Source organism: Nocardioides ungokensis, from assembly GCF_013466985.1.
In the GTDB taxonomy this organism is placed as follows: Bacteria; Actinomycetota; Actinomycetes; order Propionibacteriales; family Nocardioidaceae; genus Nocardioides; species Nocardioides ungokensis.
In genome coordinates this window covers 2,274,859-2,384,982 of record NZ_CP059164.1, presented here as the reverse complement: position 1 = coordinate 2,384,982, position 110,124 = coordinate 2,274,859, and the positions used below count along the sequence as shown (strand labels likewise).

Below are 110,124 nucleotides of genomic sequence, written 5' to 3'. Positions count from 1 at the left end.
ACCGTCACCAGCAGGTCGAAGGGCACCTCGCGCTCGTCGTACGACACGAGGACCTTCCGCTCGGGGTCGACGTGCTCGACGAGGAAGTCGGTCTCCAGGAGGATCTTGCGCTCCTCGAGCATCCCACCGAGGTGAGCCGCGGCCACCGGCCGCGTGAAGGCGCCGTCCAGCGGGGTGACGTAGACGATCTCCACCCGGTCGCGCAGGCCGCGTCCGCGCAGCCACGAGTCGGCCAGGAAGGTGAACTCCAGCGGGGCGACCGGGCACTTGATCGGCATCTCGGTCACGTGCACCACGAGGCGGCCGTGGTCGAAGGCCTGCAGCGCCTCCGCGAGTGCCTCGGCTCCCTCGAGGGTGTAGAAGTCGAAGATGCTGCGCCGCCACTCGCTGCCGTCCATCCCGGGCGTCTGGTCCGGCCGGGGCGAGGTGCCGGTGGCGATGACGAGCTGGTCGTAGCCCAGCCGGCGGCCGTCACCCAGCACGACCTCGTCGGCGTCGGGCACCACCCGGGCGATCTCGCCGAGCACCAGATCGATGCCGTCGGCGAGGAAGTGGTGGCGGCTGCGCACCACGTCGTCGCGGTCGTACGTGCCGAAGGGGACGAAGAGGTAGCCCGGCTGGTAGTGGTGGGCGTCGTCGCGGTCGACGACGGTGATCTGCCACTCGTGCCGGTCCAGCCGTCGACGAAGCCGGTTCGCGGCCATGGTCCCCGCCGTGCCGGCCCCCAGCACCAGGAGCTTCTTCATGAGCCCTCCCTCCCGAGAGAAGTCCACCGTGGTGCGGCCGGGCATGCAGCGGCCATAGGTCCCCGGTGCGGGGCCACAGGACCCGTCCGCGGTGACCCCCCCGAGGACGCCCGGCTAGCCTGACCGCGTGCCCACGCCCCAGCCGCCCTTCCGCGTCGGATTCGTGACCGGGGCGACCCCCGACAAGTGGGCGGGCACGTGGCGTCGTCGTCACGCCGGCGAGCTCCTCGAGCTGGTGCCGGTGGAGCAGGAGAGCCAGGAGGCGGCGCTGCGCGACGGGAGCCTCGACATGTGCCTCGTGCGGCTCCCGATCGACCGGGACGGCCTCCACTGCATCCCGCTGTACGACGAGGTCCCGGTGGCCGTGGTGGCCAAGGACCACGTGGCGACCGTCGTGGAGGAGGTCACCCTCGAGGACCTCGACGACGAGCAGCTGGTGCTCCCCCACGAGTCGGGCTGGCGGCCGTCGGCCGAGCAGCTCGACTGGCCACCCATGTCGGTGCAGGACGCCGTCGAGGTCGTCGCCGGCGGGACCGGGGTGGTCATCGTGCCGATGTCGGTGGCCCGGCTCCACCACCGCAAGGACACGACGTACCGACCGGTGACCGACCTGCCGCCGACGAAGGTCGGCCTGGCCTGGCTCGTCGACAACGACGATCCCAGGGTCCAGGCCTTCATCGGCATCGTCCGCGGGCGGAGCGAGCGCAGCTCCCGCAGCTGACGTCGTGCCTAGGGTCGCGGGAGCTGCCGGTCACCTGAGGTGGTCGCGGGGCGGCTGCGGACGCTGGTGGCCGAGCTCTCCGCCGATCCGACCCCCGTAGGGCCGACCGTGGTCTGCGTACTCCTCCCGGTAGTAGGCGAGCTGCCACGGCCCGACCTCGACGCGGGCGCCGGTCCGGAGGACCTGGCGACGCACCGGTGCGCCGTTGACCCTGACCCCGGGGCTGCGCGCGACGATGACGAGCTCGTCGGCCTCGTCGTGGTGGACCTCCGCCTGCACCTCCGGCAGCTGCGGCAGGCACACGTCGCAGCCCTGATCGCTGCCGATGGTGGTGACCGTGTCGGCGAGCCAGTACACCGATTGTCGTTGCCCGGCCCAGACGTCCTGCCCGGCGACCAGCACCAGGCGTGGACCGCCACCCCGGGCCGGGTCGTGGGTGGTCGTGACCCGACGCCGGGGCCGGCGCTGGAACGTCGGGGCCGGGGGCCACAACGTCGTCGGTGGCGTGAGCGAGTCGTCCGGCAGGACCGGTGCGGTGTCCCGAGTGCGCGACCGGGCCGAGGTCCACGCGCCACGCAGGCTGCCCAGGCGGATGAACCGCGATCCGGTGACCCGGCGTTGCCACCACGGGGCGCGCACGGCTCCGAACGTGACCAGGTGCCGGTCGTCCTGGACGACCCGCACCGCCATGCCCCGACCGGCGAGGCCGGCCGCGAGCGTCCGGATCGCCGGCGCGTCGCGGTCACCGGCGAAGGCGCCGGGATCGTCGACCTCGAGCACGAAGCGGTTGCCCGCGCCGCGCAGGGTCCCGTGCACGGTCCGGCCGCCGGGCACCTCCACGGCGAACGAGAGGTCGGCGACGACGTGCAGATCGCCGGGCACGACGTCAGCCCCGGTCCGACGCGTTGTCGTCGGTGGTGACCTGGAGGGTCCCGTTGAGCTTCCAGACGGCGCGTGGGGCGTTGGAACCGGTGTCGCGTGGCACCTCCACGCTCATGTCCACGAAGCGGTAGTTGATCGCCGCCTCGCGTACGGTCAGGAAGGACCACATCGACCGGCCGAGATCGGTCCAGTCGACGACTTCTCCGCTCGTGCCGTCGAGCGGCTCGCTGCTGACGCGGCCGGTGGACGTGCCGTTCCCGCGACCCGCGGTGGGTGTCTCGTTGATGGCCATCGCCATCGCCTCCAAAGTTGAACATGTACTTCAACAGTTTGTTGAAGTATCGTTTCCAACATGACCACGCCACCGGCGTCCACGCAAGAGTCGGACGCGAATTCGGTCCTCACGATCGGCGAGCTGTCCCGGCGCACCGGGGTGAGCCCTGCGACCCTGCGCATGTGGGAGACCCGCCACGGGTTCCCCACGCCGATCCGGCTCGACAGCGGGCACCGTCGATACGACGAGGGGCACGTCGCAGCGGTCGACCACGTGACGCGACGCCGCGACGCCGGCGTCCGGCTCGACGTCGCCATCGCCGAGGCCATGGCCGCGGCCGAGCCGGGCACCCCCTCGGTCTTCGCCGAGCTGCGGCGTCGTCACCCCCATCTGGTCGCTCAACGGCTGCGCAAGTCCACGCTCCTGGCCCTCTCGTGGGCGATCGAGGACGAGTTCTGCGCCCGGGCGCAACGGGCGCACCTCTTCGGCGGCTTCCAGCGCGAGCGGTACCTCGGGTCGGCGCAGGAGCGCTGGGCCGAGCTCGCCCGGGTCGCCCGCTCGACGCTGGTCTTCGCCGAGGCGGCGACGGGGAGCCGGAAGGAGGCTGGCCGCCTGACGCGGGTGGACCTCCGCGGCGACGACCCCATGCGGCGCGAGTGGTTCGTGGTGTGCGACTCCCACGACCTGCCGGTGGTGCTCACCGCGTGGGAGCTGCCCGGCCAGGGCGAGGTCCGCGACCGCGACCGGATCTTCGAGTCGGTGTGGACGGTCGAGGCCGGACCGGTCCGCGACGCCGCTCGGGTCTGCGCCCGGGTCGCGCAGGAGCACGGGGTGGCCGAGGCCGCCCCGCTGCTCTACGAGCTCGCCGACGAGCCCTCCCCCGGTCTGGTCGACCAGGCCTCGGTCACGATGCTCTTCAACCGGGTCATCGCCTACGTCGACCGGTTCGGCTCCTGACCGCGCCGCTGCGAGGCGGTTGGTGACGAGTCACGTGCCGGAGATCACGCTGTTCCCGGAAACCGTGCACTGACCAGCGGTTTCACCGGATTGCGGGGCGGGGAAGTGTCTTTCTCAGATTGCGCTCAGGCTTCTGCCTTGGCACGGTCGAACGTCCCCCGCACCTGATCGAGCGAAGGAGGCGGCGTCTCCACCGGCGCCGACACACGTGACGACACAGCAGGACCCCACCACGCATCCACCCCGTCCCCGGACCGGCGACGGCGACGCACGAGCGTCGGCCGGCGAGACCGAGCTCCACCCCGCCCTGGACGTGCCGGTCGAGGAAGCCGGGCACACCCGTGCGGGCCTCGACAAGGTCGTCTTCGGCGTCTCCGCGGTGATCGCGGTCGCCTTCCTCGTCTGGGGGTTCGTCAGCACCTCGTCGCTGGCCAAGGTCTCCGGCGACTCACTGAGCTGGACGATGGCGAACACCGGCTGGCTCTTCGTGCTCACCTCGAGCGGCTTCGTCGTGTTCGTGCTCTGGCTGGCCCTGAGCCGCTACGGCAACATCACCCTGGGACGTGACGACGAGGAGCCGGAGTTCAAGACCGTCTCCTGGGTCGCCATGATGTTCAGCGCCGGCATGGGCATCGGCCTGATGTTCTACGGCGTGAGCGAGCCGATCACCCACTTCGCCACGCCCCCTCCGGGCACCGGCGCCGCCGGCAACCCCGAGGCCACGCAGAACGCCATGGCCACCACGCTCTTCCACTGGACCCTCCACCCGTGGGCCATCTACGCCGTCGTCGGCCTCGCGATCGCCTACGGCGTCTACCGCAAGGGCCGCCTGCAGCTGATCTCCGCGGCGTTCGAGCCGCTGCTGGGCAAGCACGCCAACGGCCCCGCCGGCAAGGTCATCGACATGCTCGCGATCTTCGCGACGCTCTTCGGGTCCGCCGCGTCCCTGGGCCTCGGCGCCCTGCAGATCCGCTCCGGCCTGCACATCGTCAGCGGCTGGAGCGCCACCGGCAACAGCATCCTGGTCATCATCATCGCGGTGCTGACGGTCGCGTTCGTGCTGTCCGCCGTCTCGGGTGTCGCCAAGGGCATCCAGTGGCTCTCGAACATCAACATGGTGCTGGCCATCGCCCTGGCGCTGTTCGTGTTCCTCGTCGGCCCGACCGTGTTCATCCTGAACCTCGTCCCGACCTCGCTCGGCTCCTACATCCAGGACCTCGCGATGATGTCGGCCCGGACCGGTGCCGAGGGCGGCTCGACCAACGAGTGGCTGCAGAGCTGGACCATCTTCTACTGGGCCTGGTGGCTCTCATGGACGCCGTTCGTCGGCATGTTCATCGCACGGATCTCCCGCGGCCGCACCATCCGCCAGTTCGTCAGCGGCGTGCTGCTGGTGCCGAGCCTGGTCAGCCTCGTGTGGTTCTGCATCTTCGGCGGTGCGGCCATCAAGCTCCAGCAGACCGGCACCGACATCGCGGGCGCCGGCGGCGTGGAGACGCAGCTGTTCAGCACCCTCGAGGCCTACCCGTGGGCCACGGTCACCAGCATCGTGGTGATGGCCCTGGTGGCGATCTTCTTCGTCTCGGGCGCCGACGCCGCCTCGATCGTGATGGGTACGCTCTCCGAGCGCGGCACCATCGAGCCGAGCAAGCCGACGGTCATCTTCTGGGGCGTTGCAACTGGTGCCGTGGCCGCGGTGATGCTGCTGGTCGGCGGCTCGGACGCGCTCACGGGCCTGCAGACGATCACGATCGTGGCGGCGCTGCCGTTCGTCGTGGTCATGATCGGCCTGTCGGTCGCCCTCGTGAAGGACCTGCGCAACGACCCGCTCATGGTCCGTCAGAAGTACGCCGCGGAGGCCGTCGAGGCAGCCGTCGTGGCCGGTGTCACCGAGCACGGGGACGACTTCGTCCTCTCGGTCGAGCGCGACCCGGCTGTCGACTGAGTCCCGTCTGCCCCGAGCACGACCCGGAGGCCGCTCGTCACCAGCTGGTGGCGAGCGGCCTTCCCTCGTGGAACCCCGCCGCGGACTGCACGCCGACCACGGCCCGGTCGTGGAACTCCGCGAGCGTGGTCGCCCCGGCGTAGGTGCACGAGGACCTGACACCGGAGCAGATCTGGTCGATGAGGTCCTCCACGCCGGGTCGGGCCGGGTCGAGGTACATGCGTGAGGAGGAGATGCCCTCCTCGTAGAGCCCCTTGCGGGCCCGGTCGAACGCCGACTCGGTGGCGGTCCGGCTCGCGACCGCCCGGGCCGAGGCCATGCCGAAGGAGACCTTGTAGGCCCGGCCCTGCGAGTCGTGCAGCAGGTCACCGGGTGACTCGTGGGTCCCGGCGAACCACGACCCGATCATCACCGAGGAGGCGCCCGCGGCCAGCGCCAGCGCCACGTCCCGCGGGTGCCGCACTCCCCCGTCGGCCCACACGTGCCGGCCGAGGGCGCGGGCAGCGGCCGAGCACTCCAGCACCGCCGAGAACTGCGGGCGCCCCACGCCGGTCATCATCCGCGTCGTGCACATGGCCCCCGGCCCCACGCCGACCTTGACGATGTCGGCGCCGGCCTCGATCAGCGCCCGGGTGCCCTCGGCCGAGACCACGTTGCCGGCCACGATGGGCACCTCGGGCGCGAGGGCGCGGACCGCAGCGAGGGCCTCGAGCATCCGGTCCTGGTGCCCGTGCGCGGTGTCCACCACGAGGCAGTCGACGCCTGCCGCCAGCAGGTCTGCCGCCTTGCGGGCCACGTCCCCGTTGACGCCGACGGCCGCGGCGATGCGCAGCCCGCCGTCGCGGTCCGTCGCGGGTTCGTAGACGGTCGCGCGAAGGGCACCGGTGGGGGTGAGCACGCCCAGCAGCAGCCCGTCGCCGTCCACGGCGACGGCGACCGGGGCCTTGGCGGCGTGCAGCGCGTCGAAGGCGGCCCGCGGATCGGTGTCGACGGTGATGGTCACCAGGTGCGGGTTCATCACGTCCTGGGCCTGGGCGAACCGGTCCACGTCCGTGCAGTCCGCCTCCGAGACGACGCCCACCGGACGGCCCTCGCGCACGACGACCGCAGCGCGGTGCGCCCGCTTCGGGATCAGCGACAGCGCCTCGGCGACGGTCTGGTGCGGCGTCAGCTCGATCGGGGTGTCGAAGACGCGGTGACGCGACTTCACGAAGCGGACCACCTCGGCGACGACCGGGATCGGGATGTCCTGCGGGATCACCGTCAGCCCACCGCGCCGGGCCACGGTCTCGGCCATCCGCTTGCCGGCGACGGCGGTCATGTTCGCGACGACGAGCGGGAGGGTCGCGCCGGTGCCGTCTGAGGTGGCCAGGTCGACGTCGTACCTGCTGCCGACGGCGGAGTGGCGGGGCACCATGAAGACGTCGTCGTAGGTCAGGTCGTTCTGCGGGCTGGCGTCGTTGAGGAACTGCACGTCGGAGGAATCTACGCGAGTCCGCTCAGAGGCTCCGACCGAACATCTCCGCCGTGGCCCGCGCGGTCGGCGAGCCTGCATCGGGGTCCGCCCCGTGCGTGAGGAGAACCCGGACCACCTCGTCCTCCCCCTTGAACACCGCACCGGCCAACGGCGACTGGCCCCGGTCGTTGAGGCGGTTCACGTCCGCGCCCTGCCGAGCCAGCCCGTCCACCACGTCCGCGTGCCCGTGGTAGGCCGCGAGCATCAGCAGCGTGTTCCCCGCCGGGTCGGTCAGGTCGACCGGGACCCCCGCCTCGACGTACGCGAGCAGGCGCTGGACATGGCCCATCCGCGCGAGGTCGTGGAGCTGGTGGGCGAGCTCGACGTGCTCCTCTGAGATGCCCTGGCCCTCGGTCATGCTCCAGAGCCTAGGGTGACGGCCATGTCCTTCGTGGAGCCCGGTTCCCCCGCCGATCTCGCGCGCGAGGTGCGCAACCACTTCGAGTCGGCCTTCGGGTCCTCGGCGACCGTCGTCGGCCGTGCCCCCGGACGGGTCAACCTCATCGGCGAGCACACCGACTACAACGCCGGCCTCTGCCTGCCGCTCGCGCTCCCGCACGCGACGTACGCGCGGTCGCCCCGCGCGACGACCGCCGGGTGCGGATCACCAGCCTCCAGGCGCCGGAGCCGTGGGAGGGCACCGTCGACCGGCTCGGGCCCGGAGAGGTGTCCGGCTGGGCGGCGTACGCCGCGGGCGTGCTGTGGGCGCTCCGCGAGGCCGGGCACGACGTCCCGGGCGTCGACGTCTTCGTCCACGGGACCGTCCCGCTCGGGGCGGGCCTGTCCAGCTCGGCCGCGCTCGAGTGCTCGGTCGCCGTCGCCCTCGTCGACCTGCTCGGCCCGGACGCGACCGCGGCGGACCGGCACGGGCTGGTCGCCGCCTGCATGCGTGCCGAGACCGAGGTCGCAGGCGCACCCACCGGCGGCATGGACCAGACGGTGGCGCTGATGGCCGAGGCCGGTGCGGCGCTGCTCATCGACTTCGAGGACCACACCACGCGGCAGGTGCCATTGGCCCTCGAAGTCGCGGGCCTGGCGCTGCTGGTCACCGACACCCGCGTCTCCCATGCGCTGGTCGACGGCGGCTACGCCGCCCGCCGCAAGGACTGCGAGGACGCCGCCACGGGGCTCGGGGTGCCCTCGCTGCGGCACGCCTCCCTGGCCGCGGTGGAGGGTCTCGACGACGAGCGGATCCGCCGCCGGGCCCGCCACGTGGTGAGCGAGATCGAGCGGGTGCGTGCGACCACCGCGGCGATCGACGCCGGCGACTGGCGGGAGGTGGGCCGTCAGTTCCTGGACTCCCACGTCTCGATGCGCGACGACTTCGAGATCTCCTGCCCCGAGCTGGACACGGTCGTGCAGACCGCGGTCGAGGCGGGTGCCGTCGGCGCCCGGATGACGGGTGGCGGCTTCGGCGGCTCCGCGGTCTCCCTGGTGCCCGAGGAACGGGTCGAGGCCGTCGTGCGTGCGGTCGACACCGCGTTCGTGGCCGCCGGCTTCCGCGCGCCCCAGCACCTGCTGGTCGAACCGTCGGCCGGCGCGGGCATCGTGCAGCAGTGAGCCCGATCACGGGAGCGGAACGTCCGGCTCAGGTGGAGGAGACGCCGATCTTCCCCTGGCGGAACGCGTGCACGAAGTGGGCGTGGTCCTCGCGCACCTGCTCGGCGTAGGTCATCCCGAAGTCGGTCACCCAGGTCGTGAACTCGCGGCGCCGCCCCTCGACGCTCTTCGCGATGGCCTCCTCGACCTGGAAGTCCACGAGGTCCTGGGAGCTGTCCTCGTCCGAGGCGCAGTGGATCTTGGCCGTCGCCCGGCCCAGCAGGTCGACGACCGCCGCGATGTCGTCCGGCTCGGTGATGTCCGACCAGTCCAGGTCCACCTCGTAGGGCGACACCTCGGAGACGACGTACCCGACGCCGTCGATCGTGGTGTAGCCCAGCAGCGGGTCGGTGTGGACCTGCAGTGCCCGCTGGCTCACGACCGTGCGGTGTCCCTCGTGCTCGAAGTAGTCGTCGACCTCGCTGGTGTCGACGAACCGGCTCACAGCCGGGATGTTGGCCTGCTTCATCGAGAGCAGCACGTCGTTGTCCAGCGCCTGGCTGTAGCCCTCGACCAGCAGGTTGTACGCCGGGAGACCGGCGCTGCCGATCCCGAACCCGGACTTTCCCGCGACGTCCCGCAGCTCGTAGAAAAGCTCGCGGTCGAACCGCTTGTCCTCGGGGATCGTGTCGAGGTAGCCCTCGAACGCGCGGACCACCTGGGCCCGCTCCTTCTTCCCCAGCCGGCGCACCGAGGAGTCCTCGCGCAGCACCCGGGCGCCGTCGCTGAGGACGGTCGCGTCGTCGAGCAGCTCGGCCCGCCGCTGCATGCGAGCCGTCACGAGGGCCTCGTGGATGGGGCCGTGGGTGTTGTCGAGGTGCAGCGCGAAGTCGTCGTCGTCCTCGCTCTTGCGGTAGGCGTCGACCTGCGAGAGGTAGGAGCGGAGGTACTTGCCGATCAGCGAGCGGACGTCGTCCTCGGGCAGTGCCTTCTGCCAGCCCACGAGGGCGAGCGAGGCGGCGAACCGCTGCAGGTCCCAGGTGAAGCGGCCGAGGTAGGCCTCGTCGAAGTCGTTGATGTCGAAGACCAGCCTGCCGTCGGAGTTGAGGTAGGTGCCGAAGTTCTCGACGTGGAGGTCTCCGTGGATCCAGATGCGGCCGCTGCGGTCGTCGGCGTACGGGTCCTCGTCCTGGGTGACGTCGGCGTAGAACAGGCAGGCGCTCCCCCGGTAGAACGCGTGCGGGTCGGCCGCCATCTTGCGGTACTTGCCGCGGAAGGCGACCGGGTCGGCCTTCATCAGCGGCGCGAACGCGTCGTCGAGGACGGAGACGATCAGGTCGGGGCGTGAAGTGTCGGACACGCTTGTCACTATGCCCGCACCCCGGTCGGCCGAACCGTGGTCGAGCGCAGCCCGTGCGCCCGCAGCTGGAGCTCCGCGAGGCGGGCGATGACCTCCCGGTCGTCGGTGCGCAGGGCTCCCACCGGGTCGTCGGTGACGCGCGCGAGCACGTGCATCGGCTGGTGGGTGACGGCCCGGAGCGCGAACAGGTCGAGGTCGGCCTCGCTGTCGATGAACCGCTGCCCCGCCGTGGCCTCCCGGACGTAGCGGATCCGGCCGGGCAGGTAGCGCGTGCCCACCACGAGGATCGGGATGGCCGCGATCGAGAGACCCAACCAGAAGGCGAGCCGCTCGGCGGCCCGGACCTCCGCCCGGCCCGCCTCCGCGAGCTGCTGGGAGGCCGAGGAGGCCTGGTCGAAGGGTGACGACACGCTGTCCCCCACCACCGGTACGCCGCTCAGGGCGTCGCCCGCGTCGGTCAGCGATCCCGCCAGGCTGGTGGCCGAGTCCGCAGTCTGCTGGCCGGGTCCGGCCAGCTCGAGGGTCTGGTCGTGCACCGCGTGCCCGATCCAGATCCACGCGACGAGCCAGCAGACGAACAGGACGTCTCCGATCAGCTGCCCGGCGAAGCGGGCGTGCGTGTCGGCGTACAGCTTGGGGGCGGGCATCCGGTCCTCCTGGGCGCGACGTGCTGGGTATGCCTACTCAGGTACCCGCTCTGGAGGTCGAGTAGGCACGCGGATACCGGCGCCCTACCCGCGGCGCGAGGCTTGCGGCCATGAGCACTCCGAACCAGTCCAAGAACACCAGCGCCTTCTTCCTGCAGGCCGGCGTCTCCTTCGGCATCGCCCTGCTGACCATGATCGTGGCGGTCCTCTACCTGCCCGTCGATCCCTGGATCCGCGCCTTCCTCGGCCTCGGCACCATGTTCCTGACCACCTCGTCGTTCACGCTCGCCAAGTGCGTCCGCGACGCCCAGGAGAACCAGTACGTCGTCTCCCGGCTCGACCAGGCCCGCGTGGACAAGCTCCTCGCGGAGCACGACCCCTTCCGGGCGATCTCCTGACCCTCATCGCGTCCCTCACCCCGACCGTCCACCAGGGCGGGTGCGCCGATCCGGTGCACCCGCCCTTCACCTGCGCCTCCGCCCGCGTGCTTGACTCGTGAGGAGCCGACGACGCACGGACCGTCGGACGTCGATCAACGAAGGGATGCGCCAACGTGCCGCACAAGTTCTCACTCGGCAGGATCAAGGAAACCGCTCTGGGGACCATCAAGGACCCCGCCGGAGTCGCCGGGAAGGCGGTGGACCAGGCCAAGGGGACCGTCGCGCGCGGCAAGCTCGTCGCCGACCACGTGACGAAGTCGGCGTCCGGGGTCGTCATCTCCCGCCTGCCGGGCCGCAAGGCCACGCCGAAGGCGCCCGAAGCTCCGGCGAGTGCGCCGACCCCGCCGGCGCAGCGCACGTCCGCGGCCCCCGAGGTCCCCGCGAACAAGGCCCCCGAGAAGAAGGCGCCCGCCAAGAAGGCGCCCGCCAAGAAGGCGCCCGCCAAGAAGGCGCCGGCCGCGAACAAGACCACCACGACCACCAGCATCGACGCAGCCGCGGACCCCGCCGCCGTGGACGTGACCCCGGCCGACGTCGCCGGGTCGGTGGCCAGGAAGTCTCCTGCCAGGAAGTCCCCTGCCACGAAGGCGGCCAAGAAGGCGCCGCCGTCGGCCCCCGGGGCCAAGCTGCCTCCCACCAAGGCCCCCGCGAAGAAGGCGCCGGCCAAGAAGGCTCCCTCCGCCAAGGCGGCCACGAGCGCGCCGGCGAAGAAGGCCGCCACCACCAGGCCCACCACTTCCGAGCCCACGGCCACGGACATCGGCCGCGGCTGACCGACCCCTCGCACCGCGACGCAGCGCCGGGCAGAATCCGCTCATGCGGATCCCTGACCCGGCGCTGGTCGTGCTGGTCGGCCCCTCGGGCGCCGGCAAGTCGACCTGGGCGGCGGCGCGGTACCGGCGCGAGGAGGTCGTGTCCTCCGACGCGCTGCGCGGCGTCGTCGGCAGCGGTCCACACGACCTGGACGCCACGGAAGAGGCGTTCACGCTCCTGGAGCGGATCGTGGACGCGCGGCTGGCCCGCGGTCTCACCACGGTGGTGGACACCCTCGGCCTCGACGCGGAGCGCCGCTCGCGCTGGCTGCTCGCGGCGCGCGGAGCCGGCCTCCCCGCCGTCCTGGTTCTCATGGACACCCCGGACGCGGAGTGCCGTCGGCGCAACTCGTCGCGTGACCGACCGGTGCCGGCGTCGGCCCTGGCCGGCCAGCTGCGACGCCATCGTGAGCTGGTCCGGGCGGCGGAGGCCGAAGGCTGGGACCTCGTGCACCGGGTGGAGCCCGACACGGGTCGTGTGGCGGACAGTGCGGCAGAGCGCACCGTGCACCGCACGACTCCGGAGCGGAGGACCTCGCAGGGGCTGCGCGTGGTCCTCCAGGTGTCCCGGTTCCCGTGGGGCGAGGACCCGGCCGGCTGGATGGCCGCGATCGCCCGGGCTGCCGACGAGGCGGGGTTCGCCGGCCTCGCACTGATGGACCACCTCATCCAGATCCCCCAGGTCGACCGGGCGTGGGAGCCGATCCCGGAGCCGTGGGTCACCCTGGGGCTGGTCGCCGGGCTCGGGACCGGGCTGAGCCTGGGCACCCTCGTCACGCCGGTGACGTTCCGGCCCGCCGGCATCACCGCCAAGGCTGCGGCCACCCTGGACGCGCTCACCGGAGGTCGTGCGTTCGTCGGTGTCGGGGCCGGCTGGTGGGCCCGGGAGCACGCGGCGTACGGCCTCGATCTCCCACCCGCCCGCGAACGGCTGGACGCCCTGGCGGCCGCGATCGAGACGATGCGCGCCCTGTGGGCGCCGGGCACCAAGGCGTACGACGGGCAGCGCGTCAGCCTGCCCGAGACGACGTGCTACCCCGACCGGCCGGACGCATCCCGGTGATCGTCGGCGGGAGCGGCGAACGGCGGACCCTGCGGATCGCGGCCGAGCTCGCCGACGGCTGCAACGTGCCCTCGGACCTCGAGACGCTGGACCGCAAGGTCGATGTGCTCCGTGCGCACTGCCGGGCGGTGGGGCGTGACCCTGCCGAGGTCGCGGTCACGGTGCTCGACCTCCCGGTCGTCGGCCGGGACCGTGACGACACCTGGGCGCGCGTCGAGCGGCAGCGGGGCCGCTCCCCCGCAGCCGCCTTCGCACGGCGAACGAACGCCGGCACCCCGGCCGACCAGCGCGACCGCTACGGGGTGCTGGCCGACCGGGGTGTCGACACGGTGTTCGTGGCGCTGCGGGACCTGGCCGGCCCGGAGGACGTCGCGGCCCTGGCGCCCCTGCTGGCCTGAGGCGCTACTTGAGAGCGGTGCTCGACAGGCCCAGCACGCGGCGGGCCACGATCAGCTGCTGGATCTGCTGGGTGCCCTCGAAGATGTCGAGGATCTTGGAGTCCCTCGCCCACTTCTCCAGCAGCTCGGTCTCGCTGTAGCCGACGGAGCCGGCCAGCTCGACGCAGCTGAGGGTGATGTCGGAGCCCACGCGGCCGGCCTTCGCCTTGGCCATCGAGGCCTCCAGCGAGTTGGGCTTGCGGTTGTCGGCCATCCACGCCGCCTGCAGCATCAGCAGGTGCGCGGCCTCCCAGTCGGCCTCCATCTGGAGGAACTTGGCGGCAGCGGCGGACTGGGTGACGGCCGGGCGGTCGTAGTCGACGACGACGCCGGCCTGCTCCAGCAGCTCGCGGGTCAGGTCGAGGGCGGCCTTGGCGCAGCCGACGGCCATCGCGGCCACCAGGGGCCGGGTGTTGTCGAAGGTCGCCATCGCGCGCCGCGAAGCCCTGCTTGACGTCGACCTCCGGGGAGCCGAGGAGGTTCTCCTTCGGCACCCGGCAGTCCTCGAAGATGATCGTGGCGGTGTCGGAGGCCTTGATGCCGAGCTTGTGCTCGAGCCGGTCCACCCGCATCCCGGGCGTCCCCTTCGGCACCACGAACGACTTGATCGCGGCGCGGCCCAGCGACCGGTCGAGGGTTGCCCACACGACGACGGCATCGCAGCGGTCTCCGGAGGTGACGTAGATCTTCTCGCCGTTGAGGACGTACTCGTCGCCGTCGAGGGTCGCCGTGGTCTTGATGTTGGCGGAGTCCGAGCCGGTGCCCGGCTCGGTGATCGCCATCCCGGCCCACACGCCCTCGAACCGCTTCAGCTGCTCGTCGTCGGCGACGCTGGCGATGGCGGAGTTGCCGAGGCCCTGGCGGGGCATCGAGAGCAGCAGGCCGACGTCGCCCCAGCACATCTCCTGGATCGACATGACGGAGGCGAGGTTCGCGCCGTTCTTCACGCCGGTGTCCTGGTCGCTCTCGTCGCGACGTACGCCGGCGGCACCCGCCCCCTCGCCGGCGCCGGACTCCGAGAGCCCGTCGATCATCGCCGCGAGCATGTCGAGCTCCTTGGGGTACTCGTGCTCGGCACGGTCGTACTTGCGGGAGATCGGCCGCAGCATGTTCATGGCGACCTGGTGGGCCTGTCCCGCCAGCGGCCGGAACTTCTTCGGGTCGTCGAGATTGATGGCCATCAGACAAGCACCGCACCTTCCATGATTCCGACGGCCCGGAGGTCGCGGTACCACCGCTCCACCGGGTGCTCCTTGACGAACCCGTGGCCACCGAGCAGCTGGACGCCGTCGAGGCCGATCTGCATGCCCTTGTCGGCGCACAGCTTCCGGGCCAGTGCGACCTCGCGGGCGAAGTCCTTGCCCGCGGCGGCCCGGGCGGCCGCCTTGTAGGTCAGCAGCCGCATCGACTGCAGCTCGATGGCGATGTTGGCGACCATGAAGGCCACGGACTGGCGGTGCGCGATCGGCTCGCCGAACGCCTCACGCTCCTTCACGTACGGCGTCACGTAGTCCAGCACCGCCTGGCCGGCGCCGACGGCCAGCGCGCACCAGGCCAGGCGCGAGAGCCGCACGCACTCGGCGTACGTCGTGCCGTCGGTCGTGCCGAGGACGGCACTGTCGGGGACCTCCACGTCGGTGAGCGTGAGCCTGGTCAGGGCTGCGGCCCGGACGCCCATCGCCGGGTCACCCTCGACCTCGAGGCCGTCGGTGCCGCCCTCGACGAGGAACAGCACCGGCTTCCCGTCGAGCTCGGCGCCCACGACGAAGAGCTCTGCCTCGGCGCCGCGCACGACGAGCGACTTCACGCCGTTGAGGACGTAGCCGTCGCCGCTGCGCGTCGCGGTGGTCGACGGGTCGAGCACGTCGAAGAGCACCGTGGGCTCGTTGAGGGCGAGGGCGGCCGCGGGAACCTCGTCCCCGGTGAAGGCCGGCAGGTAGGTCTGCTGCTGCTCGTCGGTGCCCCAGAGCGCGAGGGCGGTCGCGACCGAACCCGGAGCCAGCGCCGCAACGGCCAGGCCCAGGTCCCCCTTCGCCAGCGCCTCGGCGACGAGGGTGCCGGCCATGGCCGAGCGCTCCTCGGAGATGCCGCCGAGCGCCTCCGGGACGCCGAGGATGGGCAGCCCGATCTCGAGGCTCGCCTTGAGCAGCGCATCGGGTGCCTCGCAGGACTCGTCGGCCTCGGTCGCGGCGGGGCGGACGACCTCGTCGGCGAACTCGGTGACCACGTCGACGAGCATCTGCTCGTCCTCGGTGGGGGTGAGGTCGAAGACCCCCTTCGGCGCCGCGGCCGGGACCCTTACGCCGGGCTTGCCCTTCTTCCCCGCCTTCGTGAAGCCGCGGCTGGCGGTCGTCATGGTCTTGAAGCCACTGCGGGTCACCGTGAACACGGCCTGCTCGGCCTGCTTGCGCAGCCCCAGCCGGTCGATGAGGTCGCTCTGCGCGACCCGGCTCAGCGCCGCCACCGCGAACCCGATCGGATCGCGCGACTCCTGGGAGGACAGCCCGTGCTTGCCGCCGGGCCTGAGGCCCGTGCTCTTGAAGCTCTTCGTCAGGGACATGCGGCAAATGTAACTCGGAGTTACACGCGCGGCTACAGGTCGGGTGGTGTCCCGGGTCACACGTGTCGCTTCGCTAGGCTCCCGCCCATGCCTGACGCCCCCGAACATGCGCCGTACGGTCCCCTCCCCGACGGCGGCACCGTCCGTCCGATGACCCGGTGGGGCACGCCCGTCATGCACCGTGCCCAGCAGCCGGTGACGGCGTACGACGACGACCTGCGGGCACTCGTGGCCGACATGGTCGCGACGATGTACGCCGCGGACGGCGTCGGCCTGGCGGCCTGCCAGATCGGGGTCGACCTGGCGGTGTTCGTCTTCGACTGCCCCGACGAGTCGGGCGAGCGGACCGTGGGCGTCGTGTGCAACCCGGTCCTCACGCTGCCGGAGGGACGCGACCGGCGCCTCGACGACGGCGACGAGGGCTGCCTGTCCTTCCCCGGGGCCTTCGTCGAGTGTGCTCGCCCCGACGTCGCCACGGTGCGCGGCACCGGCCTCACCGGCGAGCCGGTGGAGTTCTCCGGCGACGGTCTCCTGGCCCGCTGCCTGCAGCACGAGACCGACCACACCCTCGGCACGGTCTTCGGTGACCGGCTCTCGACCAAGCAGCGCAAGAAGCTGCAGAAACAGCACGACAAGGCCGTCGAAGAGTTCCCGGAGGGCTGGCCGGCCTGAGAACGTGTCGGCATGAAGAAGGTCGTGCTGTTCATGTCGGTCTCAGTCGACGGGTTCATCGCGGGTCCGGACGGGGACCTCGGCTGGCACCGCGTGGACGAGGAGGTGCACGAGCACTTCAACGAGGTCCTGTCGGGATGAGCGGTTTCCTCGACGGGCGGGTGACATGGGAACTGATGGCCGACTTCTGGCCGACCGCCGACGCCGATCCGGACGCCCCGGCCCCGATCGCCGACTTCGCGCGGATCTGGCGGGAGATGCCCAAGGTCGTCTACTCGCGCACGCTGTCCTCGGCCGGCTGGAACACCGCGATCCGGCGCGAGGTCTCGGCCCCGGAGATCCGCTCGATGTGCGCCGATCCGGGTGGTGACCTGGCGCTGGGCGGCGCCGACCTCGCATCGACGTTCCTCGCGCAGGACCTGGTGGACGAGCTGCGGCTCTACGTGCACCCGACGCTGGTCGGCCACGGGAAGCGGCTCTTCACCTCCGACCTCGTGCGCGACCTCGCGCTCGTCGAGAGCCGCGTCTTCGGGAACGGCGTCGTGCTGCTGAGGTACTCGCGGTCCGAGCCCCGGAACCAGACCCGGAACCAGACCCGGAACTAGACCCGGTCGCGCAGGGCCCGGGCCAGCTGGTCGACCGACGGGGCCCCGTCCGGGCCGGTGGTGGTCCGGTAGAGCCGGCACGCCAGCGCGACCGACGCCCCGGGCTCCGCGAACGGGTCCGCCCCGTCGATGTGGACGCTGGGTGAGCCGAGGAAGCCCCACGCCTCCGCCTCGTCCTGGCCGGACACCAGCACGTGCTCGATCTCGAGCTCTCCGATGCCGACGGCCTCCATGGCCGCTCGGAGCCGAGCGTCGGCCACGGCCCGGTGCGGGCACCCGTCGACGTACAGCAGCTCGATCCTCATCGCATCATCATCCCCGCCCGCGGGTACGGGGCAAGCGAGGGAGGTACCGACGATGAGACTGCTACGAGGTCTGCTCGGAGGGTTGCTCTGGATCCTGGCCGCGGTCGTGGGCCTGGTGGCGGTGATCCTGTGCGTGACCGTGATCCTGCTGCCCCTGGGCCTGCCGCTGCTCGGACAGGCGCGGCGGATGTTCACGACGAGCGTGCGGCTGATGCTGCCGCCGGCGCTGGCGCACCCGGTGAAGACGGCGGACAAGAACGCGCGCAAGAAGGGCCGGAAGGCGAAGGATGTGGTGCCCGACGCTGTCGGGAAGGCGACGAAAAGAAGTCGCAACCCGTTCCGGCGCCGGAGCACAATCCTGGGGTGACGACACCGCCGGGGACCACGAGACCTTCCGTCCGCATCGTCCAGCTGGACGGGGCCACCCTGGCGGCACTGGCTGACGGCGATCTCGCGCGCGCCCGCGACACCTCGCCCGTGGAGCTCACCGAGTGGCTGGCGAGCCCCGAGTGCGTCAGCACCTGGCGCCGACGGGCCCTCCAGGTGGTCGAGACCCCGGAGGACGCGGCGTGGGTCACCGGGGTCGTCTGGGACGACGACGAGCAGCGAGCGGTCGGACGGGCAGGCTTCCACGCGGCGCCGGACCCCGACGGGATGGTGGAGGTCGGGTACGGCATCGACCCTGTCTGCCGGCGTCGGGGCTACGCCCGCGCCGCGCTGGAGGCCATGCTGTCGCGCGCCCGGGCTGACCCGGCCGTCCGCACGCTGCGCGCCACGGTCTCCCCGGCAACGCTGCGTCGCTGGCGCTCATCGCCCAGTACCCCTTCGTGGAGAACGGCGAGCAGTGGGACGACGAGGACGGGCTGGAGATCATCTACGAGCTGACGGTCTGAAGCACTGACTGCCGTCGTGCACGGTCGCGTGGCGCTCGGTCGGGACCTGGCCGGGCTGTTCCGAGCGACAGCGCGGTCGCGCATTCAACGGCGGGCGGTGACGTAGCACGCGACGGCGGTGGCCGCGGCGACGTTGAGGGAGTCGATGCCCTCCCGCATCGGGATGATCGCGCGGCGGTCCGCGGACTGTTCCCAGCGGGCCGAGAGGCCGTGCCCCTCCGAGCCCAGGACCAGCGCGACCTTGTCGACGCCCGCCACCGCGGACTCGATGGGCGTGGCGTCGTCGGCGAGGGTGAGCGCCACGGTGGTGAAGCCGTACGAAGACAGCGTGGGCAGCGCGTCGTACCAGTCGGGCAGCCTGGTCCAGGGTGTCGAGAAGACCGCGCCCATGCCCACCTTGATGGAGCGGCGGTAGAGCGGGTCCGCGCACCGCGGCGCCAGCAGCACCGCGTCGAAGCCCAGGGCGGCACCGGACCTGAAGATGGCCCCCACGTTGGTGTGGTCGACGATGTCCTCGAGCACCAGCACCGACCGGGCGCCCTCCAGGACCGAGGCGACGGACGGGAGTGGGAGTCGTTCCAGCGAGGCCAGGGCCCCACGGTGGACGTGGAAGCCGGTGACCTCCTCGGCCAGGGCCTCGGACATCACGAAGCAGGGCGCGTCGGTGGTGCCGAGCACGTCGGCGAGCCCGTCGAGCCACCTCGGCGCCATCAGGAACGACCGGGGTGAGAAGCCGCCCTCGACGGCACGGCGTACGACCTTCTCCCCCTCGGCGAGGAACAGGCCGTGCGTCGTCTCCAGCGCCTTGCGCAGCTGGACGTCTCGCAGGTCGCGGTAGTCGGCGAGGCGCGGGTCGGCGGGGTCGGTGATCTCGAGCAGGGTGGCCATCAGTCGGGTCTCGACACGTTCGCTTCGCTCACTGCTCGACCACCGAAAGCCTGCGGGTGGGCCACCGCCACCACTCCCCCCACCACGATGATCGCGGGCGCCTTCACCCGCTCGGTCTCGATGTCACGCCCCAGTGACGCGAGCGTGGAGAGTACCGTGCGCTCCCCCGGCATGGTCCCGTCGCAGACCACCGCGACCGGGGTCGAGAGCGGGCGGCCGCCGTCGACGAGCGCCGCGGCGATGGCGCCCGCGTTGTGCACGGCCATCATCAGGACGACGGTGCCCGACATCCCGGCGACGGCACCCCAGTTCACGAGCGACTCCGGGTGCCCGGGCGGCAGGTGGCCGGAGATCACGGTGAACTCGTGCGCCACCCCCCGGTGGGTGACCGGGATCCCGGCGACGGCGGGTACGGCGACCGGACTGGTCAGCCCCGGGATCACGGTCACCGGGACGCCGGCCTCGCGGCAGGCGAGGACCTCCTCGTAGCCGCGGCCGAACACGAAGTTGTCGCCGCCCTTGAACCGCACCACCAGCTTGCCCTCGAGCGCCCGCTCGACGATGACCCGGTTGATCTCCTCCTGCTGGGCCGAGCGGCCGCGCGGCAGCTTCGCCACGTCGATCAGCTCCACGTCGCTGGGCAGCTCGCTGAGCAGCTCGCGCGGCGCCAACCGGTCCGCGACGACGACGTCGGCCTCCATCAGCGCCTTGCGTCCCGCGACCGACATCAGGTCCGGGTCGCCCGGGCCACCGCCGACCAGCACGACCCCGGCCCGGCGGTCACGCTGGTGCCGGGCCACGATCGTGCCCTCACGCAGCCCCTCGAGGATCTCGTCGCGGACGGCCGCGGAGCGTCGGGGCTCGCGGTTGCCCAGCACCGCCACGGTCACGCCGGCGTGCCGGCCCACGGCCGGGGTCCACGCGGTGGCCCGGGTGGCGTCGTCGGCGCGGACGCAGAAGATGCGGCGCTCCTCCGCGGCGACGGTGACGCGCTCGTTGGCCTCGGTGTCGTCGGTCGCAGCGATGGCGTACCACGCGCCGTCGAGGTCCGGCTCCTCGAAGCCGCGCTCCACCCAGGTCACCTCGCCGGAGCCGACCAGCCCCTCGAGCGCCGGGGTGACCTCGGGCGAGACCACGGTGACGACGGCCCCGACGGCCAGCAGCGCCGGCACCCGACGCTGGGCGACGTGCCCGCCACCGACGACCACCACAGGTCGCCCGGCGAGCCGGAGGCCGGAGGGGTACGGCGGGAAGTCGTCCACCGCACCATCATCGCTGGGGTCCGTGCCCGGAGCCGGGCGCCGGTTCACCCACCGGACTAGGTTGGGCGCGACCCGTCATCTCAGCTAGACGAGAAGGAGACCCATGAGCCTCGACCGTCCGGTGCACCCCAACCCCTACGACCTGCTGCCGCAGGTCCCGTCCTTCACCGTGACCAGTGCCGACGTCGCCGACGGGCAGCCGCTCAAGGACGACCAGGTCGCCGCTGCCGGCAACACCTCGCCGCAGCTGTCCTGGACCGACGTGCCCGAGGGCACGAAGAGCTTCACGGTGACCTGCTTCGACCCCGACGCGCCCACGCCCAGTGGCTTCTGGCACTGGGTGCTGGTGGACCTGCCGGCCGACTGCACCTCGCTCGAAGCGGGCGCCGGCGCCGAGGGCGCCGCCCTTCCGGGCAAGGCGTTCATGTGCCGCAACGACGGCGGCTCGAAGGGCTTCCTGGGGGCGGCCCCGCCGTCCGGGGACCAGGTGCACCGCTACTTCTTCGTCGTGCACGCCGTGAAGGAGGAGACGCTCGGGGTCGACTCCGACGCCTCCCCAGCCGTGGTGTCCTTCAACCTGGCCTTCAAGACCGCCGGACGGGCGATCGTGCAGGGGACCTACCAGCACTGAGGCCGGCGAGAGCCGGGCCGCGACGCGGCGGGTCAGCCCCGGCTGGCCCGCCGCAGCAGCTCCTCGAACGGCGTCGGGTCGGCGAGCTCGTCCTCGACGGACCGCCGGGCGGTGGACGCCGCGTCGGGCGCGGTGACCTTGCCGGCGAGGGTGGCGAGCTCCCCGGCCGCGCGCCGGACACGGGTGTCGAGGTCGGTGCCGGCGAAGTCGTCGGTGGCCGCGAAGACGCCGGTCGGCACCACGACCGCGCGGAAGTGGGAGAAGAGCGGCCGCAACGCGTGGTCGAGCACGAGCGAGTGCCGGGCGGTGCCGGCGGTCGCGGCGACGAGGACCGGCTTGCCGTCGAGCAGACCGTGCTCGAGCACGTCGAAGAACGTCTTGAAGAGCCCCGAGTAGGACGCGGCGAAGACCGGCGTCACCGCGATCAGCCCGTCCGCACGACGTACGGCGTCGAGGGCCGCCGAGAGCGCAGGCCCCGGGAACCCGGTGAGCAGGTGGTCGGTCAGCTCGTGGGCCAGGACACGCAGCTCGACGTGCGTGACCTCCACCTCCTCCAGCGCGTCCTGGGTCGCGGCGGCGAGCCGGTCGGCGAGCAGCCGGGTGGAGGACGGGTTCGAGAGGCCCGCCGAGACGACCACGACGGTGGTCATGCGCGCGCCCCGGCGGACTGTCGGGCCGCGACCAGGGAGCCGTGCGTCGGCGCATCCGGGACGTGTGCCGGGCGGCCCTCGGCGAAGCCCGCCCGCAGGTCCGGCAGGATCTCGCCGAGCAGGTCGAGCTGCTCGAGCACCGTCTTCAGGGGCAGGCCCGCGTGGTCGACGAGGAACAGCTGGCGCTGGTAGTCGCCCACGTAGTCACGGAAGGACAGGGTGCGCTCGAGCACCTGCTGCGGCGAGCCGACGGTCAGCGGCGTCTGCGCGGTGAAGTCCTCCAGCGAGGGGCCGTGGCCGTAGACGGGGGCGTTGTCGAAGTACGGGCGGAACTCGTTCCAGGCGTCCTGGCTGTTCCGGCGCATGAAGAACTGACCGCCCAGGCCGACGATCGCGGTGTCCGCGGGTCCGTGCCCGTAGTGCTCGAACCGCTGCCGGTAGAGCCCCACCATCTGCTGGGTGTGCGACGCGGGCCAGAAGATGTGGTTGTGGAAGAACCCGTCGCCGTAGTACGCCGCCTGCTCGGCGATCTCGGGGCTGCGGATCGAGCCGTGCCACACGAACGGCGCGACGCCGTCGAGCGGGCGCGGCGTCGAGGTGAAGCCCTGGAGCGGCGTGCGGAAGCGGCCCTCCCAGCTCACGACGTCCTCGCGCCACAGGCGGTGCAGCAGCGCGTAGTTCTCGACGGCGAGGTTGATGCCCTGCCGGATGTCCTTGCCGAACCAGGGGTAGACCGGGCCGGTGTTGCCGCGGCCCATCATCAGGTCGACCCGACCGTCGGTGAGGTGCTGGAGCTTGGCGTAGTTCTCCGCGATGAGCACCGGGTCGGTCGTGGTGATCAACGTCGTCGCGGTCGACAGGATGATCCGCTCGGTCTGCGCACCGATGTAGGCGAGCGTCGTGGTCGGGGCCGACGCGATGAACGGCGGGTTGTGGTGCTCCCCCGTCGCGAAGACGTCGAGACCCACCTCCTCGGCCTTCCGCGCGATCGCGACCGTGCTCTTGATGCGCTCGTGCTCGGTCGGCGTCCGACCCGTGGTGGGGTCGGTGGTGACGTCCCCGACGGTGAAGATGCCGAGCTGCATGGAGGCTCCTGAGGGCTTGGTAGTTGAATCCGCAACTGATCCTCCCAACCGAGCTGCGGAGCCGAGTATTCCCGGGCCCGAGGGGTCACCGAGGCGTCGCCGTGACCACCACGTTGCTCAGGTAGGCCTCACCGTTCCAGTCCTCGCACGTGACCAGCACCAGCCGCCCGGGCACGCGCTGGCTGAACAGCCGCTGCGCGTGGTCGGCCACGGAGCCCTTGCTGTAGACGTGAACCCGGCGTACGACGTACCCGAGCCGGCCGTGGTCGGTGCGCACCGACACGCGGTCGCCGCGATGAAGGGTCTCGAGGTCGTCCAGGGCGCCACCGCCGGTGTGCACGGTGTGCCCGGTAACCAGCGCACTCCCCCGGGCGGCCCCGGGTCGGGCGCCGCCCGCCCACCACCCCAGCTCCTGCGGGTCGCTGGGGGGCACCAGGGTCCCGTCCGTGGTCCGGATCGGGAGCACCGGTGCGTCGACGTGGAGGGCCGGGATGATGATCCGCCGTGGCGAGCCGGCCACCCGTCCTGCCTGCTCGGGCTCGGCGGGCGGTGCGGAGGTACGGGCTGAGGGACCGAGGTCGACCGCGCCCGCGGCCGGGGACTGCGCCCCGACCGCGGAGACCCCGGGGCCGGGGGCCTGGAGGAACCAGGCCACCAGGCCACCGGCGACGAGCACGGCCGCGGTCGCAGCCAGCCACCAGGTGCGGCTGCTGCGACCGGCCGCCTCAGCTGTCGGAGCCGGCACGGCGGCGCTGGGCCAGCGTGGCGAGCGCGATCATCAGGCCCGCGCCCACCAGCCCGAGCGGCCACGGCGAACGGGCGACGTCGGCCAGGGTGGACCGTCCGGCCTCACCGGCCTCGACAGCGGTCGGGACCGAGCCGCCGGACCCTGCGCGGTCGGCAGACCCACCGTTGCCGTTGGCAGCGAGCTGGGCGCCGAGCACATCCGTGCCGGTGCCGGGCGCCGACGCGGTCCCGGAGCCGGACTCGGTGTGGGTGCCCGTTGCGGAGCCGGAGCCGCCCCCGGTACCGGTGCCGGTGCCGGATCCGGACCCGCCCCCGGTGCCCGTCCCGGTGCCGGTGCCGGTGCCGGTGCCGGGCGAGGAGGCGCAGGGCTGCACCCAGAAGACCTTCGTCTTGGTGTCGTTGCCCTGCGAGCGCGGAGTCGCGACCGTCAGCTTCACGTGGTAGCCCTGCTGCGCCTGGGGCGCGCCGTCGAAGGACAGCGTGTAGACCTGGCGGCCGTCGAGCCCGGAGGAGGTGCCGGCGCCGCTGGCCGGGTCGCCGCCCACGAACACGCTGCCCGGACCGTGGACGGTCAGCCCGACGTCCTTCGTCGGGGCCCACATGGCGAACGAGACGTTCGAGACGATGTCGGCGCCCTGGTCGTAGCCGTACCACTCCACCTGGAAGCTGCAGCCGACGTGCGGGGTGTTGTTGGGGATGGAGTCCATCGCGCCCAGGGGTGCGATCTTCACCGTGCCGTTGTTGCCGGCCGGGTCGCCGGCGCCGCCGCCGTGGCTGCTTCCGTGCGTGCCGTGGGCCCCGTGGCTCGCGTGGCTGCCGGCGCCCTGCGGCTTGCCGTGGTCGTGGGTCGGCTGCTGGGTCGTGGCGTGGTGTCCGCCCTGGCCCTGCGTGTGGCCGTCGGCCCCGGCGTCGGAATGGCCGTTGGCACGGCCCTTCGCCTGACCGTTCGAGTGGGCCTTCGCGTGGCTGTGGCCGTGCTTGGCGGACTGGCCGCCCGGGTCTGCGGTGGCCGGCGCGGCTGCGCTCCAGGTGGCGACCACCAGCGCGGCGGTGAGGGCGGCGGAACGACGGGCGTTCAGTGAGTGACGCATGACATGGATCTCCCCGGTTATCGGCCGGGAGGTTCACCCCCGGCACTGACTGTGACTGTGGCTGTGCTGGCACGGCCCCGAGAAAGCGCGTTGGCCGGGATCTGCCCGGCCGTCTTACGTGTGCCGCCCTCAACGACGTGCGGCTGTCACAGGACACGGTCGTGTGACCCGGGACACGCAATTGCCCGATCTCGGTCTAGACCTGACCGGCGCCGGCGCATGAACACGCGGGCCGTGGGCATGGCAGCATGTCGCGCCCCCACCCCGTCCACCCCGGAGGTCCGCCATGCTGCACGTCGCGGTCGCGAGGCGTGCCTTCCGGCGGTACTCCACGTACCGGGCGGCGACCCTGGCCGGGATCTTCACCAACTCCGCCTTCGGGGTCATCTACTCCTACGCCTACCTCGCGCTGTGGGAGGAGCGGCCGGGGCCGGGGGGTACGACGCCACCGATGCGGTCACCTACGTCTGGATCGGGCAGGCCCTGCTGATGACGGTGGCCCTGTGGGGCGGCGGCACCACCGACGAGCTCGCCGACCGGATCCGGTCCGGTGACGTCGCGATCGACCTCTACCGGCCGGTGAGCCTGCTCGGCTGGTACCTCGCCGGCGACCTCGGCCGCGCGGCCTACCACCTGCTCACGCGCGGGCTGGCGCCCACTGTCCTCGGCTGGCTGCTGTTCGACATCCGCCTGCCCGGGTCGCCGCTGGCCGTGCTCGCCGTCCTCGGGAGCATCGTGCTCGCGGTGGTGGTGAGCTTCGCGGTGCGGTTCCTCTTCGCCGCGTCCGCCTTCTGGCTGCTCGACGCCCAGGGTGCCCGGATGCTCAGCGGCGTGCTCGCGCTGTTCTGGAGCGGGATGGTGCTCCCGCTGGTGATCTTCCCGGGAGCGCTCCGCGACCTCGCCCTCGCGCTGCCGTGGGCGTCGTACCTGCAGACTCCCGCCGACATCTGGCTCGGGCACCGCGTCGGGTGGTCGCTGGTCGGCGGGCTCGGGCTCCAGGCGTTCTGGGCGCTCGCGCTCCTCGGCTGCTGCCAGCTGGTCGTGTCGGCGGCCACCCGGAAGGTGGTGGTGCAGGGTGGTTGAGCAGCTCGGCCCCGCCCTCGCCGACTACCGCGCCATCGCGTCCATGTGGGTGCGCGCCTCGCTGGCGTACCCGCTGTCGTTCTGGATCATGACGATCGGCGGCGGGCTGATCACCGCCCTCGACTTCGTCGGCCTGTGGTTGATGTTCCACACCATCGACGCCCTGGGCGGGTTCTCGCTCACCGAGATCGGGTTGCTCTACGGCGCCACCGGCCTGGGCATCGGAGTGGCGGACCTGCTGATCGGCAGTGTCGAGCGGATCGGGGCGCACGTGCGGATGGGCAGCCTGGACACCATGATGGTCCGCCCGGTCCCGCTGCTCGTCCAGGTCTGCGCCGACCAGTTCCAGCTCCGGCGGGTGTCCCGGATCGTCCAGGCGCTCGTCGTGTTCGCGTGGGCCTGCTGGTTCGTGGACTGGACGCCGGCCCGGGTGCTCGTGGCCGGCGAGATGGTGGTCGCGGGCTCGGTGATCTTCTTCTGCCTCTTCGTGGCCTTCTCGTGCGTGCAGTTCTGGACCAGCGACGCCAGCGAGTTCGCGAACGCGTTCACCTACGGCGGCAACACCGTCACGCAGTACCCGCTCACCGTCTTCCCGCGTGAGCTGGTCAAGGGGTTGACCTTCGTGCTGCCGCTGGCCTTCGTCAACTGGTACCCCTGCCTCTACCTGCTCGGCCGGCCCGACCCCTTCGGCCTGCCCTCGTGGCTCCAGCTCGCCTCGCCGGTGCCGGCTGTGGTCCTCGGGCTGCTGACCGCCCTCGTCTGGCGCGCCGGCGTGCGCCACTACGCCTCGACCGGGAGCTGACATGCCGCTCATCGACGTCCAGGACCTCGAGCGCACCTTCGAGGTCCGTCGCAGGACCGGCCGACTCGCCCGGCAGCGCAGCCAGGTGGTCGCGGTGCGCGACCTCAGCTTCGCGGTGGAGGCCGGGGAGATGATCGGCTACATCGGCCCCAACGGCGCCGGCAAGTCGACCACGATCAAGATGCTGACCGGCATCCTCGTGCCCACCGGTGGCCGTCTCCGGGTCGCCGGGCTGGAGCCCAGCCGGCGTCGTACCGAGCTGGCCCGACGGATCGGCGTCGTCTTCGGCCAGCGCACCACCCTGTGGTGGGACCTGCCGCTGCGCGACTCCTTCGAGCTGCTCCAGAAGATCTACCGGATCCGCCGGAGCGCTTCCGGCGCAACCTGGAGGAGTACGTCGAGCTGCTCTCGCTCGGCGACCTGCTGGACACCCCGGTCCGCCAGCTCAGCCTCGGCCAGCGGATGCGTGGTGACATCGCGGCCGCCCTGCTGCACGATCCCGAGATCCTCTACCTCGACGAGCCGACCATCGGGCTCGACGTCGTCAGCAAGGGGCGCCTCCGGGAGTTCCTGCGCAGCCTGAACGCCACCCGCGGCACCACCCTGCTGCTGACCACCCACGACCTCCAGGACATCGAGGCGCTCTGCCGGCGCGTGATCGTCATCGACCGCGGGACCGCGGTCTTCGACGGAGACCTGGCCGACCTGCACAAGCAGGGCGGCTCGACCCGGACGCTGGTCGTCGACCTCGCCGACGAGGCGCCGCCCATCCGGGTCCCGGGGGCGATCACCCGACGCGTCGAGGGCCCTCGCCAGTGGCTCTCCTTCCCCACCGACGCCAGCGCTGCCCCCGTGGTGGCGGCCGTCGCGGCGGCGTACGACGTGGCGGACCTGTCGATCCACGAGCCGGACATCGAGGACGTGATCCGGGACCTGTACTCCAGGTAGACCCCGGCCTTTCCCCTCGCCGCCCGGCGTTTTCTTGACTGGCTCCAGAGAAGTCGGCAAGGTCGAGCACCCCGCGGGGCATGTGTGCCGCCTGCCGGGGCACGAGCATCTTGAGCACCATCCATCCCATCGCAAGGAGAGACGATGCCTGACCTGCCGCAGCCGACCGACGGAACCTCGATCGCCACCGCCCCGTCGCAGGAGGCGCAGCTGGGATCGACGACCGACAACGGGGCTCCCGCCCCGAGCGACCGCAACACCCTCACGCTCGGCCCGGACGGGCCGATCCTGCTCCACGACGTGCACTTCCTGAACCAGATGGCGCACTTCAACCGCGAGCGCATCCCGGAGCGCAATGTGCACGCCAAGGGATCGGGTGCGTTCGGTGAGTTCGAGACCACCGAGGACGTGTCGGCCTACACCAGGGCCGCGCTGTTCCAGCCCGGCGTGAAGACCGAGATGCTGGCGCGGTTCTCCACCGTGGCCGGCGAGCAGGGCTCCCCCGACACCTGGCGCGACCCGCGCGGGTTCGCGCTGAAGTTCTACACGACCGAGGGCAACTACGACCTGGTCGGCAACAACACCCCGGTGTTCTTCATCCGCGACACGATGAAGTTCCCGCACTTCATCCGCAGCCAGAAGCGTCGTGGCGGCTCGGGCCTGCGCGACAACAACATGCAGTGGGACTTCTGGAGCCTCAACCCGGAGTCGGCCCACCAGGTGACCTACCTGATGGGTGACCGCGGCATCCCGAAGACCTTCCGGCACATGAACGGCTACGGCTCGCACACCTACCTGTGGATCAACGAGGCCGGCGAGAAGCACTGGGTCAAGTACCACTTCCACAGCGACCAGGGCGTGGAGGGCCTCACCGACGCCGACGCCACGCGGATCGCCGGCGAGGACGCCGACTTCCACCGTCGCGACCTCTACAACGCCATCGCCCGGCAGGAGTTCCCCAGCTGGACGCTGTCGATCCAGGCGATGCCCTACGAGGACGCCAAGACCTACCGGATCAACCCGTTCGACCTGACGAAGGTCTGGCCGCACAGCGACTACCCGCTGATCAAGGTCGGCACGATGACGCTGAACCGCAACCCGGAGAACTTCTTCGCCCAGATCGAGCAGGCGGCGTTCGAACCGAGCGCGGTGGTGCCGGGCATCGGGTTCTCCCCCGACAAGATGCTGCTCGGGCGGGCCTTCGCCTACTCCGACACGCACCGCTACCGGATCGGCCCGAACTACCTGCAGCTGCCGGTGAACCGGCCCAAGGTGGAGATCAACACCTACACCCAGGACGGGCCGATGGCCTTCGAGCACCGCTCGGACGACCCGGTCTACGCGCCCAACTCGTTCGGGCGCGGCTACGCCGACGAGGTCGGCGAGGTCGCGGACGGCTGGGAGGCCGACGGCGCCATGGTCCGGCAGGCCTACACGCTGCGCGCTGACGATGACGACTTCTCTCAGGCCGGCACGCTGGTGCGCGAGGTCTGGGGTGACGAGCAGCGCGAGCAGTTCGTCCAGACCGTCGCCGGCCACCTTCTCGGCGGGGTCGAGGGTGACGTCCTCGAGCGCGCGTTCCAGTACTGGCACCGGGTCGACGCCGAGTGCGGCAAGCGGATCGAGGAGCTGGTCCGGGAGAAGAACGAGGGCGACGCTCCCGGCGGCCAACCGGAGGCGGCGAAGGCCGACGCCGGCGACCCGGTCGTGGAGTCCGACACCCACGCGGGCTGAGCCCCGCCTGACCACGCACGGTGAAGGGCTCGGGCAGGCTGCCCGGGCCCTTCGTGCCCTCCGGGAAGGACTCGAGGGCGACCACCTGCCGTGGGCTCGATGGGGTGAGACCGCGCCTACGGCACGAGCTCGGCGAGCACGTCGAGGTCGGTGTACTCGGGCGCCGCGTCGAGGACTCCGGCCAGGCTGTCGCGCAGCGCCTGGACGCCCTCCTGCCGCCGAGGATCCACCTCGCGGGCGCGCGCCTTCTCCTCGCTCTCGAAGACGACCAGCACGAACAGGTGCAAGGGATCCTTCTGGTCCTGCATGACGATCGTCCGGAGCAGCCCCGAGTCCGGCTGCTCGAAGGTCCGCAGGTGTTCCATGGCCCTGCCCACGACCTCGGCGCCTCCGTCCGTGACGCGGACGCTGCTCAGCTGTGCCCACATGTCCCGCTCCCTCTCGGCTCGCGCCCCCATCCCAGTGTGCCCGCGCGCACACCCCGGCTGCTGGGTTCCGTTCGCCGGCCGTTCGGCCAACCGAGCCAGTCAGGTCATCCGCGGCCCCTAGCTTCCTCGTTCGGAAAGGTTGTCGAGGGCGACGGCTTCACCGCCGGACGGAGGACCCATGCAATCGACCGCTGCGATTCGGGCGCGCGGTGTCAGCAAGACGTTCGGCGACGTCGTCGCTCTCGACGGCGTCGACCTCGACGTACCGGCCGGGCAGATCCACGGTCTCGTCGGGCCCAACGGCGCCGGCAAGACCACGCTGCTGGGCCTCCTGCTCGGGCTGGCCGTGGCCGACGGCGGCACGCTGGAGATCCTCGGGATGCCCGTGGGTCGTGTGCTCGGCGTTCCGGGGAGTGTCGCGGGATTCGTCGAGGGCCCCGGTCTCTACCCCACCCTCACGGCGCGCCAGAACCTCGCGGCTCTCGCCTCCCTCCGGGGCACGACGAGCGGGCGTGCCGCCCACGTCGACGAGCTGCTCGACCGAGTCGGGCTCCGCGAGGTGGCCGGGGAGCCCGTGCGCGGCTTCTCCCTGGGGATGCGGCAGCGTCTCGGACTGGCCGCCGCCCTGCTCTGGGAGCCGCGGCTGCTGGTGCTGGACGAGCCGGCCAACGGCCTCGACCCCGCGGGCAAGCGGCAGGTGCACCGGGTCCTGACCGACCTGGCCGAGGCGGGCGCCACGGTGATCCTCTCGAGCCACCGGATGGACGACCTGGCCGCGCTGTGCGACGAGGTCACCCTGCTCGCCACCGGCCGGGTCGTCTTCTCGGGACCCGTGCGCAAGCTGGCCGCCGAGAGCGGCGACCTCGACCACCGGCTGGTCACCTCCGACCCGGAGGGCGCCCGCGAGGTGGCCGACGGCACGCCGTCGCTGAGCCGGGTGGCCGGTGGCGGGTCGCTGTCCCGGGCCGACGACGACGCGCTCGTCGTGCGCGGGCCCCAAACGGCCCTCGACGAGCTGGTGGTCCGACTCGTCGCCGCCGGGATCGCGATCCGTGAGCTCGGGCCGGTCGTGCCCCTGCTCGAGTCGGCCTTCCTCGCCCTGACCGGCGCCGACGACGGCGTCACCCCGGACGGGGAGTCCGCTCGATGACCGCGATCCAGCTCGAGGTGCCGCCCCCGGTGCGCCCGGTGGCCCTGCGCCGCAGCTACCGCTTCGAGCTGGTCAAGCTGGCCTCGCAGTGGCGCCTCCGGCTGGTGCTCCTGGCCTGCCTGGTCGCGCCCGCTGTGTACACCGCGGTGATCAGCCGGCAGTCCTCGCTCCCTGCCGATGCCCTCTACGGCCGCTGGATGAACCAGTCCGGTTGGGCGGGATCCCTGGTGGTCCTCGTGTTCGTGGGCACGATCGTGCTCCCCCTGCTCACCTGCCTCGTGGCCGGCGACGTCTTCGCCGTCGAGGACCGGACCGGCACCTGGCGCCAGCTGCTCGTCGCCGTGCGTTCGCCGCGCAGGATCTTCCTGTCGAAGGCGCTCGCCGCGCTCACCGTGACCCTCGCGCTGCTCGCAGCCCTCGCCGTGTCGTCGACAGCCGGCGGGCTCGTCTCGATCGGCAGCCACCCGCTGCCCGGCCTCGACGGGCACGTCATGGGCACCGGTGAGCTCACCGTGAAGGTCCTGCTGGCGTGGGCGAGCGTCGTCCCACCCACGCTGGCGTTCTCCGCGATCGGGCTCCTCGGATCGGTCGCGCTGGGGCGGTCCCCGCTGGGGCTGCTCATGCCGGTCGTGCTCGCGCTCCTGCTCGAAGGGGTGCAGCTGATGCCGGTGCCGGTCGCGCTCCGGGTCGTCCTGCCGGTGCACGCGTTCACCACCTACCGCGGTCTCCTCACGACGCCGGGTCAGCTCGGACCGCTGTGGATCGGACTCGCCGTGAGCCTGGCCTGGACCGCACTCGCGACCCTCCTGGCCTACCGCCTCTTCGTGCGACGCGACTTCACCAACCTCGCCCACGACGGCTCGGGCCACCGCTTCGTCGTCGCCGGCCTGGCACCCCTGGTCGGCCTGGTCGCGGTGACCACGGTCGGCGTGGGTGTGGGCACGGGCGCCACCGGCACCGGCATCGAGCGACCCGAGCTCGAGGCGGCCCTGGCGACCTCCTTCGCCCACCTCTACGTGCTGCAGACCGACGAGCTCCACCGCCCTGCGGTCACCGAGGAGCAGCTGCACACCAGGGCCCGGTGCGACAAGGGCGGGGACCTGGTGGATGACACGGGTCCGGGTGCCGACTGGCGCTGCGTCGTCACCTGGACCCTGCCCGGCGCGACCGCGACGGGCACCGCGATCTACCAGCTCGAGGTGGCCGCGGACGGACGGTACGTCGCCGACGGCGACGGGCCGAAGGAGGTCAACGGGTTCTTCCGGATCAACACCCCCACGGGCGACGCCCCGAACCCGCTGTGGCAGTTCGACGGAGTCGTCGACCTGCTCGACAACGAAACGAAAGGTTCCTGATGAATGTGACCCGCAACCGCGTGGTGAGTCCGGCTCGTCGCCGCCTCGCCCGCACCCCGATCGGCGTCCTCGCCGCAGGGCTGGCCCTGGTCGTCACCGGTGGTGTCGCCTACGGCACGACGGTCGGCTTCGGCTCTCACCAGGTCGGCGACGAGTACTCCGACGGCCTGCAGATCTCGTCCGACCAGGTCCTCAAGCCGCTCGGTGAGCGGCTGACGACGCCGTACGGCAAGTTCATGGGCTCCACCGTCAGCCCCGACGGCCGCTTCCTGGCCGCGACCTCGAACGACCGGTCGGTCTCGCTGCAGATCTTCGACCTGTCCACCTACAAGCTGATCTGGCGGGGTGGCACCGCCTCCGGCGTCGACGCGCGGCTGTCCGACAACACCGTCGGCCAGGAGGGCCCGGTCTACAGCCCCGACGGCAAGTTCCTGTGGATGCCCAACGCGACCGGCCTCACCCGGTTCCCCGTCAACGCCGACGGCACCCTGGGGTCCGGAACCAGGGTCTCGATCCCCACGGTCGACGGCCGGCAGGCGCTGACCGCCGGCCTTGCCTACTCGCCCGACGGATCGACGCTGTACGCCGCCGTCAACGGCCAGAACAGCGTCGTCGCGATCGACCCGACCGCCGGCACCGTCACGCACACCTGGGACGTCGGCATTGCCCCCCGCCAGCTGAAGTTCGTCGGGACGAAGCTCTACGTCAGCGACGAGGGTGGCCGGCGAGCCGTCCCGGGTGAGCCCACCCAGGACTCCTACGGCACCGACGTTCCCGCCGACCCGGTCCGCGGCACCTCGACCACCGGTGTCCTCAGCACCATCGACACCTCGACACCCTCCGCACCCGTGGGCCAGATCAAGGTGGGTCTGCACCCGACGGCCATGTACGCCGGGGACGACGTCCTCTACGTGGCCAACACCAACGACGACACCGTCTCGGTGGTCGACACCGCCACCGACCAGGTCGTCCAGACGATCGCGACCCAGCCGTGGCAGGGCTCGAAGGTCGGCTACGAGCCCGACGCCGTCACGGTCCACGACGGCCGCCTCCTCGTCAGCCTCGGTCGCGCCAACGCGATCGCGGTGTACAAGCTCGGCGAGAACGCCCTGGACCCGGTCAGCTACGTCGGCCTCGTCCCGACCGACTACTACCCCGAGGACGTCTTCCCCGTCGGCGACCGGCTCGTCGTGGCCAACCGGCGCGGCATCGATGCCCGGGGCCCCCTCGTGACCTCGAACCAGGGCTACGGCACCACGCCGGCGACGGGTCACGGCACGCACGGCACCACGGCCTCGCTGACCCGCTTCAGCCTCCCGAGCGACAGCCAGATCAGGAGAACCCTGACCCCGACGGTCTTCGCCCAGAACGGCTGGGGCGACGCGGACACCGACGTCAAGCACGCCACCGGAAGCCGGGCGAAGGCGGTGCCGGTCCCGAAGCGGATCGGCGACCCCTCGACCATCAAGCACGTCTTCATGATCGTGAAGGAGAACCGGACCTACGACCAGGTCCTCGGCGACATGCCCGAGGGCAACGGCGACCCGTCGCTGGCCCAGTTCGGCCAGCAGGTCACCCCCAACGGGCACGCACTGGCCCGCCAGTTCGGGCTCTACGACAACACCTACGACGTGGGCACCAACTCGGCCGAGGGCCACAACTGGCTCATGCAGGGCGACAACCCGGAGTACACCGAGTCGAGCGCCGGTGAGTACGCGCGCTCCTATGACACCGAGGAGGACGTGCTCGGCCACCAGCGCTCGGGCTTCCTCTGGTCGGCGGTCGAGCAGGCCGGCAGGAGCGCCCGGAACTACGGCGAGTTCGAGTACACCGAGGGCAAGCCGTCCGGCACATGGCAGCAGTACTACTGCGCCGTCAAGAGCGTCGAGGACGGCGGCGACCCCGCCCAGCTGACCTCACCGGAGCTCAAGGGCAACTACGGCTCGGTGATCCCGTCGCTCAACGAGATCAGCAACCCGCTCTCGCCGCCGTTCGACCTCTCGATCCCGGACCTGTACCGGTACGAGATCTGGAAGCAGGAGTTCGCGAAGGACGGCCCCGCCGACTTCAACATGCTCTGGCTCTCCGACGACCACACCGGTGGTCCGGTGTCCGCGCGTGCGGAGGTCGCCGGCAGCGACCTCGCGGTCGGCAAGGTCGTCCAGACGATCTCGCACAGCCCCTACTGGAAGAGCTCCGCGATCTTCGTGGTCGAGGACGACAGCCAGAACGGCGTCGACCACGTCGACGGCCACCGGGCCCCGATCCAGGTCATCAGCCCCTGGGCCGCGCACGGCAAGACCGTCTCGACCTACTACTCGCAGATCTCGATGGTGCGCACGATCGAGCAGATTCTCGGTGCGGAGCCGCTCAACCAGAAGGTCGCCGCGGCCACGCCGATGTTCGACGCGTTCCGGTCCACGCCGGACGACACGCCGTACACCGCGAAGGCCAACCGCATCCCGCTGACGGAGAACATCGCCACCCCGCCCTCCTGTGGTGCCGACACCCCGGCCAACGGCGGCCCGGCGGCCAAGGCGGCACCCGTGCCGGCCAGGTACGTGTCCTACGCGGCGGCGTGGCAGAAGTGGGCGAAGAAGCAGCACCTGACCGGCGGTCACGCACAGCCGGACTTCGCCAACCCGGAGCAGATGAACCGCTACACGTGGTACGACGCCCACCACTGGGACCTTCCGTACCCCGGCGACCAGAAGATCTACCTCCCGGGTGAGGTGCCGGGTGCGGCGCTGCCGGGCTCGGACGCCGAGTGACCCGTCCCTGACGCGCTGAGCACCGACGGGCTCAGTGGCGCGCGCAGGGAGCAGCGCACCGCGAACCGGTCACCGCCGACGTCGACCTGGAAGCCCCCGGCCTCCAGCCAGTCGGAGGTGACCGGTTCGTCGCGTCGGAGGAGGGCCAGACCCACGCCGGCCCCGACGGTCTCACCCCACGCGGCACTCGTGACCTGCCCGACGGGGTGGCCCCGGTGCAGCACCAGCTCACCGCCCCACAGCATCGGGTCCGGGTCGGCGACGACGAACGACACCAGGCGCCGGCGTCCGCCGGGTCCGCGCAGCCGGGCGCGGTGGGCCAGCAGTGCCTCACGGCCGAGGAAGTCCTTGGCGCCACCGAGGGCCGTGGCGAACACCAGCCCGGCCTCGGCCGGTGTCACGTCGGGGGTGAGCTCGCGACCGAACGCGCGGTAGCCCTTCTCCAGCCGCAGGGACTCGATCGTGTAGTAGCCGGCGTTGGCCGCTCCTCCGGCGCGCAGGAGGTCGTGGACACCGGTCGCCAGCTCGACCGGCACCAGCAGCTCCCAGCCCAGCTCGCCGACGTAGGTCATCCTCGTGGCGCGCACCGTCGCGGGCCCGAGCCCGATCACCCGCGACGTCGCGAACGGGAAGGCTTCGTCGCCCAGGTCGGCGTCGGTCAGGGGCGCGAGCAGCTCCCGGGACCGCGGGCCCATCACCCCCAGCACGGCGTACGCCGTCGTCACGTCGTGGACCGTGGCCGCACACCCGTCCGGCCGGTGTCGCTCGAGCCAGTCGAGGTCGCGCACGGTGCTCGCCGAGCTGGAGACGAGCAGGAACTCCTCCGGGCCGGTCCGTGTGACGGTGAGGTCGGCCTCGTAGGTGCCCCGGCGGTTGAGCAGCGGCGTGTAGACCACCTCCCCGACCGGGACGTCGACGTCGTTCGCGCAGACCCACTGGAGCCAGCCGAGCGCACCGGGACCGGCCACGGAGAACTTGGAGAACGACGTCTGGTCGAACGTCGCCACGTCCGTGCGGGTGGCGCGCTGCTCGGCCGCCGACCAGGGCAGCCAGTCGGGCTTGCCCCACGTGTAGTCGAGCCGTGCCTGTGCGGGCGAGGGCGCGAAGACGTTGGGCCGCTCCCAGCCCATCCGGGACCCGAAGACTGCGCCGGCCGCGGCAAGCCGGTCGTGCAGCGGCGAGCAGCGGAACGGCCGCGCCGTCTCCAGCTCCCGGTTGGGCCAGGGCACCGCGTAGTGGAGCCCGAGGACCTCCGCGACCCGGGAGCGCAGCCAGCGGATGTTGGCGTTGAAGGGCGCGAAGCGTCGCACGTCCATGCCCACCAGGTCGGACGTCGGCTCCCCCGCCACGATCCACTCCGCGAGGGCCCGGCCGGCCCCGCCCGCCGAGGCGATCCCGACCGAGTTGAAGCCGGCGCACAAGAAGAAGCCGCGCAGCCCCGGAGCCTCTCCCAGCAGGAACTGGTTGTCGGGGGTGAAGGACTCCGGACCGTTGTAGAACTTGCGCACTCCTGTCTCGGCCAGCACCGGGACCCGGCGCACGGCCTCGTCCATCAGCACCGAGAAGTGCTCCCAGTCCTCCTCGAGGAGCTGGAACTCGAACGGGTACGGGATCGTGTCCGGTGACCGCCACGGCTTCGCCTCGGGCTCGAAGCCTCCGACCACCAGTCCCCCGACCTCCTCCTTGAAGTAGGTCCAGCCGTCTGGGTCGCGCATGATCGGCAGGTCCGGACGGACGCCCTCGATCGGCTCGGTCACCACGTAGAAGTGCTCGGCCGAGTGCAGCGGGACAGTCACCCCACCTGGTCCCCGAGCGCCTTGGCCCACTGGCCGGCGCAGTTCACCACCACGTCGGCCTCGATCGTCCGTTGGTCGGTGCCGGTGCCGGTGTCGACGACGACCCCGGTGACCCGTCGACCGGACCGGGCGACCGCCGTGCTGATGGCGGTGACGCGGGTTCGTTCACAGATGCGGGCACCCCTCGTCCGGGCCCCGCGTGCGAGCGCCATGGTGAGGTCCGAGGGGTTGACCTTCCCGTCGCCGGGCAACCACAGCGCCCCCAACAGGTCGTCGACGGCCATCACCGGCCAGCGGTCCAGCGCCCGGCCGGCGTGAGCAGCTCGCAGTCCATGCCGTACGCCGCGGCGTTGGCCGCGGTCCGCCGCAGCTGCACCATCCGGTCCTCGGTGCGGGCGACGATGACCCCGCCGACGTTGCGGTAGCCGGTCGCCTGTCCGGTCTCGGCCTCGAGCGAGGCGTAGAGCTCCGCGGAGTACTGGACCAGGCGGGTTGCCGCTCTCGGAGGCGCGCAGCGGACCCACCAGCCCCGCCGCGTGCCACGTCGTACCGCACGAGAGGAGCCCTGCTCCAGCAGCAGCACGTCGTCCCACCCGAGCCTGGTGAGGTGGTAGGCGACCGAGGTGCCGACCACCCACCGCCCACGACGACCACCCGGGCCCGGGTCGGGACCTCAGTCGGCACCCGTGGCCTCGCGGAGCAGCCGCGCGAACCCGCTGGAGCGGAAGGTAGACGCGGCCTTGTCGAACCGGTGCTGGCCCCAGCCGAGGAAGTCGTGGTCGATGGGGCTGGCCGCGGCCTGGATGGCGCCCCACAGCGCCCAGCCGTACTCCGAGACCACCGACTGGAGCCTCACCCGCGCCATCAGGGTTCGGGTCGGCGTCCCGAAGTACGCCGCCACCAGCGCCTCGGTCCGGCTCTCGTCGAGGTCGCACTCGGTCACCGTGTTGCCGAGCTCGAAGCAGGCGTCGTTGTTGCCGGAGTACTCGTAGTCGATGATCCACACCTGCTCGCCGTCGTCGACGAAGTTGCCCGCGAGCAGGTCGTTGTTGCACGGGACGGTCGGGCCCGCGCCCACGGCGAGCGCCTTGCGGACCAGCTCGAGGTCGTTGAGGAAGTCGGCGTACCCCGTGAAGAGCCGGTAGCCGCGCTCACGGACGACCGAGAGGTAGGCGGCCTGCCGCCGGAACATGTCGAAGTCGCCGGTGAACCGCGGTCCCTCGTGCAGCCGCCGGCAGGCTGCTGCGACTCGCGCCAGAACGTCGTGATCCTCGAACGACGCGTTGTCCAGCGTGGTGCCGGAGAGGTAGTCGATGACGAGCACGCCGAGGTCGGGGTGGTAGTCGACGACGCCCGGACCGACCCCGGCCGCGGCCGCGGCGCGGGTGTTGTCGTGCTCGGCGTCGCGGTCGATGCCGAGCAGGTCCGTGTCCCCGCGGAAGATCCGCACCACGTAGTCGTGGCCGGGGGTTGCGACGTGCAGGTTCTGGTTGGTCAGGCCGCCGGGCAGCTCGCGCACGGTGCGCGGAAGGCCCTGCAGGACCGCGATGCGGTCCAGCAGGGCCTCCACTTCGGAGCGGATGAGCACGGCGGCTCCGGCTCAGTCGCCGAACGCCTCGACGACCGCCTCGTCGATGGTGTGCTTGGGTCCGGTGAACCACTTCCGCGCCGACGCGAACCACCAGATCGTCAGCAGGAGGAGCGCCCCCAGCGTCACGATGGGCGCGTAGTTGACGAACTTCCACTCGAACTCGCTGCGGAACGGGTTGGCCGCCGGCGTCGAGGGCAGCATCAGGTAGATCGAGACAATGAGGATCTCGGCCACCGCGAGCGGGTTCATCCACTTGTACTTCGAGCCGTTGTTCCACGTCCCGACGTCGAACCTGCTTCCGTGTCGCCATCGCAGGAAGATCGGGATCGCGAAGGCCAGGTAGAGCCCGATCACGGCGATCGACGTCACGGCGTAGAACGCAAGCGGCACCGGCGTGCCGTTGACGTCCACCTTGATCAGCGCGGGCAGCGTGAGCAGGGCACTGGCGACGGCGACCCCGACCACGGCATGTGCCGGGACCCTTCCGGCGGTCAGCCTCTTCCAGTAGCCCGAGCCCGGGATGGCCCCGTCGCGGCTGAACGCGAAGGTCATCCGCGATGCCGACGTCATGCACGACGTGGCGCAGTAGAACTGTGCGGAGGCCGAGATGAAGAGCACGAAGGTGGCCCAGTTGCTGCCCAGTGCACCGACGAAGATCGGCGCCACCCCTGAGCCGGCCAACGCGTTGTCCGGCTGGCCCTGGGCGTTGTCCGGGATGGCGAAGACGACCGCGAGCAGCAGGATGTAGCCCCCGAGGACCGAGTACGCGATGGATCGCCAGATCCCCTTCGCGGCCGCCTTTGACGCCGTCGCGGTCTCCTCGGACAGGTGGGCGGACGCGTCGAAGCCGGTGATCGTGTACTGCGTCAGCAGGAAGCCGAAGGGGACGATCGCGAACCAGAAGCCGAGACTCGTCGTGCTCCCGTTGCCGTACCCCGAGTTGTTGAACCGTTCCGTGAACACGTAGCTGAAGCTCTGGTGCTGGTCGGGGACGAAGACCAGGACGAGCACGATCGCCGTCGCACCGACGACGTGCCACCACACCGAGACGTTGTTCATGATCGCCATCAGGTGGCCGCTGAAGATGTTGAGAACCGACGCCAGCGCCAGCACGACCACGAAGATGAGGAAGACCCTCGTCAGCGAGTAGTTCGCGGCGTACGAGTCGGAGTAGGTGCTGATCGTCAGGTCGATGAAGGTGGCGCAGCCGTACGCCACACCGGCCGTGACCGCGATCAGGCCGATCAGGTTCAGCCAGCCGGTGAAGAAGCCGGCCGCGGGGCCACCGAGCTTGGACGCCCACCAGTAGATCCCGCCCGAGGTCGGGTAGGCCGAGACGAGCTCGGACATGGTGAACCCGATGACCAGGATCAGCAGGCCCAGGATCGGCCACGTCCACGAGATGGAGATCGGTCCACCGTTGTTGAAGCCGGCGCCGAAGTTGGTGAAGCAGCCGGCGAGGATCGAGATGATCGAGAACGAGATCGCGAAGTTCGAGAAGCCGGACCAGCTCCGATTCAGGTCCTGCTTGTACCCGAGTCTCGCCAGGTGCTTCTCGTCCTCGGTCAGGTGCGCGATCTCGTGCTCGGGAATCGGTTCGTGTGCTTCGGGCATGTGACACCTTCTCGGGGTGAGCGGAGCCGGTTGATCGGAGGCTAGACCCGGCGGAATCGAGCGTCCAGAGCCCTTCGGGCGACTTACGTAAAATTGGTATGAACTCAGACCATTGGGCTGATTGACACCGCTCTGGCGCGAACCGAGGATGGCGCCATGACCGCCTCACCCGAGCACACGCTGACCGAGGCGGTCCTGCGGCCGGTGCGCGGCCACCACGCGTTCGAGGCGTGTGTCGAGCAGCTGGCCACGACGATCCGGCTGGGGATCTACCCGCTCGGGTCGGCGTTGCCGTCCGAGCGCGAGCTGGCGGCCCGGCTGAACGTCTCCCGGGCCACCCTGCGCGAGGCCATGGCCGCACTACGCCAGGCCGGCCTGGTCGAGACGACACGGGGCCGCGGCGGCGGCACCGTCGTCACCCTCAAGCCGCGGACGCCGTCGGCCCGGGCCGCGGCGCGGACCTCGCCGGAGCGCCGGCGGGACTGGCTCGACCTGCTCGACTTCCGCAGGATCGTCGAGCCCGGGGCAGCCCACCTGGCTGCCCGCGCGGGCCTGGGCGACGCGCAGCGACGTCAGCTCGAGGCCGCCCACGAGGCCGTGGCGAGGGCGCGGAAGCCGGCCCAGCACCGGCAGGCCGACTCACGCTTCCACCTGACCCTGGCGACCCTGACCGGCTCGCCTCGGGTCGTCGAGTCGGTCACCTCCGTCCAGTCGACCCTGCACGAGATGCTGCTGGCCATCCCGGTGCTGGACGCCAACATGGCCCACTCCGACCGCCAGCACGCCGCCCTGGTGCGGGCCGTCCTCACCGGGAAGGCCGACCGTGCGCGGATCGTGATGGAGGAACACTGCGACGACACCGCCGCGCTGCTGCGCGGCCTGGTGGGTTGACGCCCCCGACCGGACCGACACCCAGGAGACCGCATGGCACTGCGCAACGACCGGCACCTGAGCATGAACGACCTCGTGGGTCTCATCAAGGCGGGCAGGATCGACACCGTCGTGGTCGCCTTCACCGACATGCAGGGCCGGCTCCAGGGCAAGCGGCTGCACGGCCACTACTTCGTCGACCACGTCGTCGGGCACGGCACCGAGGGGTGCAACTACCTGTTGGCGGTCGACGTCGACATGAACACCGTCGGGGGCTACGCGATCTCCTCGTGGGAGCGCGGCTACGGCGACATGGAGTTCGTCCTCGACGAGGACACCGTGCGGCTGCTCACGCACCTGCCGGCCACCGCGATGGTCCAGTGCGACCTGGTGTGGCCGGCCGAGCACGGTGCGCAGCATTCCCCCGTCGTCCAGTCCCCGCGCGCGATCCTGCGTCGCCAGCTCGACCGCGCCGCCGAGCACGGCTGGGCCGCGCTCGCGGGGACCGAGCTGGAGTTCATCGCCTTCGACACGACCTACGAGCAGGCCCACGACGCCGGCTACCGCGGACTGCCGCCGGTCAACCAGTACAACGTCGACTACTCCATCCTCGGGACCACCCGCGCCGAGCCGCTGCTGCGCAGCATCCGCAACCACATGTACGACGCCGGCCTCGACGTCGAGGGCGCCAAGGGCGAGTGCAACTTCGGGCAGCACGAGATCGGCTTCCTCTACGCCGACGCGCTCACCACCGCCGACAACCACGCCGTCTACAAGACCGCGGCGAAGGAGATCGCGGCCCAGCAGGGCAAGGCGATCACGTTCATGGCGAAGTTCAACGAGCGCGAGGGCAGCTCCTGCCACATCCACCTCTCGCTGCGCGGCCGGGACGGTGAGCTGGTGTTCTGGGACGCCGGGGCCGGGCAGCGTACGACGCTGTACGACCGGTTCGTCGCCGGGGTGCTGGCCACCGCCGCCGACTTCACGCTGCTCTACGCCCCGAACGTCAACTCCTACAAGCGGTTCGCCGACGGGTCGTTCGCCCCGACCGCGATTGCCTGGGGCAGCGACAACCGGACCTGCGCGGTGAGGCTGGTCGGCCAGGGGGCCGGGGCCAGGATGGAGAACCGGATCCCCGGTGCGGACGTGAACCCCTACCTCGCGCTGGCCGCGATGCTCGCCGGCGGCCTGCACGGGATCGAGAACGACCTCCCGCTGCCCGACGAGCTGGTCGGCAACGCCTACACCTCCGACCGCCCCCGGGTTCCCTCCACGTTGGCGGCCGCACGCGAGGCGTTCGCCACGTCGGACGTCGCCCGGGGAGCCCTGGGTGACGAGGTCGTCGACCACTACGTGAACATGGCCGACGTGGAGCTCGCGGCGTTCAACGCGGCCGTCACCGACTGGGAGCTCCGCCGCGGATTCGAGAGGCTGTGATGAGCACCGTCCACACCGTCCTGAACCCCGCCACCGCGCGGCCGGTCATCGACGTGCCCCTGACCACGCTCGAGCAGGCCGACGTCGCCATCGAGCGAGCCCACGACGCGTTCACCTCCTGGCGCGCCGTGGCCCCCGGCGAGCGGGCCGCCCTGCTGCGTCGGTTCGCCGCGGTCGTCGACGCGCACGTCGACGAGCTCGCCGAGCTCGAGGTGCGCAACGCCGGGCACACCTGGGGCAACGCGCGCTGGGAGGCGGGCAACGTCCGGGACTGCCTGAACTACTACGCCGGCGCTCCGGAGCGGCTCTTCGGCCGACAGATCCCGGTCGCCGGCGGCACCGACGTCACCTTCCACGAGCCGCTCGGCGTCGTCGGCATCATCGTGCCGTGGAACTTCCCGATGCCGATCGCGGGCTGGGGCCTCGCCCCGGCGCTCGCCGCGGGCAACACGGTGGTGCTCAAGCCGGCCGAGCTGACCCCGCTGACCGCGATCCGGCTCGGTGAGCTGGCACTCGAGGCCGGCCTGCCCGAGCACGTGCTGACCGTGCTTCCCGGCCGCGGCGCGGTGGTCGGCGAGCGCTTCGTCACCCACCCGCTGGTACGCAAGGTGTGCTTCACCGGCTCCACCGCGGTCGGCAAGCAGATCATGGCCGGCTGCGCCGAGCAGGTGAAGCGGGTGACGCTCGAGCTCGGGGGCAAGAGCTCCAACATCGTCTTCGCCGACGCCGACATCGCGGCGGCGGCCGCGTCCGCGCCGTACGCCGTCTTCGACAACGCGGGCCAGGACTGCTGCGCCCGCTCCCGGATCCTCGTCGAACGGTCGGCGTACGACGAGTTCCTGTCCCGGCTCGAGCCCGCCGTCACCGGCCTGCGGGTGCTCGACCCGAGCGACGAGGACAGCGAGATGGGCCCGCTCATCTCCGCCCACCAGCAGCGCACGGTGCAGGGCTACCTCGAGGAGGTCGAGGTGGCGTTCGCCGGGACCACTCCCGGGGGCGACGGCTTCTGGGTGCCGCCGAGCGTGGTGACCACCGAGGACCCGTCGGCGCGGATCTGGCGGGAGGAGGTCTTCGGGCCGGTGGTCGCCGTGATGCCGTTCGACGACGAGGCCCACGCCGTGGAGCTGGCCAACGACACCGAGTACGGGCTGTCGGGCTCGATCTACACCGCCGACCTCGGGCGCGGGCTGCGGGTCGCGCGTGCCGTCGAGGCCGGGAACCTCAGCGTCAACTCCCACGCCTCGGTGCGCTACTGGACGCCTTTCGGCGGCTACAAGCAGTCGGGCCTCGGCCGGGAGCTCGGCCCGGACGCCCCGATGGCGTTCACCGAGGAGAAGAACGTCTTCATCGCCCACTAGGTCTCGACACGCTCGCTGGCGCTCGCCACTCGACCGACGGAGGAACGCACATGGCAGGACGCATCCAGGGCAAGGTCGCCGTCGTCACCGGCGGCTGCTCGGGCATCGGGCTGGCGACCGTCCAGCGGTTCGTCGAGGAGGGCGCGAAGGTCGTGATCGGTGACATCGACGAGCAGCGCGGCCACGAGCTGGTCGGTCAGCTCGGCGGCACCGACCTGGCGACGTTCGTCAGGGTCGACGTCACCGACAAGGACGAGGTGGACGCGCTCTTCCGGACCGCCAAGGAGACCTACGGTTCGGTCGACATCGCGTTCAACAACGCGGGCATCAGCCCGCCCGAGGACGACTCGATCCTCGACACCGACCTGGAGGCCTGGCGGCGGGTCCAGGAGGTCAACCTGACCAGCGTCTACCTGTGCTGCAAGGCCGCCCTGCCCCACATGCTGGAGCAGGGCAGGGGCTCGATCATCAACACCGCGTCGTTCGTCGCGGTGATGGGGGCCGCGACCTCCCAGATCTCCTACTCGGCCTCCAAGGGCGGCGTGCTGTCGATGTCGCGCGAGCTCGGGGTGCAGTTCGCCCGCCAGGGCGTGCGCGTCAACGCGCTGTGCCCGGGGCCGGTGAACACGCCGCTGCTCCAGGAGCTCTTCGCCAAGGACCCCGAGCGGGCCGCACGTCGCCTGGTGCACGTCCCGATGGGGCGTTTCGCCGAGCCCGAGGAGATGGCGAACGCCGTGCTGTTCCTGGCCTCCGACGAGTCCAGCTTCATCACCGCCAACACCTTCCTGGTCGACGGCGGCATCTCCGGCGCGTACGTCACGCCGCTCTGACCATGGCGCTGCCCGTCATCGGCCTCACGACCTACCGCGAGCACGCCGCGTGGGGGGTCTGGCGCCAGCACGCCGACGTGCTCCCCGCGCAGTACGCCACCGCCGTCGAGGAGACCGGAGGCGTCCCGCTGCTCCTGCCGCCGGTGGCCCAGGTGGCCGCAGCGGTCGCGGTCGTCGACCGCCTGGACGCGCTGGTCGTCAGCGGTGGCGCGGACGTCGACCCGACCCGCTACGGCGCCGAGCCGCATCCGCGCACCGCCGGCTGGCGCGAGGACCGCGACGCCTGGGAGGTGGCGCTGCTCGACGCGGCCGAGGCCGTCGGCCTCCCCGTCCTGGGGATCTGCCGCGGCATGCAGCTGATGGCCGTGCACGCGGGCGGCAGCCTCCACCAGCACACCCCGGACCTGGTGGACCACGACGAGCACAGCCCGGGCGGCGACCGGTACGGCGCGATCGACGTCTCCACGGTGCCCGGCAGCAGGGTCGCCACCCTGGTCGGCGAGCGCCTGAGCGTCAGCTGCCACCACCACCAGTCCGTGCAGGACCACCCCGGGTACGTCGCCGCCGCGCACGCCGCGGACGGCACGGTCGAGGCGATCGAGCTGGACGGTGACCGCTTCTGCCTTGCGGTGCAGTGGCACCCCGAGACCGCCGCCGACGTCGGTCTCCTCGCCGGCCTGGTGCGGGCCGCGGCCGACCGGGCGGCCGGGCGATGACGACGGCCGGTCAGGTGCTGATCAGCGCCCACCGCGGCGGGTGCGCCCACGACCCCGCGCTCGAGAACACCAGGGCCGGGCTCGACCTCGCCGCCGCCTCGGACGTCGAGTACGTCGAGGTCGACGTACGACGCCTCCGCGACGGCACCCTGGTCCTCTGCCACGATCCCGAGGTCGTGGTCGACGGGCGGAAGCAGGCCGTCTCCGGGCTCACGCACGAGCAGTTCGCCACAGCGTTCCCGCAGACGCTGTTCTACGACGAGGCGCTAGAGGTGCTCGCCGGGCGGTCGGGCGTCCATCTCGACCTGAAGCTGCGCTCCCCCGCCACGGCGTACGCCACGCCCGAGGAATGCGTCGAGGTGGTGGCGGTGGCGCGGGCGGTCGAACAGCTCGGCGCCGACCGGGTGGTGGCCACGAGCGGCAACCTGCGTGCGATCCGGGCCATGCTCGCGTGGGCCGACTCCCGTTCCCTGGACCTGCGCGTGGGGCTGTCCGTCGGCGGGTCGGTGAAGGGCGGCCCGTGGCGTCGCCTGCGGGGGCACGCTCGGCAGCTCACCCCGGCCCGCGGCTCACGGCGTCGGGGGCCAACCTGCTGGTCGCCAACCAGTGGCTCGCCCTGCTCCGGCTCGCGCGGTTCGCGCGACGCGCCGACGTGCCGCTGCTGGTGTGGACCGTCGACCACCCGGTGGCGCTGCGCTACTGGCTGCGACCCGGCCGCGCGTGGCTGGTCACCACCAACCGCCCCGAGCAGGCGCTCGCCCTGCGCAGTGCCCTGGGCTCGCACAGTGCCACAATCCTGCCGTGAGCGTGACCACGGACGTCCTCGGCGAGCCCTACCTGGCGGAGACCATCGACTTCCCCCCGGACGACGAGGGCCCGATCGTCGCCACGCTCGTCTCCCGCAAGGCCGACCGGCCCACCGGCCGCGCGGTCCTGCACGTCCACGGCTTCGCCGACTACTTCTTCCAGACCGGCTACGCCGAGTGGTGGAACGCCCGCGGCTACGACTTCTACGCCGTCGACCTGCGCAAGTACGGCCGCTCGATCCGGCCGCACCAGACGCCCAACTACGTCGCCGACCTGCGCGAGTACTTCCCCGACCTCGACGCCGTCTGGAGCCGGGTCACCGAGCGCGACGGGCACACCCACGTCGTCACCAGCGCCCACTCCACCGGCGGCCTGGTGCTCGCCCTGTGGGCGAACGAGCGGGGTGAGGACCTGGCCGGCCTGGCCGGCATGGTCCTCAACTCGCCGTGGCTCGACCTGCAGGGCCCCGCGCTGCTCCGCACCATCGGCACCGCGGTCGTCAAGCAGCTCGGGCGCCGCAGCCCCCGCCGAGCGATCCCGCGCAAGGTCGACGGGCTCTACGCCCGCAGCCTGCACCGCGACCACGACGGGGAGTGGGAGTTCGACCTGAGCTGGAAGCCCCTGAAGTCGTGGCCGGTCTTCGCCGGCTGGCTCGCCGCGATCCGGCACGGCCACGCCGAGCTGCACCGAGGTCTCGACGTCGGGTGCCCGGTGCTCGTGCTCAGCTCCGACCGCTCGACCTGGCCCACGGCCATGGGCGACGACGTGCACAGCCACGACATCGTCCTCGACGTCGACCACATCCGGCGCTGGTCCACCGCGATCGGGCGCCACGTCACCTACGCGGCGGTCCCCGGCGCGCGGCACGACGTCGTCCTCTCGCTGCCCGAGCCGCGCGCCGCGGCGTACGACGAGCTGGGGCGCTGGCTCAGCGCGTACGTCGACGGCTGACCCCCGGGTCCCGCCGTTCTCCTGCGCGAGCGGCGCCACGTCGCCTAGCGTCGGCGCGTCGATGCCCCACGAACCCGGATGGTCCCCTTGCCGCACGCGCGCTCCCGCCGCCCCCGACGCGCGCCGGCCGTGCTGACCATCGTCTCGGTGGCGGGGCTCGCGCTCGGCCCGGCCGGCAGCGCCGAGGCGCAGCGTTGGGTCTCTCCCGACCCTGCCGGCGACGTGACCGGTGCGATCTACTCACTCGACCCCGCGCCCTGCGGGACCATCACGCCTGTGGACGCGTCGGCGGTCACGGACGTCGACCTCACCGGCCTCTCCGTCCGTCACCATCGCCGCGACGTCACGGTCGAGCTCGGTGTCTCCGATCTTCCCGAGACCGGCACGGAGCTCATGACCGTCCACCTGCGGACGGCCAAGGGTGCCTGGGCGGTGGATCTCGACCGCACGGGGCGGACCGGCTTCGGAGCGTTCTTCTACGAGGAACCCGACTGGGACGCGCTGATCGAGCAGGCGGACCCGGACGGCGACGGCTGCGCGATCGTGAGCGTGGTCATCGTCGAGACACCCTGCGCGGGGCTCGGCCACCGCGGCGACCCGGACCTGGACGTCGTACGCCTCACCGTCCCTCGCTCCTGCCTCGGGCGGCCTCGCTGGGTGCGCGCGGCGGCCTCGGCGGATGCGTGGCGCGAGACCGACGAGGCCTGGTTCTCCGACCGGTGGGCGCCCGAGGGTGTGGAGCCGACGAGTTTCATCGGACCGTTCGGGCCCCGGGTCAAGGTGGGTCCCGTCGCGGGCACGCAGACCACTGCCGCACCGGGCGCGGGCCGGACGGCCGGAGCGCCGAGCGTCGTCCGCCACCTCGTGCTGACGGTGACGCCGGACCGGGTCACCGCGGTGCCCGATCCACTGCCCGCGCGCTGAGACGGCACTACGCTGGGACCCCGTGCCCTCCCCGGGCGCGCACCCTGCCAGGGAGCACCACATGTCCGACCAGACTCCTCCGCCGGGTCCGGGCCAGCCCGTCGCCGGCTCCACCACCACCACCACCCGACCCGGTGAGCTCCTCGAGCGGTTCCTCGCCCGGCTCATCGACGGCCTCCTGCTCGCGGTCGTCAACGGCATCATCGTGACCGTGCTCGTGGTGGGCGCGATCATGGGCGACAGCGGTGGCATGTACATGTCCGACTCCAGCTACGCGGCGGCCGCCGTGTCCTCGATCCTGACGGCAGCGATCTACCTCGCGTACTTCGGGCTCCTCGACTCCACGCGGGGCCAGACCGTGGGCAAGATGGTGATGAAGCTGCGGGTGCTCGGCCCACACGGCGGCAACCCGACGCTGGAGGAGTCGCTGCGGCGCAACTGCTGGCTGGCCTTCGGCGTCCTCGGCGTGGTGCCGGTCGTCGGCGGGCTCGTGGGCGCGCTGGCCACCCTCGCCGCGGTGATCATGATCGCCATCGGCATCAACAGCGACACGGTGGGGCGGCAGGCCTGGCACGACCGCTTCGCCGGCGGGACGCAGGTAGTCAAAGAAGGTTGAGCGTCAAAGAAGGTTGAGCGTCAAAGAAGGCTGAGCGTCAAGGCGGGCTGAACCCCGGCTGCGCCACTCAGTCCAGCAGGAACGCCGCCAGGGCGACGACGCCGACCACCACGATGAATCCTCGCAGTGCCGGCGCGGGCAGCCGGCGGCCGACGGTGGCGCCGACCTGGCCCCCGACGAGGGAGCCCACGCCGATCAGCGCGACGATGCGCCAGTCGACGTCCGCGACCACGATGAAGAGCAGCCCGGCCACGCCGTTGACGATCGCGGCGAGCACGTTCTTCACGGCGTTCGACCGTTGCAGGGTCTCGTCGACCCCGATCCCGAGCACCGCCATCAGCAGCACGCCCTGCGCGGCGCCGAAGTAGCCCCCGTAGACACCGGCGAGCAGCACCGCCGGCCACACCCACCAGGCCCCGTGGTGCGGCATCCCGCCGGTGGCCTCGTGCCGGGCGGCCACCCACGTAGAGATGCGCGGCTGGAAGACCACCAGCACCAGCCCGAGCAGGATGAGCACCGGCACGATGGCGGTGAAGGCGCCGGCGGGCAGCACCAGGAGCAGGAGGGCGCCCACGAGGCCGCCGATGAGGGAGGCCAGGCAGAGGCGCAGGGTCCGGCTGCGCTGGCCCGCCAGCTCGCGGCGGTAGCCGACGGCCCCGGAGACAGAGCCCGGCACCAGGCCGATGGTGTTGGACACGTTGGCCGTCACCGGCGGCACGCCGAACGCCAGCAGGGTCGGGAACGTGATCAACGTCCCCGACCCCACCACGGTGTTGATGGTTCCGGCGGCGAGGCCCGCGAGGAGGATCGCCGTTGCTTCGAGGAAGGTCACTGGGCGGCGGGTGCCCCCGGCTCAGCGGGCGGGTCGACCGGCAGGTCGGTGGCGTCGAGCGCCGGTGCCGTCGCGCCGGAACCCTTCCCGGGGTTGGCGGCGCTCTCAGCCTCTGCAATGGCCGCCTCGACGGCGGCGTTGGTCTTCTCCAGCTCGCTGTCACTGTGCCCCGGGAGGATCGGCTCGGGGCTGCCCATGTCGACGCGGGTCTTCGGGCCCTCGACCTGCTGCGGGATGCCGCGCAGGTCGTTCATCGTCGAGCCGAGGCCCTCGAGTGCCTTGCCGATCTCGCTCGGCACGATCCAGAGCTTGTTGGCCCCGCCCTCGGCGATCTTGGGCATCATCTGGAGGTACTGGTAGGCCAGCAGGGACTGGTCCGGGTTGCCGTCGTGGATGGCCTGGAAGACCGTCTGGATGGCCTGCCCCTCGCCCTGGGCACGCAGGATCGAGGACTCCCGGTCGGCCTGTGCCCGCAGGATCTGGGACTCGCGGGCGCCCTCGGCGTTCAGGATCGAGGACTGCTTGGCGCCCTCGGCGGTCAGGATCGCCGCCTGGCGCTGGCCCTCGGCGGTGAGGATGACCGCGCGCTTCTCCCGGTCGGCCCGCATCTGCTTCTCCATCGAGTCCTTGATGGACGGCGGCGGGTCGATGCCCTTGAGCTCGACGCGGTTGACCCGGATGCCCCACTTGCCGGTGGCCTCGTCGAGCACGCCGCGCAGGCCGGAGTTGATCTGGTCGCGGCTGGTCAGCGTCTCCTCGAGGTCCATGCCACCGACGATGTTGCGCAGGGTGGTCATGGTGAGCTGCTCGATCGCCTGGATGTAGTTGGCGATCTCGTACGTAGCCGCGATCGGGTCGGTGACCTGGAAGTAGATGACGGTGTCGATCGACACCACGAGGTTGTCCTCGGTGATCACGGGCTGCGGCGGGAAGCTGACGACCTGCTCACGCAGGTCGATCAGGTAGCGCACCCTGTCCATGAAGGGAACCACGACGTTGAGGCCGGCGGGCAGCGTCTGCTTGTACTTGCCGAAGCGCTCGACGATGCCGGCGCGGGCCTGCGGGACGATGCGGACCGTCTTCGCAAGCAGGACGATCACGAACAGGAACAGCAACGCCAACAGGATCAGGACAGCTGTCATGGCGTCCCCCTCTCTACGGGTTTGCGGGTCAGGACACGGGGGTCAAGGGCGAGTCCTCAGGACTCGAGGGTGGGCACGGGGTGGACGTAGGCGGTGGCGCCGCGGATCTCGAATACCTCGACGGTCTCCCCCGGCGTGATGGTGAGGTGCTCGTCGTACGGCGCCGCCGTCCAGATCTCGCCCGCCAGGCGGATCCGCCCGGGCTGGTCGTAGGTGATCCGCTCGGTGACGACACCTCGCTGCCCGACGAGCTTGCCGTGGCCGAGCTGCAGGTCGGGTCCGGTGTGCAGGCGCTTGATCATGTTCGGACGAACCAGCGCCAGCATCGCGATCGAGGCGCCCGCCGCGACGAGGACCTGCAGGAGGAAGGGCGCGCCGAGCACGCCGGTCAGCATCCCGGCGATGGCGCCGACGGCGACCATGATGAGGATCAGGTCGAGGCTGAACATCTCGGCAACGCCGAGGCCGATCGCCAGTGCGAGCCAGCCGGCCCACTGGTTGTCCCCCAGCCAGTCCATGCTGCGACTCTATCTGTGCCGCGGTCGGCGTCGTGCCGAGAATCGCCCATCCTCGCGACTCAGCACGAGCGGCATCCCGAACGTCGCCGACAGGTTGGCCTCGGTCACCACGTGGTCGACCAGACCCGACGCCACCACCCGGCCGTCGCGCAGCATGAGCGCGTGCGTGAAGCCCGGCGGGATCTCCTCCACGTGGTGGGAGACCAGCACCGTGGCCGGGGAGTCGGGGTCCATGGCGAGCCGACAGCGTTGAGACCAGGTCCTCCCGGCCACCGAGGTCGAGGCCGGCGGCGGGCTCGTCGAGCAGCAGCAGCTCCGGGTCAGCCATCAGCGCCCGGGCGATCTGGACCCGCTTGCGCTCGCCCTCGCTCAGGGTGCCGAAGGTGCGGTCGGTGAGGTGCTTGGCACCGACCTCGACCATCAGGCTGGTGGCCCGGTCGTGGTCGAGGTCGTCGTAGGCCTCGCGCCAGCGGCCCACCACGCCGTACGACGCGGACACGACGACGTCGTGGACCAGTTCATGGCGTGGGATCCGCTCGGCCAGGGCTGCACTGGTCAGCCCGATCCGGGGGCGAAGCTCGAAGACGTCGACGGTGCCGAGCACCTCGTCGAGGATGCCCGCCACGCCGGACGTGGGGTGGATCTGCGCCGCGGCCACCTGCAGCAGCGTGGTCTTGCCCGCGCCGTTCGGGCCGAGGATCACCCAGCGCTCGTCCTCCTCGACGGTCCAGGAGACCTGGTCGAGGAGCGTTGCCTGGCCCCGCCGCACGGTCACATCGGCGAACTCCAGCACGGCGGTCATGTGCGTCACCCTATCCAGCCCGAGTCGTGCCCGCGGTCCCGACCCGAGGGCGCCCAGAGCGTAACGTCTGGGGCCGTGAGCAGCAGACTGCCGGCCTCGTGCCGACTCGCCTGGTGGGGGACCTCGTGGCTCCGTGGCCTCGCCGTCACCGACCTCGTGGTCGACGCCGTGCTGGGCGGGGACGCCACGCACGCCGTCGCCGGACTGGCCGGTGCGGGCCTCGCCGGCGACAGCGGCACCGATACCCTCGTCGGGGCCCTGGGACGGCTGCGCACCGCCGGGGCCATCGGCTTCGGGGCCGCCCTGCCCGTGGACGGCGACCCGGTCGGCCTGGGCGGTCCGCGGTCCTTCAACACCGCGGCGCTCGAGCTCGGCGAGGCCGTGGTGGTCGGCGGCGCCGGCCCCGGCGGAGGCAGCGTCGGACTGGTGCCGGTGCGCACCGGCGCAGCGATCACCTGGACCGCCCACGCCGCCGAGCGTCGCCAGCTGCCCGACGTCGGCGAGGCCGACCGGACCCTGCGCGCCGCCCTGCTCGAGACCGCCGACGCCCTGGCCCGGCTCGACGTGGCACGGTGGCGTCCCGAGGTGGCCGACCGGCTCATGGACCTGCGTCACCGGCCCCACCTCGACGCCCCCGACGGTGTCCCTCCCAGGTGTGTGGACCTCGCCTCCCGCGGCGTGCAGGCGATGGAGATCGTCGACCTGGCCCTCGAGGACGACGGCGGAGCGATGTCGGCGTACGAGATCGAGAACCGGCGGGCGGCGCTCCGCCCGCTCGAGCGGTCGGGCAGACGGGCGCTGGTCGCCGCCTGCTCGCCCGAGGTGTGGCCGCCCGCCTAGGACAGCGCGCCGCGGGCGATAGCCTCGGCCGCGATGACTGACCAGCTGCCCGAGACCCTGCTCATCACGCTGTCCGGCAAGGACCGGCCCGGCGTGACGTCGACGATCTTCGCGACGCTCTCACGAGCCGGGGTCGAGGTGGTCGACATCGAGCAGATCGTACTGCGCGGCCGGCTGATCCTCGGCGTGCTGGTGACGGCACCCCGGGACTGGAAGAAGCTGAGCGCCGCGGTCGTCGAGACCGCGCAGGCCCTCGACATGACCGTCGACGTCGAGCGCGGCGTGGGCGACAACCGGAGCCGAGCGGTGGCCGCGCCCACGTGACCGTGATCGGCACGCCGCTCAAGGCGTCGTCGATGGCCGCGGTCGCCGGCCGGATCGCCGACTCCGGTGCCAACATCGACCGGATCGAGCGGATGGCCCGCTACCCGGTCACCGCCATCGACCTGCACGTCTCCGGCGCCGATCCCGAGGCGCTGCGGACCGTGCTCGCCGCGGAGGCCGCCCGCCAGGGCGTCGACATCGCCGTGCAGCCGGCCAACCTCCTGCGACGCGGCATGCGGCTGATCGTCATGGACGTCGACTCCACGCTGATCCAGGGCGAGGTGATCGAGATGCTCGCCGCGCACGCGGGCTGCGAGGAGCAGGTCGCCGAGGTCACCGAGGCGGCGATGCGCGGCGAGCTCGACTTCGAGGAGTCGCTGCGCACCCGGGTCTCCCTGCTCGCGGGCGTGGAGGAGTCGGCGCTCGACCAGGTGTACGACGAGATCGTGCTGGCTCCGGGCGCTCGCACGATGGTGCGCACGCTGCGCCGGCTGGGCTACCGCTTCGCGATCGTCTCCGGCGGCTTCAGCCAGGTCACCGACCGGCTGGCCGCCGACCTGGGCATCCACTTCTCGCGGGCCAACGAGCTCGAGATCGAGGACGGCCGGCTGACCGGCCGGATCGTCGGCGACGTGGTCGACCGCGCGGGCAAGGCCGCGGCGCTGCGCCAGTTCGCCGCCGAGGTGGGGGTGAGCGAGGCGTCGGTGATCGCGATCGGCGACGGGGCCAACGACCTCGACATGCTCAACGCCGCCGGGCTGGGGATCGCCTACAACGCCAAGCCGATGGTGCGTGACGCCGCCGACACCGCGGTCAACGTGCCCTACCTCGACGCGATCATGTACCTGCTCGGCATCTCCCGGGAGGAGGTCGAGGCCGCCGACGCCGAGGCCGGCATCGTGACCCCGGCTCCCCCGGTCTGAGCCGGTCGGGTCCGACCGTCAGCCGCGTCCGACGTGGAACGCTACGACGCGCGCCGTCGCGGGCCCGAGGTCGGCCCAGGCCCCGTCGTACTCCAGGACCGTGACCGCGCCCGCGGGGTAGCCCAGCGCCATCTCGTTGGTCGCCTCGGTGTCGCCCTCGCCGTCGTCGAGCATGTTGGCGACGTAGGCGGCGGTGGGGTTGTGGCCCACGACGACGAGCGTGACGGCCTCCTCGGGCGTCAGCCGCATCAGGTCGAGCACCGTCTCGGGCCCGGCGCTGTAGAGCCCCTGGTCCACCGACGGCTCGAGGGTCCACCCTGCGGCCTGTGCCAGGGCCTCCCACGTCTCGCGGGTGCGCGTGGCCGCGGAGACGAGTGCATGGTCGGCGGACACCCCGCGCCCGGCCAGCCAGGCCCCGGCCTCGGCCGCGTCGGCGTACCCGCCGTCGAGGAGCCGACGCTCGAGGTCACTGGCGGCGACCTGCTCGGCCTTCGCGTGACGCATGACGACGATCCGTCGTGAACGCTGCTGCACGGGCGCACTCTATCGCCGGCATGTCGGGTCATCGCGGGACATGCCCTAGCCTCCCTCTCATGCCCAGGGGACCCCTCATGATCATCGGCGGCGCCGAGGACAAGCTTCGCAAGCGCACGATCCTCAAGGACTTCGTGGCCGCGAGCGGCGGGGCTGACGCCCGGATCGCCGTGATCCCGACGGCCTCGTCGCTCGGCCCCGAGGTCGTGGAGGTGTACGACGCGCTCTTCCGCCGTCTCGGCGCGGCCGACGTGGTCGCGGTGCGCCCCGAGAGCCGCGAGGAGGCCGGCGACCCCGAGCTCGTGGCCCGGCTGGAGAGCGCCACCGGCATCTTCATGACCGGGGGCAACCAGCTCAAGCTGTCGGCGCTGGTGTGCGGCACCCCGCTCGCCGACGCCATCCTCGACGCCCACGAGCGCGGTGTCGTGGTGGCCGGGACCTCCGCCGGCGCGAGCATCCAGTCCAGCCACATGGTCGCCTTCGGTGGGCCGGGATCGACGCCGAAGCAGCGGATGACCCAGGTGGCCGCCGGGCTCGGGCTGCTGGACTCGACCGTGATCGACCAGCACTTCGACCAGCGCAACCGCTACGGTCGGTTGCTGATGATCGTCGCCCAGTCCCCCCAGCTGCTCGGGATCGGCGTCGACGAGGACACCGCTGCGATCGTGGACCACGTCGACGACCACGAAATCCTGAGCGTGGTGGGACGCGGCGCCGTCACCGTCTTCGACCCCTCACGCATCGTCACCAACGCCTACGAGGCCCGCCGGTCGTCCGCGCTGCTGGCCAGCGGCGTGGTCCTCCACATCCTTCCCGAGGCGCGCGCTTCGACCTGACCACGCGCACCCTGCTCGCGCAGCCCGAGCACCGGCATCCCGACGAGGCGGCCGACCTCGCCGAGGCCGGTCAGGACCTGCGCGACCTGGCCCGCGACATCGCCGCCGCCGACGCGTCGCCCAGCGCCCTGCGCCGCCGGCTGGCCCGCAGCCGCAAGAAGATCGTGAGCACGACCCGGCAGGACACCAGCACCGACCAGGATGGAGCCTCCTGATGACCGAACGCCCCACGCCCGACCTCGCCATCGTCGAGACCAGGGTCTACCGAGGGGCCAACGTCTGGTCCTACGACAAGGCGATCCACCTCGTGGTGGACCTCGGCTCGCTGGAGAAGTTCCCGACCAACACCATCCCGGGTTTCACCGACAACATCCTCGCGATGGTGCCCGGGCTGCGTGAGCACTCCTGCTCGCGCGGGCGGCGCGGCGGCTTCGTCGAGCGGCTCAACGAGGGCACCTGGCTCGGCCACGTCGCCGAGCACACCGCGCTGGCGCTCCAGCAGGTCGTCGGGCACGACGTGCGCCGGGGCAAGACCCGCGGCGTCAAGGGCCAGCCCGGCCGCTACAACGTGATCTTCGGGTACGTCGACGAGCAGGTCGGCCTCGCCGCCGCGAAGCTCGCCGTACGCCTGGTCAACCACCTGGTCGAGGCGGACCCGTCGTTCGACTGGGACGCCGAGCTGGAGGCCTTCATCCTCCGTGCCGAGCGCACCGCCTTCGGCCCCTCCACGCAGGCCATCATCGACGAGGCCGTCTCCCGCGACATCCCGTGGATCCGCCTCAACCAGCACTCCCTGGTCCAGCTCGGCCAGGGCGTCCACGCCAAGCGGATCCGCGCCACGATGACGTCGGCCACCTCCGCGATCGCCGTCGACATCGCCTCCGACAAGGACCTCACCACCCGGCTCCTGGGTGCCGCCGGCCTCCCGGTGCCCAAGCAGGAGTCGGTGCGGACCGAGGAGCAGGCGGTCAAGGTCGCCGAGCGGATCGGCTACCCGGTCGTGGTCAAGCCGCTCGACGGCAACCACGGCCGCGGGGTGTGCCTCGACCTGCAGGACGAGAAGGACGTCCGCGAGGCCTTCCACATCGCCAAGGACCAGTCGCGGCGCGGAGTCGTGATCGTCGAGTCGTTCGTCACCGGCAAGGACTACCGCTGCCTGATCATCGACGGCAAGGTGGCCGCGATCGCCGAGCGCGTCCCCGCTTCGGTGACCGGCGACGGCACCAGCACCGTCGAGCAGCTCGTCGACACCGCGAACGCCGACCCGCGTCGCGGGGTGGGCCACGAGAAGGTCCTGACCCGGATCAAGGTCGACGCCGCTGCCTTGGAGCTGGTGCGCGAGCAGGGCTTCGAGATGGGCGAGGTGCCGCCGGAGGGCACGATGGTCAAGCTCGCCCTGACCGGCAACATGTCGACCGGCGGCATCTCCATCGACCGCACCTTCGAGGCCCACCCGGAGAACGTCGAGATCGCCGAGGAGGCCGCCCGCATGGTCGGCCTCGACATCGCCGGCATCGACTTCATCTGCCCCGACATCACCGAGCCGGTCCGCGAGACCGGCGGCGCCATCTGCGAGGTCAACGCGGCCCCCGGCTTCCGGATGCACACCCACCCGACCATCGGCGAGCCGCAGTTCATCGCCAAGCCCGTCGTCGACATGCTCTTCCCGCCTGGCGCGACCTCGCGGATCCCGATCGTGGCCGTGACCGGCACCAACGGCAAGACCACGACCTCGCGGATGATCTCCCACATCTTCAAGGGCATGGGCCGCAAGGTCGGCATGACCTCCACCGACGGCGTCGTCATCGACGAGCGCCTGGTGATCCGCTCCGACGCCTCCGGACCCCGCTCGGCCCGCATGGTGCTGCAGAACCCCCGCGTGGACTTCGCCGTCTTCGAGGTCGCGCGCGGCGGCATCCTGCGCGAGGGCCTGGGCTACGAGCGCAACGACGTGGCCGTCGTCCTCAACGTGCAGCCGGATCACCTCGGCCTGCGCGGCATCGACACCGTCGAGCAGCTGGCCGACGTCAAGGCGGTGCTCGTCGAGGCCGTCCCGCGCGACGGGCACGCCGTGCTCAACGCCGACGACCCGCTGGTGCGGGAGATGCGCCGCCGTTGCTCCGGCCAGGTCGTGTGGATCTCGATGGACGAGCCCGGTTCCGAGGTGCGCGACATGATCGACGCCCACTGCCGCCGCGGTGGCAAGGCGCTGGTCCTCGAGCCGTCGGACCGCGGCGAGATGATCGTGGTCAAGCACGGTCGCCGCGAGATGCAGCTCGCCTGGACCCACCTGCTGCCGGCGACCTTCGGCGGTCGGGCGCGGATGAACGTGCAGAACACCCTCGCCGCGGCCGCCGCGGCCTTCGCGGCCGGCGCCCCCCTGCACGACATCCGGCAGGGCCTGCGCAGCTTCTCCACCAACTACTACCTCTCCCCCGGCCGCCTGAACGAGGTCGAGGTCAACGGTGTCAACGTCATCGTCGACTACTGCCACAACGCCCCCGGCATGAAGATGCTCGGCGACTTCGTCGACCGGGTCGGCGACTCGCTCTCCTCGTCGCACGACCTCGCCCGGCCGTCGCGGATCGGCATCATCGCGACCGCCGGTGACCGGCGCGACGAGGACATGCGCGAGCTCGGGCACATCGCCGCACAGCACTTCGACGTGGTCATCGTGCGCGAGGACGTCGCGCTTCGCGGCCGTGAGCGCGGCGAGACCGCCGGGCTGGTGGTCGACGGCGTCCGCACCGCGATCGCCGAGGGCGCGCGCTGCAAGCAGGTCGAGCAGGTCCTCGAGGAGATCGAGGCGCTGCGGCACGCGATGAGCCGCGCCAACCGTGGCGACCTCGTCGTGCTCTGCGTCGACAAGCACGCAGCCGTGATGGCCGAGCTGGAGACCTGGTCCAAGCAGGCCCAGGCGGGCTCGGGCGTGAACCCGGAGACGCCGGCAGGCGACCCCGACTACGCGCCGGCGCCCAGCGAGGGCTGAGGCGACGGGGTGCGGATCGTCTCCCTCGGCGCGGTGCCGCGCCGCCGCGTCGAGGACCATGCCAGCAAGGGCCTGACCGTGGGCGCACTCGGCATCACCGCCGACGCCCACCTGGTCGTGGTGCAGGTCCGGCCCGGCGGCGTGATCGGCCGCCACCCGGCGGCCGGTCGCCAGGTCCTCGTCGTCGTGAGCGGGGACGCCACGGTGTCCGGCAGCAACGGTGTGACCAGCGACATCGGTCCGGGCGAGGCGGCCGTGTGGGAGCCCAACGAGCCGCACGAGACGCGCACCGAGGGCGGCCTGGTCGCCCTCGTGGTCGAGGGCGACCTCGACATCGGCTCCTCGGCCGGCGCTGTCGACCCGCCCTAGCTGCCGGCGGCCGCGCGGACCTTCGCGGCCAGCGTCCCGGGACTGTCGGGGGTGCCCCCGTGCTCGGCGATCCAGGCGTAGACCGCCTCGCGCTCGGCGTGGCACATCAGGGCCACCACGTCGCCGGGCTGTGCCTGCTCGACCAGGGCCGCGAGCCCCGCGACCTCGGTGGGGTGGGACGCGACGTCGGTGACACCGACCCGCTCCGCGCCGGTCCGCATCAACCCGTCGAGCTCCGCGACGGGGCGCCCGCGCAGGTAGCGGTCCTTGTGGGCGATCACCATCACGTCGCTGTCCCGCGCCCCGATCTCGCCGAGCTTCTCGATCAGCTCGTCCTGGCGGTCGCCCACCGCGCCGAGGGCGAGCAGCAGCCGCGCCCCGGGCCGGCGTACGCCGTTCATGATCTCGAGCAGTGCCTCGAGGCCGGCCTCGTTGTGGGCCAGGTCGATGACCACCGACACCTCGCCGATCGAGAAGAAGTTCATCCGGCCCGGGTTGTGCTCGGCGTCGGGGAGGAAAGTCCGCAGCCCCTCGACCACCACGTGGCGCGGGATGCCGATGGCCAGGGCCGCGGACGCCGCGGCCAGGCTGTTCTCGACGTTGAAGCGGGACAGGCCCGCCAGGGTCATCGGCACGTCGACCAGCTCCACCAGCGGGTCCGGGTCGGAGGCGGGGGCCAGCACGGCCACCCACCCGTCGATCACGGTCGTCGCCCTGCCCCCGGCGTTGAGCACCTCGCGGATGGCCGGGCTGTCGGGATCGCGGGAGAACACCCAGGGCTGCGCCTTGATCACGCCGCGCATGGCGAAGACCCGGGGGTCGTCTGCGTTGAGGACGGCCCAGCCGCCCTTCTTCGTGATCTGGGGGACGACCGACTTCACCTCGGCGAGCTGGTCGACGGTGTCGATCCCCTGCATCCCGAGGTGGTCAGCGGAGACGTTGGTGACGACCGAGACGTCGTTGCGGGTCAGGCCGATCCCCTTGAGCAGGATGCCGCCCCGCGCCGTCTCGGTGACCGCGAGCTGGACCTCCTTGTGCGCAAGGACCCGGCCGGCGCCGCTCGGGCCGGAGTAGTCGCCGGCCTCGACGAGCTCGCCGTCGATGTAGATGCCGTCGGTGTTGGACCAGCCGACCAGCTTGCCCCAGGTGCGGGCGATGTGGGCGATCATCCGGGAGGTCGTGGTCTTGCCGTTGGTGCCGGTGACGGCGACCACCGGGACCCGCGGCGTGATGGTGTGCGGCGCGGCTCCCGCCTGGGCCGCAGCGACGCACGCCGCCGCCTCGCTGACCGCCTCGTCGATGTCGGTCGCGGGCAGCGCGTCCAGCACGCCCGCGACGGCGCGACCCATGACCTGGGCGCGCTCGCGGTGCAGCCACGGGTAGGCCACGACCAGCTGGTGGGGGTCGCTGGTGGGCCGGACCCGCACCGCGAGGCGGTTGGTCCCCGACTCCGCTGCCACGGCACGCACCAGCCGGGCGATCGCCCGCGCGGCGAAGCGCTGGCGGAAGCCCGAGTCCGGCACGCCCGGCCGTGCGTTGCGCAGGCCGATCCGTTGCGCGAACCTCGCGGCTCGCTCCTCCGGTGCCGCGGCCAGGCCGCTGATGTCCAGCGTCAGCTTGATGGCGGCGCGCGGGAAGTAGAGGTTGGGGCCCTCCAGGACCCGGAGCTCGACGAGTGCGGAAGTCACCGGCGGAACGCTACCGGGAGACCCGGGGACCTCGTCCCCCGGCGTTGCGCCTCAGGCGCCCATCGCGTGGAAGCCGCCGTCGACGTGGACGATCTCGCCGGTGGTGGCCGGGAAGAAGTCCGACAGCAGGGCACACACCGCCTGGGCGGCGGGCGTCTGGTCCGTGTTGTCCCAGCCCAGCGGCGCGCGGGTCGTCCACATGTCCTCGAGCTCCGTGAAGCCCGGGATCGCCTTGGCCGCGAGGGTGCGCAGCGGGCCGGCGGACACCAGGTTGCAGCGGATGCCGTCGCGGCCGAGGTCACGGGCCAGGTAGCGCGAGCACGACTCGAGCCCGGCCTTGGCCACGCCCATCCAGTCGTACGCCGGCCACGCGACCGTGGCGTCGAAGGTGAGGCCCACGACGGAGCCGCCCGGGCCCATCAGCGGCTTGCACGCGGTCGCCAGCGACTTCAGCGAGTACGCCGAGACCTGCACCGCCTGTGCGACGTCCTCCCACGGTCCGTCGAGGAACTTGCCGCCCAGCAGCGTCTCGGGGTTGCCGTAGGCGATCGAGTGGACCACGCCGTCCAGGCCGTCCACGTGCTCCCGCACCAGCTCGGGCAGGCGCTCGAGGTGCTCGGGGTCGGTGACGTCCAGCTCCAGGACGGGAGGCTCGCTCGGCAGCCGCTTGGCGATCCGCTTGGTGATGCCCAGCGCGCGCCCGAAGTTGGAGATGAGCACGGTCGCGCCCTGCTCCTGGGCCACCTTCGCCGTGGCGAAGCCGATGGAGGAGTCCATCGTCACGCCCGCGACCAGGATCCGCTTGCCGTCCAGAATGCCCATGTCGTCGTTCCTCTCGGTGGTGCGGGGTCGTGGGGGTGGGTCAGTGGCCCATGCCGAGGCCGCCGTCGACCGGGATGACCGCGCCGGTGACGTAGGCCGCGCCGTCGCCGGCCAGCCAGGTCACCGCCGAGGCGATCTCGTCGGGAGAGGCGTAGCGGCCCAGCGGGACCTGCGTCTTGATGGCCGACCTCTGGTCGTCGGTGAGCACCGCCGTCATGTCGGTCTCGACGAAGCCGGGGGCGACCACGTTGGCGGTGATCGACCGCGAGCCGAGCTCGCGGGCCAGCGACCGGGCCATGCCCACCAGTCCGGCCTTGGAGGCCGCGTAGTTGACCTGGCCGGCCGAGCCGAGCAGCCCGACGACCGAGGAGATGAAGATGATCCGCCCGCGGCGCAGCCGGAGCATCCCCTTCGCGGCCCGCTTGGCCAGGCGGAAGGACCCGGTGAGGTTGGTGTCGATCACCGACGACCAGTCGTCCTCGGACATCCGCAGGACGAGCGTGTCGGCGGTGATGCCGGCGTTGGCGACCAACACCTCGACCGGGCCGTGCGCGGCCTCGATCTCGGCGAAGGCGGCGTCCACCGCGGCCGGGTCGGTGATGTCGCAGCGCACGTCGAGCGTGCCCTCGGGCGCACCGCCGCTGCGCGTGGTCACGGCCACCCGGTCTCCGTTGGCCACGAAGGCCTCGGCGATGGCGCGGCCGATGCCGCGATTGCCCCCGGTCACGAGGACCGACCCGACCGACAGGTTCCGTGTTCGCTTCGCTCACGGTCCCCGACGCTAGCGATTACCCCGGGGTAGCCCTAAACACCTGTCCGGGCCGCGGGTCGCTGCCTCACTCGTCCTCGAGGCGGAAGCCGACCTTGAGACCGACCTGGAAGTGCTCGACGGTGCCGTCCTTGACCTGTCCCCGGACCTGGGTGACCTCGAACCAGTCGACGTGGCGCAGCGTCTTGCTGGCCCGCTCGATGGCGTTGCGGATCGCCTGGTCGATCCCGTCGGGCGAGGTGCCGACGATCTCGCTGACGCGGTAGGTGCGGTTGGTCATGGGGCCTCCGAAGCAGACGTGGGTTGCCGAGCCTACCGACGTACGATGGCGGGATGGGGCGAGACGCGACCGGGCACCGGAACGAGCCGATCCGCATCACGACTGCGGCATCGAGCCGGGCCGAGGACATCGCAGCCCGCCAGAAGCGCTACCTGCTCTCGATGGGCATCCGCTCGGCCTGCTTCGTCGGCGCGGTGGTCGCCGGCATCGCCGGCGTGGACTGGCTGTGGCCGTGGTTGATCGCCGCCGCGCTGATCCTTCCGTACGTTGCCGTTGTGATGGCGAACAATTCTGCTTCGAAATCCGACGGATTCGAGCTGGTGGACCGTGGTTACGGTCGGCCGGAACTACCCGCGGGCGCGAAATTCGATCAACCCACCGGACAAGACCATATTTGACTTCGGCGCATCGCGTGACAGAATCCTCGACGCGAGCTGGGTCTCCCCCGTCCCAGTTCGCAGCGGTGCCGGACGGCTTCCCCCGTGGCTGTCCGGCACCGTCCCATTTCGGGCCGGTGGAAGGACCTCATGAGCGACACCGAGGGCCCGGCCGCCGAGCCCACCTGCTCCGCCAAGGGATGCCAGGCGCCGGCCGTGTGGGCGCTGCTGTGGAACAACCCCAAGCTGCACACGCCCGAGCGACGCAAGACGTGGCTGGCGTGCGAGGAGCACCGCAGCACGCTGTCCGACTTCCTCGGCGCGCGGGGCTTCCTCAAGGACGTCGTCCCGGCCGCAGACGCTCCCGACTGACGCGGCTCCGCTAGCCGCCGATCGCCGACATCGGTCGGTCCGGCTGGAGGAACGACGGGTCGTCGATGCCGTGACCGGCACGCTTGCCGCGCATCGCGACCACCCACCGGTCGGCGAGGTCCTCGTCCGACGCGCCCGAGCGCAGCGCGGCGCGCAGGTCGGACTCCTCCCGGGCGAACAGGCAGTTGCGGACCTGTCCGTCGGCGGTCAGCCGGACCCGGTCGCAGTCCCCGCAGAACGGGCGCGTCACGGACGCGATCACGCCCACCGTCGCCGGGCCGCCGTCGACCAGGAACAGCTCCGCGGGGGCGCTCCCCCGCGGCTCGTCCACGGGCTTGAGCACGAATTCCCGCTCGAGGTGCTCGAAGATCTCCTCGGCCGTGACCATCCCGGTCCGGCTCCAGCCGTGCTGCGCATCCAGCGGCATCTGCTCGATGAACCGCAGCTCGTAGCCCCGCTCGATCGTCCAGCGCAGCAGCTCGGGCGCCTGGTCGTCGTTGATGCCGCGCACAGCACCGCGTTGATCTTGATCGGACCGAGTCCCGCGGCGCTGGCGGCCTCGAGCCCGGCGACGACGTCGTGGAAACGGTCCCGTCGGGTGATCTCGTGGAAGGTCTCGGGCCGGACCGTGTCGAGGCTGACGTTGATCCGGTCCAGCCCCGCGTCGGCCAGGGCGGCGGCGGTGCGCGAGAGGCCCAGCGCGTTGGTGGTCAGGGAGGTCTCCACACCGAGCTCGTGGGTGCGGCGCACGATGTCCACCAGCCCTCGGCGCACGAGCGGCTCACCACCCGTGAACCGCACCTCGCGGATGCCGAGGTGCTCGACGCCGATCCGGACCAGGCGCACCACCTCGTCGTCGCTCAGCACGGAGTCGTCCGGGAGCCATTCCAGCCCCTCGGCGGGCATGCAGTAGCTGCATCGCAGGTTGCACCGGTCGGTGAGGGACACGCGCAGGTCCGTCGCCACCCGTCCGTAGCGGTCCTCGAGCTTGCGTGAGATCACCTTCCCCACTCTACGTGCCGCGCCGTCGCCGCCCCCTGCGGACTGTCCGGAACCACTCCCCCGTTAGCCTCGTGAGGTGCGATCGCTGCGGTTCCTCCTCTCGCGACGCTGGCTGCTCTTCGCCCTCGTGGTCGTGCTGCTGGCGTATGCGACCTGGTGGCTCGGAGAGTGGCAGTTCCACCGCCTGGCCGACCGCAAGCAGAGCAACGCGATCATCAGCACCAACGAGTCCCGGGACCCGGCCCCCGTGGCCGACGTGCTCTCCCCCGGACGACCCGTCAGCACCTCCGACGAGTGGCGCGTCGTCACCGCGACCGGGACCTACGACAGCGCCGAGACCGTGGTGGTCCGCTACCGCACCCGCGACGGGGAGTCGGGGATCGACGTCGTGGTCCCGCTGGTCACCGCCGACGGGACCGCCGTGCTGGTCGATCGCGGCTGGATGCCCTCGGAGAACCAGGGCGAGGACCCCACCGACGTCCCCGACCCGCCCTCGGGCAAGGTGACGGTGACCGGGTGGGTGCGGGTGGACGCCACCGACAGCGCCGAGGTCAGCGACCACTCGACGCGGGCCATCTCCAGCGTCGAGATCGCCAGGACCATCGACCAGCCGGTCTACGGCGGCTTCGTGGACCTGAAGACCGAGAGCCCCGCACCCGCCCAGCCGCTCGAGAGCACCGAGCTGCCCGAGCTCGACAACGGGCCGCACTTCTTCTACGGCCTGCAGTGGTGGTTCTTCGGCGTGCTGGCCGTCTTCGGCTTCTTCTACCTGCTGTACGACGAGTGGCGCTCGCAGCGCAGCGGCGAGACGTCGACGCGGGAGGAGGTGCTCGCCGAGCGCAAGCAGGCCCGCGCCGACAAGGACCGCCGCAAGCAGGCCGTCCGGGCGGCGTACGAGCGGGAGCGCCAGAAGGACCCCCGCGTCTCGCGGAAGGCTCAGAGCGAGCGGAGCATGCCCCCGTCGACCGGCACCATCGCCCCGGAGACGAACGACGCCGCCGGCGAGAGCAGGAAGGCCGCCACCCGGCCGAACTCCTCCGGCTCGCCGTAACGACGGAGCGGGATCGTCCTGATCGCGGCGGCGCGTGCCGACTCGGCGTCACCGCTCGCCTCGTCCAGCTCGGCCACCCGATCGGTGCCGACCCGGCCGGGCATCAGGCCGTTGACCCGCACGCCCTGCGGCCCGAGCTCGTCGGCCAATGTCTTGGCCACCATCGCCAGGCCGGGCCGCAGCCCGTTGGAGATCGCCATCTCGGCCAGCGGCGCCCGAACGCTCGAGGAGAGCACCAGGGCCAGCGAGCCGCCGGGCCGAGAGCCTGACCGATCTCGCGGCACAGCCGCACGGCGCCGAGGAAGACCGACTCGAAGGCCTGCACCCACTGGGCATCGTCGATGGCGGTCACCGGCCCCTTCGGGGGTCCTCCAACGCTGATCAGGGCGCCGTCGAGGCCGCCGAACCGCTCCCGGGCCGCGTCGATGAGACGCTGAGGCGTCCCCGGGTCGGCGTTGTCGGCGACCACGGTCGCCACGGAGTCCCCGTGGATCGCCGCCGCAGCCGCCAGCGACTCGTCCGCTGCGGCCGGACAGGACCACGCGGGCCCCCTCGGCCACCAGGCAGTCGGCGGTCGCGCGACCGAGCCCGCGGGCGCCCCCGGTGACGATGTACACACGTCCACGAAGCTGCAGGTCCATGCCGGCGACCCTAGGACACCCGGCGAACGCGGGATCAGGCGACCGTGGCGTCCTCGATGAACTGGGTGCGGTAGAGGTCGGCGTAGAGCCCGCCCTGGGCGAGCAGCTGCGCGTGCGTCCCGGACTGCACGATCCGGCCGCCGTCGAGCACGAGGATCGTGTCGGCGTTGCGCACCGTGGACAGCCGGTGGGCGATCACCAGGGAGGTGCGGCCCTCGAGAGCCGCGTCCAGCGCCCGCTGCACCGCCGCCTCGGACTCGCTGTCGAGGTGTGCGGTGGCCTCGTCGAGCACCACGATGGCGGGTGCCTTCAGCAGCAGGCGCGCGATCGCGAGGCGCTGGCGCTCACCGCCGGAGAGCCGGTAGCCGCGGTCGCCCACCACCGTGTCGAGGCCGTCGGGGAGCGCCCGCACCAGCGTGGCGATCTGGGCGGCCTCCAGGGCGTCCCAGACCTCCTCGTCGGTGGCACCCGGCCGCGCGTACAGCAGGTTGGCGCGGATGGTGTCGTGGAACATGTGAGCGTCCTGGGTGACGTAGCCGACCGCGTCCTCCAGCGACTGGAGGGTCAGGTCACGGACGTCGTGGCCCCCGACGCGCACCGCACCGGACTCGGCGTCGTAGAGCCGCGCCACGAGGTGCGTCACCGTCGTCTTGCCGGCGCCGGAGGGACCGACCAGGGCGACCATCTGCCCCGGCTCGGCCACGAAGCCGATGTCGGCGAGCACCTGGCCGCTGTCGCGGGACTCCTTGCGGGCGACGACCTCGAGCGACGCGAGCGAGATCTCGTCGGCACGGGGGTAGCTGAACGCGACATGGTCGAACTCCAGCCGCCCGGCTCCCGGCTCGAGCACCACGGCGTCGGGCTTCTCCTGGATCAGCGACGGCAGGTCGAGCACTTCGAAGACGCGCTCGAAGCTGACCAGCGCGGTCATCACGTCGATGCGGACGTTGGAGAGGCCCTGCAGAGGGCCGAGCAGCCGGAGCAGCAGGGTGGCCAGGGCGGTGAGGGTGCCGACCGTGAGCGTGTTGCTCACGGCGAGCTGGCCGCCCACGCCGTAGACGAGTGCGGTCGCCAGCGCGGGCACGGCCATCATCGCTGCCGCGAAGATGCGCGTGATCAGCGAGATCCGGATCCCCAGGTCGCGCACGGTGGCCGCCTTGGTGGCGAACACCGCGTCCTCCTCGGAACGCCGCCCGAAGAGCTTGAGCAGCATGGCGCCGCCCACGTTGAACCGCTCGGTCATCGCGTTGCCGAGGTCGGCGTTGCCGTCCATCTGCTCGCGGGTCAGCCCGGCCAGGCGGGCGCTCACGAGCCGCGAGGTCAGGAAGAGCAGCGGGAAGAGTGCCAGGCACAGCAGAGTGACCTGCCAGCTGAGCGCGACCATGGCGATCCCGACCACGACGACGGAGATCGTGTTGGCGACGGTGCTGGAGAGCGTCGAGGTGAAGGCACGCTGCGCCCCGATCACATCGTTGTTGAGCCGGGAGACGAGCGCACCGGTCTGGGTGCGGGTGAAGAACGCCAGGGACTGGCGCTGCACGTGACCGAAGACGCGGGTCCGCAGGTCGAAGATCAGTCCCTCACCGATCCGGGAGGAGAACCAGCCCTCCGCCACGGTGAGCAGGGCGCTGACGAGCGCCACGGCCGCCATCACGAGTGCCAGCACCGTCACCAGCATGCGGTCGTGCCCGAGGATGCCGTCGTCGATGATCCTCTGCACCAGCAGCGGGTTGACGACGACGAGCCCGGCGTCGATGACCGTCAGCCCCAGGAAGGAGACGATCAGCCGACGGTGCGGGCGCGCGAAGCCGAAGACCCGGCGCACGGTGCCGCGCCCGATCCGGTTGTTGACGACGCTGCGGTCCGACCGCAGGTGGCGCCATGCGGCGCCGTTGGCGTGCATGCCTGACAAGCTGACTCCTCACTGGCCCGTCGTCAGACGGGCCACCTCCCGGAAGCGACGGACCTGGGCCTCACGCTCCAGACGTCGCTGCTCCTCGAGGTCTCGGTCCGCTGCCCCGAGGAGCAGCGCCTTGGTCTCGGTGACCGCATCGGGCATCGGTGCGGTGAGGGCGCCGACGAGGTCCGCGACGGTGGCGTCGAGCTCCCCTGCGGGGACCGCGGCCAGTGCCAGCCCGATGGCCACCGCCTCCGCGGCACCGACCATCCGGGCCGTGACGCAGATCTCCAGCGCCCTGGCGTAGCCAACGCTCTCGACCAGCGGCTTTGTTCCCGTCAGGTCCGGCACGAGGCCGAGCGCCGACTCCTTCATGCAGAACTGGGCGTCGTCCGCGACCACGCGCAGGTCGCAGGCGAGCGCGAGCTGGAAGCCCGCGCCCACGGCGTAGCCCTGCACCGCCGCGACCGAGATGAAGCGGGGGTCGCGCAGGAAGGTGAAGCCCTGCTGGTAGTCGTCGATGGTGGCCGACATCTGCTCGTCGCTCGCCGTGAGCAGGTCGGCAACGGTCTCGACGCCCTCCGGAGCACCGCCCGGCGCGAGCATGCTGCGGTCGAGCCCGGCGGAGAAGCTGTGGCCGGCGCCCCGGACCACCACGACCCGGGTCTCGTCCGGCAGCGCGTCGCCCACGGCCGCCAGCGCCCGCCACATCGCCGGGGTCCTGCGCGTTGCGCACCTCGGGGCGGTCCAGCGTGATGGTGGCGACGGGACCGGTCTGCTCGACGAGCAGACCGACGGTGGCGAGGGCCTCGGGGGTCATGTCCGGAGTCTAGGTGCGCCCACCGACGCGACCGCCGGCGCGACTGCCGGGGACTGCGTCACGCCAGCGACACGAGGTCGAGGTAGTCCTCGGTCCACAGGTCCTCGTCGCCGTCGGGCAGCAGCAGCACCCGGTCCGGCTCGAGCGCGCGCACGGCCCCCTCGTCGTGGGTGACAGGATGATGGCGCCCTCGTAGGTGCGGATCGCCGCCAGCACCTCCTCCCGGGAGGCCGGGTCGAGGTTGTTCGTGGGCTCGTCGAGCAAGAGCACGTTGGCGCTGGAGACGACCAGGCTGGCCAGCGCGAGCCGGGTCTTCTCGCCACCGGACAGCACGGCCGCCGGCTTGTGCGCGTCGTCGCCGGAGAAGAGGAAGGATCCCAGGACGCTGCGGGCCTCGCTGTCGGTCAACTGCGGGGCCGCGCTCTGCATGTTCTCCAGGACGGTGCGGCTGGTGTCGAGGGTCCTCGTGCTCCTGGGCGTAGTAGCCGAGCTTGAGGCCGTGACCGGGCAGGACCTCGCCGGTGTCGGGCCTGTCGACCCCGGCCAGGATCCGCAGCATCGTCGTCTTGCCGGCACCGTTGAGGCCCAGGATCACCACGCGCGAGCCCTTGTCCACGGCCAGGTCGACATCGGTGAAGACCTCGAGCGAGCCGTAGGACTTCGAGAGCTCCTGGGCGGTGATCGGCGTCTTGCCGCAGGGGCAGGTGCGGGGAACTTGATCCGGGCGACCTTGTCGGCGCGACGCTCGCCCTCGACCCCGGCCATCATCTTCTCGGCCCGCTTCAGCATCGACTGCGCGGCGCTGGCCTTGCTGGCCTTGGCCCGCATCCTGTTGGCCTGGTCGGTGAGCGTCTTGGCCTTGGACTCGGCGTTCTGCCGCTCGCGCTTGCGGCGCCGCTCGTCGGTCTCCCGCTGGCTGAGGTAGGCCTTCCAGCCCATGTTGTAGACGTCGATCTGGCCACGGTTGGCGTCGAGGTGCAGCACCTTGTTGACCGTGGTCTCGAGCAGGTCGTTGTCGTGGCTGATCACGATCAGCCCGCCCTTGTGCGCCTTGAGGAAGTCGCGCAGCCACACGATCGAGTCGGCGTCGAGGTGGTTGGTCGGCTCGTCGAGGAGCAGGGTGTCGGCACCGGAGAAGAGGATGCGGGCCAGCTCGACCCGGCGCCGCTGTCCACCGGACAGGGTCTTCAGCTGCTGGGTGAGGATCCGCTCCTCGATGCCGAGGCTGCTGGCGATCTGGCGGCCTCCGACTCGGCGGCGTACCCGCCACCTGCGTGAAGCTCGGCGTCGGCCCGGGAGTAGCTCTTCATCGCCCGCTCCGCGACCTCGGGTCGGAGCTGCCCATCTGGGCCTCGGCCTCGCGCAGGCGGCGCACGACGTCGTCGAGCCCGCGCGCGGACAGGATCCGGTCACGCGCCAGCACCTCGGGGTCGCCGATCCGCGGGTCCTGGGGCAGGTAGCCGACGTCGCCGGTCGCCTGCACCGTGCCGGATGCGGGCTGCGCCTCACCCGCCAGGATCTTGGTGAGGGTGGTCTTGCCGGCGCCGTTGCGGCCCACCAGACCGACCTTGTCGCCGGCGGCGACCCGGAAGCTGACGTCCTCCATGAGGAGCCGCGCGCCGGCACGGACTTCGAGCTGGTGAGCGGTGATCATGAGGCTGGTTAGTCTAGGCGCGGCCGACCCCCAGCCACGAACCCGGAGGCTCCCGCATGCGCTTCAACCCGAAGGCCCGTCTCGACACCCGACGGATGGGCGACGCGGGACGGGGCCGCCGTGGTGGCGGCGGTCTGGGCGGGGGCAGCGGCGCGGGCATCCCGATCCCCGGCGGCATGAAGGCCGGCGGTGGCATCGGCGGCGTCATCATCATCGTGCTCTTCCTGGTCCTGACCCAGTGCATGGGCGACGGCGGCTCCTCTCTCCCGGGCAGCGGCGGCGGGCTCGACAGCAGCCGGATGGCCGAGAGCGGCCGCTACGACGGCTGCAAGACCGGCACCGACGCCAACGACAGCGCCGACTGTGCGCGGGTCGCGGTGGAGAACTCGCTCTACGACTACTGGTCCACCACGCTGCCGGACCAGTCCGACGCGTCGTTCCACGCGGAGAAGAAGGTGGAGACCTTCACCGGCTCCATCGGCACCGGGTGCGGCCAGGCAACCTCGGACGTCGGCCGTTCTACTGCCCCACCGACCAGACCATCTACCTCGACACCTCGTTCTTCCGCGCGGTGCTGCAGCAGCAGCTGGGCGGACCCAGTGGCGACTTCGTCGAGCCCTATGTCATCGCACACGAGTACGGCCACCACATCCAGAACCTGCTCGGCACGATGGGGCGGGTGAAGACCCAGCAGGGGCCGACCAGCGACTCCGTGCGCCTCGAGCTCCAGGCCGACTGCTACGCCGGCATGTGGGCCAGGAGCGCCACGACTACGAACGACGCGACGGGGCAGGCGCTCTTCTCCTCCCTCACCGACGCCGACATCCAGCAGGCCATCGCGGCGGCGACCTCGGTCGGCGACGACCGCATCCAGGAGCGGTCCGGCGGCCGGGTCAACCCCGAGCAGTGGACGCACGGCTCCGCGGCCGAGCGGGTCCGGTGGTTCCGGACCGGCTACACCCAGGGCACCCTGGACGCCTGCGACACGTTCGGCACCGACAACCTCTGAGCCCCCGGGGCCGACCGGACGGTCAGCCCGCCATCAGGGCCTCGATCTGCGGGAACTGCCGCTGCAGGGCCCGCAGGTGGGGCGCCACTGCCGGGTGCCGGTACTTGCCGGCGAGGGCACCCTCTCCCCCGGCCACCCTCGCCAGCGCCCACTCGGCGCGGTTGAGGACGGTGTAGACCGCCGTGACTCGGGCGCCGAGGGCCACCTGGTCAGGGTTGGCGACGCTGTCGGGCAGCCCCATCAGGTACGACTCCAGGAGCGGCTCGAACTCCTCCCGGGCCGAGAGCGCGAGGTAGCCGAGGTCGGCGCCGACGGGTCCGTGCCCGAGGGTCGCCCAGTCGACCGCCACCACGTCGTCCCCGTCGCGTCCCGGCAGGTTCCCCGGCGCCGGGTCGCCGTGCTGGGGCACCTGCGGAAGTGCGTCCACCGCGTCCAGCCAGGCCCCGCGTCGCCCCCAGAGGTGGTCGGCGACGTCGGCCACCGTCGTCCGGGCCAGCGTCGGCCAGCCGCCGCGTCGCTCCACGCGCCGGATCCGGTCGCGCAGCTGGTCGCGGGCCAGCCACGGCCGGGCGCCCAGGTCCGAGCCCGCGAACCGACCCAGCGCGTGCGCGGCGAACAGGCCGCTGTTGGCGGCGTCCTCGACCCATTGCTGGGTGAGGGTGATGCCGTCGTCGTCCTCGTCGACCGCGGTCAGCGGCGCCCGCAGCCCCGGGGTGGTGTCCACGGCCCCCGAGGTGGCCACGTCGGCCGGGCGGCGCCAGAAGGCGAAGTGGTGCGGGTCGGAGAGCTCAGCCGGGTCGTGCCCCCGCGGCGCGGCGAGGCGCTTGACGACCACGGCCTGGTCGCCGAGGACCGTACGCCAGACCCCCACGGTCGACGGGCCGGTGCCGCCGGGCAACGGGTGCCACCCGGGCTCGGGCTGCCACATGCCACGGACGCTAGCCGATGTCGCGGCGGCAGAAGGCCGACTGGCCCAGGAAGGACACGCTGGCCGCGAGCGCGGCGAGGGCCAGGAACGGCCCCCACCGGAAGTCCTGGGCCGGGACGAGAGCCAGGTGCTCGAACGGCGAGAGGTCCTGCAACCACTGGGGAAGCCGGAGCAGGTCGCCGAAGAACATCACCACGACCGCGAGCACCAGGGGCAGCCAGGCCAGCGTCGCCACGCGCGGGGACAGGCCGTAGAGCAGGCGGGCGAGGGCGCTGAGGAGGAGGACGGCGGGGAGGTACTGCAGCACCGGGGCGGAGAGCCGCAGCGCGGTCCCGGGATCCGCCGTGACCATCGCGTACCCCGCCCCCAAGCCGACGGCGGCACCCATCAGGACGGCGACGGTCCCGGCGACGGTGACCACCGTGTGCCCCAGCAGCCACTCCCGGCGTGGGAGCGCCGTGGCCAGCAGGTCCTCGACGCGACCGTCGGTCTCCTCGGTGCGGGGTCGCAGCGCGCTCGAGACGGCGAAGCCGCACGCCAGCAGCGCGAGCATCAGGCACGCGGTGGCGTAGAAGCCGTCGACCAGGCCGGCCCCGCCCTGCGCGAACAGGTCGCGCGAGGCCTTCGAGTCACCGACCAGGTCGCCCACGTCGTTGCCGATCGCGCCGTACGCCAGCCCCGTGAACAGGACGCCCAGCGCCCATCCGACGACCGAGCCCCGCTGGAGCCGCCAGGCCAGCCCGAGCGAGCCGTGCAGCCCCCGACCTGCGCGCGCCGGGCCGGGCCGCGCGGCCAGCAGGCCCGAGCCGACGTCGCGCCGGTCGAAGAGGGCGTACGCCGCGACCACGGCCGCGGCCGCGGCGACGAGCAGGAGGAGCCCCGGCCACCAGCGCAGGCCCGAGAAGGGGTGCATGGCCTGGTACCAGCCGATCGGTGAGAGCCAGCTCAGGGCCGGGTAGCCGATGTCGCCCACGGCGCGCAGGGCGTAGGCCAGGCCCATCACTGCGCCGCTCAGGCCGTACATCGACCGGGTGCTCGCGGTCAGCTGGGCGGCGACCAGGGCGGTGCCGGTGAAGAACCAGCCGCACAGCGTCAGGCCCAGCCCCAGCCCCAGCGAGTCGGCGAGGGCGAGCGGGTAGGACCAGAGGCTCAGCGCCACCAGCACGCCCAGCAGCAGGTTCGCGAGCAGGGCCGTCACCAGGGCGGCGGTCATCGGGGCGTAGCGGCCGATCGCGGCGCCCCGGAGCAGCTCGTCCCGGCCGCTCTCCTCCTCGGCGCGGGTGTGCCGGCCTACCAGGAACATGCTCATCAGGCCGGCGACGATCGCGCCGAACGCGGACGCCTGCCACGTCACCTGCCCGCCGATGCTGTTCAGGGCCCGCGCCGGTCCGGCCATCGCGATGAAGGCCGCGTTGTGCTCCATGCTCGCCGCGGCGCGGTCGAACTCCGCCTGGGTCCGGTACAGGCCGTCCACGCTGACGGCCTGGCTGTAGTAGAGGAGGACGGCGCCGACCGCCCACGCCAGCAGCATCCACCGGTCTCGGCGGAGGAAGGTCCGCAGGAAGATCCGGGCGCCGGTCATCGCCGACCCAGGACCTCGTCGTCGGCCTCGCTGGGCACCTCGTCGCCGTAGTGACGGAGGAAGAGCTCCTCGAGCGTGGGCGGCTGGCTGGTGAGCGAACGCAGGCCGAACCGCAGCAGCACGGCCAGCGCGTCGTCGAGCTCGGCGGTGTCGACCTCGAAGCGCGTGCGCGTGCCGTCGACCTCCAGGTCATGGATCCCGGGCAGCAGCTCCAGGCCCTCCGGCGGCTGCTCGAGCTCGGCACGGACCGAGGTCCGGGTCAGGTGCCGCAGGTCCCCCAAGGTGCCCGTCTCCACGGTGCGCCCGGCCCGGATGATGCTCACCCGGTCGCACAGCTCCTCGACCTCGGCGAGGATGTGGCTGGACAGCAGCACTGTGTGGCCGCTGTCGCGGAAGGCGTCGACGTACTCCTGGAAGACCGACTCCATGATCGGGTCGAGGCCGGAGGTGGGCTCGTCCAGGACCAGCAGCTCGACGTCCGAGGCGAGTGCCGCGACCAGGGCGACCTTCTGCCGGTTGCCCTTGGAGTAGCTGCGGCCCTTCTTGGTGGGGTCCAGCTCGAAGCGCTCGACGAGCTCCGCACGGCGGCCCTCGTCGATGCCGCCACGCAGCCGTCCGAGCAGGTCGATCACCTCCCCGCCGGTGAGGTTGGGCCACAGGTTCACGTCACCCGGCACGTACGCCAGCCGCCGGTGGAGCGCCGCCGCCTCGCGCCAGGGGTCCTCGCCGAACAGGCGGACCTCGCCCGCGTCGGCGCGGAGCATGCCGAGCAGGACCCGGATGGTGGTGGACTTCCCGGAGCCGTTGGGGCCCAGGAAGCCGTGGATCTGGCCCTGCTCCACGGTCAGGTCGAGGCCGTCGAGGGCCCGGGTGTTGCCGAAGTCCTTGACCAGTCCGGAGATCTCGATCGGGTGTGCCACACCCGTCACGCTAGACCCTCGGCCCATGCGTACGACGGGGTTTCGACCCAGGTCCGACGTGCCGTCGGTCAGGCGTTGACGACCTCCACGCGGACCGCCTGCGCGTCCTCCACGGCGGCCTCGAGCACGGACCGGCGCGGGTCGGGCACCGGGAGCCACGGGTCGACCACGTGCAGGGCCCGCAACCGTGGATCGGACAGCACCTCGTCGACCGCGGTGTGGTCACCCCCGGCCACCAGCGGACCGGCCAGGCCGCCGAGGATCCGGGCCGCATGGTCGCCCGCGGCTTCGTACGCCTGGCGGGCCTGGTTGTCGCGCCGCCGCGCGAACCGCTGCTGGCTCTGGCCCCCGGCCTTGGTCCGGCCCTGGACGTGGCGCTGCCCGACCTTGGACCCGACGATCCGCTCCCCCGCCAGCCGGGCGACGGCGAAACCGCCCTTGCGCACCAGCAGCACGCCCCAGTCCCCCGGCGGCTCCATCGCCGCCGCGAATCCCGCGGCGTCCGGCAGCCCGGCGTACCGCTCCTCGAAGGGCAGCCGCGCGGTGAACGTCGACCCGTCCGACGCCGCCCCGGTCAGCGCCCCGTCCACGACGGCCAGGCCGGTGGACCCGTGCCGGCCGTTGAAGTTGAGCACCCAGCGCTCCATGCGAACGGCGGGGACGAGGACGACGGGCACGGGGCGACGCTAGCGGACGCAGGCCGTCAGGGCCGGGTGCCGACGGCGAGGAGTGCCGTGGTGCGAAACGCCAGTCGGCCCTCGTCGACCAGCGGCGCGACCAGGCGCTCGTACTCCGCCCTCATCCGGCGGCGCACCTCCGCGGTCTGGGCCACGACGGTCGTCCCGATCCCGCCGATGCCGGCTTCCGCACCCCGCCACAGGGAGGTCGGGTCACCGCGGTGCTCCCAGTGGATCGTGCCGGCGCAGACCTCCTGCAGGCCCGCCTGGGACAGCAGCGCGGACAGGCCCCGCACCGTCCGGGGGAAGTCCCGCTCCTGCGGCAGGCGGACCGAGGGCACCGGCACCGCGCCGCTGGCCTCGACCACCGCCGCCCACAGCCGCGACTGGGCGTTCCGACCGGACGGCCAGACGGTCGCGACGACCCGACCGCCGGAGCGCGTGACCCGGGCCAGCTCGCGCACGCCCGCCCGCGGGTCCGGGACGTGGTTGACCACGAAGTTGGCCAGGACGGCGTCGAAGCGGTCGTCGTCGAAGGGCAGGTCCGGCAGCCCGGCACGGTGCAGGCGCGCGCCGGGAGCGGTGACGGCCGCGATCTCGAGCATGTCGGGTCGGGGTCCACCGCGGTCACCTCGGCGCCGCACTTCAGGGCCGCGCTCGCGAGGCCGCCGGTGCCGGCGCCGACGTCGAGCACGCGGGTGCCCGGCTCCGGGCTGCCGCGCAGTCCGGAGGCCGTCAGGACTGCACGGGTGGTGCCCGCGCACAGCGGAGCGAAGGAGTCGCGGTAGGCCTCGGCCACCGCAGACCAGCCGGGGGCCGTCATCACGTCGGTCACCGCGGCAACCTAGCGGATCAAGGTCCAAGCCACCCGGCTCAGGTCTCGAGCCGCCCGTCGCGGCCTCGCAGGCTCGGCCGCGGGGCTCCCTCGACCTCTTCGGGTCGTGACCCCGCTCGTGCCTCGCGGGGTCACGCCTCAGACATTGAATCCCAGGGCTCGGAGCTGCTCGCGGCCGTCGTCGGTGATCTTGTCCGGGCCCCACGGGGGCATCCAGACCCAGTTGATCGCGACGTCGTTGACCAGGCCCTCCAGGGCGCTGTTGGTCTGGTCCTGGATCACGTCGGTCAGCGGGCAGGCGGCCGACGTCAGGGTCATGTCCAGGACGACGTTGGAGCTCTCGTCGAGGTGCACGTCGTACACCAGGCCGAGGTCGACGACGTTGATCCCGAGCTCGGGGTCGACGACGTCCTTCATCGCCTCGGTGACGTCCTCGACGCTCACCGTGGTGGCGCCGGCGCCGGGGGTTGCCTCCGGCACGTCGGGCAGGTCTCCGTGGTCCGGGGCGTTCTTCTCGACGGGCTGGTCGACAGACTGGTCGGTCATCAGTGGCTCTCCTCCATGACTTGAGCGGTGGCGTCCTTCCAGGCCATCCACGACAGTAGTGCGCACTTCACGCGCGCCGGGAACTTCGCGACACCGGCGAAGGCGATGCCGTCCTCGAGCACGTCCTCGTCCGGCTCGACGCTCCCCCGGCCCTGCATGAGGGTCAGGAACTCCTCGTGGATGGCGAGCGCCTCGTCGACCTTGCGGCCGATGACCAGGTCGGTCATCACCGAGGCGGACGCCTGCGAGATCGAGCACCCCACCGAGTCGTAGGAGACGTCGCTGACGACATCGCCGTCGAGGTGGACGCGCAGGGTCACCTCGTCACCGCACGTGGGGTTGACGTGGTGCACCTCCGCCTCGAACGGCTCCCGCAGGCCCTTGTGGTGGGGGTGCTTGTAGTGGTCGAGGATGATCTCCTGGTAGAGCGCATCCAGGTCCTGGTTGGTCACTCTCAGCCCACCTTGAAATAGGAACGGGTGTACTCGAGCCCCTCGACCAGGGCATCGATCTCGGCCGGCGTGGTGTAGAGGTACGACGACATGCGCGTCGAGCTCTGGACGCCGAACCGTGCGTGCGCGGGCTTGGCGCAGTGGTGCCCCGCCCGGACCGCGATGCCGCGGGAGTCCAGCACCTGGGCGATGTCGTGCGGGTGCACTCCGTCCAGCTCGAAGGAGATCGCTCCCCCGCGCTGCGTGGGGTCGAGCGGGCCGAGCACGGTCAGCCCCGGCACCGTGGCCAGGCCCTCGAGCGCGTAGCCGGTGACGGCCTGCTCGTGGGCGTGGATCGCCTCCATGCCCACGGCGCTGAGGTAGTCGACCGCCGCGCCGAGGCCGACGGCCTCGACGATCGGCGGGGTCCCTGCCTCGAACTTGTGCGGGATCCCGGCGTACGTCGACCGCTCCATGCGGACGGTCTCGATCATCTCGCCACCACCGAGGAACGGCGGCAGCTGGTCGAGCACCTCGCGCCGACCCCACAGGACGCCGATGCCCGTCGGCCCCACGACCTTGTGGCCCGTGAAGGCGAGCAGGTCGGCGCCCGCGGCCACCACGTCGACGGGCAGCTGGGGAGCCGCCTGCGAGGCGTCGACCACGACGATCGCACCGACCTCGTGGGCACGTCGCGCGATCTCGGCCACCGGGTTGACGGTGCCCAGCATGTTGGACACCCAGGTCAGCGAGACCACCTTGGTGCGCTCGTTGACCAGCTCGTCGATGTTCGACAGGTCGAGGTGGCCGTCGTCGGTGAGCCCGAACCACCGCAGGGTCGCGCCCTTGCGCTCGGTGAGGAGCTGCCACGGGACGATGTTGGAGTGGTGCTCCATCTCGGTGATGACGACCTCGTCGCCCGCACCGATGGCAAGGTCACCGGTCGCCCAGGCCAGCGTGTTGGCCACGAGGTTCAGCGCCTCGGAGGCGTTCTTGGTGAAGATGACCTCGTCGCGGCTCGGTGCCTTGATGAAGGCGGCCACCTTGTCACGCGCGCTCTCGAACGCCTCGGAGGCCTCGGCGCCGAGCTGGTGCATGGCGCGGGCGACGTTGGCGTTGTGCCGCTCGAGGTGGTCGACCATCGTGTCGATCACCACCTGCGGCTTCTGCGAGGTGTTGGCGCTGTCGAGGTAGACCAGCGGGTAGCCGCCCGCGAGCACGCGCTCGAGGATGGGAAGTCCTTGCGGATGACTTCCAGCTCCGGAAGCAGGCCGTCCATGTCACTCCTCCCTGATCGCGCGCGACCGGACCCGGTCAGACCGCTGCGGCCTTGACGTACTTGTCGTAGCCCTCGGCCTCGAGCTGATCGGCGAGCTCGGGGCCGCCCTGCTCGGCGATCCGGCCGTTGACGAACACGTGCACGAAGTCGGGCTCGATGTAGCGCAGGATCCGCGTGTAGTGCGTGATCAGCAGGACGCCCTTGCCCTCCTGCTCGCGGAACCGGTTCACACCCTCCGAGACGACCTTCAGTGCGTCGATGTCGAGGCCGGAGTCGGTCTCGTCGAGCACTGCCACCTTCGGGTTGAGCAGCTCGAGCTGGGCGATCTCGTGGCGCTTCTTCTCGCCCCCGGAGAAGCCCTCGTTGACCGAGCGCTGCGAGAACGTCGAGTCGAGGTCGAGGCGCTCCAGGGCGCCGTTGACGTCCTTGACCCAGGTGCGCAGCTTCGGGGCCTCGCCGTCGATGGCGGTCTTGGCGGTGCGCAGGAAGTTGGCCACCGAGACGCCGGGGACCTCGACGGGGTACTGCATGGCGAGGAACAGGCCGGCGCGGGCGCGCTCGTCGACCGACATCGCGAGGACGTCATCGCCGTCGAGGGTCACGCTGCCGCCCGTGACGGTGTACTTCGGGTGGCCCGCGATCGAGTAGGCCAGCGTGGACTTGCCGGACCCGTTCGGGCCCATGATCGCGTGGGTCTCGCCGTCCTTGATGGTCAGCGTGACGCCCTTGAGGATCTCCTTGGCACCGTCCTCGGTCTCGACCGTGACGTGCAGGTCCTTGATCTCCAGCGTGCTCATCGTTGTCTCTTCCTTGCTCGAAGTCTGCTCGAAGTCTGGGTTGGTCAGGACGGCTGTACGCCGTTGAGGGGTGCGGTCACGTCGACGTACACACCGTCGTCGCGGACCTCGACCGGGAACACCGAGACGGGCTCGGTCGCGGGCAGGCCCGTGGGCTTGCCGGTGCGCAGGTCGAAGCGGGAGCCGTGGAGCCAGCACTCGATCTGGCAGTCGGCCACCTCGCCCTCGCTGAGCGCGACGGCGGCGTGGGAGCAGAGGTCCTGAACGGCGAAGAACTCGTCGCCGTCGCGGGCCACCGCCACGTCCAGGTCGCCGACGGTCACGCCGAGCGCCTCGTCCGTGGGCACCTCGTCGGTTGCGCACACACGCTCGAAGGCCATCAGCGGTCGCCTCCCGGCAGCGCCTTGAGGACGTTCTTTGCCAGCTCCGCCTCGACGGTCTCGGTGAGCTTGGCCTCGATGGCCGGGACGTCGATCTTGCGGATCAGGTCGTTGAAGAAGCCGTGCACGACCAGGCGGCGCGCCTCGTTCTCCTCGATCCCGCGCGAGCGCAGGTAGAACAGCTGCTCGTCGTCGAAGCGGCCGGTCGCCGAGGCGTGGCCGGCTCCCTCGATCTCGCCGGTCTCGATCTCCAGGTTCGGCACCGAGTCGGCCTGGCAGCCGTCGGTGAGCACGAGGTTGCGGTTCTCCTCGTAGGTCTCGATCCCCTCGGCGACCTTGCGGATCAGCACGTTGCCGATCCAGACCGTGTGCGCACCCTCGCCCTGCAGCGCGCCCTTGTAGACGACGTTGCTGCGCGTGTTGGGGGCGGTGTGGTCGACGAAGAGCCGGTGCTCGATGTGCTGGCCACCGTGGTCGGTGTCGCCGTCGGCGAAGTACATGCCGAGCATCTCGACCGACCCGCCGGGGCCGGAGTACTCGGCCGTGGTGTCGTGGCGGACCACGTTGCCGCCGAAGGACACGTCGACGTGCTTGAACGTCGCGTCGCGGCCGACCTTCGCATGACGGTGGCCGAGGTGGACCGCGTCGTCCTCCCAGTCGTCGATGCTGACGACGGTCAGCTGCGCGCCGTCACCCACGACGATCTCGGTGAGGTCGGCCAGGGTCGCCGAGCCGAGGAAGCGGAAGACCACGGTCGCCTTGCTGTGCGGCTCGGCGGTGATCACCACGTGCGTCGACGAGGCGCCCTCGATCCCGGTGCCCCGGACGTCGATGAAGACCGGCGCGTCCAGCTCCGTCTCGCGCGGCACCGTCACGGCGTAGCGTCGGGCGGCCTCGTGCCACACCCGGGCGCTGACCCGGTCGACGGGCACGAAACCGCTCGTGCCGCGCAGCGGGCTGTCGGCGTCGATGCTCTCGATCCGCACGCCGTCGGGGGCGTCCGCCTCGGCGCCCACGGAGGTGCCGGACAGGTCGGCGTCGGCGTGCAGGTCGCGCAGGCGGCGCAGCGGGGTGAACCGCCACACCTCCTCCCGCCCGGTCGGGACCGGGTGGTCGGCCACGTCGAACGAGCCCTCGGGGTGCAGGTGCGAGTCGACCTTGTCGAGCTCGAGGGCGGACTCCACGCTCGCGCGTGCAGCATCGGTCACAGTCATTTCCTGAAAATTCCTCTTCAACGTCGGGGGGACGAGCGGGAGCCTCGCGGCGGGCGTGGCGGCGGAGCCGACACGCCAGGCGCCGATCAGCCGACCGCGCCCTCCATCTGCAGCTCGATGAGGCGGTTGAGCTCGAGGGCGTACTCCATCGGGAGCTCCTTCGCGATCGGCTCGACGAAGCCGCGCACGATCATCGCCATCGCCTCGTCCTGCTCCATGCCGCGCGACATCAGGTAGAACAGCTGGTCGTCGGAGACCTTCGAGACCGAGGCCTCGTGCCCCATCGACACGTCGTCCTCGCGGATGTCGACGTACGGGTAGGTGTCGGACCGGCTGATCTGGTCGACCAGCAGCGCGTCGCACAGCACGTTGGACTTCGAGCCGTGAGCGCCCTCGTTGATCTGGATCAGGCCGCGGTACGACGTGCGCCCGCCGCCGCGCGCCACCGACTTCGACAGGATCGAGGACGAGGTGTTGGGAGCCGCGTGCACCATCTTGGCGCCGGCGTCCTGGTGCTGGCCCTCGCCCGCGAACGCGATCGAGAGCGTCTCGCCGCGCGCGTGCTCGCCCATCAGGTAGACCGCGGGGTACTTCATGGTCACCTTGGAGCCGATGTTGCCGTCGACCCACTCCATCGTGGCGCCGGCCTCGCACGTCGCCCGCTTGGTGACGAGGTTGTAGACGTTGTTCGACCAGTTCTGGATGGTCGTGTAGCGGCAGCGGCCGCCCTTCTTCACGATGATCTCCACGACCGCGGAGTGCAGCGAGTCGGAGGAGTAGATCGGCGCGGTGCAGCCCTCGACGTAGTGCACGTAGGCACCCTCGTCGACGATGATCAGGGTCCGCTCGAACTGGCCCATGTTCTCGGTGTTGATCCGGAAGTAGGCCTGCAGCGGGATGTCCACGTGGACGCCCGGCGGGACGTAGATGAACGAGCCACCCGACCACACCGAGGTGTTCAGCGCGGCGAACTTGTTGTCGCCGACCGGGATGACGGTGCCGAAGTACTCCTTGAAGAGCTCGGGCTGCTCACGCAGGGCCGTGTCGGTGTCGAGGAAGAGCACGCCCTGCTGCTCGAGGTCCTCGCGGATCGAGTGGTAGACGACCTCCGACTCGTACTGCGCGGCGACGCCCGCGACGAGGCGCTGCTTCTCCGCCTCCGGGATGCCGAGCTTGTCGTAGGTGTTCTTGATGTCCTCGGGCAGGTCCTCCCACGAGGCGGCCTGCTTCTCGCTGGAGCGCACGAAGTACTTGATGTTGTCGAAGTCGATCGCCGAGAGGTCCGAGCCCCAGGTCGGCATCGGCTTGCGACCGAAGAGCTTCAGGCCCTTCAGCCGCAGGTCGAGCATCCACTGCGGCTCGTTCTTCTTGCTCGAGATGTCACGCACGACGGCCTCGTTCAGGCCGCGCTGGGCGACGGCACCGGCGACGTCGGGGTCGCTCCAGCCGAACTCGTAGCGACCGATGCCCTCGAGCTCGGGGTTGCGCTCGTCGATGGTCGTCATGTGGTGACCTGCTCCTTCGTCTTGCCGGTGGATGGAGACGCGTTCGGGATGCATGTGGTGCAGACCCCGTCGCCGTGGGCGATGGTGGCCAGCCGCTGCACGTGGCTGCCGAGCACCCGGCTGATCGCCGCGGTCTCGGCCTCGCACAGCTGCGGGAACTCGTGGGCGACGTGGGACACGGGGCAGTGCTGCTGGCACAGCTGCTCCCCCACGATGTGTCCCTTTCCGGGACCCGACGTGGGAAGGGCGCGGACGGCCGCGGCGTAGCCCTCCTCGGTGAAGACCTGGGCCAGCACCTCGGCCGGCGAGAGCTGCGGCTGCTCGCGCGACACGTCGTGGAAGCGCTCCTCGACGAACGCCACGCGCCGCTCGGCGAATTCCCGGACGGCCTGCTCCCCGCCGGTCTCGGCGAGGAAGCGCAGCGCCTGGACGGCGAGGTCGTCGTACTGCTGGTCGAAGCCGTCGCGGCCCGCCTCGGTCAGGGCGAACACCTTGGCCGGGCGGCCGCGCCCCCGGGCCGCGAGGGTGCGCGGCTCACGAGCCTCGACCGTGCCCTCGTCGAGGAGCTGGTCGAGGTGGCGCCGCACGGCCGCCGGGGTCAGGTCCAGGCGCTCGGCGAGCGCCGCGGCCGTGGACGGGCCGTTGACGAGGATCGACCGCACGACGCGCTGACGCGTCGGCTGGTCCACGGCCGCTGCGGGCCTCTCGTCGAATTCCACAACATCAGTGTGCCGTTAATACGCGGGGTCCTTCAAGTAAGGCTCCCCTTACCCTGCTGGGGCAAGAAGGGCCAACCCAGATGGACTAGTGGCCCTACCCCCAGATGGGGTAAGCATGCCAATTTCGATTGTGAGGTTCTGCTTCACTCGACAGCGGGTACGTAAAGACCGACACCGGTTCCCCGTCCGGCGTTCACGGAAAGGCCTTCATGCAGCTGCTGCGCACCCTCGTGCACTCTCGGATCGTCCTCGTCCTCGGCGTCCTGGTCAGCATCCTGGTGCCCGCGCTGACCCTGCCCAGCCTGCCCTCGGTCAGTCCGTGGCCCGTGGCGCTGGGCCTGCTCCCCTGGATCGTGGGGAAGTACGTCCTCTGCCCGCTGCGCTGGCGCGCCCTCACCGACGCCCACCTCGGCCGCCGCTGGCACCTGCGGGCGTACGCCGAGTCCGAGCTGCTCGGCCTGCTCACCCCCGGCCACGTGGGGGCCGACGTCTGGCGCATGCACCGGCTGACCCGGGCGGGCCTCGGCCGCGGTGACGCGCTGATGAGCGTCGGTGCCGACCGGTTCGTCGGGCCGTGGGCCTCGCGCTGTTCGTGGCCTTCGCCGGCGCCGCGCTCCCGGTGCACCTGCTCGTGGTCGCGCTGGCGATCGGGGCGTTGGCGATCGTCGCGTTCTTCGTCGTGCGCCGGGTCCGGCCCGACCTGCTCCCGTCCCGGCCGCTGCCGCCTCCGCGCCAGCTCGCGCAGGCCCTGGTCCTCTCGGCCGCCTACCAGCTCTCGATCGCGGCGCTGCTGCTCGGCACGATCCAGGCCACCGGGCACACCCTGTCGCCGCTCGCGGTGCTGGGTGCCTTCGGGGCCAGCCAGATCGCCGGGGCCGTCCCCGGCCCCAACGGCGCCAGCCCCCGCGACGGAGCGCTCGTCGTGGCTCTCGTCGCCCTGGGCGTGCCGTGGGCCGCCGCGGCGGCCGCCGTCGCGGTCAAGGCCGCCGTGGCCTGGCTCCCGGCCCTCGTGCTCGGCGGCGTCAGCCTCGTGCTGACCCGGCGTGCCCTGCGCCGGACCGCCGCTCCCTCGGGGGCACTCGCCGTCGCTGCCGCCTGACCCGGCCCGGCACCGGGTCCGCTCGACGGTCGGACCCCCTCCTCGGGACCTTTGCCCCCCCCCCGGCTGCCCGGGCGTGCGCACGATGGAGGTTCAACCGAGCCGCCGAGGTGCCCAGAGGATCTGCATGGAAGTGTCCCGGGTGACAGCCATGACGCGCTCGCGAGTGCCCTGGATCCTGGGCCAGGCGGCTGTGGTGGCACTCGGCGTCTTCGCCTACTTCCGCATCCGGGGGCTCACCGAGGCCTCCTTCCACGTCGCCCGGGAGCACGCGCACCGCATCGTCGACTTCGAGAAGGCCCTCGACATCTACGTCGAGCCCGCGATGCAGCGACCCGTTGACTCCTCGGAGGCGCTGGAGGCCCTCGCGAACTGGATCTACATCTGGGGCCACTGGCCGGTGATCATCGTGACCATGGTGTGGCTGGTGTGGCGCCACCGCCCGCAGTTCCTCGTGCTGCGCGACGCGATGCTGGTCTCGGGCGGGCTGGGCATGATCGTGTTCGTGTCCTACCCCGTCGCCCCACCGCGCCTGGCCGGCATCGGACTCGTCGACACCGTCACCGAGAGCTCCGACTCCTACCGCTACCTCCAGCCACCCGCGTTCGTGAACCAGTACGCCGCGATGCCGAGCCTGCACGTCGGCTGGGACCTCCTGGTCGGCATGGCGATCTTCTCCGCCACCACCTCGCTGGTGCTGCGGGTGCTCGCGTGCACGATGCCGGCCCTGATGGCGTGGGCTGTGATCGCCACCGCAAACCACTACACGGTCGACGTGCTCGCCGGGATCGCACTGGTCATCGTCGGGCACTTCGTCGCCCTGGCGCTCCAGCGGAGGCGGTTGCGCCGTGGTCGGGAGCCGGCATGACCCCGCTGGCGATCGCGCACCGGGCCGGCAACTCGCTGGCGGGCCTGCACGCCGCGAACACGCTCGGCGTCGACGTCATCGAGTGCGACGTCCACGACTACCGCGGCAGGCTGGAGGTCCGGCACCTGAAGACCGCTGGCCCGCTGCCGTTCCTCTGGGACCGCTGGGAGCTGGCCTCGGCGTCCGCGCCCCGCCTCGGGCTGCGCGAGCTCCTCGAGGCCGACCGGCACGGCACGACGTTCATGCTCGACCTCAAGGGGCGGCGCAGCACTACCGCCCCGTCGGTGGCCCGCACCCTGCACGACGTGGCCGGCCACCAGCAGGTGCTGGTGTGCGGGCGCTACTGGCCCTCCGTCGAGCTCGTCGGGGAGCTGCCCTTCGTCGACGCCGTGCTCTCCGCCCGCAACCGGGTCGAGCTGTCGAGGCTGCGCCAGCGGGTCGCGACCGCCCCGCACGTCCATGGCGTCTCGGTCCACCTCACCCTCCTCGACGAGCAGCTCGTCACCGAGCTGCACCGCCACGTCGAGGTCGTCATGAGCTGGCCGGTCAACGACCTCGCCGCGCTGGACGCGGCGCTCGGCCTCGGCGTCAGCGGCATCATCAGCGACGAGCCCGACGTGCTCGCCGCGCTGCTCGCGCGACGCAGGTGATCGGTGCTCGGGGCTAGTCTCGTCGCGGACCCTGTGGAGCACGAGAGGGAGACGACGATGCCGGGATCGCTGCTGGGGAACATCGTGCCGCGGGTCGAGGACCCCGACCTCGTCCGGGGGCTCGGCACCTTCGTCGACAACCAGCGCATCGACGGCACGGCCCACGCTGTGTTCGTTCGCAGCCCGTTCGCCCACGCCCGGATCACGGCCGTCGACACGGCCGAGGCCGGACGTGCCCCGGGCGTGCTCGCCGTCCACACCGGCGCCTCGCTGCGTGAGGCCATCGGCGACCGGCCGGTGCCCGCCTTCGCGGAGGTCAACCCGGCCGCCCTCCGACGGGCGCTGGCCGTCGACCGCGTCCGCTTCGTCGGGGACCCAGTGGCGATGGTCGTCGCCGAGACCCGAGCGCAGGCGGTCGACGCGGCGGAGCTGGTCGACGTGGACTACGACGAGCTGCCCGTCGTCGCGGACATGGAGGCCGCGCTCGCCGACGGCGCCCCGCTGCAGTTCGAGGAGATCGGCAGCAATGTCGCCGCCAGCCGGGCGGACGGGGACCGGACCGACCCGCTCGCCGGCGCCGACCACGTCGTCCGGCTGCGTCTGGAGAACCAGCGCATCGCCACCGCTCCCATCGAGGGCCACGCCATCCTCGTGGAGCCCCGGCAGGACGGCCTGACCGTCTGGGTCGCCACCCAGCAGCCCCACATGGCCCGCAACCTCATCGCCCGCTTCACGGGGCTGGAGCAGGACCGGGTGCGGGTCATCGCCCCACACGTCGGCGGGGCCTTCGGCGGCAAGGCCGGCATCATCCCCGACCACGCCGCGGTCGTCGCCGCAGCGCGACAGCTGGGGCGCCCGGTCAAGTGGACCGAGACCCGCAGCGAGGCGATGCTCTCGATGCACGGGCGCGGCCAGGTGCAGTACGCCGAGCTCGGGCTGACCGCCGAGGGCCGCATGGTCGGGCTCCGGGTCCGGGTCGTGGGCGACTGCGGCGCCTACGCCGGCTTCGGGGGTGCCCTCGCGCTCGGCCCGACGTACATGATGATCCAGGGCCCCTACGACGTGCCCGAGATCCGCTACGACGCCATCGCAGCGCTGACCAACACCGCCCGTGGGCGCCTTCCGCGGCGCCGGGCGTCCGAGGCGGCCGCGCTGCTGGAACGGCTGATCGACCTCGCGGCCGACGAGCTCGACCTGGCGCCCGAAGAGATCCGGCGCCGCAACCTGATCGCCCCGACGCGTTCCCCTTCGTCACGCGCACGGGCGTCACCTACGACGTGGCCGACTTCGACCTGCCCCTGCGCGAGGCCCTGCGGATCGCTGACGTCGACGCCGCCCGCGCCGAGCAGCAGCGCCGCCGCGATGCCGGCGACGTCAAGCAGCTCGGCATCGGCTCGCGGTCTACGTGGAGATCACCGGTTTCGGAGGCTCGGAGTTCGGGTCCCTGCACGTCCACGCCGACGGCACGGCCACCGCGATGGCCGGCAACCTCCGGGCACGGCAGGGCCACGCGACGTCGTTCTCGATGATCGTGGCCGACCGGCTGGGATCCCCATGGAGGACATCACCTACGTGCAGTCCGACACCGCCCTGGTCCGCTCGGGCGGCGGCACCGGCGGTTCGCGTTCCCTGCAGATGGGCGGGAACGCGGTCGGCCAGGGGCCGACGAGGTGCGGGTCAAGGCGCTCGATGTCGCCTCCCGCATGCTCGAGGCCGACCCGGCCGACATCGTCCTGGATGACGGGACCTTCTCGGTGCGCGGCGTCTCCGGCACCGGGGTCGGCTGGCGGGAGCTCGCTGCCTGGGCGCACGAGCACGACGGCGGGCTCGGGTCGGACACCGACTTCACCCAGGACGGCGCGACGTTCCCCTTCGGCGCCCACGTGTCGATCGTCGAGGTCGACACCGACACCGGGCTGGTCACGCCGCTCGCCACGTGGCCGTCGACGACTGCGGTCGGGTGCTCAACCCGCTCGTGGTCGCCGGGCAGCAGCACGGAGGCGCCGTGCAGGGCATCTCGCAAGCGCTGTGGGAGCAGTTTCGTCTACGACGAGGCCGGCACGCCCGCTGACCTCGACCTTCGCCGACTACGCCATGCCGACGACCGCCGACACCATCAACCTCGAGGTCTCCAACACCGAGACGCCGACCCCGCTCAACCCGCTGGGCGCCAAGGGCATCGGCGAGTCCGCCACGATCGGGTCGACCCCAGCCGTGCAGAACGCCGTCGTCGACGCGCTGAGCCACCTCGGGGTCCGGCACGTCGACCTGCCCTGCACCCCCGAGCGGGTGTGGCGGGCGATCCGGGACGCCGCGTCGGGCACGGGCCAGGCACTGTGGCGGGAGCCGCCGGCTGCCTTCGGGCGACTCCCCCGTGGCGACGACGCGACCACCCCGGACACGGTCGAGATCTGAGCGGCCCGGCCCCTGCTGAGACCCAGGCCACACGACCCGGGTCGCGCCCACGGCCCACGGCCGGGACGGTCCCCGGCCGCTCCCTAGACTGACCGCGTGTCGAAGCCCGTCCCCACCGAGCCGGCCGTCGCTGTCGACGGCCTGGTCATGAGGTACGGCGACAAGGTCGCGGTCGACGCGCTCTCGCTGACCGTCGAGCGGCAGACCATCACCGCGGTCCTCGGCCCCAACGGCGCCGGCAAGACCACCACGCTGGAGACCTGCGAGGGCTACCGCGCCCCGCAGCAGGGCACCGTGCGCGTGCTCGGCCTCGACCCGGTCCGCGACCGCAGCGACCTCATACCCCGCATCGGCGTGATGCTGCAGGGAGGCGGCGCCTGGAGCGGCGTCCGCGCGATGGAGATGCTGCGGCACGTCGCCCGCCTGCACGCCCACCCCCTGGACACCGACGCGCTGGCCGAGCGACTGGGCCTCGGCGACTGCGGGAGGACGCCGTACCGGCGCCTCTCCGGTGGCCAGCAGCAGCGCCTCGGGCTCGCGATGGCCGTGGTCGGCCGCCCTGAGATCGTCTTCGTCGACGAGCCGACCGCAGGCATGGACCCGCAGGCCCGCCGGGCGACGTGGGAGCTGCTGGAGGAGCTGCGCCACGACGGCGTCACCGTCGTGCTGACCACGCACTACATGGACGAGGCGGAGCGGCTCGCCGATCGCATCCACATCATCGACCACGGCCGCCTCATCGCGTCCGGCACACCGCTGGAGCTGACCCGCGGCGGCAGCGACGCCCGCACCGCGACCATCCGCCTGGTCGTGACCCGGCCCTTCCCGCCGGGCACGCCGGACTCGCTGCGCAGCACCCTCGGCAGCGAGACCGAGGTGACCCAGCTCGACGAGCTGAGCCTCGTGCTCAGCGGCCCCGCGGACGCCTCGACGCTGGCCAAGATCTCGGGATGGTGCGACGCCAACGGCGTCCTCCCCGAGTCGCTGAGCCTGGGCCAGCGCAACCTCGAGGACGTCTTCCTCGAGCTGACCGGACGGGAGCTGACGCCGTGAGCCTCGACCAGCGGGGGACCTTCGCGCCCAGGCCCGGCGCCGCGCCGTTCCACCGGATGGTGGCCGCCCAGGCGGCGATGGAGGCGCGGCTGATGCTGCGCAACGGCGAGCAGCTCCTCCTCGCCGTGGTCATCCCGGTCATCGTGCTGATCGGCGGGGTCGAGGGTGCGCACCGGATGGGGAAGACCTTCGCGCACCCGGCGGTGGACGTCTTCACGCCCGGTGTGCTGGCGCTGGCGGTGATGTCCACGGCGTTCACCTCGCTGGCGATCATGACGGGCTTCGAGCGGCGCTACGGCGTCATCAAGCGGCTGGGCTCCTCGCCGCTGCCTCGCGCCGGCCTCCTCGCCGGCAAGGTGGGCGCCCTGCTGCTGGTCGAAGTGCTCCAGTTCGTGGTGATCTCGATCGTGGCGCTGGCCCTCGGCTGGGACCCGGACGTCGACCCCCTGGGCGCCGTGCTGGCGTTCCTGCTCGGCACCGCCGCCTTCGCCTCGCTCGGCCTGCTCGTCGCGGGCGTGCTCCGCGCCGAGGCGACCCTGGCCGCGGCCAACCTGGTCTACCTGCTGCTCCTGGCCGGCGGTGCGGTCGTGCTGCCGCCCTCGTCGTACGGCGCGTTCGGCTCGGTGGTCCAGTGGCTGCCCTCCGGCGCGCTCGGCGACGCGATGCGCCAGGCCTTCATCGACGGACGCACCAGCTGGCTCGACCTGGCCGTGCTGCTGGTGTGGGCCGTCGCCGGCACCTTCATGACTTCGAGGACCTTCACGTGGGAATGACCGACACGATGCCGCGAGCCCTCTCGCGCACCGACCGCTGGCTGCGCCCGCTGGGCTGGGCGACCCTGGTCGCCAACTGCGTGCTGGTCGTGACCGGCGGCGCGGTGCGGCTCACCGGCTCCGGCCTGGGCTGCCCGACCTGGCCCGCTGCAACGGCTCGTCCTTCACCCCGCACGGTGCGTACGACATCCACGCGGCGATCGAGTTCGGCAACCGCACGCTGACCTTCGTCCTCGTGGCGATCGCGGTGGCGACCTTCGTCGCGGCCTGGCAGAGCGGCCGCCGCGACCTGCGCCGGCTCGCGCTGGTGCTCGCCCTCGGCATCCCGGCCCAGGCCGTCATCGGCGGCATCACCGTGCTGACCGACCTGAACCCGTGGATCGTCTCCTTCCACCTGCTCTGCTCGCTGGCGATCATCGGCGTCTCGGTGCTGTTCCTGCAGCGCCTCGACCACCCGGCACCGCCGACCGTGGCGCGCGGTCCGGTGACCGGTCTCGCCTGGGCGACGTTCGCGGCAGCCTGGGTGGTGCTCTACGTCGGCACGGTGGTGACTGGCTCAGGGCCGCACGCCGGCGACGCGAACGCGCCCCGCAACGGGCTCGACCCGCTCCAGCTCAGCCAGCTGCACGCCGACGTGGTGTTCCTCTTCGTCGGGCTCACCGCCGGCCTGCTCTTCGCACTCCTGGCCACCGGAGGGTCGGCGATGGCGCGACGTGCCGTCGTCGTGCTGCTGGCCCTCGAGGTCGGCCAGGGGGCGATCGGGTTCGTGCAGTACTTCACCGATCTCCCGATCGTGCTCGTCGGCTTCCACATGCTCGGCGCCGCGCTGATCTCCGCCGGCGTCACCTGGGTGCTGATCCAGGTGCGCGAGCCCGCCTGACCTGGGCTGCGCCTGCGCGGGCCGTTCGGGCGGGCGGTGACTCAGCCACCGAACGCGGCGCGGGAGGAAATGGCGACGACGGCCGCCTGCACCCCCGTGGACAGGATCGACCGTCGTCACCCCTTCAGACGCGATGGGCACGCAATAGGTTGCGCCCGGACCCGAACTTTTTTCCGGAGCCCGCCCACAGGTCGGTCCGGCGGTCGGATCAGCGGCTGATGAGCGGGTCGAGCGCGACCGCGACGAACAGCAGCGAGAGGTAGAGGTTCGAGGAGTGGAACAGCCGCATCGGCTGGATCCGGCTCAGGTCCTCGGTGCCCTTGGTGCGGCCCCACATCCGGTGGGCCTCCAGCAGGAAGATCGCGCCGAGCACGGCCGCCGCGACCGGGTAGAACACACCGGTGCCCGCGACCGGCCAGAGGAGCAGTGAGGTGGCGACCATGACCCAGCTGTAGACGACGACCTGGCGGCCCACCTCGTGGGCAGGGGCGACGACCGGCAGCATCGGGACGTCGACGTTGGCGTAGTCCTCGCGGTAGCGCAGCGCCAGCGCCCAGGTGTGGGGCGGCGTCCAGAAGAACACCACGGCGAAGAGCACGACCGGCACCCACAGCTCGCCGGTGACCGCGGTCCAGCCGATGAGGGCCGGGAAGCAGCCGGCCAGGCCGCCCCAGACGATGTTCTGGGTGGTGCGCCGCTTGAGCCACATCGTGTACCCGAAGACGTAGAAGGCGTTCGCGAGCACCGACAGCGTGGCCGACAGCGGGTTGACCCACAGCGCCAGGATCACCGTCGAGAGCACCCCGAGGACCGCGCCGAACACGAGCGCGGACCGGGCCGACACGATGTGCCGCGGCAGCGCCCGGCGACGGGTTCGCCGCATCTGCTCGTCGATGTCACGGTCGTAGACGCAGTTGAAGACCGACGCCGAACCGGCCGAGAAGGTGCCGCCGACGACCGTGGCGACCACCAGGCCCAGCGGCGGGATCCCGCGGGCGGCGAAGAACATGACCGGCACGGTGGTCAGGAGCAGCAGCTCGATCACGCGTGGCTTGGTGAGCCCGACGTAGGCGGCGACGACGTCGCGAGCCGTTGCCGGCGCCGTCTCCTGCGCAGGGGCAGCAGAGGTCGACTGGCCGACGTACGTCACAGGGATCCTCGGGAGGGACGGGTCACCATCAGCGGGTGCTTGCTGGGTTCGATCGTATCGCGTCAGGTGAGTAGGCTCGGCCTTGCCTGAGCCCCCACGCCTGTGACGTTGGCCCCGTTCGAGAGCCCGCAGGTGTTGTGACCGAGAGGAACCCCGTGAGCAGAGCCGCTGAGCTGGAGTGGAACGACGTCGACGAGAAGGCGGTGGACACCATCCGGGCCCTGGCCATGGATGCGGTCCAGAAGGTCGGCAACGGTCACCCCGGCACCGCGATGAGCCTCGCTCCGGCGGCGTACCTGCTCTTCCAGAAGGTCATGCGGCACAACCCGGCCGACCCCAACTGGCCCGGTCGCGACCGGTTCGTGCTCTCCGCGGGCCACAGCTCGATCACGCTCTACCTGCAGCTCTTCCTCGGCGGCTGGGGCCTCGAGCTCGATGACATCAAGTCGCTGCGCACCTGGGGCAGCAAGACCCCCGGCCACCCGGAGTTCGGCCACACCGCCGGGGTGGAGACCACGACCGGCCCGCTCGGCCAGGGCGTGGCCAACGCGATCGGCATGGCCATGGCCGCCCGTCGCGAGCGCGGCCTGCTCGACCCCGACGCCGCCGAGGGCGCGTCGCCGTTCGACCACCACATCTACGCGATCTGCAGCGACGGTGACCTCGAGGAGGGTGTGAGCGGCGAGGCCTCCTCCATCGCCGGCACCCAGGAGCTCGGCAACCTCACGCTGATCTACGACGCCAACCGGATCTCGATCGAGGGCGACACCGACGTCGCCTTCACCGAGGACGTCGCCAAGCGCTACGAGGCCTACGGGTGGCACGTCCAGACCGTGGACTGGACCCACGACGGCACCGGCTACACCGAGGACGTCCCGGCCCTGTACGCCGCGATCCAGGCCGCCGAGGAGGTCAAGGACCGCCCCAGCTTCATCGTGCTCCGCACTCTGATCGCCTGGCCTGCACCGCACGCCCAGGGCACCGGCAAGGCGCACGGCTCGGCCCTGGGCGAGGACGAGGTCGCAGCGACCAAGAAGGTCATGGGTCTCGACCCCGACCGCCACTTCGACGTCCCCGACGACGTGCTGGCCCACACCCGCTCGCTCGTCGAGCGCGGCAAGCAGTGGCAGTCCGAGTGGGACCGCGGCTTCGAGCGCTGGACCGGCAAGAAGGCCGCCGACCTCGAGCTGTGGGAGCGGCTCCAGACCCGCGCCCTGCCCGAGGGCCTGGAGAAGGTGCTGCCGTCCTTCCCGGCCGACGAGAAGGGCATGGCCACGCGCAAGGCGTCCGGTGCCGTGATCAACGCGATCGCCGAGATCATGCCCGAGCTGTGGGGCGGCTCGGCCGACCTCGCGGAGTCCAACAACACCACCATCGAGGGCGCGAAGTCGTTCATCCCCAAGAGCCGGTCCACCGGCGAGTGGCAGGGCGACCCGTACGCCGGCCGGGTGCTGCACTTCGGCATCCGTGAGCACGCCATGGGCGCGATCATGAACGGCATCACGCTGCACGGCGGCACCCGCGTCTTCGGCGGCACGTTCCTCACGTTCTCCGACTACATGCGCGGCTCGGTCCGGCTGGCCGCGCTGATGGGCCTCCCGGTCACCTACGTGTGGACCCACGACTCCATCGGCCTCGGCGAGGACGGTCCCACCCACCAGCCGATCGAGCACCTCGCCGCCCTGCGCGCGATCCCCGGCCTCGACGTGGTCCGCCCCGCCGACGCCAACGAGGTCGCAGCCGCCTGGCACGCGGTGCTCGAGCGCACGGACCGCCCCGCCGGTCTCGCGCTCACCCGCCAGAACGTGCCGGTCTTCCCGCGCGGCGTGGACGCCGACGGCCAGCACTGGAGCGACACCTCCAACGTGCACCGCGGTGGCTACGTGCTCCTCGACGTCGAGGGCGGTGAGCCCGACGTCGTGCTCATCGGCACCGGGTCCGAGGTCCAGCTCGCCGTGGCGGCCCGCGACCTGCTCGCCGCCGACGGCATCCGCGCCCGCGTGGTGTCGATGCCGTGCCGCGAGTGGTTCGACGAGCAGGAGCAGGCCTACCGCGACACCGTGATCCCGCCGATCGTGAAGGCCCGCGTCTCCGTCGAGGCCGGCGTCGCCCAGGGCTGGCGCGAGATCGTCGGTGACCACGGCCGGACGGTCTCCATCGAGACGTACGGCGCGTCCGCCGACTTCGCCCGCATCTACCAGGAGTACGGCATCACCGCCGAGGCCGTCGCCGACGCGGCGCGCGACAGCCTGCGCATCAGCGGCTGACCGGCGCGGCGTGCCACACCCCCGACACGGGTACCTGACCACCAACGACCATCGATCTCCGGGAGGACATCATGAGTGACCGTCTGAAGGCTCTCGCCGACGCGGGGGTGTCGATCTGGCTCGACGACCTCTCGCGGGAGCGGATCGAGACCGGCAACCTCGCCGACCTCGTCAAGGAGAAGTCCGTCGTCGGCGTGACCACCAACCCGACGATCTTCGCCGGCGCGATCGCCGACGGGGAGCGCTACGACGACCAGGTGCGACGCCTCGTGGCGAAGGGCGAGCCGGTCGACCGGGTCGTCTTCGAGCTCACCACCGACGACGTCCGCAACGCCTGCGACATCATGGCGCCGGTCTTCGCGGAGACCCCGGCCGACGGCCGGGTGTCCATCGAGGTGGAGCCCGACCTGGCCAACGACACCGAGGGCACCATGGCCTCGGCCCGCGCCCTGTGGAGCGCCGTCGACCGGCCAAACGTCCTGATCAAGATCCCCGCCACCAAGGAGGGGCTGCCGGCCATCACCGCCGCGGTCGCCGAGGGCATCAGCGTCAACGTCACGCTGATCTTCGGCCTGCAGCGCTACCGCGAGGTGATGGACGCCTACCTGAGCGGGCTCGAGCAGGCGCGTGACGCCGGCCTCGACCTCGGTCGCATCCACTCCGTCGCGTCGTTCTTCGTCTCGCGGGTCGACACCGAGGTCGACAAGCGCCTCGAGGCGATCGGCACCGACGAGGCCAAGGCGCTCGAGGGCAAGGCCGCGGTCGCGAACGCCCGTCTGGCCTACGCGGCGTACGAAGAGGTCGTCGCCTCCGACCGCTGGAAGGTGCTGGCGAACGCCGGCGCCAACCCGCAACGGCCGCTGTGGGCGTCGACGGGTGTCAAGAACGAGGCCTACTCCGACACCCTCTACGTCACCGAGCTGGTCGTCGACGGCACCGTCAACACGATGCCCGAGAAGACGATGGAGGCCTTCGCGGACCACGGCGACCTCCACGGTGACACGGTCACCGGGAAGGCCGGCGAGGCACAGCAGGTCTTCGACGGGCTGGCCGGGGTCGGCATCGACTTCGAGGACGTCCTGCTGGTCCTCGAGCACGAGGGCGTCGACAAGTTCAAGAAGTCGTGGACCGAGCTCGTCGAGACCGTGTCGGGGCAGATGGAGAAGGCAGGACAGGGCCAGGCATGAGCCGAACAGCTTGGAACACCGTGAACGGCGAGGGGACCGGAGCGGCGTTCGAGCTGTTCTTCGGCTACCCCGACGAGGCTGCCTTCGCCGGCACCGTCGAGCAGCTGGTGACCGACCGGGTCGCCAGCCGCATCGCGGCCCGCGATGCCGGCCTGTGGGGCCCGGCCGCCGAGGAGGAGTCCTCGAAGCGGCTCTCGTGGGTGTCGCTGTCGGAGTCCTCACGCACCCTGGTCAGCGACATCGCCGAGCTGGAGGTCGAGCTGCAGGAACAGGGCCTGACGAGGGTCGTGCTCTGCGGCATGGGCGGCTCGTCCCTGGCTCCCGAGGTCATCTGTCGCGCCGACGGCGTGGAGCTCGACGTCCTCGACTCCTCGGACCCCGACTTCGTCCGCACCTCCCTGGAGGACCGGCTGGCCGAGACGGTCGTGGTGGTGTCGTCGAAGTCGGGCGGCACCGTCGAGACCGACAGCCAGCGCCGGGCCTTCGAGAAGGCCTTCACCGACGCGGGCATCGACCCGGCGCAGCGGATCGTGGTCGTGACCGACCCCGGCTCCCCGCTGGAGCAGTCCGCACGCGAGGCCGGCTACCGCGTCTTCCTGGCTGACCCGCAGGTGGGTGGGCGCTACTCCGCGCTCACCGCGTTCGGCCTGGTGCCGAGCGGACTGGCGGGCGCCAACATCGCCACCCTGCTCGACGAGGCCGAGTCCATCCGGCCCGCCCTCGAGGCGGACACGGTCGACAACCCCGGTCTCCGGCTCGGCGCCCTGCTCGGCGCCGCCAACCGGGCCGGCGTCGACAAGCTGGTGCTGGCGAACGCCGGCGCGCCGTTCGACGGCTTCGGGGACTGGGCCGAGCAGCTGATCGCCGAGTCCACCGGCAAGGACGGCAAGGGCATCCTGCCGGTCGTGGTCGACGCCCTCGACTCCCCCAACTTCTCCCCCAGCACGCCCGACGAGGTGCTGGCCACCTTCGGGGCGGACGGGGGGTCCAGCAGCAGCGTCTTCGACTCGGTCCGGCCGGCGTCCGGCTGGGGCGTCTCGGTCGACGCCCCCCTCGGCGCCCAGATGCTGCTGTGGGAGTACGCCACGGCTGTCGCCGGGCGGGTCATCGGCATCAACCCCTTCGACCAGCCCGACGTGGAGAGCGCCAAGGCCGCGGCCCGGGAGATGCTCGACGGCGGCGGCTCGACCCCCACGCCCGTCTTCGTCGACGGGCCGGTGACGGTCTACGCCTCGGAGGGCTGGCTGCCGGCCGGCACGACCACGGTGACCGCCGCGGTGGCCGCGCTGCTCGACGCGCTCGACCGGGAGCACGGGTACGTCTCGGTCCAGGCCTACCTCGACCGCCACCGCGACGCGTCGCTCGCCTCGGTCCGCGACCGGCTCGCGGTGCGGACCGCCCGGCCGGTGACCTTCGGCTGGGGCCCGCGATTCCTGCACTCCACCGGGCAGTACCACAAGGGCGGCCCCGACACGGGGGTCTACCTCCAGGTCACCGGTCAGCCGGAGGCCGACCTGGCCGTGCCGGACCGCCCCTTCACCTTCCAGGAGTTCCTGACCGCGCAGGCGGTCGGGGACGGACAGGTGCTCGCCCGCAAGGGTCGCCCCGTGCTGCGGCTGCACGTCAGCTCGCCGGCCGACCTCGACGTCGTACGAGAGGTGCTCGCGTGACCTGGACCAACCCGCTGCGCGACCCCGAGGACCGCCGGCTGCCCCGCATCGCCGGTCCCTGCGGGATGGTGCTCTTCGGGGTCACTGGCGACCTCTCGCGCAAGAAGGTGATGCCGGCGATCTACGACCTCGCCAACCGCGGGCTGCTCCCGCCGGGCTTCAGCCTGGTCGGCTTCGCACGCCGCGACTGGGCGGACCAGGACTTCGCCCAGATCGTGCACGACTCGGTGAAGGCGCACGCCCGCACCGAGTTCCGCGAGGAGGTCTGGCAGCAGCTGGCTGAGGGCTTCCGGTTCGTGCCGGGCGACTTCGACGACGACGCCGCGTTCGAGCGGCTGCGGCGCACCATCGAGGAGCTCGACCAGGAGCGCGGCACCGGCGGCAACCATGCCTTCTACCTCGCGATCCCGCCCGGCTTCTTCGGCAACGTGGTCGGGCAGCTCCAGGAGCACGGCCTGACCGAGCAGAAGGACGGCTCGTGGCGGCGCGTGGTGGTGGAGAAGCCGTTCGGCCACGACCTCGAGTCCGCCCGCGAGCTCAACAACATCCTCGCAGGGGTCTTCCCGTCGGGCTCGATCTTCAGGATCGACCACTACCTCGGCAAGGAGACGGTCCAGAACATCCTGGCGATGCGCTTCGCCAACGAGCTGTTCGAGCCGATCTGGAACTCCAACTACGTCGACCACGTGCAGATCACGATGGCCGAGGACATCGGCATCGGCGGCCGGGCCGGCTACTACGACGGCATCGGCGCCGCGCGGGACGTGATCCAGAACCACCTCCTCCAGCTGATGTGCCTGGTCGCGATGGAGGAGCCCACGTCGTTCGACGCCGAGAGCCTGCGCATCGAGAAGCAGAAGGTCCTCTCCAGCGTCGTGCTCCCCCGCCGGCTCGACCTCACGACCGCCCGCGGGCAGTACGCACCCGGCTGGGCCGGGGGCGAGAAGGTCAACGGCTTCCTCGAGGAGGAGGGCATCAAGAAGACCTCCACCACCGAGACGTACGCCGCCGTCACCCTCAACGTCGACACCCGCCGCTGGGCCGGCGTGCCGTTCTACCTGCGCACCGGCAAGCGCCTCGGGCGCCGGGTGACGGAGGTGGCGATCGTCTTCAAGCGAGCGCCGCATCTGCCGTTCAGCGCCACGGCGACCGAGGAGCTGACCCAGAACGCACTGGTGATCCGGGTGCAGCCCGACGAGGGCATGACGATCCGGTTCGGCTCCAAGGTGCCGGGCACCGCGATGGAGATCCGCGACGTCAACATGGACTTCGTCTACGGCGGCTCGTTCACCGAGTCCAGCCCGGAGGCCTACGAGCGGCTGATCCTCGACGTGCTGCTCGGCGACCCGCCTCTCTTCCCCCGCCACGAGGAGGTCGAGCTGTCCTGGAAGATCCTGGACCCGATCCTCGAGCACTGGGGCAGGAAGGGGAAGCCGGAGCCCTACGCCTCCGGCGGATGGGGACCGGAGTCGGCGGACAAGATGCTGGCCCGTGACGGACGAGTCTGGAGGCGACCCTAGACATGACCTCACCCCACGAAACTGCGCGTCTCCCCGCTTCGCTCCTCCGACCCACACTTTCGAGGGGACCCCGAGATGATCGAGCTCACCGACACCAACTCGGCCGCGATCGCCGCCGAGTTCGTCCGCGCCCGCACCAGAGCGGGCAGCCCGGCGATGGGCATGGTGATGACACTGATCATCGTCGTCGACGAAGACGAGGCCGAGCAGGCCATGCTGGCCGCCCGCGCCGCCTCCCACGAGCACCCGGCCCGGGTGCTGGGGGTCATCATCGGCGACGCGCGCGGAGCCGGGCAGGTCAACGCCCAGGTCGGCACCGGGGCCGGCTGGACCGGCGAGACGGCCCTGATCCGGCTCAAGGGCGAGGTGGTCAAGCACCCCGAGTCGGTGGTGCTGCCGCTGCTGCTGCCCGACTCCCCCGTGGCCATCTGGTGGCCGTGCGACCCGCCCCAGGACCCGGCCGCCGATCCGCTCGGTGCCCTGGCCCAGCGGCGCATCACGGACGCGGCTGCCGCCCAGCGGGGACGGTCGCGCGCCATCCACCAGCAGTGCTCGGCCTACGCCAAGGGCAACACCGACCTGGCGTGGACCCGCCTCACCCCGTGGCGGGCGCTGCTCGCCGCGGCGCTGGACCAGCACCCCCTCAAGGTGACCGGTGCGGCCATCAGCGCCGAGCGAGTCAGCCCCAGCGCAGACCTGCTGGCCGCCTGGCTGGCCGATCGGCTCAAGGTGTCGGTGGCCCGCTCCAGCTCCGAGGGCCCCGGCATCACCGAGGTCGTCCTCGAGACGAAGGAGGGGCCGATCCGCATCGCCCGGCCCGACGGCAGGCTGGCGACGTTCACCTCCCCCGGCCGCCCGGACCGGCCGATCGCGCTCAAGCGGCGCGACCTGCCCGAGCTGCTCGGCGAGGAGCTGCGCCGGCTGGACGAGGACGACGTGTACGCCGCCACCGCCCGCCGGCTCTCGAAGATGAAGGTGGGCTCGTGACCAGTCCGCGGATCGAGGTCCACGAGGACGCGGCGGCCCTGGCGGCATCCGTGGCCGGTGAGCTGCTCAGCCGGCTCGCCGACGCGCAGGCGGCGGGACGTATCCCGCAGATCGGCCTCACGGGTGGCACCATCGCCGACGCGGTGCACCGCGAGGTCGCTCGGCGCTCCGCGGACGCCGAGGTGGACTGGTCCCGGGTCGTGGTCTGGTGGGGTGACGAGCGCTTCGTCGCCGCCGACGACCCCGAGCGCAACGCGGCACAGGCCCGGGCGGCGTTCCTGGACGCCGTCGGTGCCGACCCGGCCAACGTCCACGAGATGCCGGCCACGGGTGACGCGGCCGACGTCGACGCGGCCGCTGCGGCGTACTCCGCCGCCCTGCGCGAGCACGGCAGCAGCGACTTCGAGATCCTGATGCTGGGGGTCGGGCCCGACGGCCACGTGGCCTCGCTGTTCCCCGGGAGTCCCGCCCTCGACGTCCACGACCGGATCGCGGTCGGGGTCACCGATTCCCCCAAGCCGCCGCCGGAGCGGGTGAGCCTGACCTTCGACGCCCTGAACCGTGCCCGCTCGGTGTGGTTCCTGGTCAGCGGAGACGCCAAGGCCGCTGCGGTGTCCCGCGCGGTCGGCGGCGCGGATCCCCACGAGATCCCGGCGGCGGGCGTCGCGGGGCTCGAGGAGACGATCTGGTTCCTCGACCGGGCCTCCGCCTCTGCCCTCTAGCCGGAAGGAACGACCATGATCGAGCTGACGAAGGGCCAGGACCTGCTGCTGGCCAGCGAGGACGGCCAGCCGATCACCCGGCTGCAGCTGGGCCTGGGCTGGGACAAGGCGCCGACCGCCGGCTTCATCGGCACCGGGGCCCCCGACATCGACCTGGACGCCTCCGCCGTGCAGTTCGCCGGCGGCCAGCTCTTCGACCTGGCGTTCTACAACAACCTGCGGACCCGCGACGGCTCGGTGGAGCACCTCGGGGACAATCTCACCGGACGAGGGCAGGGTGACGACGAGGTGCTCACCGTGGACCTGGGCCGGGTCTACGAGAAGGTCGACACGATCGTCCTCCTGGTGAGCAGCTACCAGGGCCACACCCTCGAGTGGATCAACAACGCCTACTGCCGGCTGGTCGACGACCACGACGTCGAGCTCGCCCGCTACACGCTCACCGCCGGCGTGCCCACGACGGGCCTCGCCCTGGCCAAGCTCGTCCGCGACGGCGCGCAGTGGCGAGTCCACGCGATCGGTGAGGGCATCGCCGTGACGGTGCCGACCGTTGGGCTCGACGCGCTCCGCCCGTTCCTCTGACCGCGCCCAGCAAACAGAGGGGGCGGCCAGAGGTGGGCGGTCAGAAGATGATGTCGCCGGACTTGCGCCGCGAGCGGAGGAGCTGGATCGCCTCGTCGAGGATGTCGGCCGCCTCCTGGTCGGAGCGCCGTTCCTTCACGTAGGCCAGGTGCGTCTTGTAGGGCTCGATCTTCGGCGCCGGCGGCGCGTTCTCGGCGTCCCGGCCCGCCGGGAGCCCGCACTTCGGGCAGTCCCAGGAGTCCGGCACCTGGGCCTCGACCGAGAAGGTCACGACCGAGCGGTGCTCGTGCGAACAGAAGTAGGTGACCGCCTGGCGCGGCGCAGCATCGCCCCGCTCGGCCTCACCCATCGGGCCGGCCCCCACCCGGCTACCGCGAATAGCGTTTCCTCCACCAGCCACGGAAGGTTCCCTTTCTCAGTTCTGGTAGGCCAGGAGCAGGCCCAGGGCAATCACGCACGCGAACCAGATGGCGCCGATCCCGACCGTCAGGCGGTCGAGGTTGCGCTCGGCGACCGACGAACCGCCGAGCGAGCTGGAGACGCCGCCGCCGAACATGTCCGAGAGACCGCCGCCGCGCCCCTTGTGGAGCAGGACCAGCAGGATCATCAGGCAGCTCGACGCGATGAGCAACACGGTGAAGAGGAGAGTCACAGTCGTAAAGCCTACGTCACGCGGCGCCGGTCAGAGGACCGGCATGTCGTAGAAACGGCAGATGCCGCCGAACTCGTCCACCTGGAGGCTCGCGCCCCCGACCAGGCAGCCGTCGACGTCCTCCTTGGCCATGATGCCGGCGACGTTGGCCGCCTTCACCGAGCCGCCGTACAGGACCCGCACACCGTCGGCCGCGGCGTCGCCGTGCACCTCGCGGATCCGCCCGCGGATCGCGGCGCAGACCTCCTGGGCGTCGTCCGGCGTGGCGACCTCGCCGGTGCCGATCGCCCACACCGGCTCGTAGGCGACGACCAGGTCCGCGACCTGCTCGGCGCTGAAGCCCGCGAGCGAACCGTCGACCTGGCCCACGGTGTGGGGCACGTGCTCGCCGGCCTGGCGGACCTCGAGGCCCTCACCCACGCAGACGATCGGGGTCATCCCCGCCGCGAGCGCCTTGTGCGCCTTGGCGTTGACGACCTCGTCGGTCTCGCCGTGGTACTCGCGCCGCTCGGAGTGGCCCACGACGACGTAGCTGCACCCGAGCTTGGCGAGCATGCTCGCCGAGATCTCGCCGGTGTAGGCGCCGGAGTCGTGGGTGGAGACGTCCTGGGCGGCGTACTTCACCGAGAGGCGGTCACCGTCGACGAGCGTCTGCACCGAGCGCAGGTCGGTGAACGGCGGCACCACGACCACCTCGACCCGGCCGTAGTCGTGCTTCTTGTCGGTCAGGGTCCAGGCGAGCTTTTGGACCAGCACCACCGCTTCCTGGTGGTTGAGGTTCATCTTCCAGTTCCCCGCCATCAGCGGGGTGCGGGTCGTCTTCGCCATGGGTCTCAGTCCTCCAGGACCTGGATGCCGGGGAGCTCCCTGCCCTCGAGGTACTCGAGGCTGGCGCCACCACCGGTGGAGATGTGGCCGAAGGCGGACTCGTCGAAGCCGAGGGTGCGGACCGCGGCGGCCGAGTCACCGCCGCCCACGACGGAGAGGCCGTCGACCTTGGTCAGCGCCTCGGCCACGGCGCGGGTGCCGTCGGCGAACGCCGCGACCTCGAACACGCCCATCGGACCGTTCCAGAAGACCGTCCGTGCGTCCGCCAGCGCCGCGGCGAAGGCGGTCGCCGACTCCGGGCCGATGTCGAGCCCGAGGCAGTCCGCGGGGATCTCCGAGGCGGGTACGACGCGCGGCTGCGGCTCGTGGTCCCCCGAGGGGAACTCGGTGTCCACGACGATGTCGGTCGGCAGCAGGATCTCGACGCCGGTCTCCCGGGCCCGGTCGAGGTAGGACCGGCAGGTGTCGAGCTGGTCCTCCTCGAGCAGGCTCTTGCCGACCTCGTGGCCCTGGGCCTTCAGGAAGGTGAAGACCATGCCGCCGCCGATCAGCAGCTTGTCGGCCTTGCCGAGCAGGTTGTCGATGACGCCCAGCTTGTCGGAGACCTTCGACCCGCCCAGCACGACCACGTAGGGCCGCTCGGGCTCCTCGGTGAGCCGGCGCAGCACGTCGATCTCGGTCGACACGAGGCCACCCATCGCGTGCGGGAGCCGCTGCGCGACGTCGTACACCGACGCCTGCTTGCGGTGCACCACCCCGAACCCGTCGGAGACGAAGGCGTCCGCGAGCGCGGCGAGCTGGTCGGCGAAGGCACCGCGCTCGGACTCGTCCTTGCTGGTCTCCCCCGCGTTGAAGCGGACGTTCTCCAGCACCGCCACCCGGCCGTCCTGCAGCCCCTCCACGGTCTGCTTCGCGCTGTCGCCGACGGTGTCGGACGCGAAGGCCACCTCCGTGCCGAGCAGCTCGCCGAGGCGGGCAGCCACGGGGGCCAGCGAGTACGCCGGGTCGGGCTCGCCCTTCGGCCGGCCGAGGTGCGCGGTCACGACCACCCGCGCGCCGGCGTCGGCCAGCGCGCGGATGGTCGGGACGCTGGCGCGGATCCGGCCGTCGTCGGTGATGGTCGTGCCGTCGAGGGGGACGTTGAGGTCGGAGCGGACCAGGACCCGCTTCCCCCGCAGGTCACCCAGGGAGTCGATGCCACTCATGCGTCAGAGGGTCTCGCCGATGTAGGAAATGAGGTCCGCGAGGCGGTTGGAGTAGCCCCACTCGTTGTCGTACCAGCCGACGACCTTGACCTGGTTGCCGATGACCTTGGTCAGCGGCGCGTCGAAGATGCAGGACGCCGGGTCGGTGACGATGTCGGAGGACACCAGCGGGTCGGTCGAGTACCTCAGGAAGCGGCCGTCGGCGGCCTTCTCCACGGCGGCGTTGACCTCCTCGACCGAGGTCTCGCGGCCGGCCTCGAAGGTGAGGTCGGTGGCCGAGCCGGTCGGCACCGGGACGCGCAGGGCGTAGCCGTCGAGCTTGCCCTTGAGCTCGGGGAGCACGAGGCCGATCGCCTTGGCGGCGCCCGTCGAGGTCGGCACCACGTTGATCGCGGCCGCGCGGGCGCGACGCAGGTCCTTGTGGATGTTGTCCTGGAGGTTCTGGTCGGCGGTGTAGGCGTGCACCGTCGTCATCAGGCCCTTGACGATGCCGAACTCGTCGTTCAGCGCCTTCGCCATCGGAGCGAGGCAGTTGGTCGTGCACGAGGCGTTGGAGATCACGGTGTGCTGCGAGGCGTCGTAGTCGGTGTGGTTGACACCCATCACGACGGTGATGTCCTCGTTGGAGGCCGGCGCGGAGATGATGACCTTCTTGGCGCCCGCGTCGACGTGGGCGCGCGCCTTGGTCGCGTCGGTGAAGAAGCCGGTGGACTCCACGACGACGTCGACACCGAGGTCGCCCCACTTGAGGTTGGCCGGGTCGCGCTCCGCGAAGGTCTTGATGACCTGGTCCCCGACCCGGATCTCGTCGGCCGTGGCCGTCACGTCAGCATCGAGTCGACCCAGGATGGAGTCGAACTTGAGCAGCGGGGCGAGGGACTTGTTGTCGGTCAGGTCGTTGACCGCGACGATCTCGATGTCGAGGCCGGACGCGCGCACGGCGCGGAAGAAGTTGCGGCCGATGCGGCCGAATCCGTTGATACCTACGCGAACAGTCACAGCTGGCTCCTGCTTCTCGGACGGACACTTGCGATGAGCATGGGGGCGGGCCCCGTCGGACACGGTGGCACCCGCGTCGTCGACCCTATCGCTACGTCCGGTGCAGGCGCGTCCTCGTCCCGGGGTACGTGCCGGTAACCGGCGTCACACCCGCCGTACGGGGATCCTCAGCCCTCGTCGGCGAGCATCTCGGGGGTCAGCGAGGCCTCGGTGTCGGGGATGCCGAGCTCCTCGGCGCGCTTGTCGGCCATCGCCAGCAGCCGGCGGATCCGGCCCGCGATCGCGTCCTTGGTCAGCACCGGGTCGTGCAGCTGGCCGAGCTCCTCCAGCGATGCCTGCTTGTGCTCCAGGCGCAGGTGGCCGGCCAGCCGGAGGTGGTCCGGGACCTCCTCGCCGAGGATCTCCATCGCCCGCTCCACCCGGGCGCCCGCCGCCACGGCGGCCCGAGCGGACCGGCGCAGGTTGGCGTCGTCGAAGTTCGCGAGCCGGTTGGCCGTCGCCCGGACCTCGCGCCGCATCCGACGCTCCTCCCAGGCCATCAGCGACTCGTGGGCGCCGAGCCGCGTCAGCAGCTGGCCGATCGCGTCGCCGTCGCGGATCACCACGCGGTCGACGCCGCGCACCTCGCGGGCCTTGGCCTGGATGCCGAGCCTGCGGGCCACACCCACCAGCGCCAGCGCTGCCTCGGGGCCGGGACAGGTGACCTCCAGCGCCGAGGACCGGCCCGGCTCGGTGAGCGAGCCGTGCGCGAGGAACGCCCCTCGCCAGGCGGCGACCGCGTCGCAGCCGCCGCCGGAGACCACCGCCGGCGGGAGCCCCCGGACCGGGCGACCGCGCTGGTCGAGCAGGCCGGTCTGCCGCGCCAGCGCCTCGCCGTCCTTGACGATGCGCACGATGTAGCGGCTCCCCTTGCGGATGCCGTTGCCCTGCACCATCACCACGTCGGACTGGTGGCCGTAGACGTCCGCGATGTCCTTGCGCACCCGCCGGGCCGCGGCGCCCGTGTCCAGCTCCGCCTCGACCACGATCCGGCCGCTCACGATGTGGAGTCCGCCGGCGAAGCGCAGCATGGACGCGACCTCCGCCTTGCGACAGCAGGTCTTCGTGATCTGGGTGCTGGACAGCTCCGCCTTCACCTGTGCCGTCATCGCCATGCCGGAATCCTTACACGCGCGTCAATCACCCTCGACACCTCCCGTCGGAGCCGGCGCCGGGCGCGTCAGCCGCGGGCCATGATCCGCTCGTAGGCCGCTGCGAGCCTCGTCACGTCGTGCCGGGGAGACCCGTCGTCCATGGCGACGTGCTCGACCACCAGCGCGGCGCCGTACGACGCCGCGGCCCGCTCCAGGCCGGCGAGGTCCGTCACGGTGCAGGGGTCGGCGAGCACCGTGTGGATCTTCAGGTCCGGCGCGTGCTCGGAGAGCACGGCGAGGTGCTCCTCCGGGCCGAGGCCGTGCGTCTCCCCCGCCTGCTCGGCGAGGTTGAGCACGACGACGAGCCGGGCGTCGGTCCGGACGAGCGCCTCCCGGAGCTCGGGGACGACCAGGTGCGGGATCACCGAGCTGAACCACGACCCGGGACCGAGCACCACCCAGTCGGCCGCCAGGATCGCCGCGACCGCCTCGGGGCAGGCCACCGGCTCCGGCTCCAGCCGCACGGAGGTGATCACGCCCTCGGTGGTGGCCACCTCGACCTGCCCCCGGACGGTGGTCAGTGCCAACGGGTCGGCCGGGTCCAGGCCGCGCACCTCGGCGGCGATGTCGAGCGGCGTGAGCGCCATCGGCAGCACCCGTCCGGAGGCTCCGAGCAGCCGGCCCACCCAGTCCAGCGCCTGCACGTGGTCGCCGAGCTGCTCCCAGAGGCTGACGATCAGCAGGTTGCCGACGACGTGGCCGCGCATCTCCCCCTCACCGGCGAACCGGTGCTGGAGCACGCGGGCCCAGGTGGCCCCCCACGCGTCCTCGCCGCAGAGGGCGGCCAGCGCCATCCGCAGGTCACCCGGCGGTAGCACCCCGAACTCCCCGCGCAGCCGGCCTGACGACCCGCCGTTGTCGGCGACGGTCACGATCGCGGACAGGTCGTCGACCACCAGGTCGTCGACGAGGTGGCGCAGCGCCTGGAGGGACGTGTGCAGGCCGTGGCCGCCTCCGAGGGCCACGGCGGACTGGGCGCGGTCGGACATCACTCGCGCCCGAGGTCGCGGTGGGTGGCCCGGGCGAGGTAGCCACGGTCCCGGAGGCGGCGGGCGATCTCCTCGGTCATCGCCACGCTGCGGTGCTTGCCACCGGTGCAGCCGACGGCGACGGTCATGAAGCGCTTGCCCTCGCGCAGGTAGCCCTCGGCGACCCCCAGGAGCACCGGGACGTAGCCGTCGAGGAACTCCGCCGCACCCGGCCGGCTCATCACGTAGTCGGAGACCTCCGGGTCGCGACCGGTGCCGGGCCGCAGCTCGGGCACCCAGAACGGATTGGGCAGGAAGCGCATGTCGGCCACGAAGTCGGCGTCCACCGGGATGCCGTACTTGAAGCCGAAGCTCGTCACGGTGACGTTGAGCCGGATCGTGTCGGGAGTGCCGAACGCCTCCGCGATCCGGTCGGTGAGCTGGTGGACGTTCAGCGAGGTCGTGTCGATGACCAGGTCCGCCTCGCTGCGCAGGTCGGCGAGGACCTTGCGCTCCCGGTGGAGACCGTCGAGCAGGCGACCGCCTGCCTGCAACGGGTGTGGGCGGCGCGCCGCCTCCTGCCGCCGGACCAGGACGTCGTCGCCGGCCTCGAGGAAGACCAGCGTGGTGCGCCGCCCCGTCGCCCCCAGGGCCAGGTTGGCCTGCAGGGACTGGAAGAAGGAGCCGGAGCGCACGTCGACCACCACCGCGATCGGCTGCTCGGTGCCGCGGCTCTCGTCGACCAGCCGGACGACGTCGCGCAGCAGGCTGGGCGGCATGTTGTCGACCACGTAGAAGCCGAGGTCCTCCAGCTCCTTGGCCGCCGTGCTGCGGCCGGCACCCGTCATGCCGGTCACCACGACCAGCTCGCCGCGATGGGTGTCGCCTGTCGTCATCAGGACTCCTCGATCTCGCCGGTGGCGGTGTTGACGCTGACCCGGGGGCCAGCCTTGGTGGCGTTGACCGCGACCGCTTCCTTGATTGCGGTGGCGGTGCGCGTGCCGATCCCGGGCACGGTGGCGATCTCCTCGACGCTCGCCTCGCGCAGCTTCTTCAGCGAGCCGAAGTGCTTGAGCAGCGTCTTGCGGCGGACCTCGCCGAGGCCCGGTACGTCGTCGAGCAGGCTCTCGACCATGGTCTTGGACCGCCGCGAGCGGTGGTGGGTGATCGCGAACCGGTGAGCCTCGTCGCGGACCCGCTGGAGCAGGTAGAGCCCCTCGGAGGAGCGGGCGAGGATGACCGGGTCCTCCTGGCCGGGCAACCACACCTCCTCCAGGCGCTTGGCCAGGCCGCACACCGGGATGTCGTCGATGCCGAGCTCGTCCAGCGCCCGCTGGGCGGCGGCCACCTGCGGCGGGCCGCCGTCGACGACGACGAGGCCCGGTGCGTAGGCGAACTTGCGCGGCCTGCCGGTCTCGGGGTCGACCAGCATCGGCCCGCCCTCGCCCTCGACGGTCTCGGAGCGGGCCTGCTCGTCGAGCAGCCGGCGGAACCGACGGGTGATCACCTCGTGCATCGACGCGACGTCGTTCTGGCCGTCGACGCCCTTGATCACGAACCGGCGGTACTCGCTCTTGCGGGCCAGGCCGTCCTCGAAGACCACCATGGACGCGACCACCTCGGTGCCCTGGAGGTTGGAGACGTCGTAGCACTCGATGCGCAGCGGCACCTCGTCGAGCTCCAGTGCCGTCTGGATCTCCTCCAGGGCGCGGTTGCGGGTCGTCAGGTCGCTGGCCCGCCTGGTCTTGTGCAGCGCCAGCGCCTGGAGCGCGTTGCGGGCCACGGTCTCCTGCAGCGTCTTCTTGTCGCCGCGCTGGGGCACCCGGATCGCGACCCGGCTGCCCCGCAGGTCGCCGAGCAGCTGCTCGAACGTCGCGAGGTCCGGGGGCAGCGCCGGCACCAGGATCTCGCGGGGAATCGTGTCCGCGTCGCCGGCGTAGAGCTGCAGCAGGAAGTCCTCGACCAGCTCGGGCGTGCCGCCCTCGTCGACGCGGTCTGCCACCCAGCCGCGCTGGCCGCGGATCCGGCCGCCGCGCACGTAGAAGACCTGGACCGCCACCTCGAGCGGGTCCTCGGCCAGGGCGATCACGTCCGCGTCCGCCCCGTCGCCGAGCACCACGGCCTGCTTCTCCAGTGCGCGCTCCATCGCCCCGAGGTCGTCGCGGAGCCGCGCCGCCTTCTCGAAGTCGAGCGCCTCGGAGGCGGCGTACATCTCCTTCTCGATGCGACGGATGAAGGGCCGGGTCTGCCCGCCCATGAAGTCGCAGAAGTCGTCGACGATCGCGCGGTGCTCCTCGGGGCTCACCTTGCCGACGCACGGCGCCGAGCACTTGTCGATGTAGCCGAGGAGGCAGGGGCGGCCGATCTGGGCGGAGCGCTGAACACGCCGTTGCTGCACGAGCGCATCGGGAAGACCCGCAGCAGGATGTCGACCGTCTCCCGGATCGCCCAGGCGTGGCTGTAGGGGCCGAAGTAGCGGGTGCCCTTGCGCTTGGCACCCCGACCGACCATGACCCGCGGGAACTCCTCGCCGACCGTGACCGCGAGCCACGGGTAGGACTTGTCGTCGCGGTACTTCACGTTGAAGCGCGGGTCGTACTCCTTGATCCAGGAATACTCCAGCTGGAGCGCCTCGACCTCGGTGTTGACCACGGTCCACTCGACGCTGCCCGCGGTCGTCACCATCGTGGCGGTGCGCTGGTGCAGGTTGCCGATGTCCTGGAAGTACGACGACAGCCGGGCGCGCAGGTTCTTGGCCTTGCCGACGTAGATGACCCGGCCCTTGGCGTCCCGGAACCGGTAGACCCCCGGCTGGGTCGGGATCGACCCCGGCTCGGGCCGGTAGGACAGCGGTCCCCGAGCGGAACGCGGTGAGCGAGCAGGCACGGGGCAACCCTACGGTCCGGCGGGGACACCGCCGACAACAAGAGGGCCAAACCAAGAGGGGTCGTTCGGCACGGGAGGCCGGGCGGCCAGATCCGGCACCATGATGGAAACGCCAGCACGCACGCCGGGAATCATTGTTCAGTGACTTACTCTGGTTTTATGTCGTGTCGCGACCGCTACGGATACCGCCTGACCACGAGCCCCGAGGCCGCGGCGGCGTACAACCGCGGCATCGGCGAGCTGCTCCGCCTGCGCACGGGCGCGGTCGAGTCGGTGGCCACCGCGGTGGTCCTCGACCCGACGTTCGCGCTCGGGCACGCCGCGCTGGCGCTGCTCGGGCACGAGATGTGCGCACCCGTCGACGTGGCCGCCCGGCTGCGCGACGCCCTGCTCCAGGCCGGCCGGGCCACGGACCGCGAGCGCAGCCACGTGCACGCCGTCGACGCCCACCTGCGAGGCGACTCCCGTCCCCTCGTCGCCCACCTTCGGGCCCACCCCCGTGACGCGCTGCTCCTGTCCACGGCCGTGCCGACCATCGCGTTCGCCGGGGTGACCGAGGTGCCTGCCGAGGCCTGGGCGATCGTCGAGCACGCGATCCCGGCGTACGGCGAGGACTGGTGGTTCACCGGACTGCTCGCCTTCGTCCGCCAGGAGCAGGGTCGCTTCGACGAGGCGATGTCGCTCTCCTGCCGCTCGCTGGCCGAGGAGCCGGGCGCCGGCCACTCGGCTCACGCGCGGGCGCACGCGCACTACGAGA

At 71.7% G+C, this 110,124-nt stretch carries 111 protein-coding genes and 12 pseudogenes (2 of these 123 cut by a window edge); 62 read left to right on the top strand and 61 right to left on the bottom strand.

Going from position 1 to position 110,124, the window contains the following annotated elements:
- A protein-coding gene (gene sqr, locus H0S67_RS11710) for a type III sulfide quinone reductase, selenoprotein subtype (RefSeq protein WP_180933212.1) crosses the window boundary here: on the bottom strand, window positions 1–746 show its 5' portion. It extends 499 nt beyond the left edge of the window; only the first 746 of its 1,245 coding nucleotides appear in the window; the start codon lies at window positions 744–746; its stop codon lies off the left edge, out of view.
- A gap of 127 nt (window positions 747–873) precedes the next feature.
- Here sqr and H0S67_RS11705 point away from each other — a divergent pair, with 127 nt between their 5' ends.
- A complete protein-coding gene (locus H0S67_RS11705; protein ID WP_180933211.1) occupies window positions 874–1,467 on the top strand; it encodes a LysR family substrate-binding domain-containing protein in 594 nt (197 codons plus the stop codon).
- Window positions 1,468–1,497: 30 nt separating this feature from the next.
- Here the strand turns inward: H0S67_RS11705 and H0S67_RS11700 are convergent, their stop codons facing one another.
- Window positions 1,498–2,349, bottom strand: a complete 852-nt coding sequence (locus H0S67_RS11700) for an FHA domain-containing protein (RefSeq protein ID WP_180933210.1) — start codon at window positions 2,347–2,349, stop codon at window positions 1,498–1,500.
- Between the two features lie 4 nt (window positions 2,350–2,353).
- Entirely contained in the window at window positions 2,354–2,641 is a 288-nt protein-coding gene (locus tag H0S67_RS11695) for a hypothetical protein (protein WP_219635235.1), read from the bottom strand.
- Window positions 2,642–2,701: 60 nt separating this feature from the next.
- On the opposite strand from H0S67_RS11695, the gene H0S67_RS11690 reads away from it, so the two are divergent.
- Both H0S67_RS11690 and H0S67_RS11685 read left to right on the top strand, forming a co-directional pair.
- On the top strand, window positions 2,702–3,580 hold the full coding sequence (locus H0S67_RS11690; protein ID WP_180933208.1) for a DICT sensory domain-containing protein: 879 nt from the start codon (window positions 2,702–2,704) through the stop codon (window positions 3,578–3,580).
- Between the two features lie 208 nt (window positions 3,581–3,788).
- Window positions 3,789–5,525 carry a BCCT family transporter gene (locus H0S67_RS11685; protein ID WP_180933207.1) on the top strand — a complete coding sequence of 579 codons (1,737 nt, stop codon included), beginning with the start codon at window positions 3,789–3,791 and terminating at the stop codon, window positions 5,523–5,525.
- Window positions 5,526–5,562: 37 nt separating this feature from the next.
- On the opposite strand, the gene H0S67_RS11680 is transcribed toward H0S67_RS11685, so the two are convergent.
- Window positions 5,563–6,999 (bottom strand): GuaB1 family IMP dehydrogenase-related protein, encoded by a 1,437-nt coding sequence (locus H0S67_RS11680; protein WP_180933206.1) that lies wholly within the window; start codon window positions 6,997–6,999, stop codon window positions 5,563–5,565.
- Window positions 7,000–7,024: 25 nt separating this feature from the next.
- A complete protein-coding gene (locus H0S67_RS11675) occupies window positions 7,025–7,399 on the bottom strand; it encodes an ankyrin repeat domain-containing protein (RefSeq protein ID WP_180933205.1) in 375 nt (124 codons plus the stop codon).
- 24 nt (window positions 7,400–7,423) lie between these two features.
- Between H0S67_RS11675 and galK the strand changes: the two are divergent.
- A pseudogene (gene galK, locus H0S67_RS11670) lies at window positions 7,424–8,601 on the top strand (galactokinase).
- 28 nt (window positions 8,602–8,629) lie between these two features.
- On the opposite strand, the gene H0S67_RS11665 reads toward galK, so the two are convergent.
- Together H0S67_RS11665 and H0S67_RS11660 are read right to left on the bottom strand one after the other, a co-directional pair.
- The gene (locus H0S67_RS11665) at window positions 8,630–9,940 is read right to left on the bottom strand and encodes a DUF2252 domain-containing protein (RefSeq protein ID WP_246354678.1); all 1,311 of its coding nucleotides are present in this window, start codon (window positions 9,938–9,940) and stop codon (window positions 8,630–8,632) included.
- Between the two features lie 8 nt (window positions 9,941–9,948).
- Entirely contained in the window at window positions 9,949–10,587 is a 639-nt protein-coding gene (locus tag H0S67_RS11660; RefSeq protein ID WP_180933204.1) for a hypothetical protein, read from the bottom strand.
- A gap of 110 nt (window positions 10,588–10,697) precedes the next feature.
- Here H0S67_RS11660 and H0S67_RS11655 point away from each other — a divergent pair, with 110 nt between their 5' ends.
- The 3 genes and pseudogenes from H0S67_RS11655 to H0S67_RS11645 all read left to right on the top strand — a co-directional run bounded on the left by H0S67_RS11655 (window position 10,698) and on the right by H0S67_RS11645 (window position 13,300).
- Window positions 10,698–10,985, top strand: a complete 288-nt coding sequence (locus tag H0S67_RS11655; RefSeq protein ID WP_180933203.1) for a YiaA/YiaB family inner membrane protein — start codon at window positions 10,698–10,700, stop codon at window positions 10,983–10,985.
- 155 nt (window positions 10,986–11,140) lie between these two features.
- Entirely contained in the window at window positions 11,141–11,800 is a 660-nt protein-coding gene (locus tag H0S67_RS11650; protein ID WP_180933202.1) for a hypothetical protein, read from the top strand.
- A gap of 43 nt (window positions 11,801–11,843) precedes the next feature.
- Window positions 11,844–13,300 (top strand): annotated as a pseudogene (locus H0S67_RS11645) (LLM class flavin-dependent oxidoreductase).
- A gap of 4 nt (window positions 13,301–13,304) precedes the next feature.
- Here H0S67_RS11645 and H0S67_RS28175 read toward each other — a convergent pair.
- Both H0S67_RS28175 and H0S67_RS28170 read right to left on the bottom strand, forming a co-directional pair.
- On the bottom strand, window positions 13,305–13,769 hold the full coding sequence (locus tag H0S67_RS28175; RefSeq protein ID WP_246354675.1) for an acyl-CoA dehydrogenase family protein: 465 nt from the start codon (window positions 13,767–13,769) through the stop codon (window positions 13,305–13,307).
- Window positions 13,770–13,896: 127 nt separating this feature from the next.
- Window positions 13,897–14,121 (bottom strand): annotated as a pseudogene (locus H0S67_RS28170) (acyl-CoA dehydrogenase family protein); the annotation flags it as partial.
- Here H0S67_RS28170 and H0S67_RS28165 point away from each other — a divergent pair.
- Window positions 14,069–14,545 carry a hypothetical protein gene (locus H0S67_RS28165; protein WP_246354674.1) on the top strand — a complete coding sequence of 159 codons (477 nt, stop codon included), beginning with the start codon at window positions 14,069–14,071 and terminating at the stop codon, window positions 14,543–14,545. The pseudogene H0S67_RS28170 and the gene H0S67_RS28165 overlap by 53 nt on opposite strands.
- Here H0S67_RS28165 and H0S67_RS11635 read toward each other — a convergent pair.
- Window positions 14,520–15,899, bottom strand: a complete 1,380-nt coding sequence (locus H0S67_RS11635; protein ID WP_180933201.1) for an acyl-CoA dehydrogenase family protein — start codon at window positions 15,897–15,899, stop codon at window positions 14,520–14,522. The genes H0S67_RS28165 and H0S67_RS11635 overlap by 26 nt on opposite strands.
- Before the next feature lie 87 nt (window positions 15,900–15,986).
- Here H0S67_RS11635 and def point away from each other — a divergent pair, with 87 nt between their 5' ends.
- The 3 genes from def to H0S67_RS11625 are packed head-to-tail and all read left to right on the top strand — an operon-like array spanning window position 15,987 to window position 17,176.
- On the top strand, window positions 15,987–16,571 hold the full coding sequence (def, locus tag H0S67_RS11630) for a peptide deformylase (RefSeq protein ID WP_180933200.1): 585 nt from the start codon (window positions 15,987–15,989) through the stop codon (window positions 16,569–16,571).
- A gap of 12 nt (window positions 16,572–16,583) precedes the next feature.
- Window positions 16,584–16,712, top strand: a complete 129-nt coding sequence (locus tag H0S67_RS26710) for a dihydrofolate reductase family protein (RefSeq protein ID WP_281368837.1) — start codon at window positions 16,584–16,586, stop codon at window positions 16,710–16,712.
- Window positions 16,709–17,176: a dihydrofolate reductase family protein gene (locus H0S67_RS11625; protein ID WP_281368836.1), complete on the top strand. Its 468-nt coding sequence runs from the start codon at window positions 16,709–16,711 to the stop codon at window positions 17,174–17,176. Before H0S67_RS26710 ends, H0S67_RS11625 begins: the two co-directional genes overlap by 4 nt.
- On the opposite strand, the gene H0S67_RS11620 is transcribed toward H0S67_RS11625, so the two are convergent.
- Entirely contained in the window at window positions 17,173–17,481 is a 309-nt protein-coding gene (locus H0S67_RS11620) for a thioredoxin family protein (RefSeq protein WP_180933199.1), read from the bottom strand. The genes H0S67_RS11625 and H0S67_RS11620 overlap by 4 nt on opposite strands.
- Before the next feature lie 82 nt (window positions 17,482–17,563).
- On the opposite strand from H0S67_RS11620, the gene H0S67_RS23605 reads away from it, so the two are divergent.
- Both H0S67_RS23605 and H0S67_RS11610 read left to right on the top strand, forming a co-directional pair.
- On the top strand, window positions 17,564–17,848 hold the full coding sequence (locus H0S67_RS23605; RefSeq protein ID WP_219635233.1) for a hypothetical protein: 285 nt from the start codon (window positions 17,564–17,566) through the stop codon (window positions 17,846–17,848).
- Complete coding sequence (locus H0S67_RS11610) at window positions 17,845–18,366, top strand: GNAT family N-acetyltransferase (protein ID WP_219635232.1); 522 nt, start codon at window positions 17,845–17,847, stop codon at window positions 18,364–18,366. The genes H0S67_RS23605 and H0S67_RS11610 overlap by 4 nt, the downstream gene beginning before the upstream one ends.
- A 92-nt stretch (window positions 18,367–18,458) precedes the next feature.
- On the opposite strand, the gene H0S67_RS11605 is transcribed toward H0S67_RS11610, so the two are convergent.
- Together H0S67_RS11605 and cobA are read right to left on the bottom strand one after the other, a co-directional pair.
- Window positions 18,459–19,262, bottom strand: a complete 804-nt coding sequence (locus H0S67_RS11605) for a TrmH family RNA methyltransferase (RefSeq protein ID WP_180933198.1) — start codon at window positions 19,260–19,262, stop codon at window positions 18,459–18,461.
- The gene (gene cobA / locus H0S67_RS11600) at window positions 19,262–20,524 is read right to left on the bottom strand and encodes a uroporphyrinogen-III C-methyltransferase (RefSeq protein ID WP_180933197.1); all 1,263 of its coding nucleotides are present in this window, start codon (window positions 20,522–20,524) and stop codon (window positions 19,262–19,264) included. The genes H0S67_RS11605 and cobA overlap by 1 nt, the downstream gene beginning before the upstream one ends.
- A gap of 103 nt (window positions 20,525–20,627) precedes the next feature.
- Between cobA and H0S67_RS11595 the strand changes: the two genes are divergently transcribed.
- A complete protein-coding gene (locus H0S67_RS11595) occupies window positions 20,628–21,155 on the top strand; it encodes a YbhB/YbcL family Raf kinase inhibitor-like protein (RefSeq protein ID WP_180933196.1) in 528 nt (175 codons plus the stop codon).
- A gap of 32 nt (window positions 21,156–21,187) precedes the next feature.
- Here H0S67_RS11595 and H0S67_RS11590 read toward each other — a convergent pair whose 3' ends face one another.
- From H0S67_RS11590 to H0S67_RS11575, 4 genes are all read right to left on the bottom strand, one after another.
- On the bottom strand, window positions 21,188–21,805 hold the full coding sequence (locus H0S67_RS11590; protein ID WP_180933195.1) for an FMN reductase: 618 nt from the start codon (window positions 21,803–21,805) through the stop codon (window positions 21,188–21,190).
- Window positions 21,802–22,890 (bottom strand): LLM class flavin-dependent oxidoreductase, encoded by a 1,089-nt coding sequence (locus tag H0S67_RS11585; RefSeq protein WP_180933194.1) that lies wholly within the window; start codon window positions 22,888–22,890, stop codon window positions 21,802–21,804. Before H0S67_RS11585 ends, H0S67_RS11590 begins: the two co-directional genes overlap by 4 nt.
- 85 nt (window positions 22,891–22,975) lie before the next feature.
- Window positions 22,976–23,635 (bottom strand): class F sortase, encoded by a 660-nt coding sequence (locus H0S67_RS11580; protein WP_180933193.1) that lies wholly within the window; start codon window positions 23,633–23,635, stop codon window positions 22,976–22,978.
- Window positions 23,616–24,728 (bottom strand): hypothetical protein, encoded by a 1,113-nt coding sequence (locus tag H0S67_RS11575; protein ID WP_180933192.1) that lies wholly within the window; start codon window positions 24,726–24,728, stop codon window positions 23,616–23,618. The genes H0S67_RS11580 and H0S67_RS11575 overlap by 20 nt, the downstream gene beginning before the upstream one ends.
- 286 nt (window positions 24,729–25,014) lie before the next feature.
- Between H0S67_RS11575 and H0S67_RS25145 the strand changes: the two genes are divergently transcribed.
- From H0S67_RS25145 to H0S67_RS11555, 6 genes and pseudogenes are all read left to right on the top strand, one after another.
- Complete coding sequence (locus H0S67_RS25145; RefSeq protein WP_246354673.1) at window positions 25,015–25,218, top strand: hypothetical protein; 204 nt, start codon at window positions 25,015–25,017, stop codon at window positions 25,216–25,218.
- Window positions 25,218–25,811, top strand: a complete 594-nt coding sequence (locus tag H0S67_RS11570; RefSeq protein ID WP_246354672.1) for an ABC transporter permease — start codon at window positions 25,218–25,220, stop codon at window positions 25,809–25,811. The genes H0S67_RS25145 and H0S67_RS11570 overlap by 1 nt, the downstream gene beginning before the upstream one ends.
- Complete coding sequence (locus tag H0S67_RS11565; RefSeq protein ID WP_246354671.1) at window positions 25,804–26,613, top strand: ABC transporter permease; 810 nt, start codon at window positions 25,804–25,806, stop codon at window positions 26,611–26,613. The genes H0S67_RS11570 and H0S67_RS11565 overlap by 8 nt, the downstream gene beginning before the upstream one ends.
- 1 nt (window position 26,614) lies before the next feature.
- Window positions 26,615–26,884: pseudogene (locus H0S67_RS27320) on the top strand (ATP-binding cassette domain-containing protein); the annotation flags it as partial.
- Between the two features lie 35 nt (window positions 26,885–26,919).
- On the top strand, window positions 26,920–27,561 hold the full coding sequence (locus tag H0S67_RS11560; RefSeq protein ID WP_246354670.1) for an AAA family ATPase: 642 nt from the start codon (window positions 26,920–26,922) through the stop codon (window positions 27,559–27,561).
- A gap of 144 nt (window positions 27,562–27,705) precedes the next feature.
- Window positions 27,706–29,295 (top strand): catalase, encoded by a 1,590-nt coding sequence (locus H0S67_RS11555; protein ID WP_180933191.1) that lies wholly within the window; start codon window positions 27,706–27,708, stop codon window positions 29,293–29,295.
- Between the two features lie 116 nt (window positions 29,296–29,411).
- Here H0S67_RS11555 and H0S67_RS11550 read toward each other — a convergent pair whose 3' ends face one another.
- Window positions 29,412–29,723, bottom strand: coding sequence for a hypothetical protein (locus H0S67_RS11550; protein ID WP_180933190.1), 312 nt, complete (start codon window positions 29,721–29,723; stop codon window positions 29,412–29,414).
- 178 nt (window positions 29,724–29,901) lie between these two features.
- On the opposite strand from H0S67_RS11550, the gene H0S67_RS11545 reads away from it, so the two are divergent.
- Genes H0S67_RS11545 through H0S67_RS11535 form a run of 3 tightly spaced genes read left to right on the top strand, consistent with a single transcriptional unit; the run spans window position 29,902 to window position 34,999 of the window.
- Window positions 29,902–30,873 (top strand): ABC transporter ATP-binding protein, encoded by a 972-nt coding sequence (locus tag H0S67_RS11545; protein WP_180933189.1) that lies wholly within the window; start codon window positions 29,902–29,904, stop codon window positions 30,871–30,873.
- Window positions 30,870–32,228 (top strand): ABC transporter permease, encoded by a 1,359-nt coding sequence (locus H0S67_RS11540; RefSeq protein ID WP_180933188.1) that lies wholly within the window; start codon window positions 30,870–30,872, stop codon window positions 32,226–32,228. Before H0S67_RS11545 ends, H0S67_RS11540 begins: the two co-directional genes overlap by 4 nt.
- Window positions 32,228–34,999, top strand: coding sequence for an alkaline phosphatase family protein (locus H0S67_RS11535; protein ID WP_180933187.1), 2,772 nt, complete (start codon window positions 32,228–32,230; stop codon window positions 34,997–34,999). Before H0S67_RS11540 ends, H0S67_RS11535 begins: the two co-directional genes overlap by 1 nt.
- On the opposite strand, the gene H0S67_RS11530 is transcribed toward H0S67_RS11535, so the two are convergent.
- From H0S67_RS11530 to H0S67_RS11520, 5 genes are read right to left on the bottom strand one after another with little or no spacing between them, the layout of a single operon-like run.
- Window positions 34,945–36,795: a GcvT family protein gene (locus H0S67_RS11530; RefSeq protein ID WP_219635231.1), complete on the bottom strand. Its 1,851-nt coding sequence runs from the start codon at window positions 36,793–36,795 to the stop codon at window positions 34,945–34,947. The genes H0S67_RS11535 and H0S67_RS11530 overlap by 55 nt on opposite strands.
- Window positions 36,792–37,082: an NAD(P)/FAD-dependent oxidoreductase gene (locus H0S67_RS23600; RefSeq protein ID WP_219635230.1), complete on the bottom strand. Its 291-nt coding sequence runs from the start codon at window positions 37,080–37,082 to the stop codon at window positions 36,792–36,794. The genes H0S67_RS11530 and H0S67_RS23600 overlap by 4 nt, the downstream gene beginning before the upstream one ends.
- Window positions 37,079–37,429: an FAD-dependent oxidoreductase gene (locus tag H0S67_RS23595; protein WP_219635229.1), complete on the bottom strand. Its 351-nt coding sequence runs from the start codon at window positions 37,427–37,429 to the stop codon at window positions 37,079–37,081. Before H0S67_RS23595 ends, H0S67_RS23600 begins: the two co-directional genes overlap by 4 nt.
- Before the next feature lie 39 nt (window positions 37,430–37,468).
- Entirely contained in the window at window positions 37,469–38,383 is a 915-nt protein-coding gene (locus tag H0S67_RS11525) for a choline/ethanolamine kinase family protein (RefSeq protein ID WP_180933186.1), read from the bottom strand.
- Window positions 38,384–38,395: 12 nt separating this feature from the next.
- Entirely contained in the window at window positions 38,396–40,000 is a 1,605-nt protein-coding gene (locus H0S67_RS11520) for an amino acid permease (RefSeq protein ID WP_180933185.1), read from the bottom strand.
- Window positions 40,001–40,156: 156 nt separating this feature from the next.
- Between H0S67_RS11520 and H0S67_RS11515 the strand changes: the two genes are divergently transcribed.
- The 10 genes and pseudogenes from H0S67_RS11515 to H0S67_RS11470 all read left to right on the top strand — a co-directional run bounded on the left by H0S67_RS11515 (window position 40,157) and on the right by H0S67_RS11470 (window position 48,509).
- Window positions 40,157–40,891, top strand: coding sequence for a FadR/GntR family transcriptional regulator (locus H0S67_RS11515; RefSeq protein WP_180933184.1), 735 nt, complete (start codon window positions 40,157–40,159; stop codon window positions 40,889–40,891).
- A 33-nt stretch (window positions 40,892–40,924) separates the two neighbouring features.
- Window positions 40,925–42,307: a glutamine synthetase family protein gene (locus H0S67_RS11510; RefSeq protein WP_180933183.1), complete on the top strand. Its 1,383-nt coding sequence runs from the start codon at window positions 40,925–40,927 to the stop codon at window positions 42,305–42,307.
- Window positions 42,307–43,665: an aldehyde dehydrogenase family protein gene (locus tag H0S67_RS11505; RefSeq protein ID WP_180933182.1), complete on the top strand. Its 1,359-nt coding sequence runs from the start codon at window positions 42,307–42,309 to the stop codon at window positions 43,663–43,665. Before H0S67_RS11510 ends, H0S67_RS11505 begins: the two co-directional genes overlap by 1 nt.
- Before the next feature lie 50 nt (window positions 43,666–43,715).
- Entirely contained in the window at window positions 43,716–44,495 is a 780-nt protein-coding gene (locus H0S67_RS11500; RefSeq protein ID WP_180933181.1) for a 3-oxoacyl-ACP reductase, read from the top strand.
- Between the two features lie 2 nt (window positions 44,496–44,497).
- Window positions 44,498–45,211, top strand: coding sequence for a gamma-glutamyl-gamma-aminobutyrate hydrolase family protein (locus H0S67_RS11495; protein WP_180933180.1), 714 nt, complete (start codon window positions 44,498–44,500; stop codon window positions 45,209–45,211).
- Window positions 45,208–45,642 (top strand): annotated as a pseudogene (locus H0S67_RS28160) (glycerophosphodiester phosphodiesterase family protein); the annotation flags it as partial. The gene H0S67_RS11495 and the pseudogene H0S67_RS28160, both read left to right, overlap by 4 nt.
- 89 nt (window positions 45,643–45,731) lie before the next feature.
- Window positions 45,732–46,016 carry a PI-PLC domain-containing protein gene (locus H0S67_RS11485; RefSeq protein WP_180933179.1) on the top strand — a complete coding sequence of 95 codons (285 nt, stop codon included), beginning with the start codon at window positions 45,732–45,734 and terminating at the stop codon, window positions 46,014–46,016.
- Window positions 46,013–46,969, top strand: coding sequence for an alpha/beta hydrolase (locus tag H0S67_RS11480; RefSeq protein ID WP_246354669.1), 957 nt, complete (start codon window positions 46,013–46,015; stop codon window positions 46,967–46,969). Before H0S67_RS11485 ends, H0S67_RS11480 begins: the two co-directional genes overlap by 4 nt.
- 78 nt (window positions 46,970–47,047) lie before the next feature.
- Window positions 47,048–47,893, top strand: coding sequence for a hypothetical protein (locus H0S67_RS11475; protein WP_180933178.1), 846 nt, complete (start codon window positions 47,048–47,050; stop codon window positions 47,891–47,893).
- A 61-nt stretch (window positions 47,894–47,954) separates the two neighbouring features.
- Window positions 47,955–48,509 carry an RDD family protein gene (locus H0S67_RS11470; RefSeq protein WP_180933177.1) on the top strand — a complete coding sequence of 185 codons (555 nt, stop codon included), beginning with the start codon at window positions 47,955–47,957 and terminating at the stop codon, window positions 48,507–48,509.
- 67 nt (window positions 48,510–48,576) lie between these two features.
- On the opposite strand, the gene H0S67_RS11465 is transcribed toward H0S67_RS11470, so the two are convergent.
- The 4 genes and pseudogenes from H0S67_RS11465 to H0S67_RS11450 all read right to left on the bottom strand — a co-directional run bounded on the left by H0S67_RS11465 (window position 48,577) and on the right by H0S67_RS11450 (window position 51,803).
- Entirely contained in the window at window positions 48,577–49,341 is a 765-nt protein-coding gene (locus tag H0S67_RS11465; protein WP_180933176.1) for a sulfite exporter TauE/SafE family protein, read from the bottom strand.
- Entirely contained in the window at window positions 49,338–50,483 is a 1,146-nt protein-coding gene (locus tag H0S67_RS11460) for an SPFH domain-containing protein (protein ID WP_180933175.1), read from the bottom strand. Before H0S67_RS11460 ends, H0S67_RS11465 begins: the two co-directional genes overlap by 4 nt.
- A gap of 56 nt (window positions 50,484–50,539) precedes the next feature.
- Window positions 50,540–51,001: an NfeD family protein gene (locus H0S67_RS11455; RefSeq protein ID WP_180933174.1), complete on the bottom strand. Its 462-nt coding sequence runs from the start codon at window positions 50,999–51,001 to the stop codon at window positions 50,540–50,542.
- A 9-nt stretch (window positions 51,002–51,010) separates the two neighbouring features.
- Window positions 51,011–51,803: pseudogene (locus H0S67_RS11450) on the bottom strand (ABC transporter ATP-binding protein).
- Between the two features lie 75 nt (window positions 51,804–51,878).
- Here H0S67_RS11450 and H0S67_RS11445 point away from each other — a divergent pair.
- The 3 genes from H0S67_RS11445 to serB are packed head-to-tail and all read left to right on the top strand — an operon-like array spanning window position 51,879 to window position 53,890.
- On the top strand, window positions 51,879–52,643 hold the full coding sequence (locus H0S67_RS11445) for a hypothetical protein (protein WP_180933173.1): 765 nt from the start codon (window positions 51,879–51,881) through the stop codon (window positions 52,641–52,643).
- A gap of 33 nt (window positions 52,644–52,676) precedes the next feature.
- Complete coding sequence (locus H0S67_RS27315; RefSeq protein ID WP_343050043.1) at window positions 52,677–52,967, top strand: ACT domain-containing protein; 291 nt, start codon at window positions 52,677–52,679, stop codon at window positions 52,965–52,967.
- A complete protein-coding gene (serB, locus tag H0S67_RS11440; protein ID WP_343050042.1) occupies window positions 52,964–53,890 on the top strand; it encodes a phosphoserine phosphatase SerB in 927 nt (308 codons plus the stop codon). Before H0S67_RS27315 ends, serB begins: the two co-directional genes overlap by 4 nt.
- Window positions 53,891–53,908: 18 nt before the next feature.
- On the opposite strand, the gene H0S67_RS11435 is transcribed toward serB, so the two are convergent.
- The gene (locus H0S67_RS11435) at window positions 53,909–54,424 is read right to left on the bottom strand and encodes a SixA phosphatase family protein (protein WP_246354668.1); all 516 of its coding nucleotides are present in this window, start codon (window positions 54,422–54,424) and stop codon (window positions 53,909–53,911) included.
- A gap of 59 nt (window positions 54,425–54,483) precedes the next feature.
- Between H0S67_RS11435 and H0S67_RS11430 the strand changes: the two genes are divergently transcribed.
- From H0S67_RS11430 to H0S67_RS11420, 3 genes are all read left to right on the top strand, one after another.
- Complete coding sequence (locus H0S67_RS11430) at window positions 54,484–55,260, top strand: cyanophycinase (protein ID WP_246354667.1); 777 nt, start codon at window positions 54,484–54,486, stop codon at window positions 55,258–55,260.
- Window positions 55,261–55,474: 214 nt separating this feature from the next.
- On the top strand, window positions 55,475–58,249 hold the full coding sequence (gene cphA, locus H0S67_RS11425) for a cyanophycin synthetase (protein ID WP_180933172.1): 2,775 nt from the start codon (window positions 55,475–55,477) through the stop codon (window positions 58,247–58,249).
- Window positions 58,250–58,258: 9 nt separating this feature from the next.
- Window positions 58,259–58,618: a cupin domain-containing protein gene (locus tag H0S67_RS11420; protein ID WP_180933171.1), complete on the top strand. Its 360-nt coding sequence runs from the start codon at window positions 58,259–58,261 to the stop codon at window positions 58,616–58,618.
- On the opposite strand, the gene H0S67_RS11415 is transcribed toward H0S67_RS11420, so the two are convergent.
- From H0S67_RS11415 to H0S67_RS11400, 4 genes are all read right to left on the bottom strand, one after another.
- On the bottom strand, window positions 58,615–60,306 hold the full coding sequence (locus tag H0S67_RS11415; RefSeq protein ID WP_180933170.1) for a Mur ligase family protein: 1,692 nt from the start codon (window positions 60,304–60,306) through the stop codon (window positions 58,615–58,617). The two genes, H0S67_RS11420 and H0S67_RS11415, sit on opposite strands and share 4 nt — an antisense overlap.
- 51 nt (window positions 60,307–60,357) lie before the next feature.
- A complete protein-coding gene (gene fabI, locus H0S67_RS11410) occupies window positions 60,358–61,128 on the bottom strand; it encodes an enoyl-ACP reductase FabI (protein ID WP_180933169.1) in 771 nt (256 codons plus the stop codon).
- 40 nt (window positions 61,129–61,168) lie between these two features.
- Window positions 61,169–61,855, bottom strand: a complete 687-nt coding sequence (gene fabG / locus H0S67_RS11405; RefSeq protein WP_281368835.1) for a 3-oxoacyl-ACP reductase FabG — start codon at window positions 61,853–61,855, stop codon at window positions 61,169–61,171.
- 109 nt (window positions 61,856–61,964) lie between these two features.
- On the bottom strand, window positions 61,965–62,177 hold the full coding sequence (locus H0S67_RS11400) for a dodecin (protein WP_180933168.1): 213 nt from the start codon (window positions 62,175–62,177) through the stop codon (window positions 61,965–61,967).
- Between the two features lie 53 nt (window positions 62,178–62,230).
- Here H0S67_RS11400 and H0S67_RS11395 point away from each other — a divergent pair, with 53 nt between their 5' ends.
- Together H0S67_RS11395 and H0S67_RS11390 are read left to right on the top strand one after the other, a co-directional pair.
- Window positions 62,231–62,575: a DUF3099 domain-containing protein gene (locus tag H0S67_RS11395; protein ID WP_180933167.1), complete on the top strand. Its 345-nt coding sequence runs from the start codon at window positions 62,231–62,233 to the stop codon at window positions 62,573–62,575.
- A gap of 129 nt (window positions 62,576–62,704) precedes the next feature.
- On the top strand, window positions 62,705–62,926 hold the full coding sequence (locus H0S67_RS11390; RefSeq protein WP_180933166.1) for a hypothetical protein: 222 nt from the start codon (window positions 62,705–62,707) through the stop codon (window positions 62,924–62,926).
- Window positions 62,927–62,936: 10 nt separating this feature from the next.
- Here the strand turns inward: H0S67_RS11390 and moaA are convergent.
- Window positions 62,937–63,925 (bottom strand): annotated as a pseudogene (moaA, locus tag H0S67_RS11385) (GTP 3',8-cyclase MoaA).
- A gap of 79 nt (window positions 63,926–64,004) precedes the next feature.
- On the opposite strand from moaA, the gene H0S67_RS11380 reads away from it, so the two are divergent.
- Complete coding sequence (locus H0S67_RS11380; RefSeq protein ID WP_180933165.1) at window positions 64,005–64,979, top strand: SURF1 family cytochrome oxidase biogenesis protein; 975 nt, start codon at window positions 64,005–64,007, stop codon at window positions 64,977–64,979.
- Here H0S67_RS11380 and H0S67_RS26705 read toward each other — a convergent pair.
- The 5 genes and pseudogenes from H0S67_RS26705 to H0S67_RS26695 form a co-directional block, all read right to left on the bottom strand.
- Entirely contained in the window at window positions 64,865–65,215 is a 351-nt protein-coding gene (locus tag H0S67_RS26705; protein ID WP_281369041.1) for an SDR family oxidoreductase, read from the bottom strand. The genes H0S67_RS11380 and H0S67_RS26705 overlap by 115 nt on opposite strands.
- Before the next feature lie 83 nt (window positions 65,216–65,298).
- Window positions 65,299–65,448 (bottom strand): annotated as a pseudogene (locus H0S67_RS26700) (SDR family oxidoreductase); the annotation flags it as partial.
- A gap of 206 nt (window positions 65,449–65,654) precedes the next feature.
- A complete protein-coding gene (locus H0S67_RS11370; protein ID WP_180933164.1) occupies window positions 65,655–67,523 on the bottom strand; it encodes an ABC transporter ATP-binding protein in 1,869 nt (622 codons plus the stop codon).
- A gap of 18 nt (window positions 67,524–67,541) precedes the next feature.
- Window positions 67,542–68,228 (bottom strand): enoyl-CoA hydratase/isomerase family protein, encoded by a 687-nt coding sequence (locus H0S67_RS11365; protein ID WP_246354666.1) that lies wholly within the window; start codon window positions 68,226–68,228, stop codon window positions 67,542–67,544.
- Window positions 68,229–68,395: 167 nt separating this feature from the next.
- Window positions 68,396–69,991, bottom strand: a pseudogene (locus tag H0S67_RS26695) (ABC-F family ATP-binding cassette domain-containing protein).
- Between the two features lie 56 nt (window positions 69,992–70,047).
- On the opposite strand from H0S67_RS26695, the gene H0S67_RS11355 reads away from it, so the two are divergent.
- Both H0S67_RS11355 and H0S67_RS25115 read left to right on the top strand, forming a co-directional pair.
- A complete protein-coding gene (locus H0S67_RS11355) occupies window positions 70,048–70,674 on the top strand; it encodes a neutral zinc metallopeptidase (protein WP_246354664.1) in 627 nt (208 codons plus the stop codon).
- Window positions 70,563–71,000, top strand: coding sequence for a neutral zinc metallopeptidase (locus H0S67_RS25115; RefSeq protein WP_246354663.1), 438 nt, complete (start codon window positions 70,563–70,565; stop codon window positions 70,998–71,000). The genes H0S67_RS11355 and H0S67_RS25115 overlap by 112 nt, the downstream gene beginning before the upstream one ends.
- A 22-nt stretch (window positions 71,001–71,022) precedes the next feature.
- On the opposite strand, the gene H0S67_RS11350 is transcribed toward H0S67_RS25115, so the two are convergent.
- The 13 genes from H0S67_RS11350 to H0S67_RS11290 form a co-directional block, all read right to left on the bottom strand.
- Window positions 71,023–71,928: a phosphotransferase gene (locus H0S67_RS11350; protein ID WP_180933163.1), complete on the bottom strand. Its 906-nt coding sequence runs from the start codon at window positions 71,926–71,928 to the stop codon at window positions 71,023–71,025.
- Window positions 71,929–71,938: 10 nt separating this feature from the next.
- Window positions 71,939–73,510, bottom strand: a complete 1,572-nt coding sequence (locus H0S67_RS11345) for an ABC transporter permease (protein ID WP_180936651.1) — start codon at window positions 73,508–73,510, stop codon at window positions 71,939–71,941.
- Window positions 73,507–74,430: an ABC transporter ATP-binding protein gene (locus H0S67_RS11340; protein WP_246355310.1), complete on the bottom strand. Its 924-nt coding sequence runs from the start codon at window positions 74,428–74,430 to the stop codon at window positions 73,507–73,509. The genes H0S67_RS11345 and H0S67_RS11340 overlap by 4 nt, the downstream gene beginning before the upstream one ends.
- Window positions 74,431–74,498: 68 nt before the next feature.
- Window positions 74,499–75,107 carry an acVLRF1 family peptidyl-tRNA hydrolase gene (locus H0S67_RS11335; protein ID WP_180936649.1) on the bottom strand — a complete coding sequence of 203 codons (609 nt, stop codon included), beginning with the start codon at window positions 75,105–75,107 and terminating at the stop codon, window positions 74,499–74,501.
- Between the two features lie 26 nt (window positions 75,108–75,133).
- The gene (locus H0S67_RS11330; RefSeq protein WP_180936648.1) at window positions 75,134–75,712 is read right to left on the bottom strand and encodes a class I SAM-dependent methyltransferase; all 579 of its coding nucleotides are present in this window, start codon (window positions 75,710–75,712) and stop codon (window positions 75,134–75,136) included.
- 368 nt (window positions 75,713–76,080) lie between these two features.
- Window positions 76,081–76,488, bottom strand: a complete 408-nt coding sequence (locus H0S67_RS11325) for a metal-sulfur cluster assembly factor (RefSeq protein ID WP_180936647.1) — start codon at window positions 76,486–76,488, stop codon at window positions 76,081–76,083.
- Window positions 76,488–76,940, bottom strand: coding sequence for a Fe-S cluster assembly sulfur transfer protein SufU (gene sufU / locus H0S67_RS11320; RefSeq protein WP_219635648.1), 453 nt, complete (start codon window positions 76,938–76,940; stop codon window positions 76,488–76,490). Before sufU ends, H0S67_RS11325 begins: the two co-directional genes overlap by 1 nt.
- 2 nt (window positions 76,941–76,942) lie before the next feature.
- A complete protein-coding gene (locus H0S67_RS11315; protein WP_425489916.1) occupies window positions 76,943–78,139 on the bottom strand; it encodes a cysteine desulfurase in 1,197 nt (398 codons plus the stop codon).
- 94 nt (window positions 78,140–78,233) lie between these two features.
- Complete coding sequence (gene sufC, locus H0S67_RS11310; RefSeq protein WP_180936646.1) at window positions 78,234–78,995, bottom strand: Fe-S cluster assembly ATPase SufC; 762 nt, start codon at window positions 78,993–78,995, stop codon at window positions 78,234–78,236.
- Window positions 78,996–79,039: 44 nt separating this feature from the next.
- Window positions 79,040–79,375, bottom strand: a complete 336-nt coding sequence (locus H0S67_RS11305) for a non-heme iron oxygenase ferredoxin subunit (protein ID WP_180936645.1) — start codon at window positions 79,373–79,375, stop codon at window positions 79,040–79,042.
- The gene (gene sufD, locus H0S67_RS11300; protein WP_180936644.1) at window positions 79,375–80,589 is read right to left on the bottom strand and encodes a Fe-S cluster assembly protein SufD; all 1,215 of its coding nucleotides are present in this window, start codon (window positions 80,587–80,589) and stop codon (window positions 79,375–79,377) included. The genes H0S67_RS11305 and sufD overlap by 1 nt, the downstream gene beginning before the upstream one ends.
- Window positions 80,590–80,675: 86 nt before the next feature.
- Complete coding sequence (gene sufB, locus H0S67_RS11295) at window positions 80,676–82,094, bottom strand: Fe-S cluster assembly protein SufB (RefSeq protein ID WP_180936643.1); 1,419 nt, start codon at window positions 82,092–82,094, stop codon at window positions 80,676–80,678.
- The gene (locus H0S67_RS11290) at window positions 82,091–82,813 is read right to left on the bottom strand and encodes a helix-turn-helix transcriptional regulator (protein WP_180936642.1); all 723 of its coding nucleotides are present in this window, start codon (window positions 82,811–82,813) and stop codon (window positions 82,091–82,093) included. Before H0S67_RS11290 ends, sufB begins: the two co-directional genes overlap by 4 nt.
- Window positions 82,814–83,022: 209 nt before the next feature.
- On the opposite strand from H0S67_RS11290, the pseudogene H0S67_RS28585 reads away from it, so the two are divergent.
- From H0S67_RS28585 to H0S67_RS11255, 10 genes and pseudogenes are all read left to right on the top strand, one after another.
- Window positions 83,023–83,373, top strand: a pseudogene (locus H0S67_RS28585) (hypothetical protein); the annotation flags it as partial.
- Window positions 83,374–83,387: 14 nt separating this feature from the next.
- Window positions 83,388–83,912: a hypothetical protein gene (locus tag H0S67_RS25110; protein WP_246355309.1), complete on the top strand. Its 525-nt coding sequence runs from the start codon at window positions 83,388–83,390 to the stop codon at window positions 83,910–83,912.
- Window positions 83,913–84,063: 151 nt separating this feature from the next.
- Entirely contained in the window at window positions 84,064–84,780 is a 717-nt protein-coding gene (locus tag H0S67_RS11280) for a phosphatase PAP2 family protein (RefSeq protein ID WP_246355308.1), read from the top strand.
- On the top strand, window positions 84,777–85,430 hold the full coding sequence (locus tag H0S67_RS11275) for a glycerophosphodiester phosphodiesterase (protein WP_180936639.1): 654 nt from the start codon (window positions 84,777–84,779) through the stop codon (window positions 85,428–85,430). The genes H0S67_RS11280 and H0S67_RS11275 overlap by 4 nt, the downstream gene beginning before the upstream one ends.
- Window positions 85,431–85,487: 57 nt before the next feature.
- Window positions 85,488–87,074 (top strand): annotated as a pseudogene (locus tag H0S67_RS11270) (xanthine dehydrogenase family protein molybdopterin-binding subunit); the annotation flags it as partial.
- A 59-nt stretch (window positions 87,075–87,133) separates the two neighbouring features.
- Complete coding sequence (locus H0S67_RS28155; RefSeq protein WP_425489934.1) at window positions 87,134–87,937, top strand: molybdopterin cofactor-binding domain-containing protein; 804 nt, start codon at window positions 87,134–87,136, stop codon at window positions 87,935–87,937.
- A gap of 55 nt (window positions 87,938–87,992) precedes the next feature.
- On the top strand, window positions 87,993–88,898 hold the full coding sequence (locus H0S67_RS11265; protein WP_180936881.1) for an ABC transporter ATP-binding protein: 906 nt from the start codon (window positions 87,993–87,995) through the stop codon (window positions 88,896–88,898).
- A complete protein-coding gene (locus H0S67_RS11260; RefSeq protein WP_246355306.1) occupies window positions 88,895–89,671 on the top strand; it encodes an ABC transporter permease in 777 nt (258 codons plus the stop codon). Before H0S67_RS11265 ends, H0S67_RS11260 begins: the two co-directional genes overlap by 4 nt.
- On the top strand, window positions 89,668–89,895 hold the full coding sequence (locus tag H0S67_RS26690; protein WP_281369017.1) for a COX15/CtaA family protein: 228 nt from the start codon (window positions 89,668–89,670) through the stop codon (window positions 89,893–89,895). Before H0S67_RS11260 ends, H0S67_RS26690 begins: the two co-directional genes overlap by 4 nt.
- Window positions 89,896–89,906: 11 nt before the next feature.
- On the top strand, window positions 89,907–90,551 hold the full coding sequence (locus tag H0S67_RS11255; protein WP_281369016.1) for a COX15/CtaA family protein: 645 nt from the start codon (window positions 89,907–89,909) through the stop codon (window positions 90,549–90,551).
- Between the two features lie 208 nt (window positions 90,552–90,759).
- Here the strand turns inward: H0S67_RS11255 and H0S67_RS11250 are convergent, their stop codons facing one another.
- Window positions 90,760–91,701, bottom strand: coding sequence for a heme o synthase (locus H0S67_RS11250; protein WP_180936637.1), 942 nt, complete (start codon window positions 91,699–91,701; stop codon window positions 90,760–90,762).
- A 227-nt stretch (window positions 91,702–91,928) separates the two neighbouring features.
- Between H0S67_RS11250 and tkt the strand changes: the two genes are divergently transcribed.
- The 7 genes from tkt (at window position 91,929) to H0S67_RS11220 (ending at window position 100,636) form a co-directional block, all read left to right on the top strand.
- Window positions 91,929–93,968, top strand: a complete 2,040-nt coding sequence (tkt, locus tag H0S67_RS11245) for a transketolase (protein ID WP_219635707.1) — start codon at window positions 91,929–91,931, stop codon at window positions 93,966–93,968.
- 71 nt (window positions 93,969–94,039) lie between these two features.
- Window positions 94,040–95,155 (top strand): transaldolase, encoded by a 1,116-nt coding sequence (tal, locus tag H0S67_RS11240; protein WP_180936635.1) that lies wholly within the window; start codon window positions 94,040–94,042, stop codon window positions 95,153–95,155.
- The gene (locus H0S67_RS11235) at window positions 95,152–96,825 is read left to right on the top strand and encodes a glucose-6-phosphate isomerase (RefSeq protein WP_180936634.1); all 1,674 of its coding nucleotides are present in this window, start codon (window positions 95,152–95,154) and stop codon (window positions 96,823–96,825) included. The genes tal and H0S67_RS11235 overlap by 4 nt, the downstream gene beginning before the upstream one ends.
- The gene (gene zwf, locus H0S67_RS11230) at window positions 96,822–98,345 is read left to right on the top strand and encodes a glucose-6-phosphate dehydrogenase (protein ID WP_180936633.1); all 1,524 of its coding nucleotides are present in this window, start codon (window positions 96,822–96,824) and stop codon (window positions 98,343–98,345) included. Before H0S67_RS11235 ends, zwf begins: the two co-directional genes overlap by 4 nt.
- 75 nt (window positions 98,346–98,420) lie before the next feature.
- A complete protein-coding gene (locus H0S67_RS25105) occupies window positions 98,421–99,332 on the top strand; it encodes a glucose-6-phosphate dehydrogenase assembly protein OpcA (protein ID WP_246355305.1) in 912 nt (303 codons plus the stop codon).
- Window positions 99,329–100,054 (top strand): 6-phosphogluconolactonase, encoded by a 726-nt coding sequence (gene pgl, locus H0S67_RS25100; RefSeq protein ID WP_246355304.1) that lies wholly within the window; start codon window positions 99,329–99,331, stop codon window positions 100,052–100,054. Before H0S67_RS25105 ends, pgl begins: the two co-directional genes overlap by 4 nt.
- A 15-nt stretch (window positions 100,055–100,069) precedes the next feature.
- Entirely contained in the window at window positions 100,070–100,636 is a 567-nt protein-coding gene (locus H0S67_RS11220; RefSeq protein WP_180936632.1) for a TerD family protein, read from the top strand.
- Between the two features lie 40 nt (window positions 100,637–100,676).
- Here the strand turns inward: H0S67_RS11220 and H0S67_RS11215 are convergent, their stop codons facing one another.
- The 9 genes and pseudogenes from H0S67_RS11215 to uvrC form a co-directional block, all read right to left on the bottom strand.
- Window positions 100,677–101,036 carry an RNA polymerase-binding protein RbpA gene (locus H0S67_RS11215; protein ID WP_180936631.1) on the bottom strand — a complete coding sequence of 120 codons (360 nt, stop codon included), beginning with the start codon at window positions 101,034–101,036 and terminating at the stop codon, window positions 100,677–100,679.
- A gap of 15 nt (window positions 101,037–101,051) precedes the next feature.
- Window positions 101,052–101,288 (bottom strand): preprotein translocase subunit SecG, encoded by a 237-nt coding sequence (gene secG, locus H0S67_RS11210; protein WP_180936630.1) that lies wholly within the window; start codon window positions 101,286–101,288, stop codon window positions 101,052–101,054.
- Window positions 101,289–101,318: 30 nt separating this feature from the next.
- Complete coding sequence (tpiA, locus tag H0S67_RS11205) at window positions 101,319–102,116, bottom strand: triose-phosphate isomerase (RefSeq protein ID WP_180936629.1); 798 nt, start codon at window positions 102,114–102,116, stop codon at window positions 101,319–101,321.
- A 5-nt stretch (window positions 102,117–102,121) separates the two neighbouring features.
- Window positions 102,122–103,321: a phosphoglycerate kinase gene (locus H0S67_RS11200; protein WP_180936628.1), complete on the bottom strand. Its 1,200-nt coding sequence runs from the start codon at window positions 103,319–103,321 to the stop codon at window positions 102,122–102,124.
- A gap of 3 nt (window positions 103,322–103,324) precedes the next feature.
- On the bottom strand, window positions 103,325–104,320 hold the full coding sequence (gap, locus tag H0S67_RS11195) for a type I glyceraldehyde-3-phosphate dehydrogenase (RefSeq protein ID WP_180936627.1): 996 nt from the start codon (window positions 104,318–104,320) through the stop codon (window positions 103,325–103,327).
- A gap of 167 nt (window positions 104,321–104,487) precedes the next feature.
- Window positions 104,488–105,474 carry a DNA-binding protein WhiA gene (gene whiA, locus H0S67_RS11190; protein ID WP_180936626.1) on the bottom strand — a complete coding sequence of 329 codons (987 nt, stop codon included), beginning with the start codon at window positions 105,472–105,474 and terminating at the stop codon, window positions 104,488–104,490.
- A gap of 65 nt (window positions 105,475–105,539) precedes the next feature.
- A complete protein-coding gene (locus H0S67_RS11185) occupies window positions 105,540–106,502 on the bottom strand; it encodes a gluconeogenesis factor YvcK family protein (RefSeq protein WP_180936625.1) in 963 nt (320 codons plus the stop codon).
- Window positions 106,502–107,380 (bottom strand): RNase adapter RapZ, encoded by an 879-nt coding sequence (gene rapZ, locus H0S67_RS11180; protein ID WP_425489933.1) that lies wholly within the window; start codon window positions 107,378–107,380, stop codon window positions 106,502–106,504. The genes H0S67_RS11185 and rapZ overlap by 1 nt, the downstream gene beginning before the upstream one ends.
- Window positions 107,377–109,367 (bottom strand): annotated as a pseudogene (gene uvrC / locus H0S67_RS11175) (excinuclease ABC subunit UvrC). The gene rapZ and the pseudogene uvrC overlap by 4 nt, the downstream one beginning before the upstream one ends.
- Before the next feature lie 159 nt (window positions 109,368–109,526).
- Here uvrC and H0S67_RS11170 point away from each other — a divergent pair.
- Window positions 109,527–110,124, top strand: the beginning of a protein-coding gene (locus H0S67_RS11170; protein WP_180936623.1) for a tetratricopeptide repeat protein. 698 nt of this gene lie beyond the right edge of the window; 598 of the gene's 1,296 nt are visible here — the first part of the coding sequence; its start codon is at window positions 109,527–109,529; the stop codon falls past the right edge of the window.

Excerpts from the sequence above, each read along its gene's own strand:
- H0S67_RS11330 (WP_180936648.1), bottom strand. The coding sequence starts at position 75,712 with ATGCTCGAGATCGCGGCCGTCACCGCTCCCGGCGCGCGCCTGCACCGT.
- H0S67_RS25145 (WP_246354673.1), top strand. The coding sequence starts at position 25,015 with ATGCTGCACGTCGCGGTCGCGAGGCGTGCCTTCCGGCGGTACTCCACG.
- H0S67_RS11575 (WP_180933192.1), bottom strand. The coding sequence starts at position 24,728 with ATGCGTCACTCACTGAACGCCCGTCGTTCCGCCGCCCTCACCGCCGCG.
- H0S67_RS11430 (WP_246354667.1), top strand. The coding sequence starts at position 54,484 with ATGCCCAGGGGACCCCTCATGATCATCGGCGGCGCCGAGGACAAGCTT.
- sufD (WP_180936644.1), bottom strand. The coding sequence starts at position 80,589 with ATGACTGTGACCGATGCTGCACGCGCGAGCGTGGAGTCCGCCCTCGAG.
- H0S67_RS11400 (WP_180933168.1), bottom strand. The coding sequence starts at position 62,177 with ATGACCAACCGCACCTACCGCGTCAGCGAGATCGTCGGCACCTCGCCC.
- H0S67_RS11520 (WP_180933185.1), bottom strand. The coding sequence starts at position 40,000 with ATGCCCGAAGCACACGAACCGATTCCCGAGCACGAGATCGCGCACCTG.
- H0S67_RS11540 (WP_180933188.1), top strand. The coding sequence starts at position 30,870 with ATGACCGCGATCCAGCTCGAGGTGCCGCCCCCGGTGCGCCCGGTGGCC.
- H0S67_RS11185 (WP_180936625.1), bottom strand. The coding sequence starts at position 106,502 with ATGTCCGACCGCGCCCAGTCCGCCGTGGCCCTCGGAGGCGGCCACGGC.
- sufC (WP_180936646.1), bottom strand. The coding sequence starts at position 78,995 with ATGAGCACGCTGGAGATCAAGGACCTGCACGTCACGGTCGAGACCGAG.
- H0S67_RS11390 (WP_180933166.1), top strand. The coding sequence starts at position 62,705 with ATGAGCGACACCGAGGGCCCGGCCGCCGAGCCCACCTGCTCCGCCAAG.
- H0S67_RS11355 (WP_246354664.1), top strand. The coding sequence starts at position 70,048 with ATGCGCTTCAACCCGAAGGCCCGTCTCGACACCCGACGGATGGGCGAC.
- H0S67_RS11275 (WP_180936639.1), top strand. The coding sequence starts at position 84,777 with ATGACCCCGCTGGCGATCGCGCACCGGGCCGGCAACTCGCTGGCGGGC.
- H0S67_RS11200 (WP_180936628.1), bottom strand. The coding sequence starts at position 103,321 with ATGAGTGGCATCGACTCCCTGGGTGACCTGCGGGGGAAGCGGGTCCTG.
- cphA (WP_180933172.1), top strand. The coding sequence starts at position 55,475 with ATGACCGAACGCCCCACGCCCGACCTCGCCATCGTCGAGACCAGGGTC.
- H0S67_RS11235 (WP_180936634.1), top strand. The coding sequence starts at position 95,152 with ATGAGCCGAACAGCTTGGAACACCGTGAACGGCGAGGGGACCGGAGCG.
- H0S67_RS11325 (WP_180936647.1), bottom strand. The coding sequence starts at position 76,488 with ATGACCGACCAGTCTGTCGACCAGCCCGTCGAGAAGAACGCCCCGGAC.
- H0S67_RS28175 (WP_246354675.1), bottom strand. The coding sequence starts at position 13,769 with ATGGCGACCTTCGACAACACCCGGCCCCTGGTGGCCGCGATGGCCGTC.
- fabI (WP_180933169.1), bottom strand. The coding sequence starts at position 61,128 with ATGGGCATTCTGGACGGCAAGCGGATCCTGGTCGCGGGCGTGACGATG.
- H0S67_RS11305 (WP_180936645.1), bottom strand. The coding sequence starts at position 79,375 with ATGGCCTTCGAGCGTGTGTGCGCAACCGACGAGGTGCCCACGGACGAG.
- H0S67_RS11625 (WP_281368836.1), top strand. The coding sequence starts at position 16,709 with ATGAGCGGTTTCCTCGACGGGCGGGTGACATGGGAACTGATGGCCGAC.
- tal (WP_180936635.1), top strand. The coding sequence starts at position 94,040 with ATGAGTGACCGTCTGAAGGCTCTCGCCGACGCGGGGGTGTCGATCTGG.
- H0S67_RS11660 (WP_180933204.1), bottom strand. The coding sequence starts at position 10,587 with ATGCCCGCCCCCAAGCTGTACGCCGACACGCACGCCCGCTTCGCCGGG.
- H0S67_RS11455 (WP_180933174.1), bottom strand. The coding sequence starts at position 51,001 with ATGGACTGGCTGGGGGACAACCAGTGGGCCGGCTGGCTCGCACTGGCG.
- H0S67_RS11535 (WP_180933187.1), top strand. The coding sequence starts at position 32,228 with ATGAATGTGACCCGCAACCGCGTGGTGAGTCCGGCTCGTCGCCGCCTC.
- H0S67_RS11655 (WP_180933203.1), top strand. The coding sequence starts at position 10,698 with ATGAGCACTCCGAACCAGTCCAAGAACACCAGCGCCTTCTTCCTGCAG.
- H0S67_RS11475 (WP_180933178.1), top strand. The coding sequence starts at position 47,048 with ATGGTCCCCTTGCCGCACGCGCGCTCCCGCCGCCCCCGACGCGCGCCG.
- H0S67_RS11675 (WP_180933205.1), bottom strand. The coding sequence starts at position 7,399 with ATGACCGAGGGCCAGGGCATCTCAGAGGAGCACGTCGAGCTCGCCCAC.
- H0S67_RS11280 (WP_246355308.1), top strand. The coding sequence starts at position 84,064 with ATGACGCGCTCGCGAGTGCCCTGGATCCTGGGCCAGGCGGCTGTGGTG.
- H0S67_RS11595 (WP_180933196.1), top strand. The coding sequence starts at position 20,628 with ATGAGCCTCGACCGTCCGGTGCACCCCAACCCCTACGACCTGCTGCCG.
- H0S67_RS11620 (WP_180933199.1), bottom strand. The coding sequence starts at position 17,481 with ATGAGGATCGAGCTGCTGTACGTCGACGGGTGCCCGCACCGGGCCGTG.
- H0S67_RS26690 (WP_281369017.1), top strand. The coding sequence starts at position 89,668 with ATGACCGACACGATGCCGCGAGCCCTCTCGCGCACCGACCGCTGGCTG.
- H0S67_RS11550 (WP_180933190.1), bottom strand. The coding sequence starts at position 29,723 with ATGTGGGCACAGCTGAGCAGCGTCCGCGTCACGGACGGAGGCGCCGAG.
- H0S67_RS11500 (WP_180933181.1), top strand. The coding sequence starts at position 43,716 with ATGGCAGGACGCATCCAGGGCAAGGTCGCCGTCGTCACCGGCGGCTGC.
- H0S67_RS11690 (WP_180933208.1), top strand. The coding sequence starts at position 2,702 with ATGACCACGCCACCGGCGTCCACGCAAGAGTCGGACGCGAATTCGGTC.
- H0S67_RS11345 (WP_180936651.1), bottom strand. The coding sequence starts at position 73,510 with ATGACCGGCGCCCGGATCTTCCTGCGGACCTTCCTCCGCCGAGACCGG.
- H0S67_RS11635 (WP_180933201.1), bottom strand. The coding sequence starts at position 15,899 with ATGTCCCTGACGAAGAGCTTCAAGAGCACGGGCCTCAGGCCCGGCGGC.
- H0S67_RS11470 (WP_180933177.1), top strand. The coding sequence starts at position 47,955 with ATGTCCGACCAGACTCCTCCGCCGGGTCCGGGCCAGCCCGTCGCCGGC.
- tkt (WP_219635707.1), top strand. The coding sequence starts at position 91,929 with ATGGATGCGGTCCAGAAGGTCGGCAACGGTCACCCCGGCACCGCGATG.
- H0S67_RS28155 (WP_425489934.1), top strand. The coding sequence starts at position 87,134 with ATGCTCGAGGCCGACCCGGCCGACATCGTCCTGGATGACGGGACCTTC.
- sufB (WP_180936643.1), bottom strand. The coding sequence starts at position 82,094 with ATGACGACCATCGACGAGCGCAACCCCGAGCTCGAGGGCATCGGTCGC.
- tpiA (WP_180936629.1), bottom strand. The coding sequence starts at position 102,116 with ATGGCGAAGACGACCCGCACCCCGCTGATGGCGGGGAACTGGAAGATG.
- H0S67_RS11585 (WP_180933194.1), bottom strand. The coding sequence starts at position 22,890 with ATGCAGCTCGGCATCTTCACCGTCGGGGACGTCACCACCGACCCCACC.
- H0S67_RS25105 (WP_246355305.1), top strand. The coding sequence starts at position 98,421 with ATGATCGAGCTCACCGACACCAACTCGGCCGCGATCGCCGCCGAGTTC.
- H0S67_RS11695 (WP_219635235.1), bottom strand. The coding sequence starts at position 2,641 with ATGGCCATCAACGAGACACCCACCGCGGGTCGCGGGAACGGCACGTCC.
- H0S67_RS11605 (WP_180933198.1), bottom strand. The coding sequence starts at position 19,262 with ATGGCCACCCTGCTCGAGATCACCGACCCCGCCGACCCGCGCCTCGCC.
- H0S67_RS11570 (WP_246354672.1), top strand. The coding sequence starts at position 25,218 with ATGACGGTGGCCCTGTGGGGCGGCGGCACCACCGACGAGCTCGCCGAC.
- H0S67_RS11545 (WP_180933189.1), top strand. The coding sequence starts at position 29,902 with ATGCAATCGACCGCTGCGATTCGGGCGCGCGGTGTCAGCAAGACGTTC.
- H0S67_RS26710 (WP_281368837.1), top strand. The coding sequence starts at position 16,584 with ATGAAGAAGGTCGTGCTGTTCATGTCGGTCTCAGTCGACGGGTTCATC.
- def (WP_180933200.1), top strand. The coding sequence starts at position 15,987 with ATGCCTGACGCCCCCGAACATGCGCCGTACGGTCCCCTCCCCGACGGC.
- whiA (WP_180936626.1), bottom strand. The coding sequence starts at position 105,474 with ATGGCGATGACGGCACAGGTGAAGGCGGAGCTGTCCAGCACCCAGATC.
- H0S67_RS11555 (WP_180933191.1), top strand. The coding sequence starts at position 27,706 with ATGCCTGACCTGCCGCAGCCGACCGACGGAACCTCGATCGCCACCGCC.
- H0S67_RS11265 (WP_180936881.1), top strand. The coding sequence starts at position 87,993 with ATGAGGTACGGCGACAAGGTCGCGGTCGACGCGCTCTCGCTGACCGTC.
- H0S67_RS11460 (WP_180933175.1), bottom strand. The coding sequence starts at position 50,483 with ATGACAGCTGTCCTGATCCTGTTGGCGTTGCTGTTCCTGTTCGTGATC.
- H0S67_RS11505 (WP_180933182.1), top strand. The coding sequence starts at position 42,307 with ATGAGCACCGTCCACACCGTCCTGAACCCCGCCACCGCGCGGCCGGTC.
- H0S67_RS11220 (WP_180936632.1), top strand. The coding sequence starts at position 100,070 with ATGATCGAGCTGACGAAGGGCCAGGACCTGCTGCTGGCCAGCGAGGAC.
- H0S67_RS11510 (WP_180933183.1), top strand. The coding sequence starts at position 40,925 with ATGGCACTGCGCAACGACCGGCACCTGAGCATGAACGACCTCGTGGGT.
- H0S67_RS11495 (WP_180933180.1), top strand. The coding sequence starts at position 44,498 with ATGGCGCTGCCCGTCATCGGCCTCACGACCTACCGCGAGCACGCCGCG.
- H0S67_RS11365 (WP_246354666.1), bottom strand. The coding sequence starts at position 68,228 with ATGTGGCGGGCGCTGGCGGCCGTGGGCGACGCGCTGCCGGACGAGACC.
- H0S67_RS11350 (WP_180933163.1), bottom strand. The coding sequence starts at position 71,928 with ATGTGGCAGCCCGAGCCCGGGTGGCACCCGTTGCCCGGCGGCACCGGC.
- H0S67_RS11395 (WP_180933167.1), top strand. The coding sequence starts at position 62,231 with ATGGGGCGAGACGCGACCGGGCACCGGAACGAGCCGATCCGCATCACG.
- H0S67_RS11515 (WP_180933184.1), top strand. The coding sequence starts at position 40,157 with ATGACCGCCTCACCCGAGCACACGCTGACCGAGGCGGTCCTGCGGCCG.
- H0S67_RS11370 (WP_180933164.1), bottom strand. The coding sequence starts at position 67,523 with ATGCACGCCAACGGCGCCGCATGGCGCCACCTGCGGTCGGACCGCAGC.
- H0S67_RS11590 (WP_180933195.1), bottom strand. The coding sequence starts at position 21,805 with ATGACCACCGTCGTGGTCGTCTCGGCGGGCCTCTCGAACCCGTCCTCC.
- H0S67_RS27315 (WP_343050043.1), top strand. The coding sequence starts at position 52,677 with ATGACTGACCAGCTGCCCGAGACCCTGCTCATCACGCTGTCCGGCAAG.